The organism is Burkholderia reimsis, assembly GCF_003294055.1.
Lineage (GTDB): Bacteria > Pseudomonadota > Gammaproteobacteria > Burkholderiales > Burkholderiaceae > Burkholderia > Burkholderia cepacia.
On sequence record NZ_QMFZ01000001.1, the window covers coordinates 1 to 115343 of the forward strand.

At 67.4% G+C, this 115343-nt stretch carries 101 protein-coding genes (1 of these 101 running past the window's edge); 69 read left to right on the forward strand and 32 right to left on the reverse strand.

Going from position 1 to position 115343, the window contains the following annotated elements:
• Positions 1–38: 38 nt before the first annotated feature.
• From DPV79_RS00005 to DPV79_RS00035, 7 genes are all read left to right on the forward strand, one after another.
• Positions 39–1022, forward strand: coding sequence for an ABC transporter permease subunit (locus DPV79_RS00005; protein WP_113044424.1), 984 nt, complete (start codon positions 39–41; stop codon positions 1020–1022).
• Positions 1019–1960 (forward strand): ABC transporter permease subunit, encoded by a 942-nt coding sequence (locus tag DPV79_RS00010; RefSeq protein ID WP_059492535.1) that lies wholly within the window; start codon positions 1019–1021, stop codon positions 1958–1960. The genes DPV79_RS00005 and DPV79_RS00010 overlap by 4 nt, the downstream gene beginning before the upstream one ends.
• Before the next feature lie 21 nt (positions 1961–1981).
• The gene (locus DPV79_RS00015; protein WP_113044425.1) at positions 1982–3562 is read left to right on the forward strand and encodes a DUF3138 family protein; all 1581 of its coding nucleotides are present in this window, start codon (positions 1982–1984) and stop codon (positions 3560–3562) included.
• Between the two features lie 26 nt (positions 3563–3588).
• Entirely contained in the window at positions 3589–4881 is a 1293-nt protein-coding gene (locus tag DPV79_RS00020; protein ID WP_113044426.1) for an NAD(P)/FAD-dependent oxidoreductase, read from the forward strand.
• Between the two features lie 67 nt (positions 4882–4948).
• Positions 4949–5329: a cupin domain-containing protein gene (locus DPV79_RS00025; RefSeq protein WP_113044427.1), complete on the forward strand. Its 381-nt coding sequence runs from the start codon at positions 4949–4951 to the stop codon at positions 5327–5329.
• A 47-nt stretch (positions 5330–5376) separates the two neighbouring features.
• Entirely contained in the window at positions 5377–6792 is a 1416-nt protein-coding gene (locus DPV79_RS00030; protein WP_059620356.1) for an amidase family protein, read from the forward strand.
• Positions 6793–6817: 25 nt separating this feature from the next.
• Entirely contained in the window at positions 6818–8308 is a 1491-nt protein-coding gene (locus DPV79_RS00035) for an aldehyde dehydrogenase (RefSeq protein ID WP_113044428.1), read from the forward strand.
• 51 nt (positions 8309–8359) lie between these two features.
• On the opposite strand, the gene DPV79_RS00040 is transcribed toward DPV79_RS00035, so the two are convergent.
• The 3 genes from DPV79_RS00040 to DPV79_RS00050 form a co-directional block, all read right to left on the reverse strand.
• The gene (locus DPV79_RS00040) at positions 8360–8872 is read right to left on the reverse strand and encodes a DUF4262 domain-containing protein (RefSeq protein ID WP_059492531.1); all 513 of its coding nucleotides are present in this window, start codon (positions 8870–8872) and stop codon (positions 8360–8362) included.
• Between the two features lie 124 nt (positions 8873–8996).
• On the reverse strand, positions 8997–10850 hold the full coding sequence (locus DPV79_RS00045) for an ABC transporter ATP-binding protein (protein WP_113044429.1): 1854 nt from the start codon (positions 10848–10850) through the stop codon (positions 8997–8999).
• A 96-nt stretch (positions 10851–10946) separates the two neighbouring features.
• Positions 10947–11966 carry an alpha/beta hydrolase family protein gene (locus DPV79_RS00050; RefSeq protein WP_113044430.1) on the reverse strand — a complete coding sequence of 340 codons (1020 nt, stop codon included), beginning with the start codon at positions 11964–11966 and terminating at the stop codon, positions 10947–10949.
• Between the two features lie 148 nt (positions 11967–12114).
• On the opposite strand from DPV79_RS00050, the gene DPV79_RS00055 reads away from it, so the two are divergent.
• On the forward strand, positions 12115–12711 hold the full coding sequence (locus DPV79_RS00055; RefSeq protein ID WP_042975746.1) for a TetR/AcrR family transcriptional regulator: 597 nt from the start codon (positions 12115–12117) through the stop codon (positions 12709–12711).
• Between the two features lie 21 nt (positions 12712–12732).
• On the opposite strand, the gene DPV79_RS00060 is transcribed toward DPV79_RS00055, so the two are convergent.
• Entirely contained in the window at positions 12733–13545 is an 813-nt protein-coding gene (locus tag DPV79_RS00060; RefSeq protein WP_059552827.1) for a DNA-binding transcriptional regulator, read from the reverse strand.
• 164 nt (positions 13546–13709) lie between these two features.
• Between DPV79_RS00060 and DPV79_RS00065 the strand changes: the two genes are divergently transcribed.
• From DPV79_RS00065 to DPV79_RS00130, 13 genes are all read left to right on the forward strand, one after another.
• On the forward strand, positions 13710–15557 hold the full coding sequence (locus DPV79_RS00065) for a bifunctional 3-(3-hydroxy-phenyl)propionate/3-hydroxycinnamic acid hydroxylase (protein ID WP_113044431.1): 1848 nt from the start codon (positions 13710–13712) through the stop codon (positions 15555–15557).
• A 1-nt stretch (position 15558) separates the two neighbouring features.
• Complete coding sequence (locus DPV79_RS00070; protein ID WP_113044432.1) at positions 15559–16512, forward strand: 3-carboxyethylcatechol 2,3-dioxygenase; 954 nt, start codon at positions 15559–15561, stop codon at positions 16510–16512.
• 4 nt (positions 16513–16516) lie between these two features.
• Entirely contained in the window at positions 16517–17305 is a 789-nt protein-coding gene (gene mhpD, locus DPV79_RS00075) for a 2-keto-4-pentenoate hydratase (protein WP_113044433.1), read from the forward strand.
• 17 nt (positions 17306–17322) lie between these two features.
• Positions 17323–18270 (forward strand): acetaldehyde dehydrogenase (acetylating), encoded by a 948-nt coding sequence (locus DPV79_RS00080; protein ID WP_059492525.1) that lies wholly within the window; start codon positions 17323–17325, stop codon positions 18268–18270.
• A 15-nt stretch (positions 18271–18285) separates the two neighbouring features.
• On the forward strand, positions 18286–19308 hold the full coding sequence (gene dmpG, locus DPV79_RS00085; protein WP_311769280.1) for a 4-hydroxy-2-oxovalerate aldolase: 1023 nt from the start codon (positions 18286–18288) through the stop codon (positions 19306–19308).
• A 58-nt stretch (positions 19309–19366) separates the two neighbouring features.
• Positions 19367–20620, forward strand: a complete 1254-nt coding sequence (gene mhpT, locus DPV79_RS00090) for a 3-(3-hydroxy-phenyl)propionate transporter MhpT (RefSeq protein WP_059651948.1) — start codon at positions 19367–19369, stop codon at positions 20618–20620.
• Between the two features lie 14 nt (positions 20621–20634).
• On the forward strand, positions 20635–21501 hold the full coding sequence (locus tag DPV79_RS00095; RefSeq protein ID WP_059816577.1) for an alpha/beta fold hydrolase: 867 nt from the start codon (positions 20635–20637) through the stop codon (positions 21499–21501).
• A 541-nt stretch (positions 21502–22042) separates the two neighbouring features.
• Positions 22043–22609, forward strand: a complete 567-nt coding sequence (locus tag DPV79_RS00100; protein WP_113044434.1) for a TetR/AcrR family transcriptional regulator — start codon at positions 22043–22045, stop codon at positions 22607–22609.
• Positions 22610–22833: 224 nt separating this feature from the next.
• Positions 22834–23259 carry an organic hydroperoxide resistance protein gene (locus DPV79_RS00105; protein WP_021160683.1) on the forward strand — a complete coding sequence of 142 codons (426 nt, stop codon included), beginning with the start codon at positions 22834–22836 and terminating at the stop codon, positions 23257–23259.
• Between the two features lie 58 nt (positions 23260–23317).
• On the forward strand, positions 23318–24352 hold the full coding sequence (locus DPV79_RS00110) for an alpha/beta hydrolase (protein ID WP_113044435.1): 1035 nt from the start codon (positions 23318–23320) through the stop codon (positions 24350–24352).
• Between the two features lie 389 nt (positions 24353–24741).
• Positions 24742–25113 (forward strand): CidA/LrgA family protein, encoded by a 372-nt coding sequence (locus DPV79_RS00120; RefSeq protein ID WP_027792156.1) that lies wholly within the window; start codon positions 24742–24744, stop codon positions 25111–25113.
• Positions 25110–25844, forward strand: a complete 735-nt coding sequence (locus DPV79_RS00125; RefSeq protein ID WP_113044436.1) for an LrgB family protein — start codon at positions 25110–25112, stop codon at positions 25842–25844. The genes DPV79_RS00120 and DPV79_RS00125 overlap by 4 nt, the downstream gene beginning before the upstream one ends.
• 230 nt (positions 25845–26074) lie before the next feature.
• A complete protein-coding gene (locus DPV79_RS00130; protein ID WP_060130533.1) occupies positions 26075–26380 on the forward strand; it encodes a hypothetical protein in 306 nt (101 codons plus the stop codon).
• Positions 26381–26461: 81 nt separating this feature from the next.
• On the opposite strand, the gene wrbA is transcribed toward DPV79_RS00130, so the two are convergent.
• On the reverse strand, positions 26462–27064 hold the full coding sequence (gene wrbA, locus DPV79_RS00135) for an NAD(P)H:quinone oxidoreductase (RefSeq protein ID WP_021160677.1): 603 nt from the start codon (positions 27062–27064) through the stop codon (positions 26462–26464).
• A gap of 61 nt (positions 27065–27125) precedes the next feature.
• Positions 27126–27851 (reverse strand): pirin family protein, encoded by a 726-nt coding sequence (locus tag DPV79_RS00140; RefSeq protein ID WP_113044437.1) that lies wholly within the window; start codon positions 27849–27851, stop codon positions 27126–27128.
• Between the two features lie 128 nt (positions 27852–27979).
• On the opposite strand from DPV79_RS00140, the gene DPV79_RS00145 reads away from it, so the two are divergent.
• The 3 genes from DPV79_RS00145 to DPV79_RS00160 all read left to right on the forward strand — a co-directional run bounded on the left by DPV79_RS00145 (position 27980) and on the right by DPV79_RS00160 (position 31543).
• Positions 27980–28897, forward strand: a complete 918-nt coding sequence (locus DPV79_RS00145; RefSeq protein ID WP_048028854.1) for a LysR family transcriptional regulator — start codon at positions 27980–27982, stop codon at positions 28895–28897.
• Positions 28898–28991: 94 nt separating this feature from the next.
• On the forward strand, positions 28992–30113 hold the full coding sequence (locus tag DPV79_RS00150) for a Fic family protein (RefSeq protein WP_208866692.1): 1122 nt from the start codon (positions 28992–28994) through the stop codon (positions 30111–30113).
• Positions 30114–30538: 425 nt separating this feature from the next.
• Positions 30539–31543, forward strand: a complete 1005-nt coding sequence (locus tag DPV79_RS00160) for a lysozyme inhibitor LprI family protein (protein WP_244321682.1) — start codon at positions 30539–30541, stop codon at positions 31541–31543.
• Positions 31544–31580: 37 nt separating this feature from the next.
• Here the strand turns inward: DPV79_RS00160 and DPV79_RS00165 are convergent, their stop codons facing one another.
• Positions 31581–32666 carry a LacI family DNA-binding transcriptional regulator gene (locus DPV79_RS00165; protein ID WP_021160671.1) on the reverse strand — a complete coding sequence of 362 codons (1086 nt, stop codon included), beginning with the start codon at positions 32664–32666 and terminating at the stop codon, positions 31581–31583.
• A gap of 241 nt (positions 32667–32907) precedes the next feature.
• On the opposite strand from DPV79_RS00165, the gene rbsK reads away from it, so the two are divergent.
• From rbsK to DPV79_RS00190, 4 genes are all read left to right on the forward strand, one after another.
• Positions 32908–33834, forward strand: a complete 927-nt coding sequence (rbsK, locus tag DPV79_RS00170) for a ribokinase (protein ID WP_113044440.1) — start codon at positions 32908–32910, stop codon at positions 33832–33834.
• A 60-nt stretch (positions 33835–33894) separates the two neighbouring features.
• Entirely contained in the window at positions 33895–35214 is a 1320-nt protein-coding gene (locus tag DPV79_RS00175; RefSeq protein ID WP_113044700.1) for an MFS transporter, read from the forward strand.
• Positions 35215–35252: 38 nt separating this feature from the next.
• Positions 35253–36200: a dihydrodipicolinate synthase family protein gene (locus tag DPV79_RS00180; RefSeq protein WP_059492515.1), complete on the forward strand. Its 948-nt coding sequence runs from the start codon at positions 35253–35255 to the stop codon at positions 36198–36200.
• 784 nt (positions 36201–36984) lie between these two features.
• Entirely contained in the window at positions 36985–37632 is a 648-nt protein-coding gene (locus DPV79_RS00190; RefSeq protein WP_048029150.1) for a hypothetical protein, read from the forward strand.
• A 200-nt stretch (positions 37633–37832) separates the two neighbouring features.
• Here the strand turns inward: DPV79_RS00190 and fliD are convergent, their stop codons facing one another.
• Complete coding sequence (gene fliD / locus DPV79_RS00195; RefSeq protein WP_113044442.1) at positions 37833–39335, reverse strand: flagellar filament capping protein FliD; 1503 nt, start codon at positions 39333–39335, stop codon at positions 37833–37835.
• Positions 39336–40340: 1005 nt separating this feature from the next.
• On the opposite strand from fliD, the gene DPV79_RS00200 reads away from it, so the two are divergent.
• The 5 genes from DPV79_RS00200 to DPV79_RS00220 all read left to right on the forward strand — a co-directional run bounded on the left by DPV79_RS00200 (position 40341) and on the right by DPV79_RS00220 (position 45725).
• Positions 40341–40754 carry a DoxX family protein gene (locus DPV79_RS00200; RefSeq protein WP_021160104.1) on the forward strand — a complete coding sequence of 138 codons (414 nt, stop codon included), beginning with the start codon at positions 40341–40343 and terminating at the stop codon, positions 40752–40754.
• A gap of 400 nt (positions 40755–41154) precedes the next feature.
• The gene (locus DPV79_RS00205; protein ID WP_113044443.1) at positions 41155–42108 is read left to right on the forward strand and encodes a dTDP-4-dehydrorhamnose reductase family protein; all 954 of its coding nucleotides are present in this window, start codon (positions 41155–41157) and stop codon (positions 42106–42108) included.
• A gap of 133 nt (positions 42109–42241) precedes the next feature.
• Entirely contained in the window at positions 42242–43150 is a 909-nt protein-coding gene (locus DPV79_RS00210; protein WP_113044444.1) for a LysR family transcriptional regulator, read from the forward strand.
• A 180-nt stretch (positions 43151–43330) separates the two neighbouring features.
• Entirely contained in the window at positions 43331–44659 is a 1329-nt protein-coding gene (locus tag DPV79_RS00215) for an MFS transporter (RefSeq protein ID WP_113044445.1), read from the forward strand.
• Positions 44660–44741: 82 nt separating this feature from the next.
• Positions 44742–45725: a M14 family metallopeptidase gene (locus DPV79_RS00220; protein ID WP_059489286.1), complete on the forward strand. Its 984-nt coding sequence runs from the start codon at positions 44742–44744 to the stop codon at positions 45723–45725.
• 141 nt (positions 45726–45866) lie between these two features.
• Here the strand turns inward: DPV79_RS00220 and DPV79_RS00225 are convergent, their stop codons facing one another.
• Complete coding sequence (locus tag DPV79_RS00225) at positions 45867–46295, reverse strand: VOC family protein (protein WP_021160115.1); 429 nt, start codon at positions 46293–46295, stop codon at positions 45867–45869.
• A gap of 292 nt (positions 46296–46587) precedes the next feature.
• Here DPV79_RS00225 and DPV79_RS42445 point away from each other — a divergent pair, with 292 nt between their 5' ends.
• Positions 46588–46728, forward strand: a complete 141-nt coding sequence (locus DPV79_RS42445; RefSeq protein ID WP_155644118.1) for a hypothetical protein — start codon at positions 46588–46590, stop codon at positions 46726–46728.
• On the opposite strand, the gene DPV79_RS00230 is transcribed toward DPV79_RS42445, so the two are convergent.
• Positions 46725–46997, reverse strand: a complete 273-nt coding sequence (locus tag DPV79_RS00230) for a type 2 periplasmic-binding domain-containing protein (protein ID WP_021160117.1) — start codon at positions 46995–46997, stop codon at positions 46725–46727. The two genes, DPV79_RS42445 and DPV79_RS00230, sit on opposite strands and share 4 nt — an antisense overlap.
• Before the next feature lie 625 nt (positions 46998–47622).
• Here DPV79_RS00230 and DPV79_RS00235 point away from each other — a divergent pair.
• The 5 genes from DPV79_RS00235 (at position 47623) to DPV79_RS00260 (ending at position 52629) form a co-directional block, all read left to right on the forward strand.
• The gene (locus DPV79_RS00235) at positions 47623–48195 is read left to right on the forward strand and encodes a plasmid fertility inhibition factor family protein (RefSeq protein ID WP_027792134.1); all 573 of its coding nucleotides are present in this window, start codon (positions 47623–47625) and stop codon (positions 48193–48195) included.
• Between the two features lie 253 nt (positions 48196–48448).
• Positions 48449–49798: a reverse transcriptase family protein gene (locus tag DPV79_RS00240; protein WP_113044446.1), complete on the forward strand. Its 1350-nt coding sequence runs from the start codon at positions 48449–48451 to the stop codon at positions 49796–49798.
• Between the two features lie 360 nt (positions 49799–50158).
• Positions 50159–50488 (forward strand): H-NS histone family protein, encoded by a 330-nt coding sequence (locus tag DPV79_RS00250; protein ID WP_048029133.1) that lies wholly within the window; start codon positions 50159–50161, stop codon positions 50486–50488.
• A gap of 297 nt (positions 50489–50785) precedes the next feature.
• Positions 50786–52033, forward strand: a complete 1248-nt coding sequence (locus tag DPV79_RS00255; RefSeq protein WP_113044447.1) for an MFS transporter — start codon at positions 50786–50788, stop codon at positions 52031–52033.
• Positions 52030–52629 (forward strand): SLOG cluster 4 domain-containing protein, encoded by a 600-nt coding sequence (locus DPV79_RS00260; RefSeq protein ID WP_113044448.1) that lies wholly within the window; start codon positions 52030–52032, stop codon positions 52627–52629. The genes DPV79_RS00255 and DPV79_RS00260 overlap by 4 nt, the downstream gene beginning before the upstream one ends.
• 217 nt (positions 52630–52846) lie before the next feature.
• On the opposite strand, the gene DPV79_RS00265 is transcribed toward DPV79_RS00260, so the two are convergent.
• From DPV79_RS00265 to DPV79_RS00275, 3 genes are all read right to left on the reverse strand, one after another.
• Positions 52847–53956, reverse strand: a complete 1110-nt coding sequence (locus DPV79_RS00265) for a polyamine ABC transporter substrate-binding protein (protein WP_113044701.1) — start codon at positions 53954–53956, stop codon at positions 52847–52849.
• Positions 53957–54198: 242 nt separating this feature from the next.
• Positions 54199–54423, reverse strand: a complete 225-nt coding sequence (locus tag DPV79_RS00270) for a hypothetical protein (protein WP_113044449.1) — start codon at positions 54421–54423, stop codon at positions 54199–54201.
• Between the two features lie 423 nt (positions 54424–54846).
• Complete coding sequence (locus DPV79_RS00275; protein ID WP_059620379.1) at positions 54847–55827, reverse strand: bifunctional helix-turn-helix transcriptional regulator/GNAT family N-acetyltransferase; 981 nt, start codon at positions 55825–55827, stop codon at positions 54847–54849.
• Positions 55828–56102: 275 nt separating this feature from the next.
• Between DPV79_RS00275 and DPV79_RS00280 the strand changes: the two genes are divergently transcribed.
• Positions 56103–56477, forward strand: coding sequence for a S26 family signal peptidase (locus DPV79_RS00280; RefSeq protein WP_059555163.1), 375 nt, complete (start codon positions 56103–56105; stop codon positions 56475–56477).
• Between the two features lie 34 nt (positions 56478–56511).
• Here the strand turns inward: DPV79_RS00280 and DPV79_RS00285 are convergent, their stop codons facing one another.
• A complete protein-coding gene (locus DPV79_RS00285) occupies positions 56512–58947 on the reverse strand; it encodes a PEP-utilizing enzyme (protein ID WP_165843466.1) in 2436 nt (811 codons plus the stop codon).
• Positions 58948–59276: 329 nt separating this feature from the next.
• On the reverse strand, positions 59277–60371 hold the full coding sequence (locus tag DPV79_RS00290) for an AraC family transcriptional regulator (RefSeq protein ID WP_113044450.1): 1095 nt from the start codon (positions 60369–60371) through the stop codon (positions 59277–59279).
• A 251-nt stretch (positions 60372–60622) separates the two neighbouring features.
• Here DPV79_RS00290 and DPV79_RS00295 point away from each other — a divergent pair, with 251 nt between their 5' ends.
• The 7 genes from DPV79_RS00295 (at position 60623) to DPV79_RS00325 (ending at position 74032) form a co-directional block, all read left to right on the forward strand.
• On the forward strand, positions 60623–62014 hold the full coding sequence (locus DPV79_RS00295) for an APC family permease (RefSeq protein WP_113044451.1): 1392 nt from the start codon (positions 60623–60625) through the stop codon (positions 62012–62014).
• 50 nt (positions 62015–62064) lie between these two features.
• The gene (locus DPV79_RS00300) at positions 62065–63462 is read left to right on the forward strand and encodes an aspartate aminotransferase family protein (protein WP_021160133.1); all 1398 of its coding nucleotides are present in this window, start codon (positions 62065–62067) and stop codon (positions 63460–63462) included.
• Positions 63463–63498: 36 nt separating this feature from the next.
• Positions 63499–64923, forward strand: a complete 1425-nt coding sequence (locus DPV79_RS00305) for an aldehyde dehydrogenase family protein (protein ID WP_113044452.1) — start codon at positions 63499–63501, stop codon at positions 64921–64923.
• A 205-nt stretch (positions 64924–65128) separates the two neighbouring features.
• On the forward strand, positions 65129–66631 hold the full coding sequence (locus DPV79_RS00310; RefSeq protein ID WP_113044453.1) for a M81 family metallopeptidase: 1503 nt from the start codon (positions 65129–65131) through the stop codon (positions 66629–66631).
• A gap of 127 nt (positions 66632–66758) precedes the next feature.
• Positions 66759–67946, forward strand: coding sequence for a beta-propeller fold lactonase family protein (locus DPV79_RS00315; RefSeq protein ID WP_113044454.1), 1188 nt, complete (start codon positions 66759–66761; stop codon positions 67944–67946).
• 447 nt (positions 67947–68393) lie between these two features.
• Positions 68394–71078: a GH92 family glycosyl hydrolase gene (locus tag DPV79_RS00320; RefSeq protein WP_113044455.1), complete on the forward strand. Its 2685-nt coding sequence runs from the start codon at positions 68394–68396 to the stop codon at positions 71076–71078.
• A 74-nt stretch (positions 71079–71152) separates the two neighbouring features.
• Positions 71153–74032, forward strand: coding sequence for a glycoside hydrolase family 2 protein (locus tag DPV79_RS00325; RefSeq protein ID WP_113044456.1), 2880 nt, complete (start codon positions 71153–71155; stop codon positions 74030–74032).
• Between the two features lie 105 nt (positions 74033–74137).
• Here DPV79_RS00325 and DPV79_RS00330 read toward each other — a convergent pair whose 3' ends face one another.
• Positions 74138–74914, reverse strand: a complete 777-nt coding sequence (locus tag DPV79_RS00330; RefSeq protein WP_244321683.1) for a class I SAM-dependent methyltransferase — start codon at positions 74912–74914, stop codon at positions 74138–74140.
• Between the two features lie 103 nt (positions 74915–75017).
• Positions 75018–75152 carry a hypothetical protein gene (locus tag DPV79_RS43600; RefSeq protein ID WP_006767081.1) on the reverse strand — a complete coding sequence of 45 codons (135 nt, stop codon included), beginning with the start codon at positions 75150–75152 and terminating at the stop codon, positions 75018–75020.
• 403 nt (positions 75153–75555) lie between these two features.
• Between DPV79_RS43600 and DPV79_RS00340 the strand changes: the two genes are divergently transcribed.
• From DPV79_RS00340 to ampC, 3 genes are all read left to right on the forward strand, one after another.
• Positions 75556–76026 (forward strand): hypothetical protein, encoded by a 471-nt coding sequence (locus tag DPV79_RS00340; RefSeq protein WP_113044458.1) that lies wholly within the window; start codon positions 75556–75558, stop codon positions 76024–76026.
• A 70-nt stretch (positions 76027–76096) separates the two neighbouring features.
• Entirely contained in the window at positions 76097–76909 is an 813-nt protein-coding gene (locus tag DPV79_RS00345; RefSeq protein ID WP_113044459.1) for an alpha/beta fold hydrolase, read from the forward strand.
• A gap of 322 nt (positions 76910–77231) precedes the next feature.
• A complete protein-coding gene (ampC, locus tag DPV79_RS00350) occupies positions 77232–78401 on the forward strand; it encodes a class C beta-lactamase (RefSeq protein WP_060221523.1) in 1170 nt (389 codons plus the stop codon).
• A gap of 174 nt (positions 78402–78575) precedes the next feature.
• Here ampC and DPV79_RS00360 read toward each other — a convergent pair whose 3' ends face one another.
• Positions 78576–78947: a cupin domain-containing protein gene (locus DPV79_RS00360; protein WP_021163834.1), complete on the reverse strand. Its 372-nt coding sequence runs from the start codon at positions 78945–78947 to the stop codon at positions 78576–78578.
• Between the two features lie 244 nt (positions 78948–79191).
• Here DPV79_RS00360 and DPV79_RS00365 point away from each other — a divergent pair, with 244 nt between their 5' ends.
• Both DPV79_RS00365 and DPV79_RS00370 read left to right on the forward strand, forming a co-directional pair.
• Positions 79192–79854, forward strand: a complete 663-nt coding sequence (locus DPV79_RS00365; protein WP_113044703.1) for an ankyrin repeat domain-containing protein — start codon at positions 79192–79194, stop codon at positions 79852–79854.
• Positions 79855–79957: 103 nt separating this feature from the next.
• Positions 79958–80686 carry a LysR substrate-binding domain-containing protein gene (locus tag DPV79_RS00370; protein ID WP_420483955.1) on the forward strand — a complete coding sequence of 243 codons (729 nt, stop codon included), beginning with the start codon at positions 79958–79960 and terminating at the stop codon, positions 80684–80686.
• Between the two features lie 122 nt (positions 80687–80808).
• Here DPV79_RS00370 and DPV79_RS00375 read toward each other — a convergent pair whose 3' ends face one another.
• The 4 genes from DPV79_RS00375 to DPV79_RS00390 form a co-directional block, all read right to left on the reverse strand.
• Positions 80809–82203, reverse strand: coding sequence for an efflux transporter outer membrane subunit (locus tag DPV79_RS00375; protein WP_113044460.1), 1395 nt, complete (start codon positions 82201–82203; stop codon positions 80809–80811).
• Entirely contained in the window at positions 82200–85391 is a 3192-nt protein-coding gene (locus tag DPV79_RS00380; protein ID WP_060064273.1) for an efflux RND transporter permease subunit, read from the reverse strand. Before DPV79_RS00380 ends, DPV79_RS00375 begins: the two co-directional genes overlap by 4 nt.
• Complete coding sequence (locus tag DPV79_RS00385; protein ID WP_113044461.1) at positions 85388–86587, reverse strand: efflux RND transporter periplasmic adaptor subunit; 1200 nt, start codon at positions 86585–86587, stop codon at positions 85388–85390. Before DPV79_RS00385 ends, DPV79_RS00380 begins: the two co-directional genes overlap by 4 nt.
• 294 nt (positions 86588–86881) lie before the next feature.
• Positions 86882–87349 (reverse strand): DUF4148 domain-containing protein, encoded by a 468-nt coding sequence (locus DPV79_RS00390; protein ID WP_244321684.1) that lies wholly within the window; start codon positions 87347–87349, stop codon positions 86882–86884.
• 198 nt (positions 87350–87547) lie between these two features.
• Here DPV79_RS00390 and DPV79_RS00395 point away from each other — a divergent pair, with 198 nt between their 5' ends.
• Entirely contained in the window at positions 87548–88567 is a 1020-nt protein-coding gene (locus DPV79_RS00395) for an aldo/keto reductase (protein WP_060085902.1), read from the forward strand.
• 29 nt (positions 88568–88596) lie between these two features.
• Positions 88597–89013 carry an SRPBCC family protein gene (locus DPV79_RS00400; protein ID WP_113044462.1) on the forward strand — a complete coding sequence of 139 codons (417 nt, stop codon included), beginning with the start codon at positions 88597–88599 and terminating at the stop codon, positions 89011–89013.
• Between the two features lie 173 nt (positions 89014–89186).
• Here the strand turns inward: DPV79_RS00400 and DPV79_RS00405 are convergent, their stop codons facing one another.
• Positions 89187–90098 carry a LysR family transcriptional regulator gene (locus tag DPV79_RS00405; RefSeq protein ID WP_113044463.1) on the reverse strand — a complete coding sequence of 304 codons (912 nt, stop codon included), beginning with the start codon at positions 90096–90098 and terminating at the stop codon, positions 89187–89189.
• Positions 90099–90199: 101 nt separating this feature from the next.
• On the opposite strand from DPV79_RS00405, the gene DPV79_RS00410 reads away from it, so the two are divergent.
• Positions 90200–91219: an aldo/keto reductase gene (locus tag DPV79_RS00410; protein WP_113044464.1), complete on the forward strand. Its 1020-nt coding sequence runs from the start codon at positions 90200–90202 to the stop codon at positions 91217–91219.
• A gap of 275 nt (positions 91220–91494) precedes the next feature.
• Here DPV79_RS00410 and shc read toward each other — a convergent pair whose 3' ends face one another.
• Positions 91495–93531 carry a squalene--hopene cyclase gene (gene shc / locus DPV79_RS00420; RefSeq protein WP_113044465.1) on the reverse strand — a complete coding sequence of 679 codons (2037 nt, stop codon included), beginning with the start codon at positions 93529–93531 and terminating at the stop codon, positions 91495–91497.
• A gap of 52 nt (positions 93532–93583) precedes the next feature.
• Here shc and DPV79_RS00425 point away from each other — a divergent pair, with 52 nt between their 5' ends.
• Complete coding sequence (locus tag DPV79_RS00425; RefSeq protein ID WP_113044466.1) at positions 93584–94285, forward strand: TetR/AcrR family transcriptional regulator; 702 nt, start codon at positions 93584–93586, stop codon at positions 94283–94285.
• Between the two features lie 51 nt (positions 94286–94336).
• On the opposite strand, the gene DPV79_RS00430 is transcribed toward DPV79_RS00425, so the two are convergent.
• Positions 94337–95533, reverse strand: coding sequence for a PDZ domain-containing protein (locus DPV79_RS00430; RefSeq protein WP_113044467.1), 1197 nt, complete (start codon positions 95531–95533; stop codon positions 94337–94339).
• 18 nt (positions 95534–95551) lie between these two features.
• Here DPV79_RS00430 and DPV79_RS00435 point away from each other — a divergent pair, with 18 nt between their 5' ends.
• From DPV79_RS00435 to DPV79_RS00450, 4 genes are all read left to right on the forward strand, one after another.
• Entirely contained in the window at positions 95552–96097 is a 546-nt protein-coding gene (locus DPV79_RS00435) for a P-loop nucleotide/nucleoside kinase family protein (RefSeq protein WP_113044468.1), read from the forward strand.
• A gap of 90 nt (positions 96098–96187) precedes the next feature.
• Positions 96188–96658: a VOC family protein gene (locus tag DPV79_RS00440; RefSeq protein WP_244321685.1), complete on the forward strand. Its 471-nt coding sequence runs from the start codon at positions 96188–96190 to the stop codon at positions 96656–96658.
• Between the two features lie 300 nt (positions 96659–96958).
• Positions 96959–98524: a methyl-accepting chemotaxis protein gene (locus DPV79_RS00445; RefSeq protein ID WP_113044469.1), complete on the forward strand. Its 1566-nt coding sequence runs from the start codon at positions 96959–96961 to the stop codon at positions 98522–98524.
• 483 nt (positions 98525–99007) lie between these two features.
• Positions 99008–99538, forward strand: coding sequence for an OsmC family protein (locus DPV79_RS00450; RefSeq protein WP_021160217.1), 531 nt, complete (start codon positions 99008–99010; stop codon positions 99536–99538).
• A gap of 486 nt (positions 99539–100024) precedes the next feature.
• Here the strand turns inward: DPV79_RS00450 and DPV79_RS00455 are convergent, their stop codons facing one another.
• Both DPV79_RS00455 and DPV79_RS00460 read right to left on the reverse strand, forming a co-directional pair.
• A complete protein-coding gene (locus DPV79_RS00455; protein ID WP_021160219.1) occupies positions 100025–101428 on the reverse strand; it encodes an LLM class flavin-dependent oxidoreductase in 1404 nt (467 codons plus the stop codon).
• Positions 101425–102696, reverse strand: coding sequence for an acyl-CoA dehydrogenase family protein (locus tag DPV79_RS00460; RefSeq protein ID WP_113044470.1), 1272 nt, complete (start codon positions 102694–102696; stop codon positions 101425–101427). The genes DPV79_RS00455 and DPV79_RS00460 overlap by 4 nt, the downstream gene beginning before the upstream one ends.
• A gap of 293 nt (positions 102697–102989) precedes the next feature.
• Here DPV79_RS00460 and DPV79_RS00465 point away from each other — a divergent pair, with 293 nt between their 5' ends.
• The 3 genes from DPV79_RS00465 (at position 102990) to DPV79_RS00475 (ending at position 105419) form a co-directional block, all read left to right on the forward strand.
• Complete coding sequence (locus DPV79_RS00465; protein WP_034196241.1) at positions 102990–104228, forward strand: SfnB family sulfur acquisition oxidoreductase; 1239 nt, start codon at positions 102990–102992, stop codon at positions 104226–104228.
• Positions 104229–104428: 200 nt separating this feature from the next.
• A complete protein-coding gene (locus tag DPV79_RS00470) occupies positions 104429–105073 on the forward strand; it encodes an HD domain-containing protein (RefSeq protein ID WP_113044471.1) in 645 nt (214 codons plus the stop codon).
• Positions 105057–105419, forward strand: a complete 363-nt coding sequence (locus DPV79_RS00475; protein WP_425267343.1) for a glutathione S-transferase family protein — start codon at positions 105057–105059, stop codon at positions 105417–105419. Before DPV79_RS00470 ends, DPV79_RS00475 begins: the two co-directional genes overlap by 17 nt.
• A gap of 24 nt (positions 105420–105443) precedes the next feature.
• On the opposite strand, the gene DPV79_RS00480 is transcribed toward DPV79_RS00475, so the two are convergent.
• Positions 105444–106274, reverse strand: coding sequence for an alpha/beta fold hydrolase (locus DPV79_RS00480; RefSeq protein ID WP_113044472.1), 831 nt, complete (start codon positions 106272–106274; stop codon positions 105444–105446).
• A 168-nt stretch (positions 106275–106442) separates the two neighbouring features.
• Between DPV79_RS00480 and DPV79_RS00485 the strand changes: the two genes are divergently transcribed.
• The 4 genes from DPV79_RS00485 (at position 106443) to DPV79_RS00500 (ending at position 109888) form a co-directional block, all read left to right on the forward strand.
• Complete coding sequence (locus DPV79_RS00485; RefSeq protein ID WP_027792078.1) at positions 106443–106892, forward strand: MerR family transcriptional regulator; 450 nt, start codon at positions 106443–106445, stop codon at positions 106890–106892.
• A gap of 172 nt (positions 106893–107064) precedes the next feature.
• Positions 107065–107982, forward strand: coding sequence for an acetoacetate decarboxylase family protein (locus DPV79_RS00490; RefSeq protein ID WP_111939536.1), 918 nt, complete (start codon positions 107065–107067; stop codon positions 107980–107982).
• 57 nt (positions 107983–108039) lie between these two features.
• Complete coding sequence (locus tag DPV79_RS00495) at positions 108040–109284, forward strand: saccharopine dehydrogenase family protein (RefSeq protein WP_113044473.1); 1245 nt, start codon at positions 108040–108042, stop codon at positions 109282–109284.
• 127 nt (positions 109285–109411) lie between these two features.
• Positions 109412–109888 (forward strand): MerR family transcriptional regulator, encoded by a 477-nt coding sequence (locus tag DPV79_RS00500; RefSeq protein WP_113044704.1) that lies wholly within the window; start codon positions 109412–109414, stop codon positions 109886–109888.
• Between the two features lie 20 nt (positions 109889–109908).
• On the opposite strand, the gene DPV79_RS00505 is transcribed toward DPV79_RS00500, so the two are convergent.
• Positions 109909–110592 carry a type 1 glutamine amidotransferase domain-containing protein gene (locus DPV79_RS00505; RefSeq protein WP_027792074.1) on the reverse strand — a complete coding sequence of 228 codons (684 nt, stop codon included), beginning with the start codon at positions 110590–110592 and terminating at the stop codon, positions 109909–109911.
• A gap of 132 nt (positions 110593–110724) precedes the next feature.
• Complete coding sequence (locus tag DPV79_RS00510; RefSeq protein WP_113044474.1) at positions 110725–111396, reverse strand: TetR/AcrR family transcriptional regulator; 672 nt, start codon at positions 111394–111396, stop codon at positions 110725–110727.
• A gap of 99 nt (positions 111397–111495) precedes the next feature.
• Here DPV79_RS00510 and DPV79_RS00515 point away from each other — a divergent pair, with 99 nt between their 5' ends.
• On the forward strand, positions 111496–112971 hold the full coding sequence (locus DPV79_RS00515) for a coniferyl aldehyde dehydrogenase (protein ID WP_113044475.1): 1476 nt from the start codon (positions 111496–111498) through the stop codon (positions 112969–112971).
• A gap of 20 nt (positions 112972–112991) precedes the next feature.
• Here DPV79_RS00515 and DPV79_RS00520 read toward each other — a convergent pair whose 3' ends face one another.
• Complete coding sequence (locus DPV79_RS00520) at positions 112992–113870, reverse strand: LysR substrate-binding domain-containing protein (protein ID WP_113044476.1); 879 nt, start codon at positions 113868–113870, stop codon at positions 112992–112994.
• A 132-nt stretch (positions 113871–114002) separates the two neighbouring features.
• Here DPV79_RS00520 and DPV79_RS00525 point away from each other — a divergent pair, with 132 nt between their 5' ends.
• A complete protein-coding gene (locus tag DPV79_RS00525; protein ID WP_021160234.1) occupies positions 114003–114635 on the forward strand; it encodes an FMN-dependent NADH-azoreductase in 633 nt (210 codons plus the stop codon).
• Between the two features lie 93 nt (positions 114636–114728).
• On the opposite strand, the gene DPV79_RS00530 is transcribed toward DPV79_RS00525, so the two are convergent.
• Positions 114729–115343: the 3' portion of a LysE family translocator gene (locus DPV79_RS00530; protein WP_113044477.1), read on the reverse strand. The gene runs 3 nt beyond the window's last position; the window shows 615 of its 618 coding nt (coding positions 4–618); the start codon falls outside the window, past its right edge; its stop codon occupies positions 114729–114731.

Genomic DNA, 115343 nt, shown 5'->3' on the forward strand with positions numbered 1-115343 from the left:
GGCCAGCGGCGTCGTGCTGACGCAGTGAGGACGCCACGATGAGAACCTCCGCTTCCACTTCGTCCGCGCCGGTGTCTGCCGGCGCCGCGAGCACCGGCGCCGGCCGCGCGCGCCCGGGCCGCTTCTCGATGCTGTCGCGCTTCCTGCCGTCGGGCCGCAGCGTCGCGATCGGCGTGCCGTTCGTGTGGCTCGCGATCTTCTTCGCGCTGCCGTTCGTGCTGGTGCTGAAGATCAGCTTCGCCGACCAGGTGATGGGCATCCCGCCGTACACCGCGCTCGCGCGGCTGGAGGCCGGCACCGTGCACGTCGCGCTGTCGCTGAAGCATTACGCGCTGCTGCTGCAGGACGACCTGTACCTGAACACCTACGTCAGTTCGCTGAAGATGGCGGCCTCGTCGACGCTGATGTGCCTGCTGGCCGGGTATCCGATCGCCTACGTCATCGCGCGCTCGGCGCCGGCTCGCCGCAACCTGCTGATGATGGCCGTGATGCTGCCGTTCTGGACGTCGTTCCTGATCCGCGTCTACGCGTGGGTCGGCATCATGAAGGACGACGGGCTGCTGAACCACGCGCTGGCGGCGCTCGGCGTGATCGCGACACCGCTGCGCCTCTATCACACCGACGCGGGCGTCTACATCGGGATGGTCTATTCGTACCTGCCGTTCATGGTGATGCCGCTGTACGCGCACCTCGTGAAGATGGACCTCACGCTGCTCGAGGCGGCGAACGATCTCGGCGCAACGCCGTGGTCCGCGTTCTGGCGCATCACGCTGCCGTTGTCGCGCAACGGCATCGTCGCGGGCAGCCTGCTGGTGTTCATTCCGGCGGTCGGCGAATACGTGATCCCCGAGTTGCTCGGGGGCGCGAACACGCTGATGCTCGGCCGCGTGATGTGGGACGAGTTCTTCAACAACATGGACTGGCCGATGGCGTCCGCCGTGACGGTGACGATGGTGCTGCTGCTGCTCGTGCCGATGGCGCTGCTCCATTACAGCCAGACCGAAGCGGAGGCAAAACCATGACCCGCGCGAATCGCATCCTGTCCGCGTGCGTGCTGGGCGCGGGCTTCCTGTTTCTGTACGTCCCGATCGTCAGCCTGGTGGCGTACTCGTTCAACGCGTCGAAACTGGTGACGGTGTGGTCGGGTTTCTCGCTGAAATGGTATGGCGCGCTGCTGCACGACGACGAGCTGCTGACGGCCGCGTGGCTGTCGCTGAAGATCGCGCTGCTGACGGCCACCGCGTCGGTCGCGATCGGCACCTGGGCCGGTTTCGTGCTCGCGAGGATGGGGCGCTTTCGCGGCTTCACGCTGTATGCCGCGATGATCAATGCGCCGCTCGTGATTCCGGAAGTGATCCAGGGCATCTCGCTGCTGCTGCTGTTCGTCGCGATGCAGCAGGCGTTCGGCTGGCCGGCCGGGCGCGGCTGGCTGACGATCTGGATCGGCCACGTGATGCTGTGCCTGTCGTTCGTCGCGGTGATCGTGCAGTCGCGCGTGAAGGAGCTCGATCGCTCGATCGAGGAGGCCGCGCTCGATCTCGGCGCGCGGCCGTGGAAGGTGTTCTTCGTGATCACGCTGCCGCTGATCGCGCAGGCGCTGGTGTCCGGCTGGCTGCTGGCGTTCACGGTATCGATCGACGACGTGATCCTGTCGGCGTTCCTGTCCGGCCCCGGGTCGACGACGCTGCCGCTCGTCGTGTTCTCGCGCGTGCGAATGGGGCTCAACCCGGAGATGAATGCGCTCGCCACGGTGTTCATCACGGTCGTGACGATCGGTGTCGTCGTCGTGAACCGCGCGATGCTGGCCCGCGAGCGGCGGCAGGCGCGCGACATGCGTACGTGGCGCGCATCATCCGCGCCCGAGGTGCCCGACACCCCCGCGTCGCCGTCCGCCATGCCGCCCGCGAGCGCGCCGGCCCCACGGCCGCTGCACGACCGCATCCCGCATCCCACGAAGTGACGAACGACCAGGAGACATTCGATGAAAAAGAAGATGCTCTGCGCGCTGATCGCCGGAGCGCTACCGGGGCTGGCCGCGGCGAATTCGAGCGCCGACCAGATCCGCACACTGCAGCAGCAGATCGCCGTGCTGCAACGGCAGATGAGCGCGCTGCAATCGCAGCTCGCCGCGAAGCCATCGGCCACGCCGGCCGCATCGGTCGCGGCGAACGCTGCGAACGCGACGACCGGTGCGGCGGCTGACCCGTCCGCACCCGGCTACGGGCAGGCGCCGGCCGTGCTGACCAACGACGACGTGTCGGAAATCAGGCAGCAGGTCGCCAATCAGCAGCTGAAGGTCGATTCGCTGACCGACGCCGCGCGCACGGGCCCGATCGCGGGGCTGTCGGTGACGGGCTATCTCGACCCGACGTACCTGTACAACCGCGGTGGCGGCACCTCGTCGTTCCAGTTCGCGAACCATGAAAACGCGTACACCTACTACAACAGCACGTTCGGCGACGTATTCCTCGACATCAAGAAGACGTTCGGTGTCGGCCCGAGCGCACCGTCCGCGGAAATCACGCTGATGCCGAACCGCGGCGCGGGCCTGTCGATGATGACGGGCAGCGGCGCGAGCGGGCTCGACATCGTGAACACGGCGGTCGTCACGGTACCGCTGTCGGGCACGACGGCGTTCGTCGGCGGGCTCGTGACGGGGTTCGGCGGCTACGAGTACCAGCAGTCGAGCCAGATGCTCACGCTCACGCACAACCTGCTGTACGACTTCTCCGATCCGGGCTCGTCGATCGGCGCGGGCGTCAACTACCAGAGCGCGGACGGCCACTGGGCGTGGAAGTTCTTCGTCGGCAACGAGCAGTTCCGCAGCGCGGGCGCGGTGACGCAGACCGGCGTCAACGCGTTCGGCGACCCGATCACGACGAGCAACAAGGTGCCGACCTTCACCGCGCGTGTCGATTATCTGCGCGGCAGCGCGCTCGATGTCGGCGGCTCGATCAGCATCGGCCGACAGACGCTGCCGAGCGCGGTCGATCCGGCGACCGGCAACGTGCGCTATGGCGTGGGCGGCAATGCGCCGAGCGCATACGGCGCGTTCTTCTTCGGCGAAGCCGATGCGACCTACACGCTCGCCGACGCGCAGTACAACGCCGAGTTCGACTACGGCCAGCAGCAGCACGGCGCGTTCAACGGCGGGCTCGCGCAGTGGTTCGGGCTGTCGCTGCTCGCGCACCGCAAGTTCAACGCGCCGGTGGTCGGCCGCATGGGCGCGACGCTGCGCTACGACCTGCTCGTGAACCGGAAGAACGGCGGCGGCGGATCCTCGATCGGCCTGAACGGCAACGGGATGGATCCGTACAACGGCTTCGGCATCGATGCGGACTGCCTCGCGCTGTCGAAGGCGAACGGCGGTGTCGGCTTCGAGTGCAAGGGCACGACGCGGCAGGCCGCCGCGTTCGACCTGCTGTTCTACCCGACCCAGCAAGTGACGGTGAAGGTCGAATACCGGCACGACTGGGCGAGCAACAAGGTCTTCCTGCGCCACGACGGGTCGTACGAGAAGTCGAACGACCTGCTCGCCACCCAACTCATCTACGCGTTCTGAAGCGACGCCGTTCGCGAGTCTTGCACATGCTCAAGTTCGAAAACCAGCAACATGTTCAGTCCTACTATTCAGCGACCGCCAACGACCGCGCGCGGCATCCGTCGCTCGACGGGGCCGTGACGGCCGACGTCTGCGTGATCGGCGGCGGGCTCACGGGCCTGTCCGCGGCACTCGAGCTCGCCGAGCGCGGCCATTCGGTCGTGCTCGTCGAGGCGTCGAGGATCGGCTGGGGCGCGAGCGGACGCAACGGCGGCCAGCTGATTGCCGGGTACGCGTGCGACATCGATACGTTCTCGGCCTGCCTGCCGGAAGACGACGTGCGGCGAGTATGGGCGATGGGGCTGGAGTCGGTCGACATCGTCCGCCAGCGGGTCGGGCGCTACGGCATCGATTGCGACCTGACCTTCGGCTACCTGACCGCCGCGAACAAGCCGCGCCATTTCGATGCGCTGCGCGCGTGGCGCGATACCGCGGCGAAACGCTTCGGTTATCGCGGCTACGAAGTCGTCGAGCGCGCCGACATGCATCGCTTCGTCGCATCGGATCGTTACGTCGGCGGCCTGCGCTACGAAGGCAGCGGCCACCTGCATCCGCTGAACTACACGCTCGGCCTCGCGCGGGCGGCGCGCGAGGCAGGCGTGACGATCCACGAGGACACGACCGCGCTCGCGCTCGATCGTGCCGCGCCGCATCACCGCGTCACGTGCGCGCGCGGGCACGTGGATGCCCGTCACGTCGTGCTGGCCTGCAACGCGTACCTGGGGCGGCTGGCACCCGCGCTCGCGCGCAAGATCATTCCGGTCGCGACGTACCTGATCGCGACGGAACCGCTCGGCGACGCGCGCGCGGCCAGGACGATGCCGGCCGATGCGGCGGTCTGCGACACCCGTTCGGCGCTCGACTATTTCCGGCTGACGCGCGACCGCCGGCTCTTGTGGGGCGGCAAGGCCAGCAGCTCGACGAATACGCCGCGCGACCTCGCGGCCGCGATGCGGCGCGACATGCTGAAGACGTTCCCGCAGCTGGCCGATGTGCGGATCGACTATGCATGGGGCGGCCTGATCGACGCGACGATGAATCGCGCGCCGCATTTCGGCAGGCTCGAGCCGACCGTGTATTTCGCGCAGGGATTTTCCGGGCACGGCGTCAACGTGACGGGCCTCGCGGGGCGGCTGATCGCGGAAGCGATCGACGCGCAGGCCGCGCGCTTCGACCTGTTCGGCCAGATTCGCCATCGCGACTTTCCGGGCGGGCGCGCGCTGCGCACGCCGATGCTGGCGCTCGCGATGACCTGGCACCGGATGATGGACCTGCTCTGATGCGCGCGGGGCGGCTCGCCCGCGCGGCACCGAAACGTTTCGATTCACTCATGCCCTGGAGGCACACATGACCAACATCACGACTCTCGTCGACCTGATGCAGGCACCGGCGAAGCTCACGCAGAGCCGCGTGCCGAGCGGGCTGCTGCTCGACGGCAATCCGCTGCAGACGCTGTCGCATCACTACATCAGCCCGTGCGGGCAGTTCAGCTGCGGGATCTGGGAATGCACGCCCGGCCGCTGGACGATCGAGTACGACGAGTCCGAGTATTGCGAGATGCTGAGCGGCGTCGCGATCGTGCGCGACGCGGACGGCCGCGAGCGCATGCTGCGCGCCGGCGACCGGTTCGTGATTCCACCGGGCTTTCGCGGCACGTGGGAAGTCGTCGAAACGTGCCGGAAGATCTACGCGTCGCACGCCCCGCTGGCCGGGCAGCCGTGCGCGTAGCGCACGTCCGGTACAAGACAATCATCGAGATCAACGAGGAGCAACTCATGACCCAGGAATGGTGGCGTCTCAGCGCGGCCGAGATGGCCGAGCGCGTCGCGCGTCGCGACGTGTCGGCAACCGAACTCACGCGCAGCTGCCTGCAGCGGCTCGACGCGGTGAACCCCGTCATCAACGCGATCGTCGACGTGATGGCCGACAGCGCGTTGCAGGCCGCGTCCGATGCCGATGCCGCGATCGCGCGCGGCGCGCCGGTCGGCCCGCTGCACGGCGTGCCGGTGACCGTGAAGATCAACGTCGACACGGCCGGACACGCGACGACCAACGGCGTGCGCGCGTTTTCAGGGCTGGTCGCGCACGAGGACAGCCCGGTGACCGCGAACCTGCGCAAGGCCGGCGCGATCGTGATCGGGCGCAGCAATGCGCCGGCGTTTTCGTACCGCTGGTTCACCGACAACGACCTGCACGGCCGCACGTCCAATCCGTGGGATTCGTCGCTGACGCCGGGCGGTTCCAGCGGCGGTGCCGCCGCGGCCGTGGCCGCCGGCATCGGCGCGATCGCGCACGGCAACGACCTCGGCGGTTCGATCCGCTACCCGGCCTACGCATGCGGTGTCGCGGGGCTGCGACCGAGCACCGGCCGCGTGCCGGCGTACAACCCGACGCAGTCGAAGGACCGCACGCTCGCGGTGCAGCTCGCCTCGGTGCAGGGGCCGCTCGCCCGCACGGTCGGCGATCTGCGGCTCGCGCTCGACGCGATGGCGGCAGGCGACGCGCGCGACGCTTGGTGGATGCCGGTTGCGCCGATGGCGCGCGAAACCGCGTTCCCCGCGCGCGTGGCCGTGTGCGCGGCGCTGCCGGGCGTGCCGTCCGATCCCGTGGTGGTCGATGCGATCCGGCAGGCCGCGCGCTGGCTCGAGGACGCCGGCTGCATCGTCGAGGAAGCGGTGCCGCCGCGGTTCGCCGAAGCGTGCGAGCTGTGGCTGGACCTGGTGACCAACGAAGCGCGCAGCGGCCTCGGCGACGTGATCATGCAGCACGGCGACGCCGCGATCCGTACCGCGTTCGCGAGCCAGCGCCGTCTCGCGAAGCCGCTGGATCTCGAGGGCTACATGAACGGCCTCGCGCGACGCACCGCGTTGCTGCGCGACTGGCAGCAGTTCTTCGTGCGCCATCCGCTGCTGCTGATGCCGGTGTCGTGCGCGCGGCCGTTCGCGATCGACGCCGATCAGCACGGCGACGACGCGATGCGCGCGATCGTCGACCGGCAGGGGCCGTTGCTCGCGACCGCGCTGCTCGGGCTGCCGGGGCTGTCGGTGCCGACCGGCATCCGCGAGGGCGTGCCGACCGGCGTGCAACTCGTCGCCGGACGTTTTCAGGAGGCGCTGTGTCTCGCGGCGGGCGAAGCGATCGAGGCGCGCGCGGGCATCTTGACGCCGATCGATCCGGTTACCGGATCGTGATGCGGGACTTTTCACGAGGATACGCATGAATCAATCGACATTCGAAGACTGGCAGGCCCGCGCGGCCGCGCTGCGGATCGAAGGGCGCGCGTTCGTCGACGGCGCCACCCGCCATGCGCAAACCGGCGCGACCTTCGCCTGCTTGAGCCCGATCGACGGTCGTGTGCTCGCGCACGTGGCCGATTGCGGCGCCGACGACGTCGACCTCGCGGTGGCGGCCGCGCGCCGCGCGTTCGACGCGGGCGTGTGGGCCGGGCTGAACCCGCGCGCGCGCAAGGCGGTGCTGCAGCGCTGGGCCGCGCTGATGCGCGAGCACCTCGACGAGCTCGCGCTGCTCGAGACGCTCGACACCGGCAAGCCGATCGCCGATACCACGGCGATCGACGTGCCGGCCGCCGCGCATTGCGTCGAATGGTATGCGGAAGCGATCGACAAGATCGGCGGTGAAGTGGCGCCGGTGGACCCTCGGCTGGTCGGGCTCGTCACGCGCGAGCCGATCGGCGTCGTCGCGGCCGTCGTGCCGTGGAATTTTCCGCTGCTGATGGCCGCCTGGAAGTTCGCGCCGGCGCTCGCGGCAGGCAACAGCGTGGTGCTCAAGCCGTCCGAGAAATCGCCGCTCACCGCGGTCCGCGTCGCGCAGCTCGCGTGCGACGCCGGCATGCCGGCGGGCGTGTTCAGCGTCGTGCCGGGCGGCGCGGAACCGGGCAGGGCGCTCGCGCTGCATCGCGACGTCGACTGCATCGCGTTCACGGGGTCGACGCGCACGGGGCAGCAGATCATGGCGTGCGCCGCGCAGTCGAACCTGAAGCGCGTCTGGCTCGAGCTCGGCGGCAAGTCGCCGAACATCGTGCTGCCCGATTGCCCCGATCTCGACCGCGCCGCACAGGCGGCCGCCGACGCGATCTTCTTCAACATGGGTGAAGTGTGCACGGCCGGCTCGCGCCTGCTCGTGCATCGCGACATCAAGGATGAATTCGTCGCGAAGCTGGTCGACGCGTCGCGGCGCTTCGTGCCCGGGCATCCGCTCGATCCGTCGGTGACGATGGGGGCGATCGTCGATCGCATGCAGCTCGATCGCGTGATGGGTTACATCGGCGCCGGGCGCGACGAGGGGCGCCTCGTGACGGGCGGTGCGCGCGTGCGCGAGGAGACGGGCGGGTTCTATGTCGAGCCGACGGTGTTCGAGGTGAAACCGGATGCGAAGATCGCGCGCGAGGAGATCTTCGGGCCCGTGCTGTCGGTGATCGTGTTCGACGACGTCGACGAGGCCGTGCGGATCGCCAACGACACGGAGTACGGGCTGGCCGCGGCGGTATGGTCGGCCGATCTGTCGACCGCGCATGCCGTTGCGCGGCGGCTGCGCGCGGGCACCGTGTGGGTCAACTGCTACGGTGACGGCAGCGACGACCTGAATTTTCCGTTCGGCGGCTACAAGCGGTCGGGCAACGGCCGCGACAAGTCGCTGCACGCGCTCGACAAGTACACCGAGCTGAAATCGACGGTCGTGCGGTTGTAGCGTCGGGCCGCGCGGCACGCTTGCACGGTGCCGCGCGATCCTGCGCGCGGGTCAGTGGTGTTGGTTGCCGGCGCCGAACAGGCGCGGCTGCGCGGCGTTCAACGCGTCGTCCGCTTCCGGCTGCCACGGGAAAACCCCGTTGCGGTCGGGCCACAGCAACTGGACGCACGGGAACTCGTCGTTGCCGTAGAACCAGCGGTTCCAGCCGAGATGGGCTTCGTAGTGCGCCTTCTCGACCGGCATCAGCAGCGCGTTCGCGTTGCCGAATACGGCATCCGTGACTTCGCCGACCGGCGGCGGCGTGCCGGCTGCGACCATCCGGTAGACGTCCCACAGCACGTCATGGACGATGCGCGCCGGCATCGAGAACACGATGAGTTCCGGAAAACCGTGGTTGACCCACAGCCCGGTCGTGAAAGAAAACCCGGGTGCGTCCCCTTCCGCGAACACTTCCGTGCGGAACCACCCGTGCTGACGAATCCGCTGCACGAATCGCTGCTCGTCTTCCTCGAGCACCGAATCGGGCGCGTCGAGCGCGGTGGCGATATCCGGTCGCGTGGTCATACGGGGCTCCTTGGATCTGCGTCGGGCGGCGGCAAGCCGGGGGCGGGCCTCCCGCCGGCGGGAATGCGACCGTGGCCGAACCGGCCGGCGATCGCCGTGCGCCATGTTGCCACAGCGGTCCCGCCTACTGCTCCGCCTTCTCCACCTCCGCCGTTTCACCGAGGAACCCGCCGCTCTGGTGCGCCCACAGCGCCGCATAGATGCCGCCGGCCTGCAGCAGTTGCTGGTGCGTGCCTTCCTCGACGATGCGCCCTTCGTCGAGCACGATCAGCCGGTCCATCGCCGCGATGGTCGACAGCCGGTGCGCGATCGCGATCACCGTCTTGCCGCTCATCAGGCCGTCGAGGCTGCGCTGGATCGCGACTTCGACCTCGGAATCGAGCGCGCTGGTCGCTTCGTCGAGCACGAGGATCGGCGCGTCCTTGAGCATCACGCGTGCGATCGCGACGCGCTGCCGCTGGCCGCCCGACAGCTTCACGCCGCGTTCGCCGACTTCGACGTCGTAGCCGCTGCGGCCGTGGCGGTCGCGCAGCCGGTCGATGAACTCGGACGCTTCCGCGCGCTCGGCCGCGTCCTGCATCTCGCGCTCGGTCGCGTCGGGGCGGCCGTACAGCAGGTTCTCGCGCATCGTCCGATGCAGCAGCGACGTATCCTGCGTGACCATCCCGATCGCGGCGCGCAGGCTGTCCTGCGTGACGTGCGCGATGTCCTGCCCGTCGATCCGGATCGCGCCGCCGCCCACGTCGTAGAAGCGCAGCAGCAGGTTCACGAGCGTCGACTTGCCGGCGCCCGAGCGGCCGATCAGGCCGATCCGCTCGCCCGGCCGGATCGTCAGGTTCAGCCCGTCGAATACCGCGCGATCGTTGTCCTCGTGCGCGAACTGCACGTTGTCGAACACGATTTCGCCACGCTGCACCGTAAGCGGCTTCGCATCGGGCGCGTCGACCACGCTGCGCACCTTCGTCAGCGTGTTGATGCCGTCCTGGATCGTGCCGACGTTCTCGAACAGTTCGGTCATCTCCCACATGATCCAGTGCGAATAACTCGACAGGCGCAGCGCCATCGCGATCACAGCCGCGACGACGCCCGCGCTCGCCTCACCGTGCATCCACAGATACAGCGCGAGGCCGGTCGAGCCGACCAGCAGCAGCGTCGACAGCAGGTGATTGACGACCTCGAACGCGCTGACGAGGCGCATCTGCGCGTCGCCGGTCTCCTTGAATGCTTCCATCGCGCGTCGTGCATGGTCGGCTTCCCGCCGCGTATGCGAGAACAGCTTCACGGTCGTGATGTTCGAATACGCGTCGGTGATGCGGCCCGTCATCAGCGCGCGCGCGTCGGCCTGCCGGCTGCCGACCGCACCGAGGCGCGGTACGAAATACGCGCACGCCGCGCCGTAGCCAAGCGCCCACAGCACGAGCGGGATCATCAGCCGCCAGTCGAAGCTGGCGGCGAGCGCGAGGATGCCGATCAGGTACGCGGCGACGCCGATCACGACGTCGACCGACATGAACAGCGCGTCGCGCACCGCGAGCGCGGTTTGCATGATCTTCGTCGTCACGCGGCCCGCGAATTCGTTCGCGTAGAACGACAGGCTCTGGTCGAGCATCAGCCGGTGAAACAGCCAGCGCAGCCGCATCGGGAAGTTGATCGCGAGCACCTGGTGCTTGACCATCGTATGCAGCGCGATCAGCAGGGCACTGCCGGCGAGGATCGCCGCGAAACCGGTGAGCGTGCCGAAGTGCCGGCCGCCGAAATCCGCCGGCGTCGCGGACGCGAGCCAGTCGACCACGCGGCCCATCATCGCGAACAGCGCGGCTTCGTAGGCGGCCAGCGCGGCCGACGTCAACGCGATCAGCAGGATCCAGCTGCGCGCTCCTTTCGTGCACGCCCAGACGAACGAGAAGAATCCCTTCGGCGGCGTGACGGGATCTTCGAGCGGGAAAGTCGGCAGGCGCCGTTCAAACCACGAAAACATTGGAACCTCTCCTTGATGCGGCCACGCCAGCCGGCGCGGCCGTATTGCCTGTTTCAGGTGCGGCGCCTTCGCGGCGCCGCGGTACTGCACACGTGTTCACTGCGACCGGATCCACGCCTCGATCGGGGAGAGCGTGCCGGGCGCATATGCATGGCGCCCGAGCGCCATGTACAACCAAGTCTTCCACGTCGGCCAGTCGGACTCGAGCTGGTAGTCGAACCAGCCGGCGCGCAGCAACCCATGCGTCGCACCGGGCACGACCACCACGCGCCGGTCGGGCCGGTTCGCGAAGGCTTGCGTGTAGGCATGCGCCTCGTCGACCGGATCGACATTGCGGTCCTGCGCGCCCCACACGGCCAGCACGGGCCCCTGCATCGTTGCGAGCGCCTGCGACGAATCCTCCAGGTAGTTGCGTGCGATGAAGCCGAAGCGGCGCGGCTCGATGTCGGGGCGCCGGCGCGGATCGGCCGGTACGTCCGACCGACCGAAGATTTGGTCGTTGTCGCGTCGCTCGGCGGCCAGTGTCGCATCGATTCGATCCGGCTGCAGGCCCGTTGCCTGGAGCTGCTGCCGGCTCAGGTAGGTGCCTTGCCGGCGCCAGCTGACGGCGCCGCCGACGATCACCGAGAACGCGGGCCGCACCGCATTCGCGACGCGCGGCACGACCCAGCCGCCTTGCGAGAAGCCGAGCAGGCCGATCTTGTGCGCGGGGCCGACGACGGCGCGCACGCGCGCCATCGCGGCGATCGTTTCGTTCGCACGATCCTGCATCGATTGCGCGAGCCAGTCGCCGCCGCTGCGGCCGGTGCCCTGCTTGTCCCATGCGAACACGCCGATGCCGGCGTCGAGCAGGCTGTTGACGAGCGGCAGCATCGCGTCGTCGGAGAAGCGGGTGCGCGGCCCGTCACCGTGCACGAGCAGTACGATCGGCGCGCCGGGCGCATGGGCCGGCAGCGCGAGCGTGCCGACGAGGTCGGCGCCGTTGGCGCGGAACGTGAGCGACGACACGTTCGCGCCCTTCAGCTCGAAGTCGGCGAGGCCGCGCAGCACGAGCGCACCGGCCACGACGAGCACGAACAGGACGAGCGCGATGCCGGCGATGACGATTCGTTTCAAGAGGCCCTCGGTGCGGTGGCGTGAGCGGATGCCGCAGGCGGCATGTGCGGGGGCACGCTGCCTTGACGCCTGCCGGACGTCGCCACGATAATAGATCGATTAATCAGTCTAATAAAGATTCGAGTCATCGTCGAGTACGGAGTGCCTGTTGAGAAAGATCGATCCTGAAAGAGTGGAAGCGAAGCGGCGCCAGATCCTGGATGCCGCGATCGACTGTTTTGCGCGCGACGGCTTCCATGCGACGTCCACGGCCGCGATCTGCAAGGCGGCCGGCATGAGTCCCGGCAACCTGTTCCACTACTTCCCGACGAAGGCGTCGATCATCGAGGCAGTCGCGCAGGACGACCAGCGCGAGATGGCCGAACTGTTCGCGCGGCATGCGGACGCCGACGACGCGCTGGCCGCGATCGAGGAGATCGCATTGACGTTGATGGAACTGTCGAGCGATCCCGTCTATGCGCGCATCTGCGTCGAGACCGCGGCGGAGGCGACGCGCAATCCGGACGTCGCCGCGCTGTTCGCGGCGAACGAGGCGCAGGTGAAAGGGCGGATGGTCGCGCTGATCAAGCGCGGTGTGGCGCAAGGGAAGATCGACGCAAGCCTGAAGCCCGATCTTGTCGCGACGTGGCTGCTCGCGCTCGCGGAAGGCGCGGTCGGGCGCGTGGTGTTCGAGCCGGGGTTCAAGCCGCGCGCGCACCGGGCGATGTTGCGGACGATCATTCAGCGGATGTTGAAGCCGCAGTGAGGATCGCTGCCGTGGATTTGCTTACGCCGATGGATGGGGCTGAGTCCCTGGTTCCAGCTTCAACGCTGCGGCAATCTCGGTCGCCGTTTTTTGCAACTCGGGCACATAGCGGCGAGTGGCATCTGCGAGACTGACCGCGCGCGACAGGAAGACGATATTGAGACTCGCGATCACGCGCTCGTCCGCGCTGATCGCGACCGCCACCGCGCCGATCTTCGCCTGTGCGGTCCAGTCCCCGTGATTCGAGCCGAAACCATCCTCTCGCACACGCCGGATCAGCTTGCGCACGAGCGCATCGTTTCTCGCGAACACCTGTTGCTCTTCGCCGCCCGCACCGGAGCGCAGCAGTTCCAGAATGTCCTCACGCTCCTCGTCGGGGCACATTGCGAAGTAGGCGCGGCCCGCAGCCGTCAGCAAGATCGGTAAACGCCGCCCGACCATCGCGCGATGAAACGACAGCCGGCTGAAGCGATGCGTCGTCTCACGGATGATCATCGCGTCGCCATCGGGCGTGGTCAGATCGGATGGCCACGCGACGCGCTGCAGGAGCTGCCCCATGATCGGCGGCGCCACGGTGGCGATGCGCTCGGTATCGGTGAAGCCCTCGCTCAGCGAACGCACGGCGAGCGTCAGGCGGAAGCTGTCGTCCGATGTGCTGCGGCGCACGAATCCTTCCTCCATCAACGTTTCGAGCAGGCGGCGCACCGTAGTGCGATGCAGGCCGGTCAGATCGGCGATCTGCTGACTCGTTGCGCGTCCGTCTTCCATCGCATTCAGAGCCCGCAGTACCTGGAGGCCGCGCGCCAGTCCGCGCACGTTCGTATAGGTTGTCACGGAAAAAATCCCATTGAAATCAATCATGTGCATTCTATGCACATTCCGGAGATTTTGTTGAGGGGGTTATCCGCCATCCATAAACTGCGTTCATAAGCTGAACGATCGAGAGCCAGGCGCTTCGTCGGTTCAGCACATCGGACAAGCCCAGTCAGGAGACAAGCATGCGCCCCGCCTTTGAACCGGCGGCCGGCAACGGCCGCGCTCATCCTCACGAAACGACACACCGTTCGATCGACGCAGATGTCGCCATCATCGGCGCGGGCCCGGTCGGCCTGATGATCGCGAACATTCTCGGCCTGCAGGGCGTGCGCGTCGTCGTGATCGAGAAGCTCGCGCAGATCATCGACTATCCGCGCGCCATCGGCCTCGACGACGAAGCACTGCGCGTATTCCAGTCGGTCGGCCTTGTCGACGCTCTGCTGCCGCACACCACACCGAATCACTGGATGCGCTTCACGCTGAAAGGGAAGTGCTTCGCGTCGATCGAGCCGCGCACCGACGAGTTCGGCTGGCCACGCCGCAATGCATTCATTCAACCGCTCGCCGATCAGATTCTGTACAGGGGGCTCGGGCGTTTCGAGAATGTATCGACGCTGCTTGGCCACAGCGTCGACAGCTTCGCACAGGACGAGAGCGGGGTGACCCTTGACGTGACAGACGCGAACGGTGCGAAGACGACGATTCGTGCCGCGTACATGGTCGGTGCGGACGGCGGCAACAGTTTTGTGCGCCGCGCGCTCGACGTGCCGTTCGAAGGCCGCACGAAGCCGAATCAATGGATCGTGATCGACGTGCGCAACGACCCGATCGGCTCTCCGCATGTCTATCTGCATTGCGACGCGCGGCGTCCCTACGTTTCGGCGGCGCTGCCGCACGGCATCCGGCGCTTCGAATTCATGGTGATGCCGGGCGAGACGGAGGAGGAACTGTCGAAGCCGGAGAACATGGCGGCGTTGGTGCGCGGGGTCGTCGACGATCCTGACAAGGTCGACTACATTCGCCGACGGGTCTATACGCACAACGCGCGGCTCGCGAGCACGTTCCGCGTCAAACGCATCCTGCTCGCGGGGGACGCCGCACACATCATGCCGGTGTGGCAGGGGCAGGGTTACAACAGCGGCATTCGCGACGCGAGCAATCTCGGCTGGAAGCTCGCGATGGTCGTGAAAGGCACGGCGCACGACGCGCTGCTCGATACCTACACGATTGAGCGGCGCGCCCACGCGCGCTCGATGATCCACCTCTCGGAAGTCGCGGGCGATATCTTCGCGCCGACGAGCCTCTTCGGATCGAAAGTGCGCGACGCGTTCGTGCGCTGTTTCGACATGCTGCCTTCCCTGAAGCGTTACTTCGTCGAAATGCGCTTCAAGCCGATGCCGCGCTATGAAGAGGGCGTCGTGCTTCTGGCGCGACGCGCGCGGTCCGAAGGGCTGCTCGCGCGCATGATCGCGAAGCGCGGACACGGCGCGTTCGGCAGGCTGGTCGGTTTGATGAGCGAGAAACGTGAATCGCTGATCGGGCGGATGGTGCACGGCCGCGATGCGCAAGCGGGCACTCCCGTGGGCCGCATGTTCATCCAGCCACGCGTGCGTCTGGTGGATGGCAGCATCGTCCGGCTCGACGATGCGATCGGCAACCGTTTCGCGATCGTGGGGTGGGGCACGGACCCGACTTTCGGCCTGACGCCCGAGGCGCGCCGCATCTGGAACGCGCTTGGGGGGTGCTTCGTGATCGCGAAGCCCGACCCGCAGCTCGCCTTCCAAGACGACGTGCCTGACGACGTGATCGCTGTTGGCGATGTCGACTCGCGCTTGCGCGACTGGTTCGCGCGCGTGCCCGAATCGGTCGTGCTGTTGCGGCCCGACCGCTTCGTGGCCGGCATGTGCTCGCCGCAATGTGTATCGGGCTGCGTGTCGCAGCTTGCGCAACGGCTGTCGCTTGTGATGGCAACGGGCGCGACGGCCAACGGCGCGACGTTCGCGCACGCCGCCGACCTGGTAGGGGCCTGAGATGCCGATTCATCTCGAATGCATGTCGCATACCCCCTTGCACGGGTATTTCGACCCCAGTCCGAAAGTCGTCGCGGAAGTCGAACTGGTGCAGCGCGCGGCGCGCGAGCGGGTCGATGCGTTCGATCCGGAACTGGTGATCGTGTTCGCGCCGGACCACTACAACGGATTTTTCTACGACGTGATGCCGCAGTTCTGCATCGGCGTGAGTGCAACGGCCATCGGCGATTTCGGCAGCGCGGCCGGCCCGTTGCCCGTCGCGCGCGATGCGGCGCTCGCGCTCGCCGATGCCGCGCTCGCGAGCGATATCGACGTCGCCGTTTCGTATCGCATGCAGGTCGATCACGGCTGCGCGCAAGCGCTCGAGGTACTCACCGGTGGCATCGACCGCTATCCAGTGGTGCCCGTGTTCATCAACTCGGTTGCGCCGCCGATGGCGTCGTGCCGCCGCGCGCGGCTGCTCGGCGATGCGATTGGCCGTGCCGTCGCGCGCATGCCGAAGCGCGTGTTGCTGATCGGCTCGGGCGGCATTTCGCATGAGCCACCGGTGCCGGAAATCTCGGGCGCGGACGATGTCGTCGCGGAACGGTTGATCGCGGGACGCAACCCGTCACCGGAGTCGCGCGATGCGCGGCAATCCCGCACCGTCGCGGCGGCCAAGGCGTTCGCTGCGGGTGACAGCCGGCTGCATCCGCTCAATCCAGCATGGGACCGCGCGTTTCTCGAACTGCTCGAACGCGGTGAACTCACCGCCGCCGATGGCTTCACGAACGAAGCAATCACGCTTGAGGCAGGCAAGTCCGCACACGAGATCCGCACGTGGGTTGCGGCATTCGGTGCGCTTGCCGCGAGCGGTCGTTACGCGGCATCGATCGATTACTACCGCGCGATTCCGGAATGGATCGCCGGCTTCGGCGCGATGCACGCGCAAGAACAGGCCCTTTCCAGGAGATAGAACCATGTCGGATGACAACAGCATGCTTTCGATGGCCGCGCGCCTGCGTGAAGCGCAGGCCTCGCGTCGGACGATCGCGCCACTGCGCGAGACGTGTCCCGAAGGCGACGCGACACTCGCTTACGCGATCCAGCAGATCAACAACGACTTGCGCGCAGCGAACGGCGAGCGCGTCGTCGGCAGGAAGATCGGCCTGACTTCGCCCGCGGTGCAGAAGCAACTCGGCGTCGATCAGCCCGACTTCGGCGCGTTGTTCGCGTCGATGGCTTACGGCGACAGCCAGCCGATGCCGCTCGCCTCGTTGATTCAGCCGAAGGTCGAAGCGGAGATCGCACTCGTGCTCGAACGCGACCTGACCGCCGAAAAGCACACCTTCGCGGATCTGATCTCGGCGACCGCTTATGCGGTCGCCGCGGTCGAGGTCGTCGACAGTCGCATCCGCGACTGGGATATCCGGTTTTTCGACACCGTCGCGGACAACGCGTCGAGTGCGCTGTTCGTGCTCGGCAGCCGCCCGGTGCTGCTGCGCGATATCGATCTGACCGCTTGCGCGATGACGCTCACGCAGGACGGCGAAGTGCTTTCACGCGGCAATGGAAGTGCGTGCCTCGGCAATCCACTGAATGCGGCTGCGTGGCTCGCGGACCGGATGGCTCGACTCGGCACGCCGCTGCGCGCGGGCGAGATCGTGCTGACGGGTGCGCTCGGCCCGATGGTCGCGGTGAAGGCGGCCGGCACTTATACGGCGCATATCGAAGGGCTCGGCAGTGTGCGCGCCAGTTTCAGCGAATGACGGACGGAGACATTTCCATGGCAACAGACAACACCAGGTGCAAAGCCGCGATCATCGGATCCGGCAACATCGGCACCGACCTGATGATCAAGATCATGCGTCGCGGCAGGCATCTCGACGTCGCGGCGATGGTCGGCATCGATCCGGCCTCGGACGGCCTCGCGCGCGCCGCGAGGCTCGGCGTGGCGACGACGCATGAAGGCGTGGAAGGGCTGGCGCGCCTGCCCGTATTCGACGAGATCGACTTCGTGTTCGATGCGACGTCCGCCGGCGCGCATGTGAAGAACGACGCGTTCCTGCGCGCGCTCAAGCCCGGCATTCGCGTGATCGACCTGACGCCCGCTGCCATCGGCCCGTATTGTGTGCCGGTGGTGAACCTCGACGCGCATCTCGATGCGCCGAACGTGAACATGGTCACGTGCGGCGGACAGGCGACGATCCCGATGGTCGCGGCCGTGTCGCGGGTCGCAAAGGTGCATTACGCGGAGATCGTCGCATCGATCAGCAGCAAGTCGGCGGGGCCCGGCACGCGCGCCAACATCGACGAATTCACGGAGACGACGTCGAAGGCGATCGAAGCGGTCGGCGGCGCCGGCAAGGGCAAGGCGATCATCGTGCTCAACCCGGCCGAGCCGCCGCTCATGATGCGCGATACGGTCTATGTGCTGTCCGAAGCGGCAGACCGGGCGCAGATCGAAGCGTCGGTCGGCCAGATGGCCGCTGCGGTCCAGGCCTACGTACCCGGCTATCGCCTGAAGCAATCCGTGCAGTTCGACGAGATCCCCGCCGTTGCGCCGTTGCATATCCCCGGACTCGGCCGTTTCAGCGGACTCAAGACCTCGATCTTCATCGAGGTGGAAGGCGCGGCCCATTATCTGCCGGCCTACGCGGGCAATCTCGACATCATGACTTCCGCCGCGCTGGCAACGGCCGAACGCATGGCTGCGTCGCTCGTGAACGCCTGAAGCAAGGAGCACCCGATCATGGACAAGAAACTCTATATCTCCGATGTGACGCTGCGCGACGGCATGCACGCGATCCGTCATCAGTATTCGATTCAGAACGTGCAGGACATCGCCCGCGCGCTGGACGAGGCGAAGGTCGACAGCATCGAGGTCGCGCATGGCGATGGCTTGCAGGGCTCGAGCTTCAACTATGGCTTCGGCGCGCATAGCGATCTGGAATGGATCGAGGCGGTCGCCGATGTGGTGAAGCACGCGCAAATCGCGACGCTGCTGCTGCCCGGCATCGGCACGATTCACGACCTGAAGGCCGCGTACGACGCGGGCGCGCGTGTCGTACGTGTCGCGACCCATTGCACGGAGGCGGACATTTCGAAGCAGCACATCGAATATGCGCGCAGCCTCGGCATGGATACCGTCGGCTTTCTGATGATGAGCCACATGACCACGCCTGACCACCTCGCTATCGAGGCGAAGAAGATGGAAAGCTACGGAGCGACCTGCGTGTACGTGGTCGATTCCGGCGGCGCGATGAACATGAACGACATCCGGGCGCGCTTCAGGGCGCTCAAGGCCGTGCTTCGCCCCGAGACCCACACGGGCATGCATGCCCATCACAACCTGAGCCTCGGCGTGGCCAACTCGATCGTTGCGGTCGAGGAGGGGTGCGACCGCATCGATGCGAGCCTGGCGGGCATGGGGGCGGGAGCGGGCAATGCCCCGCTCGAAGTGTTCATCGCGGCGGCCGAGCGCCTTGGCTGGCATCACGGCACCGATCTTTATCGCCTGCTCGATGCGGCCGACGATATCGTCCGCCCGTTGCAGGACCGACCGGTGCGGGTGGACCGCGAAACGCTCGCGCTCGGTTATGCGGGCGTGTATTCGAGCTTCCTGCGGCACTCTGAAATCGCGGCGAAGAAGTACGGCCTGAAAGCCGTCGACATTCTCGTCGAGCTCGGCAAGCGACGCATGGTGGGCGGCCAGGAAGACATGATCGTCGACGTCGCGCTCGATCTCAAGAAGCGCGAAGCACGCGCCTGAACCATTCGGTATGCCACGCGCCATGAAGAGCGCTGCATCGTTCAACCTGGAGACATCAATGAAAACGTCAACGGCTTCCCCCCCGCGCGCCGGCGGCGCCATCACCATCGGCCTGTGCCTCGCGGTCGCGCTCCTCGAGGGGCTCGACCTGCAATCCACCGGCATCGCCGCGCCGCGCATGGCACGCGAGTTTCATCTCGCGGTCGCGCAGCTCGGCTGGGCATTCGGCATCGGCGCGCTCGGCCTGCTGCCGGGCGCGGCGATTGGCGGCAGGCTCGCGGATCGCATCGGCCGCAAGCGCGTGCTGATGATGTCGGTCGCGCTGTTCGGGATGTTTTCGATTGCAACGACCCAGGTGTGGGATCTGCAGAGCCTGCTCGTCGCGCGCTTTCTCACGGGCCTCGGTCTCGGTGCTGCGATGCCGAACCTGATCGCGCTGTGTGCGGAGGCGGCAGCGCCCGGACAACGCAGCACGGCAGTCGGCGCGATGTACTGCGGCATGCCTTTCGGCGCGGCGCTCGCGGCCGTGATCGGCATCGTCAGCCCGGGCGCTGAGGGCTGGCGGCACATTTTCTATGTCGGCGGGATCGGGCCGCTGTTGACCTTGCCGCTGCTGGCGCTCTTCCTGAAGGAGTCGACGCACTTCGTCGCGGCGAGCCAGTCTGCGACCCGCGAGTCGAAGGACGGCATCGTGCGCGCGCTCTTCAGCGACGGGCGCGCGGTGACGACCATCGCGCTGTGGATCAGCTACCTGGGAACGCTGATCGTGCTGTATTTCCTGATGAACTGGTTGCCGTCGATGGTGCTCTCGCGCGGCCTCACACCGGTACAGGCAAGCATCGTGCAGATGATGTTCAACATCGGCGGCGGCGTCGGTGCGATCGTGATCGCAGGGCTGATGGATCGCATGGGCAAGCGGCCGGTCGTGGTCGGCATGTATGCGGGCATCGCGATTGCGTTGCTGGCGCTCGCCAGCGCGACGGGCAGCGTGTCGATGGCATGGGGCGGCCTGCTGGCGGGGCTGTTTCTCGTTGGCACGCAATCGGTGCTGTATGCGCTTGCCGGTGCAACGTATCCGACGCGGGTGCGCGGCACGGGCGTCGGCGCAGCGGTGGCCGTCGGCCGTGTGGGTTCGATGGTCGGCCCGCTGATCGCCGGGCAACTGCTGGCGTTGGGCCAGAGCGCGTCGATGCTCGTGATCTCGAGCATTCCGCTCATCGTGATCGCGGCGCTCGGTGCGCTCGCCGTGGTCGCGAAATCTCCGCGCGAGTCGGCCAACGGCTCGCACACACTTGGAACCGAATCGATCTGACGAAGGACATCGACATGACTGACACCGTGATTCATACAGAGGCCGCGACCAGCAGGTTCGTGAACGTGATGGAAGGCGGCACGGAACTGCGCGTGCACTACAACGACACCGGCGCGGGCAAGGAAACGCTCGTTCTGCTGCACGGCTCCGGTCCGGGCGCGAGCGGCTGGGCGAACTTCCATCGCAATGTGGACGCGTTCGCGAACGCGGGTTATCGCGTGATCCTCGTCGACTGTCCCGGCTGGGGCAAGAGCGATTCGATCATCTGCACCGGCTCGCGCTCCGACCTCAACGCGCGTGTGCTGAAGGGCGTGCTGGATACGCTCGGCATCGAGCGCGCGCATCTCGTCGGCAACTCGATGGGCGGGCATAGCGCGGTGGCCTTCGCGCTGTCGTATCCGGAGCGCGTCGGCAAGCTGGTGCTGATGGGCGGCGGCACGGGCGGTCCGAGCCAGTTTGTGCCGATGCCTACCGAAGGCATCAAGCTGCTGCAAGGGCTGTATCGCAACCCAACGCTCGAGAACCTGAAGAAGATGCTCGACGTGTTCGTCTACGACGCGAGCACGATGACCGAAGAGCTGACGCAGACGCGGCTCGATAACATGCTGGCGCGGCGCGATCATCTCGAGAACTTCGTGAAAAGCCTGGCTGCCAATCCGAAGCAGTTTCCCGACTATGGTCACCGGTTGAACGAAATCAAGGCGCCCGCGCTCGTGATCTGGGGGCGCGACGATCGTTTCGTGCCGATGGATGTGGGCCTGCGGCTCGTGTGGGGCATGCCGAATGCTCACCTGCATGTATTCGGGCGATGCGGGCACTGGGCGCAGTGGGAGCATGCGGACGCATTCAATCGCATGGTGCTCGACTTTCTGCAAAATTGAGTGGCAGGCACTCGCGGTTGTCGCGGGTGCCGCGCCTCTTTCCTGCAAGCGGGGCAGTGGGCTCGGCACGTTCGGGGAAGCCGGGTTCATCGAGTCGCCCGAGTCGCTGAATGCGTACGTACCGTTCGGTCTCTGAAGGCTTTCACCCAACAGAACCGGTAGGGCACGGATGTCGAGTCCGGTGCGCATGAGCACACGTCGAGTCTTGTTACGGGTGGTTGATCACAGTGTTGCCGCCATCGTTTGCACAATCGAACGCCGCCTGCTTGCCTTCGCATTTGCCTACCGTTTCTGATCGGAAGCGACGCAGGCGCCGGTCATCCGCGCTCTGATCACTTGGGCGCGGATTCAAGTGCGACGTCCGGCCGTGGCCGGTTCGCGGTGCCCGCGGACTCATCAAGCGAAATGCCGGGCGTCGGTTGAATAGCCTCGGCACGGCGTTCCGCGCATCTCGACAGTCGAGCCACGGCTTGCACACCATCTCATCGCGCCCCAAATAAAGTCCTTGACTATCTATCTATGAGTAGATAAAGTTCGATCCATGGAAACGAAACCGACCGTCCGCGAACAGATTCTCGACCACGCGATCACGCTGATGATGCAGCGCGGTTACAACGGCTTCAGCTATCGAGACCTGTCCGACCTGGTGGGCGTGAAGACGTCGAGCATCCACTACTACTTCCCGTCGAAGGACGACCTCGTGCTGGAAGCGGTGGCGGCCTACAGCGACGAAGTCCTCGCGGCCGTGCGGGCGATCGATCCGGCGTTGCCGGCCGACGTGAAGCTGAGCCTGTACACGAAGATGTTCGGCCGCACGCTCGGCGACGGCAACCTGATCTGCCTGTGCGGGATGCTCGCGGCCGACATCGAAACGTTGCCGGAGAATGTGCGGCAGGCGGTGCAGGCGTTCTTCAAGGCCAACGAGAGCTGGCTGGCGGAATTGTTGAAGCAGGGTGCGCAGGAAGGCACGCTGCGGTTCAGCGGCGAGCCCGAGACGGCTGCGCGCACGTTGTACGCGGCGTTCCAGGGCAGTGTGCTGGCCAGCCGGCTGTTTCACACACGGGCGCGCCTCGAAGATGTCGAGGCCGTCTGGAAAAAGCGGTCCTGACGGAGCGCGCATGCAGTGAGGCGGTTCACCGCCTTTTTATTGAGTCTTGCTATCTATCTATAGGTAGATAGAGTTCTGGTGCAGATGGCTCGACCATCTGCAATTTTTGGGGATGTTTATCTATCTACGAGTAGATAAACAAGCGCGATGCGGGCAGCAAGGCTGTCGGCACGCGGTCCCCGGTTCGAAGGCTGTTTCATTCATTTGCTGAAAAGGAGTCTGTCATGTCGATCGAAAAAGTGCTGTACCGCGCCCATGCAAAAGCCACCGGCGGCCGTGACGGCCGTGCCACGGTGCCCGAGAGCAACCTCGACCTGAAACTGACCACGCCGCGCGAGCTCGGCGGCGCGGGCGGCGCAGGCGCGAACCCGGAGCAACTGTTCGCCGCCGGCTACAGCGCGTGCTTCATCGGCGCGATGAAGTTCGTCGCGGCCCGCGACAAGATCGCGATGCCCGCGGACGCTTCAATCGAAGGCAGCGTCGGCATCGGCGCGATCCCGAACGGCTTCGGTATCGAAGTCGAACTGACGATCTCGCTGCCGGGCCTCGATCGCGACATCGCGCAGACGCTGATCGACCGCGCGCACCTCGTGTGCCCGTATTCGAACGCGACGCGCGGCAACATCGACGTCACGCTCACGCTTGCCTGATCGATCGCACTGCGAATCATCCATCGTCATTTACCGGCTAAAGCCAAGGAACACCATCATGAAGATCGTCAAGCCGCTGCTGATCGCTGCCGCCGTCGCCGCTGTACTGTCCGCCTCGACCACCGCATTCGCCGCCGGTGCCGATACCGCCCGCCCCGATACGACGACGAGCGCTTTCCTCGCCGCGCTGAACGGCCAGAAGGGCCCCGGCCTCGAAACGCTGAGCCCCGCGAAGGCGCGACAGGTGCTGGTCGACGCGCAGAACGGCACGAAGGTCGACCTGTCGGGGATCGACGTGTCGAACCGCACGATCGAACAGGACGGCCTGTCCGTGCCGGTCACGATCGTCCGCCCGCAAGGCGCGACGGGCACGCTGCCGGTGTTCGTGTTCATCCATGGCGGCGGCTGGGTGCTCGGCGATTTTCCGACGCATGAACGCCTCGTTCGCGATCTCGTCGTGCAATCGGGGGCCGTCGCGGTGTTCGTGAACTACACGCCGTCGCCGGAAGCGCATTACCCGGTCGCGATCAACCAGGCGTATGCGGCGACGAAGTGGGTGGCCGCGCACGGCGCGGAGATCGGTGTGGACGGCAGCCGCCTCGCGGTGGTCGGCAACAGTGTCGGCGGGAACATGGCGGCCGTGGTGGCGCTGATGGCGAAGGACAAGGGTGGCCCCGCGATCCGCTTCCAGGGGCTGATGTGGCCGGTCACGGACCACAACTTCAACACGGGCTCGTACAACGCGTATCAGCAAGGGCACTTCCTGACGCGGCCGATGATGAAGTGGTTCTGGGATGCCTATACGAAGAATGAAGCGCAACACAACGAAATCTACGCGTCGCCGCTGCGCGCAAGCATCGCGCAGTTGAAGGGCCTGCCGCCCGCGCTGATCCAGGTCGCGCAGTTCGACGTGCTGCGTGACGAGGGCGAAGCATACGGCCGCAAGCTCGACGCGGCCGGCGTCGATGCGACGACCACGCGCTACGACGGCACGATCCATGATTTCGGTTTGCTGAACGCGCTGGCCGGCGACGCGCCGACGAAGGCTGCAACGAAGGCGATGGCGAATGAACTCGCGACGCGACTGAAGTAAGCGACGGGTTCGCACTCGCGCTGCCCGCGAGGCGGGCAGCGTGAGCGCGTATGACGACGAGGCGGGCGCATGCCCGCCTTTGTTGCGTGCGGCGCGTGAACCGGGCGAAGGTGCCGGACTGCAACCCGCACGCCCCGATCGACCGCGATTTTTCGTCCCGGTTCGGCAACACGAGTTCTTTCGCGAACCGCGCCGCATCGTCGTCGGCTTCGCGTGGTGCTTCACGACGCGCCCGTGACCGCCCGCATCGTCGGCCCGGCGCCCGCAAGGCCCTGCGCGGCGGGCATTGTTGGTACGATCGCGCGTATCGTCCACGCCGGCGCCGCAAGCCGCCGGCCATCGGTCGCGCGGCCGTACGACAGCGCGGCCCCGTTCGGGAGAAGCGTTTCATGTTGCAGGCGTTCGCGGTCTTGCTGACCTTCCAGTGTCTCGGGGAAGGCGTGTCCTACCTGTTCGGCCTGCCGGTGCCGGGGCCCGTGATCGGCATGCTGCTGCTGTTCGGCTTCGTGATGCTGCGCCCGCAGGTGGCCGACACGATCGAGCCGACCGCGCTCGAGCTGTTGCGCCACCTGTCGCTGCTGTTCGTGCCGGCCGGCGTCGGCATCATGGTGTCGGCCGACCGCGTGCGCGGCGATGCGCTCGCGGTCGTCGTTGCGCTGGCCGTCAGCACCACGCTCGCGATCGCCGTGACGGCGCTCGTCACACGTGCACTGCTGCGGCGCCAGCGGCGCGCGGGCGATGCGGTGGAGGGCACGCAATGACGGCCTTCCCGAAACTCGGCGCGATCTGGGTCTATCTCGCCGCGAGCCCGCTGCTCGGCCTGACCATCACGCTGATCGCATATCTGTTCGCGCAGGCCGTCTATGCGCGGGCGCGCTTCAACCCGCTCGCGAACCCCGTGCTGATCGCGGTTGCGCTGATCGTCGTGCTGCTGACGATCACGCACACGCCGTACCCGACGTATTTCGAAGGCGCGCAGTTCGTCCACTTCCTGCTCGGCCCCGCGACCGTCGCGCTCGCGCTGCCGCTGTACCGCCAGTGGTCGAAGCTGCGCCGCGCCGCGGTGCCGCTGCTGGTCGGCCTGCTCGCGGGCTCGCTGATCGCGATCGTGTCGGCGGTCGGCATCGCGGCATTGTTCGGGGCGTCGCACCAGACGATCGCGTCGCTCGCGCCGAAATCGGCGACGACGCCGATCGCGATGGCCGTCGCGGCGGAAATCGGCGGGATTCCGTCGCTCACCGCCGTGCTCGTGATCTCGACCGGGATCTTCGGGGCCGTGTGCGCGCGCGGGATCCTGAACGCCCTGCGCGTCGACGAACCGGCCGTGCGCGGGTTCGCGCTCGGCGTCGCGTCGCACGGGATCGGCACGGCGCGCGCGTTCCAGGTCAGCGAGGAGGCCGGCGCGTTCGCCGGGCTCGGGATGGGATTGAACGGCGTGCTCACCGCCTTCGTCGTGCCGGTCCTGCTGCCGGTGCTGTCGCGCTGGATCTGAACGCCGGCCGGCTCAGGCCGGGTTATCGGTTTCCCTGATGGCGCGGGCGACGCGCCGGAACGACGGCATACGCGCTGCCCACGTATCGTTGCCGTTATCGGGAGAATTCAGGAACGCACAGGGACAAGCGGATACTGTTCGGCTAACGTTGCATCGGTGCCGTTGTCGCAAGCGGTCGTGTGCGCGCCGGTGTCCTACCCACAATCAACAATCGACAAGGAGGTCCGGCCATGAAGAAGTCTCGCGTGGTTTCGGTGGCAGTGGCAGTAACGGCGTCGTTCGGTCTGCTGTTGACCGCCGCGCCGGCGGCGTATGCGCAGGATCCGGCGTCCGCGCCGACGCAGAAGCAGATCGACAAGGCGCAGAAGAAGGCGGCCCGCAAGGCCGCCCGGGCGCGTCACGCGTCGGACCTGAAGGCAATCGGCACGGGCAGCGGCTACCGGCTGACCAACGACCAGAGCAACTACCCGCAGAACGCCGCGCAGAAGGCGCCCGCGACGAAGGCGGCGCCGGCCACCCCGGCGTCGGGCCAGTAACGGCCGGGCCTGGGCACAGCGCACACGGCGCCGGGTCGACCGGCGCCGTGTGCGCGTGTGCGGGGCCGCGAAGGCGGCCTGTTACGACGCGAGCTTGCTGGCGAGTTCCGCGACGTGCTTGCCTTGATAACGCGCGATGTCGAGCTCGTTCGCGCTCGGCTGGCGGCTGCCGTCCGCGCCCGCGAGCGTGGTGGCGCCGTACGGCGTGCCGCCGGTGATTTCGTTCATGTTGACGAGGCCGCTGCACGCATACGGCACGCCCACGATCACCATCCCGTGGTGCAGGAGCGTCGTGTGGAACGACGTGATCGTCGTTTCCTGGCCGCCGTGCTGCGTGCCGGTCGACGCGAACACGCTGCCGATCTTGCCGACGAGCGCGCCCTTCATCCACAGGCCGCCGGTCTGGTCGAGGAACGTGCGCATCTGGCCGGCCATGTTGCCGAAACGGGTCGGCGTGCCGAAGATGATCGCATCGTAGCCGGCAAGTTCGTCCACGGTCGCGACCGGTGCAGCCTGGTCGACCTTCACGCCGATCGCCCGGGCCTGGTCGACGGGAATCGTTTCCGGCACGCGCTTGAGCGTGACCTCGACGCCGGGCACCGACTTCGCGCCTTCCGCGACGTGCTGCGCCATCGTTTCGACGTGCCCGTAGGACGAGTAATAAAGAACGAGAACCTTGGCCATGTTGCGAATCTCCGATTAAAAGGGCCCCGCGTTCAGCGGGGCCCGGTTTCCCGAACGGGCTTCATGCCCACTCGGCCGTTACTTCGACCGGACGCAGGTCGAACACCAGCACTTCGGCATCCTTCCCGTCGGCGAACGTCAGCGTCCGTTCGTCGCGGATGCGCACGCCGTCGCCTTCGCCGAGCGTCACGCCGTTGACCGTCACGCTGCCGCGTGCCACGTGCACGTACGCAAAGCGGTCCGGCGCCAGTTCCAGCGTCGCGCGTTCGGCGCCGTCGAACAAGCCCGCATAAATCCGCGTGTCCTGCCGGATCTTCAGTGAACCGGCGTCGCCGTTCGGCGATACGACGAGGGCGAGCTTGCCGCGCTTGTCGTCTGCGGTGACATTCGTCTGCTGATAGCGCGGCTCGGTACCCTTCTCGGCCGGCCCCACCCAGATCTGCAGGAAGTGGACCGGCAGTTCCGGCGAGTGGTTGAACTCGCTGTGGCGCACGCCCGTGCCTGCGCTCATCAGCTGCACGTCGCCCGGCACGATCACCGAGCCGGTGCCCATCGAGTCCTTGTGTTCCAGCGCGCCGTCGAGCACGTACGACAGGATCTCCATGTCGCGGTGCGGGTGCGTGCCGAAGCCGCGGCCCGGCGCGACGCGATCGTCGTTGATCACCAGCAGGTCGGAGAAGCCGACTTGCTTCGGATCGTAGTAATTCGCGAACGAAAACGTATGACGGGAGCTGAGCCAGCCATGCTCCGCACGGCCACGTTGGTTTGCTGCACGGATTTCGATCATGATTTTTGTTCCTCAAGACGCCGGACCTCGGAAGTGGGACCGGCCGTTCGTTGAGATGAATCTTAGGTCAATCGATTTGACAAATAAATGGCTGTAGAGATAATGACTGTCGCTATGGAGTGGACAATATGGAAATCAACGACCTGAGGATCTTCGTCGCGACCGTCGACGCCGGCAGCTTCACGGCGGCGGCCGATCAACTGATGCTGTCCAAGCAGTTCGTCAGCCGGCGCACGATGGCGCTGGAGGCGTCGCTCGGCGTGCGGCTGTTGCACCGGAACACGCGTAACCTCGCGGTGACCGAATCGGGGCAGGAGTTCTATGCGCGCGCGCAGCGGATCCTCGCGGAGATCGCCGACGCCGAGCAGGCGATGTCGGTGCGCAGCACCGAGTTGCACGGGTCGCTGAAGATCAGCGCGCCGCTGTCGTTCGGGATCACGCACGTGTCGCCGCTGATCGCCGAATTCCTGTCCGCGCACCCGGCCGTGCGGCTGAACCTCGACCTGACCGACCGGCGCGTCGACCTGATCGGCGAGGGCTTCGATCTCGTGCTGCGGATCGGCTCGCTCGAGGATTCGACGTTGATCGCCCGCCCGCTCGGCGCGTGGCGGATGGTCGCGTGCGCGAGCCCCGCCTATCTGAAGCGGCAGGGCACGCCGCAGACGCCGGCGGATCTCGCCGGCCACACGTGCCTGCTGTACGGGCGCGAGCGGCGCATCGGCTGGGAATTCCGCGTCGACGGCGCGGCGCGCACGTTCGACGTGCAGGGGCCGCTCGTCGCGAACAACGGCGAAGTGGTGCGCGACGCCGCGATCGCGGGGCTCGGCATCGCGCTGCTGCCGCACTTCATCGTCGGCGCGGCGCTCGACAGCGGCGCGCTCGTGCCGGTGCTCGACGCGTATGCGCCGTCGCCGATCACGCTCAACGCGGTGTTCCCGCAGCATCGGGAAGGATTCGTCACGCTGCGCACGTTCATCGGATTTCTCGCGGAACGGCTCGGGGAGGCCGCGCCCGCGGCGAAGGGCAGCGCGGGCCGGGCGCGGTAGCGGGGCGGGGTTGCGGTGAATGGCGCGTTATTCTCCGCATGATTTGCGGAGAATGTTGAGCCGTGCGGCGAATCGGTGGGATAATCTCCGCATCATGAGCGGAGATTACACCTTCATCTGGGCGGCGGCCGACTGGCCCGCATGGCGCTTCGACCTGCCTGCACTGGCAACGCCACTCGCCGACGTCAGCCGTGCGCAAGGCATGCTGGCCGGGCGGCTGGCGGACGTCGGCCTGGCGCTGCGCGACGAGGCCAGTCTGGCCGCGCTGACGGAGGACGTCGTCAAGACCAGCGCGATCGAGGGCGAAAGCCTGAACGTGGCATCGGTGCGGTCGTCGATCGCGCGTCGGCTCGGCGTCGATATCGGCGCGCTGGCGCCGGTCGACCGCCACGTCGAGGGCGTTGTCGACATGGTGCTGGACGCGACCACCCATGCGGCGGCGCCGGTCACCGAAGCCCGCCTGTTCGGGTGGCATGCGGCGCTGTTCCCGACCGGCTACTCGGGGATGTCGCGGATCACGGTCGGTGGCTGGCGCACGGATGCGACCGGACCGATGCAGGTCGTGTCCGGGCCGATCGGCCGCCAGCGCGTGCATTTCGAGGCGCCGCCCGCCGCGCGCCTCGCCGACGAAACCGGGCGTTTTCTCGCGTGGCTCAATGCTGCGCCGGTCGAGCCCCTGCTGATCCGGGCCGGCCTGGCCCACCTGTGGTTCGTCACGCTCCATCCGTTCGACGACGGCAACGGCCGCATCGCGCGTGCGCTCGGGGATCTGGTCCTGGCGCGTGCCGACCGCAGTCCGCAACGCTTCTATAGCCTGTCGGCGCAAATCCAGCGCGAGCGCGACGCGTATTACGACGTGCTGGAGCGGACGCAGCGCGGTTCGCTCGATGTCACGGAATGGCTCGCGTGGTTCCTGACCGCACTCGGCCGGGCCATCGATCACGCGCATGCGACGCTCGACGCCGTGCTGGTCAAGGCGCGCTTCTGGCAACGATGTGCCGGCGTCGCGATGAACGAACGCCAGGCCAAGGTCATGAATCGCCTGCTCGACGGCTTCGAGGGGAAGTTGACGAGCACCAAGTGGGCGGCGCTCGCGAAGTGCTCGCAGGATACGGCGCTGCGTGACATCACTGAACTCGTCGAGCGCGGCGTGCTGCAACGCTCTTCGTCCGGCGGCCGGAGCACGAGTTACGAGCTGGTGCCGTTCGACGGCTGACCGCCGTGTTGCGTCGGCCCGCAGATCGGGAAGGCCGGCAGGCGTCACAACGCGATCACGCCGTGCGGCCTGTGCAAGGGGCACCATGCGAGCCGCGGGCTCGAACTGATCGTTGCGTGCGCATCGATCCTGTCGGTCGATGCCGCCGCGGAAGCCGCATTGCGCGACGGCATCGTGCAATGCCGCGAGGCCGCCGCGACGGTTGCGCCGACATCGAACGTCGATTGATCGGCGTCGCGCATTCGGGTTAGGCTTCGGCGAGCAACGGCATGCACCCCATGCCGGGCCGGGCGTTTTTACCTCGAATGCCGCGTGCAGGTAGCTTCTACAGGCGCGCGATCCAGCGACGATCCAAGCCGATGACTCTCCAGAATCGATCGAATGCTCGCGGGAAAACCGCGATTTCCGCCGAAGGTGCATTGCACATGCGTGTGCGATCCGTCGCGGCGGCCGCGCTGCTGACGCTGTTGCCGGCCGCCGCGCACGCGGCCGGCTTCGACTGCGCGAAGGCCGCTTCGTCAACCGAGAAGACGATCTGCGCGGATGCCGCGCTGTCGAAGCTCGACGGCGACCTCGCGGCAGCGTGGAAGCAGGCGCTCGCGAAAGGCGGCGATACGGCCGCGCTGAAGGCCGCGCAGGTGAAATGGCTCAAGCAGCGCGACCGGTGCGGTGCCGACGAATCGTGCCTCGGCGACCGCTATCGCGAACGGCTCGCGAGCCTGAACGGCAGGCCGCTGGCCGCCGATCGCTGGCAGCAGACGTGGTACATGAAGAGCGCCAACCCGTCGTTCGGTGGTGTGCTGACGTTCACCGGCACGCCGCCGCGACTGCATTTCGAGCTGGCCGGCAACAATGGCGCGAATACGGGCGGGCTCGACGGCGACATCGTGCTGCACGGCGACGTCGGCACCTACCGCAAGGACAAGTGCCGGCTCGAGTTCGAACGGAAGGGCGGACGCGTCGGCATCACGCAACACGGCGCGGATTCGGACTGCGGGGCCGGCATGGGTGTCTTCTACGGCGGCGAGTACTTGACCGCGTCGCAGTTCCAGGCCGCGCCGGCGGCCGACCTGCTGAGCCTCGAGGTCGTCGGCGACTCGACGCAGAACGCGACCGCGCACAAGCTGCTCGGCGCCGATTACCAGACGCTCGTCGACACCGCCAATTACAGCACCGACGAAAAGGATCTCGACGGGCTGAACGCGCACGTGACGTCGTACTGGGTGCGCGGCATCGCGACGACGAACGCCGCGATCGTGATGCGCCGCGGCAACGACCTGTGGATCGGGCTGCTCGTGTTCGACGCGCAGAGCAACGTCCGGATGCGCTATTACTCGAACGTGCCCGCGTGGAAGAAAACCGTGCCGAAGACGATCCAGGCGTGGCACGACAGGCTCGACAAGACGCTGCCGGTCGACGTGATGCAGTGACGAGCGGGCCGGGCAGCCGAGGCTGCCCGCCACCGCTTCATTTCTTTCCCGCTGCGCGCGCGTGCGCCGGTGGCGCAGCCGATCCCCGCATACGCAATTCGGGCAAGACGGCATGACCGGGCCCCGTCGCGCCGTTCTCGAGCGCGTCGAGCAAGGCCTGGGCGGCCTGGCGCCCGATCGCGTCGGTGTCGACCCACATCGTCGTCAGCGGCGGCTGGATTTCGCGCGCGAGCGCGACGTCGTCGAACCCGGTGATCGACAATTGCGCGGGCACGTCGATGCCGAGCGCCTGCGCCTCGAGCAGCGCGCCCAGCGCGAGCGCATCGTTCCCGCAGATCACGGCTGTCGGCCGCGTCGCCGCGTCGCTGTTCACGATCGCGCGCAGGCTCGCCCGCCCGAAGGCGATCGTGGCCGCGCCCTCGTGCTGATGGACGGGGCGCACCGCGAGCCCGCGCGCGGCGAGCGTGTCGTGAATGCCGCGCAGGCGGGCCTGCACGCGGTCGTTGTCGGCCGACGGCTGCATGATGATCGCAAAATCGCGATGGCCGAGGTCGAGCAGGTGGGTGGTGAGCCGCGCGAATGCCGCGCGGTTGTCGAAACCGATGCAGCAGTGCGGGCTGTCGTCGCGATACGCATACGTGACGACGTACGGCACGCGGTGCATCGCAAGGAGTTCGAACAGTTCCGGCGGATACGCTTCGCCGACCAGCGACACGGCTTCCACGCCGCGCGACAGCATCGCGCGCACCTGGGCCAGCGCCTGCGCGGGATCGTAATTCGAGCAGCCGAGGAACAGCGTGATGCCGTGCTCGGCCATGACCGTCTGCATGCCCGCGACCTGCGACGCGAACACCTGGTCGTCGAGTGTCGGAATGATCGCGCCCGTGATGTGGGTGCGCGTGGACGCGAGCGCACGGCCCGCCGCATTCGGAATCCAGTTCAGCGCGCGCGCCGCGTCGCGCACGCGCTGCTGCACGTCGGCCGACACCTTGCCGGGATCGTTGTACACACGCGAGACGGTCGCGGTCGATACGCCGGCCAGCTTCGCGACATCGCCGAGCACCGAGCGGCCGCTGCCGCGGCGCGCCCGGGGCGCGCCGGCGCGGGACGGAGGCGTGCTCATCGGCCGGCTCCCGGCGGGGCGGCAGTGACGGCGCCGCGCGTTGTCAAATGCGTCATTGTTTACCCTCGATTCGTGGTGGCGCCGCTTGCATTCCCGCTCGACCCTGTGAGAATGTAAGCGCTATCTTGGCGTGCTTCCGCATTATGTCAGACACATATTCTATCCATATTGTGAGATTTTCATCGACGACGGCCGATCCGGCCATTTTGTCCGCCGCAAATGTAAGCGGTTACATTGCAAGATGAGCGACATCCTTTCACCGCGCATCGCCGTCGTCGGCAGCGTGAACATCGACCTCGTGACGCGCGCGCCGCGCCTGCCGGTGCCGGGCGAGACGCTGCTCGGCACGGATTTCCAGACCGTTCATGGCGGCAAGGGGGCGAACCAGGCGGTCGCGGCCGCGCGGCTGGGCGCGTCGGTCGCGATGATCGGCTGCGTCGGCGACGACGCGTTCGGTGCGCGCCTGCACGATGCGCTGGCGGCCGAACGTATCGACGTGACGCACCTGGGCCGGATCGGCGGCACGGCGACCGGGGTGGCCACGATCACGGTCGGCGCGGGCGGCGCGAACAGCATCGTCGTCGTGCCCGGCGCGAATGCGTGCCTCGACGCCGACCGGATCGACGCGGCGCGCGATGCGATCGCCGAGGCCGCGCTGCTCGTGTGCCAGCTCGAAGTGCCGGTTGCCGCCGTCGCGCGCGCCATTGCCTGTGCATCCGCGCGCCACACCCCGGTGCTGCTCAACCCCGCGCCCGCGCAGCCGCTGTTCGACGCGCTGCTGGCACGGGTCGACTATCTCGTCGTCAACGAAACCGAAGCCGAATCGCTGACCGGCATCGCCGTCGGCGACGACGCATCGGCCGTGCGCGCCGCCGATGCGCTGTGCGCGAAGGGCGTCGGCAACGTGCTGGTGACGCTCGGCGCGCGGGGCGTCTGCTGGCGCGGCGGCGCCGGTAACGGCCGCCTGCGGGCAATGACGGTGGCCGCCGTCGATACGACCGCGGCCGGCGACACGTTCGTCGGCGGGTTCGCGGCCGCCCGCGCGGGCGGCGCGTCGATGGACGACGCGATCGGCTTCGGCCAGCGTGCCGCCGCGATCAGCGTGACGCGCCACGGCGCGCAGACCTCGATTCCGACGCGCGAGGAAGTGGCGCGCTTCGAACCCTGAATGCCGCATCAGACGGACAGGCCGGAACCGGCCGATACCAGTGACATGGAGACAACCGCAATGAACGAAACCTCGACCGTTCCACCCGCACCGCCGCGTATCCGGCGCGGGCAACGCATCGCGCTCGCACTGCTGATGGCGAGCGGCATCGTCAACTACCTCGATCGCGGCACGCTGGCCGTCGCGAGCGCGGCGATCCGCGGCGATCTCGGCTTGTCGCTCGCGCAGATGGGGCTGCTGCTGTCGGCCTTCTCGTGGAGCTATGCGCTGTGCCAGTTTCCGGTCGGCGGGCTCGTCGACCGCATCGGGCCGCGCCGGCTGCTCGGCGTCGGGTTGATCGTCTGGTCGTTCGCGCAGGCGGCGGGCGGCATCGTGTCGACTTTCGGCTGGTTCATCGTCGCGCGCATCGTGCTCGGCATCGGCGAGGCGCCGCAATTCCCGTCGGCCGCGCGGGTGGTGAGCAACTGGTTTCCGCTGCGCGCGCGCGGCACGCCGACCGGGATCTTCAACGCCGCGTCGCCGCTCGGCACCGCGCTCGCGCCGTTGCTGCTGTCGATCCTCGTCGCGTCGTTCGACTGGCGCTGGGCGTTCATTGTGACGGGGGCACTCGGTCTCGTCGTCGCCGTCGTCTGGTTCGCGCTGTATCGCGATCCGGTGCGCGCGCAACTGTCCGCCGCCGAGCGCAACTACCTCGATGCCGACGCGCAAAGCGTAACCGCGACACCGAAACTGACGTTCGTCGAATGGCGCAGCCTGTTCTCGCACGGCACGACCTGGGGGATGCTGGTCGGTTACTTCGGCTCCGTGTACCTGAACTGGGTCTACCTGACCTGGCTGCCGGGCTACCTGACGATGGAGCGGCACATGAGCCTGATCCGGACGGGCTTCGCCGCGTCGGTGCCGTTCCTGTGCGGGTTCGTCGGCTCGCTGGTGGCCGGCTGGGTGTCGGACCTGATTACGCGCCGCAGCCGCTCGCCGGTCGTGAGCCGGCGCAACGCGGTGGTGGTCGCGATGCTCGGGATGGTCGTCTTCACGATCCCGGCCGCGCTCGTGCAGAGCAACACGGTGGCGCTCGCCTGCATCTCGGTCGTGATCTTTCTCGCGAACGCGGCGTCGGCCTGCTCGTGGGCGCTCGCGACGGCGGCCGCGCCGCCGAGCCGCGTCGCATCGCTCGGCGCGATCCAGAATTTCGGCGGCTTCGTCGGCGGCGCGCTTGCACCGATCCTGACGGGCATCATTGCGCAGAAATGGTCGTTCGTGCCGGCGCTGCTGACCGCCGCGGCGATCGCGTTCGCGGGTGCGATCGCCTATCTGCTGCTGGTGCGCAAGCCGATTCCCGAGCAGGCCGCGAACGCCGCGCCCGGGCCGTTGCCCGCGTGAGCCTACCCCCCCGCATTCACTGAAGCAAGGAGAAACAGATGCAACACCCGCAGCAAGCGAACGTGACCATCGAAGGGATCGTCCCGGTGATGCTGACGCCGTTCGACGATGCCGGCGCGATCGACTACGCAGGGCTCGAGCGGCTGATCGAGTGGTATCTCGCGCACGGCGCGGATGCGTTGTTCGCGGTCGCGCAATCGAGCGAGATGCAGTTCCTGAGTCTGGCCGAACGCGCGGAGCTCGCGCGCTTCGTGGTCGAGCGGGTGGCCGGGCGCGTGCCCGTCGTCGCGTCAGGGCACATCAGCGACGATCTCGACGCGCAGGCCGCGGAGCTGTGCGCGGCGGCCGAATCGGGCGCGCAGGGCGTCGTGCTCGTGACCAACCGCCTCGATCCGCAGCGCCAGGGCAGTGCCGCGTTGCTCGACCACCTTCACCGGCTGCTTGCGCGATTGCCGTCGGACCTGCCGCTCGGGCTGTACGAATGTCCGGCGCCTTACCGGCGGCTGCTGTCGGATGACGAACTGCGCGCGTGCATCGACACGGGCCGGTTCGTGATGCTCAAGGACGTGAGCTGCGACCTGGAAACGGTGAAGCGGCGGGTCGCGCTCGCCGAGGGCTCGCCGCTGAAGATCCTCAACGCGAATGCCGCGATCGCGCGGGATGCGATGAAGGCGGGTTCCGCCGGCTTCAACGGCGTGTTCACCAACTTTCATCCGGATCTGTACCGGTGGTTGCGCACGCAAGGGGATGCGCATCCCGAACTGGCCGACGAGCTTTCGACGTTCCTGGTCGTCTCGGCGGTGTCGGAGGCGCTCGGGTACCCGGCGCTCGCGAAGCTCTATCACCAGCGGATCGGCACCTTCGCGTCGATCCGCTGCCGTGCGATCGACTACGACGTGCGTGAACGATTCTGGGCACTCGATGCGGTGCTCGACAAGATCGTGGCCGGCACCGAGCATTTCCGTCGTCGGATCGCTGCGCAATAGGGCGCGTGGTGTGCCGTCCGTGTTCTGCGGTGCGCGACGGCATTGCGGGCCGGGCAGGCGGATGCTCGCGTGTGGGGTTCTCGCGAGGCGCAGGGCGGCGCACGGTGGCTGCAAGCACGGTCGGTTTGTCGCGATGCGTTGCATTGCGTACGCGTCGCGACAAGCGGTGTTGGTGGCGTATCCGCGATCGCCGATGATGTGAACCCGGCGCGTGCCCGGCCCCAACGTGTGGCGCGGCGAATCCATCGGGCGTTTCCGTGCTGTCGAGGGCGGCAAGGGTGCCTGTCGCGGCGGGGCCGCTGCATTCGTCGACGGTCAGGGTCGCCCATCGTCATGAATGACGACGGGCTGTCGATACGGCACCGACGCGCGGTCCCACCTTCATTCGTTCCATCGCACCATCCCGCCCGTGAGCCGTGAGCCGTGAGCCGCGAGCCTCAAGCGCTAGTGCCAGTGCCAGTGCCAGTGCCAGTGCCGGGCCGCATCGAGCCGAGCCGAGCCGAGCCGAGCCAAGCCAAGCCAAGCCAAGCCAAGCCAAGCCAAGCCAAGCCAAGCCAAGCCAAGCCAAGCCAAGCCCCAACCGCGGCGGCGCCGCTCGCTCGGCCGTCCGTCCGACGCGTTGCGTCCCGCGATCAACCGCCGCCGGCCGACCGCTGCATGTTCACGCAGGGCGACAAAAGCACACAAATCTGATCAACGCCCCTCATCGTTTCTTGTAACGATTCGTAATATCGCGCCGCCGAGCGCTTTTCCCGACGAACCGTTGAATCCGCATCCGCTTCCCATGCAACACGTGACGACGACAAGCCAGCCGCCGATCCTGGCGGCACCGGTAGATCCCATGCTGCACGCCGTGATCGATGAGGTCGTCCACCGGAGCGTGTCGGAAGCGACGACGCGCAGCGGCTACATGCGATGTGCCGACTACGCGATCGTCGGCGCGCAGGTGCTGACGCTGCTGACCGGCAAGCCGTACCGGCCGTTCGCGGGTGGCGAGGTGCTGGATTTCGGCGGCGGCAACCTGTATGCGCTATGCACGACGCGCGAGCGGCGCCGCACCGCGCGGCATCTGTCGCAGCTCGCGAGGTATCACTGCTGGATCGAGGCGCGTCACGACGATATCGGCGGCCGTGCGCGCAAGGAAATCGTCGATTTCACGCTGCGCCACGACGAGACCGTGGCGAGCCATCTGGGGATGCCGTACGCGCGCGCGTACCAGGCGTATTTCTGGGGCTGGGACGACGAGCACGCGGTACCGGCCGAACTGCACGATCATCCGGTCTTCGCGAAACAGGGCCCCGTGTGGCGCTGGGCGGAGCGTGAATGCACGTCGCTGCTGCGCGCATACGAGCGCGAACGGCCAGGCTATTTCGGGCGTCAGGTGTCGCGTGCGATCGATTTGTTTGCCGATCGCGTCGAAGGTCTCGGCTGACGGCACGGCCCTTCGGGGTGAACTGCGGGCAAGCAGCCCGCCGGGATGGAGCGCGAACCGGCGGAGGGCGCCCGGCGCGCGCTTGCGCACAGCCGGGTATGAACGATGTTTCCGGGCACGACGCCACGCGCGGTGGCGCGAGCAGGTCGATCCACAGACCGGCGGCCGCCGCCGCGATCATCGGGCGGCCCGGGCGCTCGTCACTTGTTCGCCAGCGTGCCGCTGCTGTTGGCGCCGCCGAACAGCCGCGTCAGGTACTGCGTGTTGGAGTTCATCTTGGCCATCAGCGTGTTGAGCGCCGTGAACTGCGCCTGATACTGCTTGGTCAATTGCGAGGCGTAGTCGGCCAGATCGGTCTGCTGCTGCGTGACGCGCTTCAGGTTGGCAGTCAGCGCGTTCGTGCGCACTTCGATCATCCCGCCTTTCTTCGTGAAGGGCGCGATCTGGTCGGTCAGTTGCTTGCCCATCCCGTTCGTCGAGTTGAACAGGCGCGCGACCCCTGACGGGTTGTTGGACAGCGCACTGTCGAGCTTCGCGCTGTCGGCCTTCAGCGTGCCGTCCTTCTCGAGCGAGATGCCGATCGCCATCAGGTTTGTGTGTCCGTTGCCGTTCTCGTTCGCGACACCGCGCGCGACGATCGACGCGAGCGAGTTGCGGATCGTGTTCAGCGTCGAATCGCCGATCAGTGCACCCTGCGAGCTTGCTCCTTCGGTGTAGCTCGACAGCGCGCCCATCGTCTTGACGACGGTGTTGTAGAGGCTCACGAAGTTCGTGATCGTGGCCGCCTGCGACTTCGTATCGGTGCTCACCGTGAGCGTTTGCGTATCGGTCGCGCTGACCGCGGCCGCCGACAGGTTCAGCGTGACGCCGCTCAGTACGCCCGACACCATGTTGCTCGCGCTGGTCGACGCGATGCCGTTGAGCGTGAACTTCGCGTCCTGCGCGACGGCGCTTTGTCGCCACGCGGCCGCGCTGTTCGCCGATTCGATCTTCGACGCGCCGCCCGTCGTGTCGGCCGTCGACGTGACGCCGAGGTTCGACAGCCCGTTGTCGTTGGCCACGTTGCCGACCGCGACGCTGATCGCGTTCGCCGAGCCCGTCTTCGTCGACGCGAGCACGAGGTGCGCGCCGTCGGTGCCGTTGATCACGGTCGCGCTGATCCCCGGGTTGTTCGCCGCGGAGTTGATCGCGGCCGCGATGCCCGACAGCGTGTTGTTCGTGCCGGTGACGTCGACCTTGAACGACTGGCTGCCGAGCGACAGCGTCAGCGTGCCGGTGCCGAGCGCCTTGCTCCCGTCGAAGCCCGCCGAAGCCAGTGCCTGCGCGGTCGCGGTCTGCGTGACGCCGATCGTATAGGTGCCGGCCACCGCGCCCGCGCCCGCCGTCGCGGTCAGGCCCTTGCCGCTCGCGACCGCGGTGAACGTCGACTGCAGCCCGCCATTCGTCAGTGAGGCGAGGCCCGCCTCGAGCGCACCCAGCGCCGACGACAGCGCGCCGAATGCGGAAATCTGCGTGGTGCCGGTGGTCTGCGACGCGGCGAGCGCCGCGGCCCGGCCGGCGGTTTTCGCGTTCACCAGCGTCTTGACGAGCGTGCCGACGTCCATCGACGGATTCCCGGTCGAGCCGTTGATGATCGATTGCGCCGCCTGTTGCAAGAGGCTGTTCGTGTTCGCGCCGCTGGTCACGGGCGTGTTCGTTGCCATGGGTGGTCTCCGGTTGAATAACGATCCCGTGACGAGCGGCTGCCGGGTCGGCCTGCGGTGCTTCGAAGGCAGGGCGCGTCCGGCGCGACGCGTTCCCGGGGTTCACGGGAGTGTCGGGAAAACGTAAGGACGTGCGCTATCGTATATTTAAATCGGTATTGCTTGGTAATTTTTTGTAATGCATGTCGAGAAAAATGCAGATTGTAACGGGGTGTTTGAGTGAGGGCTAAAGGTTTGCGATCTTTTGCCGTAAACACACCGTCTCGGTTGTATTTATTCAAGCATTTTTCACGGTTTTGAGAGCCGGAAAAGGGCGAGAAGGATTGGTCAATGTTTTGAGCTGGTTCTGCTAAACATCGGATCGATCGACGGTGTGTGTAAGAGGTGTTTCCCGGTCGATTCCGGGCCGAAATCCTTGTCTGACGGACGATACGCGTCACCGGTGATTCCAGCCCGCCTGCCCGTGAAACGTTTTCGCATTGCCGATGTTCGTTTCCGGGCCATGAGCTTTTTTATGCAACGGAATGCCAGGTCGATTGCAATGCCGGGCGAGTTGCGTGAATCAAGTCAGCCTTTGTGAATCGCATATCGAACCCGTCGTTTAATGACAGTCGTGATACGCGGTTGTGACCGATTTACGTCAATTGAGGCCGAAAATATCGATTGAATCAGGTGGCCTGAAATAAGCAGGGTGTTTCCGTGTTCCGGAAACATTGAGCGGGTTGATTTGCGCTGCCTGCCGACCTTTGCCTGTCGGCGTGATTGTCTTCGATTGTCCACTTGAACGAGACAGCGAATCCTTCTTTGACGGATTGATGATTCGTGGCGAGACAGTAGACTGCATCCGTGCTTCGCCAGAACCGATCGGAAGCGCGCCGGGAACGGCGCAACCCGACGGATTCTTCGGCGGCGGGCCTTCCGGCCTGCTGTCCGATCGTGCGAGGAGTGATTCGGCGCCTCCCGGCACCGGATGCATCAAACCGTCAATTCAAGGGTGATATTGCTATGCGTTACGTTTCGCTGGAGTCGAAGAAGGACGAGCTGCTGCTGGCGGCTCGCGTGCTGTTGATGATCCTGTTCGTGCTGTTCGGCTGGCAGAAGCTGAGCGGCTTCTCGGGCACCGTCGCGTACATGGCGTCGACGGGGAACCCGGCGCCCGAACTGGCCGCGGTGATCGCGGTGGCGGTCGAGCTGGTCGGCGGCCTGCTGATCGCGGCCGGCTTCTATACGCGTCCGCTCGCACTGGTGTTCGCCGCCTATACGCTCGCGACCGCGCTGATCGGCCATCGCTACTGGGCGCTGCAGGGGATGGAGCAATACATGGCGATGATCAACTTCTACAAGAACGTGAGCATTATCGGCGGGCTGCTGTTGCTCGCACTGACCGGGCCGGGGCGGTATTCGCTCGACCGGAAGTAACGCGGGGCGGCGTTTCCGTTCGGCTCGGAGCCCGGTGCACGAAAGTGCGCCGGGTTTTGTTTTTGTGGGTGGGGCGTGACGTGTGGCGCGTGCGCGGTGCCGCAGAGCAGTCGGAGTCCATGTGCCGCCGCTCACCGATCGGCACGCAGCGGATATGTTCGAATTCCTGATTGATTCGGGCGGTGTCGATGCTGCCACGATCGCGACGGATTGCTTGTCATTCGTCGCACGATCGCGTGTCCCGGGCATCCGTTGCCGGATCGCCTCCGGGTCAAGGCCCCCGCGATCGAAATGACTGCCTTGCGTTTGCGCGGCATGAGGCGGCGCGCTGGTCATCGGTTTATGCCCGGCATGCAAAAGTTGGGATAGGCTCTCGGAAATCCCCGTTCCCCTTTCACAGATGGCTACCGTGCCGCAATCGACCGTCCTTCTCATCGGCGCCGCCGGCCTCCTCGGCCGCGCGGTTGCCGCGTCCCTGTCCCGCGAGTCTTCGTTAAACCTCGTCGCGACGATCCGCAACCCGCACGGCGCAGGCGCAAAACGCCTTGCGTTGCCGGCGGAAAACCTCGCCGAACTCGACGTCCTCGACCAGCCGGCCCTCGAACACCTCTTCGCCACCCACCAGCCGGCCGCGGTGATCATCTGCGCGGCCGAACGCCGCCCGGACGTCTGCGAACGCGATCCTGACGGCGCACGCGCGATCAACGTCACCGCCCCGGCGCGCATCGGCGCGCTCGCCGCGCGCTACGGCGCATGGACGCTCGGCATCTCCACCGACTACGTCTTCGACGGCAAGGCCGCTCCGTACCGCGAGGACGCCACCCCGAATCCGCTGAACATCTACGGCCGCACGAAGCTGGAAGGCGAGGCGGCGCTCCTCGCCGCGTCGCCGCTGTCGTGCGTGCTGCGCCTGCCGCTGCTGTACGGCCCGATCGTCGACTGGAGCGAATCGGCCGTCACGAGTCTCGTGCCGGCGATCGCCGCGTCCGCTCGGCCGGGCGCCGACGCGGTCGGCATGGACGCCTGGGCGATCCGTTACCCGACGTATACGCCCGACGTCGCGGACGTCATCCGCGACCTGACATTGCGCCATCTCGCGGGTGCGTCGATCACGGGCATCCGTCACTGGTCGGGCGAGGAGCCGATGACGAAGTACGACATTGCGCAGCGGATCGCGGCCGCGCTCGGCATCGAAGCATCGCTCACGCGGATCGACCAGCCGACCGACGCGACGCCGCGTCCGTACGATTGCCATCTGGACGCATCGCGCGTGCGCGCAGCCGGGATCGATCACGCGACGCCTTTCGATATCGCGCTGCGCGCCGTGCTGCGCGATGCGCCGCAGACGCTGTAGGAGCGGGCGCCACGCGCGGCCCCGCGCCGCGTGATCCGCAGCCGTCCACGTCCGTAGCCGTAGCCGCAGCCGCGCGACGGAGGCGGCCCGCGCGCACCGGCCGGCCCATCATCGCCCACCCAGGAGCCCAGCCATGCAACTGAAATGGCTCGAAGACTTCGTCGAACTCGCCCGCACGCGCAGCTTCACCCGCGCGGCAGAGAACCGGTTCGTCACGCATCCGGCGTTCGGCCGCCGCATCCGGTCGCTCGAGGAGTGGGTCGGCACGCGCCTGATCGCGCGCACGAAGCCGCTCGAACTGACGGCGGCGGGCACGGTCTTTCTCGATGCGGCATCGAACGCGCTCGACATCCTGCACGGCGCCCGCACGCAACTCCAGGAAGCGTCGCCGGTGCTGGAGAACAACCTGCGAATCGCGACCGGCCGCACGCTGTCGGCCACCTTCTTCCCCGACTGGTACGACGAGACCGTTGCGCGCGCCGGCTTCTTTACGGCGACCGTGTCGACCGGCAGCGCGGAGGAAGCGATCCTGCAGCTCACGGCCGGCGACGCCGACATGCTGATCGTCTATTCGAGCCCGCATACGCGGCTGCTGATCGATCGCGACCGCTTCGACTGGCTGTCCGTCGCGCGCGAGGTGCTGGTGCCGGTCAGCGCGTTCGATGCGCGCGGCAGCGTGCGCTACCGGCTGCCGGCCGGCCAGGCGCCGGTGCCGTGGCTCGCGTTCGCGCGCACGCTGACCCTGCGCGCGGTGCTGGCGCGTCATCTCGCCGAAATGCCCGGCCGCCCGACGCTGCGGCCCGTGTACCAGGCCGACTCGTATGAAGCGATCCTCGCGATGGCGCGCCGCGGGCTCGGCCTTGCGTGGCTGCCGCAGCGGCTCGTCGCCGACGACGTGCGGCGCGGCGAGCTCGCGATCGTCGGGGGCGCCGACTGGCAGATCGGCTTCGACATTGCGCTGTACCGCCGACGGAACGACCCGCACCCGGTACTGGACGCGATCTGGCGCACCGCGCCGGCCCGCGAAGACGGCGCCGCATAGCTTCCGCGGGCAGCGTCCGCGCGGCTTGCGCGCCGATCGGCACGATTGCGTGCCGAAACGGCACGAACGCCCGCCCCGCGTTGCCTACACTCCGCGCTTGACTGGCCCGAACGGCCGCCGGCAAAGCCGCGCGCCGTCTTTCAAAATCCTGACGGCCAGCATTACCGGAGGAGCAAAGGGATGACCCGCAATACACACGGCGCGACGCCGGTCCCGCACAACCCGTGGCGCGAGATCTGCGCCGCGAGCATCGGCAACGCGCTGGAGTTCTACGATCTGCTGATCTACGGTTACTTCGCGATCGTCATCGGCCAGCTGTTTTTCCCCACGCACGACGCGGCGACTTCGCTGCTGCTGTCGGTCGGCACGTTCGGCATTTCGTTCGTCACGCGTCCGCTCGGTTCGATCGTGCTCGGCAGCTATGCCGACCGCGCGGGCCGCAAGGCATCGCTGACGATGTCGATCGGGCTGATGATGCTCGGCACCGCGATGATCGCGTTCGCGCCGACGTATGCGCAGATCGGCATCGCGTCGCCGTTGCTGATCATCGTCGCGCGGATGCTGCAGGGTTTCTCGACGGGCGGCGAATTCGGCGCGGCGACCGCGTTCATGGTCGAGCAGGCCGACGCGAAGCGCCGCGGTTTCTTCGCGAGCTGGCAGATGTCGACGCAGGGGCTCGCGACGGTGCTCGCGGCCGGCGTATCGGCGCTGCTGAGCCTGCTGCTGACGACCGACCAACTGCACACGTGGGGCTGGCGCGTCGCGTTTTCGGTCGGGCTGCTGATCGGCCCGGTCGGGCTCTACATTCGCCGCAACATCGACGAACCGGCCGATTTCCGCCGGCTGGGCGAGCAAGGGCGCGCGAAGTCGCCGCTGCGCGACGTGTTCGTGCGCGATCGCGCGAACATGCTGCTCGGCGCGGGTGTGGTCGCGACGGCCACGGCCTTCAACTACGTGCACAAGCTGTACATGCCGACGTACGCGGTCAAGCAGCTGCATATCCCGGCCACGTCGTCGTATCTCGGCGCGGTCGTCACGGGCGCGATGCTGATGGTCGCCGCGCCGGTCGTGGGGCATCTGTCGGACCGTTTCGGTCGCATCCGCGTGATGCTGATCGCGCTGATCCTGGTCGGCGTGACGACGTGGCCGCTGTTCGTCATGCTGAACCGCTATCCGACGGTCGAGACGCTGCTCGCGGTCCAGGCGCTGGTCGGCCTGTTGATCGCGGTGAGCCTCGCGCCGCTGCCGGCGTTGCTCGCCGACATCTTCCCGACGAGCACGCGCGGCACGGGCCTCGCGCTGTCGTACAACTTCTCGGTGACGCTGTTCGGCGGCTTCGCGCCGCTGATCGTGACCTGGCTGATCGACGCGACGCACAACAAGCTGGCGCCGAGTTTCTACGTGATGGCGACGGCCGTGCTCGGGATCACGTCGGTGATTTCGCTCGGCCGCCGGATGCGCGGCGCGGCGGCCGCCGCCGCGCCATCGACACGCGCGACCGGGGCGTGATGCGCCGGCCGCCAACCCGATTCCGGCGCAGCCGGCACATTGCCGGTCGTGCCTTTCCCGAACCCTGTTGAGCCTTTCCGACATGACCACGCTTGAAGCCATCCGCGCCGCCTTGCCGGCCTATCCGATCGAAGTGGCCTTCCCCGACATCTCGCGCTGGCGCGCGGGCAATACGGGCATCGACTATCTGCATACGTTCGACAGCGGCCGGCCCGGCAAGCACGTGATGATCCTCGCGCTGACGCACGGCAACGAAGTCAGCGGCGCGATCGCGGTGGACACGTTGCTGGCCGCGGGCCTGCAGCCGGTTGCGGGCCGGCTGTCGCTCGGCTTCGGCAACGTGGGCGCATACGAGCACTTCAGTGCGGAGAACGCCGATGCGACGCGCTACCTCGACGAGGACATGAATCGCGTGTGGACGCCGGCCGCGCTCGACGGCACGCGCGACAGCCGCGAGCTCGCGCGTGCGCGCGCGATGCGTCCGCTGCTCGATACGGTCGACCTGTTGCTCGACATTCATTCGATGCACGAGGCGTCCGCGCCGCTGATGATGACCGGGCCGCTCGAGAAGGCGATCGCGCTGGCGGCCGCAATCGGCACGCCGGAGCACGTGATCATCGACCGCGGCCATGCGAACGGCACGCGGCTGCGCGACTACGGCGGCTTCGGCGACGCGGCGAGCGCGAAGAATGCGCTGCTGATCGAGACGGGCCAGCACTTCGCCGCGAGCGCGCGTGACGTCGCGCTCGACAGCGCGGCGCGCTTCCTGCTGCATGCGGGCGTGGTTGCGCGCGACGACGTCGCGGCCTTCCTCACGCAGGCCGTGCCGGTGCGGCAGAAGTTCGTCGAGATCACGGAGCCGGTCGTCGCGCGTTCGATGGATTTCCGGTTCTCGCAACCGTTCACGGGGCTCGAGGTGATCGGGAAGGCCGGCACCGAAATTGCCCGCGACGGCGACCATGTGATCGTCACGCCGTACGACAACTGCGTGATCGTGCAACCGTCGATGCGGCATCTCGGCGTGAACGTCACGATGATGCGGCTGGGGCGCTTGCTGGATCGGTGACGTCGCCTGTGGCGGACAGCCGGGAGACGGCCCGCCCGGTCGCGCTTCTCAGCCGATGCGTGGTGGGCCATGCCGCATGCGATTCACGCATCGGCGAGGGCGGCGCAGACCGAACAGCCAGGGCGCCCGTGCATCAATGTTCTACGCGTGTCGCTTCGGGTTCCACGCCTTGTGTACGAATTCGAGACGGTTGCCGTCGAAGTCGGCTACGTTGGCGGCGTAGTAGCCGGGGGCGAAGTAGGTACGATCCGCCGGTTTCCCTTCGTCAATGCCGCCGGCCTTGATCGCGGCGGCGTAGGCGGCGTCGACGAGTTCATTGGTATCGCAGACGATCCCGACGTAAAGCCCGGTCTCGCCGGGATGACGTTTGCGCAGCCAGATGCTCGATCCGACTCCCGCTCCCTTGCCGTACACATCGTCGCCGATGCCGTAAAGATCGGGGACGCCTTCCGGGCCCGAAGCGGAGTCGTAGTTGCCGAAAATTCTCCAGCCGAGCGGCTTCAAGGCTTCAGCGTAGAAGGCCAGTGATTTTTCGATGTCGGTGACTGAGATGTAAACGTGGTCGATCATTGGGCGCCTTCAGCGTGGATGGGTACGGTCTGCGCATGGCGATATCCGACAGCCGGGCGTCTGCTCATGGCCGGGCCCCGACGGTCGCCGACGCAGGGATGCCTGATGCTACGGACGTGCAGGCACTTTCACAAGCCGCACATGGAATCACGCGCGAGCCTCGCGCAACGAACCGGGCATCCGGCTCGGCGTGAACGTCGCGATGATGCGATGGAGGTGACAAACGCCGGCCGGCGGCTGATTCCTGACGGCAAGCCGGCCGGCTTCATCGGTACCCGGACGGGAATGGCAGATGGATGAACAGGTCGCGGGCATGCAGGTGCCGTGTCACGCAGTATCGGCACCCCAGCCCGCGGTGGTGCTGGATTCAGACCGTCAATCCAGCACCGGGCTTCACGTATCGATATTCGTCGAGCGCTTCAAGGTCGATTAACGAATCGCAAAGCGGGTCGCCGGCGAACCATTCGCGCAATTATTTCCATAGATAAACAGATTTCTGTTTTCTGAATATGCCTGGTAAATAATCGAATAAACTTCCTTGGCACTGAACGAGTAGACACCGTCGTTGATCGTCACCAGCAGGTTGCCGGTGGTGTCGGTTTCGATCTTGTCGATCTTGCCGGCTTTGCAAAGCGCCTGTGCGGACGCGCACGTGGAGGCGAGCATCAGTGCTGAAAACAGCACGGTTGCAATCTTCTTCATGACTTTCCTTTGGAATTGAATGAAATGATGCGATCTGACGACGTCGGCCACGTCCGGAAAGACATGTCTGTCCTTCCGGATTGCTGATTCGCAAGCGTCTGGAAATCAACGGGGGCCTGGCAAGCTGGAACTTTGCGACAAAGCACGAATGAAAGGATTCGTGCTGCGCCTCCGTTACCTCTTTGATTTTTGAATCGCGGTGTTGCGGCGCACAACACAGACTATTTATTTGGGTTTGAAGGCGCCAATCGAATTAATTTATCGTTAATGGAATTCGATAATTTTTTGTTTGAATTTGATTTAATTGAATTCTGGATGGTGTTGTTTTTGTTTTTTGATTGTTTCGATATTCAAATAATCGGCGACGAATATTGAGGCGATGATCGATGGTGGTGCCGGCGCGGCAGGCGAAGCGCATGGGCGTTCATGGGGGGCGATCGTTCGAGCGCGGGAGGAATCCCTGGCACGAAGCGACTCGTGCCCGAACGGAAAGGCGCTACACTGCGCGGGTTCCCGGGCACACCGGGAGCGCCGGGGCGCCGGACACACGGTTCGCCGACACGCGACGATGGTTTCGCCCGCCCCCCGGCTCATTCGAACAAATCACGAGAGCAAGAGAGGGCCCATGCTGACACGTCTTCGTATCGGACTCGATCGCGCGCGCGACCTGCGCGAAGCGGGACGACCGTCTCCCGTCCACCCGCGGCCGCAGGCGAGCGAACTGGTCGACCTCAGCGCGCAGCGCGCGATGTGGCGCGTCGCCGTTCCGGGCCAGGCCGACTGCTACATGGCGGCGACGCCCGCCGAAACGGAGCGCTACGTCGTGCATCTCGACGCGCAGACGTTCTACGGCCTGTGGCTCGGCACGAGCCCGAGATTCCCGCAGCCGAACTCGCAGGACTGCGTGCCGCGGCGCGTCATGCCGCTCGACAGCAAGTACGCGTCGGCCGCCGCCGCGTTCCGGGCCGGCCGCCTCGAACCGGTGGCACTGCCGCCGGTCGGCTACTGGATCGAGGGAGGCGGGTACGAAGTCGCGATGAGCAACGGCATGACGCGTACCTTCTGGCTGCTCGCCAACCGCGTGCGGTCGTTTCCGGTCAGCGTCGACAACGCGACCTGGGCCACGATGCTGAACAACATGGCCGGCGTCGGCGTCGCGCCGATCGCGTACCGCGAACTGTTTTCCCGGCGCGCGTAGGTCGGTCGTCGCGATCCGGCGGCGCCGGATCGCCCCGGTTTGACACGCCGCGTTCGCGGCCTTTAAAGTCGCATCGCGGGCCGGTGGGTCAAGCTCACGCCCGGAACAGGCAGCCGATGTTCCAGGACTACGGGGCTACCCCGTGGATCAGATCGACATCCCGATGCGTCGCAAGGAGCGCCGTTGCGCGTTGCGCAACGCGACTCCTCGCAGTACCCGTCACGTTGGCTCATCGTCCCGCCCATCCTTTTCCATGTCTTCATCCCTGCGCGATACCACCCGCACGATTGCCGAGGCGATGCTGGCCGGTGCGCCCGAACAGGCCGGCGTCCTGTCCCGGATGGCGGCGGTGCTCGGCGGCGCGCCGCCGTGGACGCACGAAGTCGCGGATGCCGCGCTCGTGCGCTTCGGCGCGCGCTGGGCCGATGTCGACATCGATGCGCTTGCGGCGCACCTCGCCGATGCGCCGCCGTTCGTGCTCGCGTGGTACGGCAGCGACCGGCCCGCCGCGATCCGCGTCGTGAGGCGGCCGCTCGTCCAGCAGCCGTTGCCGGTGCCGCTGGCCGGCTGCGACGTGCCGCAATGGGCGACGCCCGGGGATCTCGCCGACTGGCTCGGCGTGCGCGTGCCGGAACTCGACTGGCTGTCCGACCATTGGCGCGTCGACGCGCGCAGCGGCGCCACGCCGTTGCATCACTACACGTACGTGGCGCACGACAAGCGCAGCGGCGGATGCCGCCTGGTCGAGATCCCGAAGGGCCGGCTGCGCGAAGCGCAGCGCCGCATCCTGCACGGGCTGCTCGACCGCATTGCGCCACACGATGCGGTACATGGTTTTCGCAAGGGGCACGGGATCGTGTCGTTCGCGGCGCCGCATGCCGATCGCGATGTCGTCGTCCGTTTCGACCTCGCGGATTTCTTCGTATCGATACGCGCCGCGCGCATTCACGCGCTGTTCGTCACGCTCGGGTATCCGGCCGAAGTCGCGCGCACGCTCACCGGGCTGTGCACCAACCGCGTACCGTCCGCGCGGCTGCTCGCGCCGGACCTGCGTGACCGGTTCGACTGGATCGGCCGCCAGCGCTATCGCGAACGGCATCTGCCGCAGGGGGCGCCGACGTCGCCGGCGCTGGCGAACCTGAGCGCCTTCCGCTTCGACATGCGGCTCGCCGCGCTCGCGCGTTCGCTCGATGCAACCTACACGCGTTATGCCGACGATCTCGCATTTTCCGGCGGCGGCGCGCTGGCGCGCGACGTCGAGCGGCTGCAGGTGCGCGTTGCCGCGATCGCGCTCGAGGAGGGCTTTGCGCTGCACCTGCGCAAGACGCGCGTGATGCGGCGCGGCATGCGCCAGCAACTCGCCGGCGTGGTCGTCAATCGTCATCCGAACCTGGCGCGCGATGAGTTCGATCTCCTGAAGGCCATCCTGACCAACTGCATCCGGAGCGGGCCGGCGTCGCAGAATCGCGATGCGTGTCCGGACTTCCGCGCGCATCTCGCCGGGCGCGTCGCGCATGCGGCCGCGCTGAACGCGGCGCGCGGCGCGAAGCTGCGCGCGCTGTTCGACAGGATCGCGTGGGACGCCCGCGAAGTCGGTCTGTAAGCGGCCGAAAAGCGACCGACGAGCGACCGAAAAGCGGCCGGGTTCGGATCGACGCCGGCCGACGACTTATGCATCGCGATGCCGTGCACTGCTATCATTCGCGCCATGCCGCGCCAGTGCCTGGTGCGGCGCTTACTTGCCGCAGTCGTTCGCCCGTGCCTTCGTATGCGGCGGGCTGCGCGTTGCCGGGCCGGTTCAGTCTGTCATCGATTGACGCGCGACGTCGTTTAGTGCGTATCGCGCAAGCCACGCCGGCTCAGGCAAACGATACATCTATTTGACAGCACCCATCGGCGGAACTTCGTGGTAGGTTCCGCCATCGGAGCTTTTTGCGAAAACATGCCCACAGAGGATGAATACATGACCCAGGCCCTGCAGGAACTCGAAGCACAACTTCGGGACCTGAATATCAAGCTGTCGGATGCGAAGCAGAAGGAGAAGCAGGCCGCGCTCGCGGCATTCAAGGAACAGGTCGAGCTTTTGGGAATTTCGCAGCAGGAAGTGCTGAGCGCGCTCGGTTATATCGTCCAGCGAAAACGCAAGGCACCTGCCAAGTACTACGATCCGACGACCGGCCGCTCATGGTCGGGCCGCGGCCCGCGGCCGAAATGGCTCGAAGGCAAGGATCTCGAGGCGCTCGCCGTCGACCGCGAGGCCAAGACCTGGTGGCCCGGAGACGACCAGGGCTGAAGCCGGCCAGGCCGCCGGACCATCCGGCGCCCTCCGGCTCGCGCAAGCGGGCCGGCCGGCAACCCGCTCTCCCCACGTAGTCGTTTATCCGGTGTCCGGCCTGGCCGCGACGTCGCCGGCTTCATCGCCGACACCGGCCCGCCGTTTTTCTCTCCCGTTCATGACCCGCAGGTTGCCGCCATGCCGTCCCGCAGGCGGGTGCCGGCGCGTGCGGACCCTCGCCACGGGCCGACCTGCCGGCCCTTCGTTCGCGGGCACAGGCCTTAGAATGTCGCCGGACAATCGTGGCAGGACATCATGGCAGCAAACATGAAATCTCCGACGCTCGGCGGCCCGTCGGCCCCGCGCGTCGAGCAGGCCGGCGCGTACGCGTGGAAAGCGCTGGCCGGATCGGCGATCGGCTATGCGATGGACGGCTTCGACCTGCTGATCCTCGGCTTCATGCTGCCGGCGATCACGGCGGCGCTGCACCTGACACCCGGGCAGGGCGGCGCGCTCGTCACCTGGACGCTGATCGGCGCCGTCGCGGGCGGCATCCTGTTCGGTGCGCTGAGCGACCGCTACGGGCGCGTGCGTGTGCTGACCTGGACGATCCTGCTGTTCGCGGTCTTCACCGGGCTGTGTGCGTTCGCACAGGGCTTCCGGGATCTGCTCGTCTACCGCACCATCGCGGGCATCGGGCTGGGCGGCGAGTTCGGGATCGGCATGGCGCTCGCGGCGGAAGCGTGGCCGGCCAGCAAACGCGCGCGCGTGTCGTGCTACGTCGCGCTCGGCTGGCAGGCCGGCGTGCTGCTGGCCGCCCTGCTGACGCCGTTCCTGCTGCAGCACATCGGCTGGCGCGGGATGTTCCTGGTCGGCGTGCTGCCCGCGCTGCTCGCATGGGCGATGCGCAACAAGCTGCACGAGCCGGAAGCGTTCGTGCAGCGCGCGGCGCAGCCGAAGGCCAACGCGTTCCGCCTGCTCGTCGCGGACGGCCGCACCGCGCGCACGAGCCTCGGCATCGTGATCCTGTGTTCGGTCCAGAATTTCGGCTACTACGGGATCATGATCTGGCTGCCGACCTTCCTGTCGAAACAGATGGGTTTCTCGCTGACGAAGTCGGGGGTGTGGACGGCGGTGACGGTCGTCGGGATGATGATCGGCGTCTGGGTGTTCGGGCAGCTGGCCGACCGCATCGGGCGCAAGCCGACGTTCCTGCTGTACCAGCTCGGCGCGGTGGCGACGGTCATCGCGTATGCGCAGCTGTCGGACCCCACGGCGATGCTGTGGGCCGGCGCGCTGATGGGCATGTTCGTCAACGGGATGGTCGGTGGCTACGGGACGCTGATGTCGGAGGGTTATCCGACGGCCGCACGCGCAACCGCGCAGAACGTGCTGTGGAACATCGGCCGCGCGGTGGGCGGCTTCGGCCCGGTCGCGGTCGGCGCGCTTGCCGCGCACTATTCGTTCCAGACGGCCATCGCGATGCTTGCCGGCCTCTACGTGCTCGACATGGTCGCGACGCTGTTCCTGATTCCCGAGCTCAAGGGCGTCGAGCTCGAATGAGCGCGGCGAGCGCGCGCAATCCAACCACTTCTCCGGAAACCACGATGCAGCAGAAGAACAGGACGATCGGCGTGATGGGCTCGGGCAAGGAGCCGTGGCTCGCGTTTTCGGAGCCGCTCGGCGCATGGCTCGCGCAGGCCGGTTTCAACCTGCTGACGGGCGGCGGGCAGGGCGTGATGCTGGCGGTCGCGCGGGCGTTCGCCGGCGTGCCCGGGCGGGCCGGGCGATCGATCGGCATCCTGCCGACGCAGGCCGATCCGCTCGCGGGCTTCGTGCCGCTCGACGGCTATCCGCATCCGTTCGTCGACATCCCGATCCTCACGCCGCTGCCGCGCCGCGAGCCGGATGCCGAGCCGCACACGATCAACCGCAACTACGTGAACGTGCTGAGCAGCGACCTGATCGTCGCGCTGCCGGGCGGGCACGGCACGGCCGAGGAGATTGCGCTCGCGCGGCGCTGGCGCAAACCGCTCGTCTGCTTCGGGCCGGAGGGTGCGTTTCGCGTGCTCGCGGCGGGCGCCACGTGCACGTCGTCGCTCGACGACGTGATCCGGTTCGTGGAAGACGCGTTTTCGGCGGAGCAGGTGTCGCGATAGCGCATCGAACGGCGTCGAGCGCATTCGTCTCGACGTCCGCGCGACGCGGCCGGTTCCTGCTGTCGCCGGCCCGTCCGGCAGGTCGGGCGACGTCGCGTATGGGTCGAACGTCTGCCGCAATGACGCGAGCACGTGCGCGTCGGCGCCGTATGCAATTCCGTCCGGACGGCCGGAAGCGCGGCACCGGATCGGGTCGCGTCACGTCACGCGGCCATGCTCAGCGCCCCGTCTTCAACTGCGCCCACAGCCGGTTCTGCAGCCGGCGAATCTCGGGCGGCATCGGCTTGAGCAGCGTCATCCTGCTCAGTACCTCGTCGGCCGGATACACCGACGGGTCGCGCGCGATCGCGGGCTTCACGTACTGGCGCGCGGCCTTGTTCGCGGTCGGATAGAACACCGCGTTGGTGATGCCGGCGTTGACCTTCGGATCCTGCAGGTAGTTGATCCACTTCAGCGCGGCGTCGCGGTTCGGCGCATCCTTCGGGATCACCATCATGTCGAACCACAGCAGCCCGCCTTCCTTCGGGTTCGCGAAGCGGATCTCATACGGGCGCTTCGCTTCGGCGGCGCGGCGGTGCGCAATGCCGACGTCGCCCGAATAGCCGAACGACACGCACAGGTCGTTGTTCGCGAGATCGTTGATATAGCCCGACGAGTTGAACTGCGTGATGTACGGGCGCACCTTCTTCAGCACCTCGTACGCCGCGCGGTAGTCGGCCGGGTTCGTGCTGTTCGGGTCCTTGCCCATGTACTGCAGCGTGGCCGCGAACACGTCGACGGCCTGGTCGAGGAACGACACGCCGCAGCTCTTGAGCTTCGCCATGTTGGCCGGATCGAACACCAGCGCCCAGCTGTCGACCGGCGCCTTGTCGCCGAGCGCTTTCTTCACGGCCTGCACGTTGTAGCCGATGCCGTCGGTGCCGTAGGCCCATGGCACGCCGTACTGGTTGCCCGGATCGGCGTCGGCGACCATCTTCATCAGCAGCGGATCGAGGTTCGACAGGTTCGGCAGCTTCGACTTGTCGAGCGGCTGGTAGACGCTCGCCTGAATCTGCTTGGCCATGTAGTTCGACGTCGGCACGACGATGTCGTAGCCGGAATTCCCCGACATCAGTTTCGCCTGCAGCGTGTCGTCGCTGTCGTAGTTGTCGTAGCGGACGTGGAGGCCCGTCTGCTTCTGGAAGTTCGGGACCGTGTCCGGTGCGATGTAGTCGGACCAGTTGTAGATGTTCAGTTCACCGGCCGCGTGGGCGGTCGTGCCGGCGGACACGGCGGCCGACAGGGTGGCGGCGGTTGCAATGCTGCGGGCAAGCGTGCGGATTCGCATGACGAAGTCTTCCATTTTCAGCGCGCGTGTCGATCCGCGATGCGCGGGCCGGTACGCGACGGTTCATCGGATGAAGCGGGCGTGCGCGAGCACCGCTCGCGGTGAGCGAGCGTGGTGCACGACGATCAGGAGTCCGTTCGATTGCGGGCCGGCTCGCACGGAAACGAAGCGCGAGCGGATTCCGTCACCGGTCGGGCGACACGGCGGGCAGGTCGAACGGATGCAGGGAAAGGGGTGAAGCGCTAAGGCAGCAGCGAGGCCACGTCGTCGGTATGGATCGCGACGTACGCACGTGCGGCGACGGCGTTGTGGCGGCGAACGGAGCGGCAGGACAGGATGGTGTAGATCGACAGATGCAGGCGAGGACTTTGCCAGCCGTCACCACGGTTGTCGGTGGACGCGATCGCGGCGCGCAGGTTTCGCGCATCGCCTCGTCTCCACCGCACCAGCGGGCCACGGAATCTCACGTTTACTCTCGACCGGGTTGTTGAAAGTATTGAACACCTGACGATTCGCCAGCGACTGCCGTTTCAGGCCGCGGTCATCGAATTTGCCGCGATGCGTCATCGGTTTCGAGACGCGAACTGAAAGCTTGGCGGACCGCTGGATCGCCGAAACATGACGCTTCCGTGAATCATCAGGGAAATCGCTGTAAGGATGTCTCAGGATTTTCCCTAGTGATTCGCAGGCCGATGCAGGCGTTCGGCGTGATCGCGATAACGGATGAACCGCGCACGCGACGCGGCTCGAGCGGCCATGACGGGCGTCAAGTGATGAGAATATTCGACGGCCTGCAGCGCGAATCGCGCCGGAACGGTCGTCGCAAAGGCAGTCGTAAAGGCAGTCGAGAAACCATGAAGGGCGTCGCAGCGCAGGCGGCCCGTCGATCCTCAGCCGCCGGACGGCCCCGGCCGGCTGAAGCGTTGCTCGACCACCTCGGTGCCCCAATGCGTGCCCGCGGATTCGCTCGTCAGCGTGAAGCCGAACGACTCGTACAGGTGGCGTGCCGAATCGAGGCCCTTGAACGTCCACAGATAGGTTTCGCGAAACCGCTGCGCGTCGACGAAGCGCATGGCTTCCGTCATGAGCCGGCGCCCGATGCCCGAGCCGCGCAACGCATCGTTCACGATGAACCATCGCAGGTGCGCGACGCCCGTTGCCGGGTCGCCGTCGATCGCGAGCGACGCGAGCGTGCGTCCGTCTTCCTGGCACAGCCAGAGCGCCTTGCCGTCGGCCGGCAGCGCACCGGCGAACTCGGCCAGCTCGGTCGCCACCCGCTTTTCGAAAAAGGCGCCGAATCCCCAGTGTTCCGAGTAGAAGCGCGCGTGAAGGCCCGCGATATCGCCGATGCAGCCCGGCTGGTAGCCTTCGCGGATCGATGGCGCATCGGGTGTCGCGGCGCTTGCCCTGGCGGCGTTGTCCTGCGCGAGCGCATCGGCATACAGCGCGAGCGAGCGCAGCAGCGCCTGCTGATCCGCCGGCACCATGCGGCGCAACGCATTCGACACCTGATCCGTCGCGAACGCGTCGATTCTTTTCTGGAGCTTCTTGCCGTCGGCGGTCAGGTACAGCTCGGTCGCGCGCGCATCGTCGCTCGACACGCGCCGTTCGACGATGCCGGCCGCCTCGAGCCGCGCGAGTTGCCGGCTCGTGTTCGATTTGTCCAGCCGCAGGATGTTGCCCAGATCGCGGGCGTTGATGCCGGGCGCCATCCCGATCTCGAGGATCGCGTGAACCGCCGAAGGCGCCCAGTCGCTGTCGGCCAGCGTCGCGCGCATGAAGCCGAGCTCGCGAACCAGTTTGCGGGAGAAGTCGCGAAGCTCGAGGATGGTTGCTTCGCGAGGCTTGGCGGGAGCGTCGATGAGGTCCATGGTCAGCCCGGAAAGGTTGCGGATCGCAATCAATAATAGTTGCGGGTCGCAACTTGATCAAGGCGGATCTTCATCAGGACGCGTCGTGCCGAGCGGTGATTGCGGGGCCCGCGTCGGCGCGGATCAGGGGACGGATGGGCGGGCGGTGAGTGGTATTGGCGCGGATGGCGGAGTGCCGCGAACCGGACGCATACTCGATGCATCCGGACGCCCCTTCATGCGAGCACGGGTGTCGGCCGGTCATCGATCCGCGGCGGCGGACAACGGAGCCCACCATGAACAATCTGAAGCCGATGACGATTGCGTTGCTTGCCGGATGCGGGATCGGTGCCGGTACCGTTCACGCGGCCGGCAGCATGGATGCGCCGCCCTGCAGCGCGGCGCATGCGGCGGATCAGGGCGGGATCGCCGCGATGCCGGGCACGTCGGTGCGCAGCTTTTCGACCGCCGGTTGCTCGGGCGCGGTGCTGCAGGGCGAACGGGCCACCGCGACGGTCAACGGCGACCGGATCGAGCTGCGGGACGGCATCGTCTACGTGAACGGCCGTTCCTACGGCGCCGTCACACCGGCGCAGACGGTCGAATACGAAGCCGCGCACGACCGGCGTACGTTGAAGGTCGACGGGAAACTCCGCACGCCGGTGCGCTGAGTACGCGCCCGGGCCCGCGGCAACCGCGTCGCGCCTAGTCGACCAGCGTCAGCCGGCCGTCGCTGAGCCGCACCTCGCGCCCGATCCACGCCGCGTCGACGCGCGGCAGCACGGCCGACGGCTTGCGCAGTTCGCGCAGCAGCGTCGCGCCGTGCGACAGCCGGCCGCCCATGCGCGCGATCACCGCACGCGCGGCCTGGTACTGCGCGTGCTGGCCCGGGTCGAGCGTGTCTTCCAGCAGGATGTCGCGGCCGAGCACGCCTTGCGTGTGGCCCGGATAGATCATGAAGCCGGCCGCCTCGTCGGTGCCTTCGCTGCCGTCCTGCCAGAAGCTGCCGTTGCGTTCGCGGCGATCGGGATGGGGCGCGAACCATGCGTCGCGGTCGGCGGCCGGCATCGCGTGATGCAGGCGGAAGAACACGCGCATCAGGTTGTCGCGATACCACTCGCGCACCTGCAGATACCAGCCGCGCATGCCGGGCGCGCCGAGCGCGTGGAGCACGCGGACGGGCAGCGGCCAGTCGGGAAACGCCTGCAACGGCAGATCGGCGGGCTCGGGCCGTGCGGTGCCCGGATCGGTTTCCCACGGCAGGCGATGCGGGCTGTTCTCGAGCTGGCCATACGCGGTCGGCGGACGGCCCCAGAGCGCGCCGCCGCTGCTGGCCAGCGATGACGCGATGCACAGGTTGCCCTGCACGACGAACACGTAGAAGCGCGTGAACCAGTCGGCCAGCTGCCGGCCGTCGGCGCGCTGCTCGACGAGCGTCGCGAGTTCCCGGTCGAAGCGCTGCAGGCCGCGTTCGAGCGTCGGCAGATGCCCGCGTGCGGCGCGCAGCATGCGCCAGAACACCGGCAGCGAACGCAGCAGCCGCAGCGGGCGCCAGCGCAGCGGCGGGGTCGCGCCGCCGATCTCGCCGCTGTAGTTGCCGGCCGATACGCCCCAGTCGGCGAGACGGGCGAGGAACAGGTCGTTGTTGATGTACGACGCGCCGCCGTAGAGCGCGGTGAATGGTTCGTTGTCCTGCAATACGCGTGCATCCCAGCGCGCCATGATGGCCGGGATGCTGCCGGCCGCACGCCGTTGTGCGTACTCGACCAGCCGGCTGGGCTGCGGCGGCAGGATCTCGGCGATGTTCGCGGCGGTCAGGTGCCGGTGCCATCCGTAGCTGCTGATCGGGCGATATTGCAGCAGCCACAGCTGCGTGCCGTCCCACGCCCATTCGACATCGCCCGGCACGTAGTGGAACGCGCGCAGCACGCGTTGAAGGAAGGTCCACAGTTGCGTCGCGCCCAGGCCGTGCGCGCCCGGGAACGTGCCGCGCTGCCAGGGCTCGCCGAGCCGCGACAGGATCGCGCGTTGCGGGCTGGCCTGGCCGTCGGCGAGCGATTCGAGGTGGCCTTCCACCCATTCGACTTCGACCGCGAGATGCCGCACGAACGCGATGCCCGACAGCACGGGCGTGATGAAGCGCTGCACGACCGTTTCCTCGAGGCCGCCGTCGAGCAGCTCGGCCACGCGCGCGGCGGCCTGCGAGGCCGGTACGCGCAGGAACGTGGTGTGCAGGCCCGCGTTGGCCGCATCGGCCTGGTCTTCGCCATGGCTCGACGAGCGGATCGCCCACTCGGCGTCGGGCTGGCTCGCGAGAAAGCCGGGCAGGCGCGGATCGTCGGCGCGGGTCAGCGACAGCGCGGGCGGCACGGGCAGGCCGGCCATCGTCGCCAGCGCCAGGCGCCCGCCCTTGGTGTGCGCGACGAAGCCGGCGTCGCCCGCTTCGAGCCACTGCGCGAATGCCGCCGGCGCGTCGATCCACGGATAGTGTCCCCAGCCGGCCTGCAGCGTGACGGTGAGGTCGGCGCGCGCGAGGATGGCCGACCATGCGGCGGCCTGGCGCACGCCGAGCACGGCGTCCTGGTCGCCCCACACGAGTTCGATGCGATCGGTGACCCACTCGAGCAGCGGCAGCGCGGTATCGGCGCGCACGAGATCCCAGTGCGGCAGGAACGCGCGGCAGCGCGCGTAGCCGGCGCCCATGCGGCGGTACTGCGCGCGTGTCCAGGTCAGGTTCGAGAACTTGCGGGCGAACAGCGCCGGGTAGTGCGCGAGCAGCCAGTGAACGGTCTTGCGCAGCGGCTTCGGCGCCATCAGTTTCGGCAGGCGCCGTTCCCACAGAAATGCACCGACGGGCGCGAGCAGCACGCTGCGGCCGAAGTGGCCGGGGCGCCGTTGCAATGCGTGCAGCACCAGCAGCGCATTCACGCCGACCGCCATGATCGCGTGGCCCGGTTCGGTCGCGTCCAGCAGCGCTTGCGCATACGCGGCGAGATCTTCGCAGGGCGGCGCGGGGTTGTCGCCGAAGCCCGGCAGTTCCAGCGGCACGGGCCGGTAATGGCGGAAGTGGGGCAGCGTGTCGTCCCACCAGTCGGCCGCGCTGCCGTTGCCGGCGAGGAGGTACAGGATCGGTTTGCTCATGGAGGCTTCGTCGGCGGGCGATCGTCGCGGTGGCGCGCGCCCGGATGGGGCGGCGCGGCCCGCGGATGCCGCTGCGCAGTTTCGTGTCGTCTTGTTCGCGTTGCGCCGGTGCGAGTGGAATGGAAGCGTGGCCCCGCTCGGCTTGATGGTTGCGCGCATTCTACTTGAGTCGGCCCGGACGATAACCGCCATCTCGAACGCGACGCCATGCAGACGCAGGTCATGCATGACGTGTGCGGGAATGACCGATGTCGTCGATGAATCCCGCTCGTGGCCGGTCGGCGCGAAGGCTTGTACGCCGGGCCTTTCGACCGGGCGCCCATGGCGCGTTACGTGTCCGACTCGGCGCCGGCGCGCGGCGGGTGTCCGGTCCAGCGTCGATACGCATGGCGGAAGCTGCGCGGCTCGCTGTAGCCGAGACGTTCCGCAATGGCCGCGACCGTCAGCTCCGGATCGTCGAGCATCCGCACCGCCTCGTCGCGGCGCACGTCGTCGAGCAGCGACTGGAACGTGAGGCCGTCCTTGTCGAGCCGACGGCGCAGCGTGCGCTCCGTCAGGTGCAGCGCGTTCGCGAGCGACGTCATCGACTTGAAACGCGCGAGGTCGCGCGCCATCAGCTCCTTCGCGCGATCGGCGAAACGCGTGCCGACCGACGCGGCCCACTGCCGTTCGAGCGCCTCGCACTGGCCGTGCAGCGCATTGAAGCTGACTTCGTTCGCGAGCAGCGGCATCTCGGTGCCGTTCACGGACGTGAACACGAGCCGGTTGTCACCGGCATTGAACGCGACCTTGCAGCCGAAGTGGCGCGTGTAGTCGGCCGCGTTGCGCGGCGTGCGGCGCGCGAGCTGCACCTGCGCGGGCCAGACCGGCTTGCCGACGAGGTCGGACACGATCAGGCGCAGGCTCGACAGGCACATGTCGACCTGGAACACCTCGAGATCGGGCTCACCGTTGTAGCGGCTGATGGTCACGCTCATGCCGTCCGCATGCGCATCGATACGCACGTCGAAATACAGGCCCATGAACAGCGGAAACTGGCTCATGCACCGGAATGCCTGCATGACGGAGCCGCTGATCAGCATCGCGTAGCCGGCGAGGCCGAGTGTCGATACGTGCAGCCGCGCGCCGATCGACAGCCCGATCGACGGCACGCCGCTGCGCTGCAGCAGGTTGTGGAAGCAGCGCTGCTCCTGGCCGCGATTCACGTGCAGGTTCGGCGACGCGACTTCGTCCGCGCCGAGCCCCGTGCCTTCGAGCAGCGCGGCACCGTCGATATGCCGCACGCGGCACTCGTCCAGCGCGACCGCGATCGCGTGGACGGTGGCGGGAATGTCCTCCTGGCGTCCGGCCGGGCGCGCGAGGCCGAGCGACGAACGCAGCCTGCGCTCGGCCCGGCTCTGGTTTCGATGAGATCGAGTGTCCATGGTGCTGACGGGGCGACTGGGTTGCGTAGAACATAGCCGGAATGTCCGCAAAACGCCAGTGCGGCACAGCACCATGCATGACGCGCCGGCGCGATACGCGGCGGGGTGTCCGGAAATATCCCCTGATTACGTCCGCATTTCTCATTCGTGGCGGAATTTTTGGCGCACCACACTTTCTTCCAGTCGTGCGCCGCCGGCCGTGCCGGGCGCACGAGTGTTGAAGCCGTGAACGCCACCTACGTGAGGACAGCATGGACAACGACAGCCCCGGTCGATACGCATCGACCGCCGCGACGCAGGACTTCGCCGCACATGCGTTTCGCGGCGACGCGGACGAACGCCGCAAGCCGCACCTGCTCGGTCTCGCGACGCTGGTGATCTTCGGCCTCGCGTACATGCTGCCGATGACGGTGTTCACGACCTACGGGCTTGTCACGAGCGAGACGAACGGGCACCTGACGGCCGCGTATGCGGTCACGCTGGTCGCGATGCTGTTCACCGCGCGCAGCTATGGCCACATGGCGCGGCTGATGCCGAGCGCCGGGTCCGCCTATACGTTCGCGAGCCGCAATTTCGGCACGTCGGCCGGCTTCATGGTCGGCTGGGCGCTGCTGATGGACTACCTGTTCATCCCGATGATCAGCTACCTCGCGATCGGCATCTACATGAAGCAGATTTTTCCGATGGTGCCGGCCAGCGTGTGGATCGTCGGGAGCATCGCGCTGATCACCGGGCTGAACATCGTCGGCATCCGGCTCGTCAATCGCGTGAACCTGATCCTCATCGCGAGCCAGCTCGTGTTCATCGCGATCTTCGTCATCGCATCGGCGCGGGTCGCGGCAGGCGAGGGGCTGTCGATGGCCGTCGCGTTGCCGTCGTCGGGCGATGCGCGCGCGATCTTCGCCGGATCCGCGATCCTGTGCCTGTCGTTCCTCGGCTTCGACGCGGTCACCACCCTGTCGGAGGAAACGCGCGAGCCGAAGCGCACGGTGCCGCGCGCGATCCTGCTCTGCACGCTGGCGAGCGGCGTGCTGTTCATGCTGATCGCGTATGTCGGGCAGGTGGTGTTTCCCGACTGGCACGCATTCAAGGATCTCGATTCGGCCAGCCTCGAGCTGATGCGGCGCATCGGCGGTGGCACGCTGTCGGCGTTCTTCGTCGCCGTGTACGTGGCCGGCTGTTTCGCGAGCGCGATGGCCGGGCAGGCGAGCGTGACGCGCGTGCTGTTCGCGATGGGCCGCGACCGCGTGCTGCCCGAACGCGTGTTCGGCCACCTGCATGCGCGGCTGCGCACGCCGGTGCGCGCGACGCTCGCGGTCGGCGTCGTGTCGCTGTCCGCGCTGTTCGTCACGCTCGATCTCGCGTCGACGATGATCAGCTTCGGCGCGCTCGTCGCGTTCGCGGTCGTGAACCTGTGCGTGATGCGCAGTTATCTGTGCCGCGCCGAGCATCGCCGCTTCGCGGGCTGGATCACGTTCGGCGTGATGCCGGCGCTCGGCTTCGCGATGAACGTGTGGCTCTGGTCGGGGCTGTCGCGCCAGACGTTCTACGTCGGCATCGGCTGGCTCGTGCTCGGGCTCTGCCAGCTCGCATGGCTGACGCGCGGCTTCACGCGCCCGGCGCCGACACTGTCGATGAACTGAATGACCGGGCGCGCCGCGCCGGACCTGAAACCCTGAAGGAGGAGTGAACCATGAACGCTGTTGACGTCAATCTCGATGCGGACCTGCAGGCGCTCGGCAAGCGCCACCTGCTGATGCATTTCACGCACGCCGATGCGTATCGCGACCACGCGCTGACCGTGTTCGACCGCGGCGAAGGCTGCTGGCTCGTCGACCGCCACGGCAAGCGCTACTTCGATGCGCTGGCCGGGCTGTACTGCGTGCAGGTCGGCTACAGCCACGGCGCGGAAATCGGCGACGCGATCCGCGAGCAGATGGTGCGGCTGCCGTTCGCCACCAACTGGGGTGTCGGCCACGAGCCGGCGATCACGCTCGCGCACAAGCTCGCGACGCTCGCGCCGGACGGGCTGAACCGCGTGTTCTTCACGTCGAGCGGCTCGGAGTCGAACGAAGCGGCGATCAAGCTGGTGCGCCAGTATCACCAGTCGCGCGGCGAGCCGCAGCGGCGCAAGTTCATCGCGCGGCGCGTCGCGTATCACGGCACGTCGTTCGGCGCGCTCGCGCTGAACGGGATGACGAACTTCCGCAAGCATTTCGAGCCGCTGATGTCGGGCGTGCGGCATGTCGGCAACACGAAGCGCTACGGCCGCCCGGCGGGCGAGACGGAAGCGGAGTTCACGCGCCATCTGCTCGACGAGATCGAGTCGCTGATCGTGCAGGAAGGCCCGGATACCGTCGCCGCGATCGTCGTCGAGCCGCTGCAGAACGCGGGCGGCAGCCTGACGCCGCCGGCCGGCTACACGGCCGGGCTGCGCGACATCTGCGACCGGCACGGCGTGCTGCTCGTCGCCGACGAAGTGATCTGCGGGTTCGGCCGGCTCGGCGAATATTTCGGCTCCGCGCGCTACGGGCTGAAGCCGGACGTCATCACGTTCGCGAAAGGCATCGCGTCGGGCTACGTGCCGCTCGGCGGCGTGATCGCGAGCGACGCGGTCGTGGAAACGATCCTCGACGGCCCGCAGCAGATGTTCCTGCACGGCGCGACATACGGCGGCCATCCGGTCGCGTGCACGGCCGCGCTCGCGAACCTCGCGATCATGGAGCGCGAGGGCGTGCTCGAGAACGTCCGACGCAACGAAGCGGTGTTCCGCCAGACCCTCGACGGCCTGCTCGAACTGCCGTGCGTCGGCGACGTGCGCGGCGACGGTTACCACTATTCGCTCGAACTCGTGACCGACAAGGCCGCGCGCCGCTGGGCGGCCGGCATCAGCGCGCAGGCGTTCGTGTCGACGCTGCTCGCGCCCGCGATCTTCGACGCGGGGCTGCTGTGCCGCGCGGGCGTCGATCACGAAGGCACGCCGATCGTGCAGTTCTCGCCGCCGCTCGTGATGTCGCGCGACGAAATCGTGTGGTTCGTCGCGCAGATCCGCGACATCCTCGTCGACACCTTCGCGCGCGCGACGCGCTGAGCGCGACACCGGCATCCGTCACCACAGGAGCATTCGATGCGAACCTCACAACAGTCCTATATCGACGGCCAGTGGCTCGACCCGGCCGATGCGAAGGCGATCGACGTGATCGACCCGAGCACGGCGCGGCCGTATGCGCAGCTCAGGATCGGCGGCGCGGCCGACGTCGACCGCGCGGTGGGCGCGGCCCGGCAGGCCTTCGACACGTATTCGCGCTGGCCGGTGGGCGAGCGCGTCGCGCTGCTGCGGCGCGTGCTCGAGATCTACCAGCGCCGCTACGAGGAGGTCGCGCGGACGATCAACCAGGAGATGGGCGCACCGATCGCATTCGCGCGTGCGATGCAGGCGGCGGTCGGCACCGCGCACCTCGAGCAGACGATTCGCGCGCTGCAGTCGTTCCGCTTCAGCACGCAGACCGATTCGTTGCTGGTATCGCACGAGCCGATCGGCGTGTGCGCGCTGATCACACCATGGAACTGGCCGATCAACCAGATCGTGTGCAAGGTCGCGCCGGCGCTCGCGGCCGGCTGCACGATGGTGCTCAAGCCGAGCGAGATCGCGCCGTTCAGCGCGATCCTGTTCGCGGAGATCCTGCACGAAGCCGGCGTGCCGCCGGGCGTGTTCAACCTCGTGCACGGCTACGGGCACGAAGTGGGCGACGCGCTGTCGCGGCATCCGGACGTCGACATGGTGTCGTTCACCGGTTCGACGCGCGCGGGTGTCGAGGTCGCGAAGGCGGCCGCCGATACCGTGAAGCGCGTGCACCAGGAACTCGGCAGCAAGAGCCCGAACCTGATCCTGCCCGATGCCGACATCGAGGATGCGGTCACGCGCGGTGCGCGCAGTTGCTTCAGCAACAGCGGGCAGTCGTGCAACGCGCCGACGCGGATGTTCGTGCATGTCGACCACCTTGCCGCAGCCGAGGCCGCGGCGCGCAACGAGGCGGCGCGCACCGTCGTCGGCGATCCGCGTTCGACGGAAACGGGCATCGGGCCGGTCGTCAGCCGCACGCAGTTCGACCGCATCCAGCAGCTGATCCAGTGCGGGATCGACGAAGGCGCGACGCTCGTCGCCGGTGGCCCCGGTCGGCCCGACGGGCTCGGCGACGGTTTCTACGTGAAGCCGACGGTGTTCTCCAACGTCACGCCCGGCATGACGATCGCGCGCGAGGAGATCTTCGGGCCGGTGCTGTCGATCCTGACCTACCGCACCGAGGACGAGGCGATCGCGCTCGCGAACGATTCGGTCTACGGGCTTGCGGCATACGTGCAGACGAAGGACCTCGAGCGCGCGCGCCGGGTCGCGGCACGGTTGCGGGTCGGCAACGTGCACATCAACTATCCGGCGTGGAACCCGGCCGCGCCGTTCGGCGGCTACAAGCGCTCGGGCAACGGCCGCGAGTATGCGGAGTTTGGCCTCGTCGAATATCTGGAGACGAAGGGCACGACGGGGTACGCTTGAGCGACGCGCGCCCCTGCCCCGATTCGCGACGACAAGCGACAAGCGACGAGCGAGCCGGCGGGCGGCGCTGCGATTCCGGCGACGGCACGCTGCGCGTGCCGCGTCGTTTCATCGTTTCATCGATTGAGGGGAGTTCGACGATGCGGGTGAAGGAGACGGCAGCGGGCCGACGCGATACGGCCGCGAACGTGGAGGGCAGTACACGATGAAGATCCTGATCGCCCGGATGAACCACGAGACGAACACGTTCTCGCCGGTGCCGACGCCGCTCACCGCGTTCGGCCGCAACGGCCCCGACTGGGGCGACGATGCGTATCGCGCGAATCGCGGGATGCGCACCGCGATGTCTGCGTTCCTCGACGCGGCCGAGCGTGAAGGCGCCGGGATCGTCACGCCCGTATCGGCGGCCGCGAACCCGAGCGGGCCGGTCGCGGCCGACGCGTATGCGGCGATCTGCGATGCGATCGTCGCGGCCGCGCCGGGTTGCGATGCCGTGATGCTCGACCTGCACGGCGCGATGGTCGCCGAGCAGAGCGCGGACGGCGAGGGCGACCTGCTCGAACGCGTGCGCGCGGCGCTGCCCGATGCGCCGATCGCGGTCGCGCTCGACCTGCACGCGAACGTCACGCAGAAGATGATCGATCACGCGGACGTGATCGTCAGTTTCAAGACCTATCCGCACGTCGACATGTACGAGACGGGCGAGCATGCGGCACGGTTGCTATTCGACCGGCTTCACGGTCGCGCGCGGCCCGTGCTCGCATGGCGGCAGCCGCCGCTGATGACGTCGACGTTGCGCAGCGCGAGCGCCGAAGGCGCGATGAAGCGCGCGGTGGAGGCCGCGCGCGCGGCCGAGGCCGACGGGATGCTGGCGGTATCCGTGCTGCCCGGCTTCTCGCTTGCGGACATTCCGGCACCGTGCATCAGCGTCGTGGTGGTGGCCGACGGCGACCGCGCCGCGGCCGACGCGGCGGCCGAGCGCATCGCGCGGCAGATCTGGGACGCGCGCGACGAATTCGTCTATCGCAGCGCGCCGCTCGCCGAATCGGTCGCGCAGGCGGCGGCGTTCGCGCGCGACGCGGATCGCCCCGTGCTGATGCTCGATCACGGCGACAACTGCATGTCGGGCGGCCCGTGCGACACGATGGACCTGCTCGAGGCCGCGCTCGCGCACGGGCTCGACGGCATCGTCAGCGGACCGCTGTGCGACCCGCAGGCCGTCGCGGCGCTGATCGACGCGGGAGTCGGCGCGACCGTGACGGTGTCGGTCGGCAACCGCCTGCCGTCGCACGGCGGCGTGCGGCGCGAGCCGTTTCGCGCGACCGGCATCGTGCGTGCGCTCACCGACGGCGAATACGTGATCACGGGGCCGACTTACACGGGCCAGCGCGCGTACATGGGCCGCACGGCCGTGCTCGATATCGGCGCGGCCACGCTCGTCATCACCGAGCGTACGCAGGAACCGTGGGACCTCGGCGTGTTCGAGAGCGTCGGCGTCGATCCGCGCCGCGCACGCTTCCTGCTGCTGAAATCGCGGATGTATTGCCGGCCGGTGTTCGTGCCGATCGCGGCCGCGCTGGTCGAGTGCGACAGCCGCGGCGTGACGAGCTCGGACTACGGGCTGTTTCACTACGAGCGGCTGGCGCGGCCGGTGTATCCGCTCGATGACGCCGGCGAGTGGCCGTCCGGCGCGCGACGGACGGGTTGACCGAAACGAACCGGGTGCGGGACGCCGGATTCGGCGGCTTTCGGGCATCATGCGGTGGTTTCGACCCGTCGAGCAGCAGGGTCGAGCCAACCATTGCATCCGCAACCGATCCGGAGAACCGACCGCCATGCATTCGAATCCTTTCCGCCCGCGCAGCGCGCGCCTGCTCGCCGCGCTGACACTCGCCACGACGGCCATTGCCGCGCACGCCGCCGACTGGATCGTGTCCGGCAACGACGGCAAGTACCAGCGCGTCGAGGGCCGCGACACCTATCTCGCGTCGCCGCCCGCCGACACGCTGACGCTGCTCGACGCCAGCACGTTCCCGCCGAAGGTCGCGCGGCAGGTCGACGTCGAGAACGGCATCCAGGGGCCGCCGCAGGCCGTCGCGATCACGCCCGACGCGAAGCTCGCGCTTGTCGGTGCGCCGACGCGCTACGACACGGCCGCGAAGCAGCTCGTGTTCGACACGTTCCTGCAGGTCGTGAATCTCGACGCCGCGCCGCCGTCGGTCACGCGCATCGCGCTCGGCACGCATCCGCAAGGGATCGCGATCGACCGCTCGGGCAAGCTCGCGCTCGTCGCGAACGTCGACGGCAGCGTGTCGATCCTTCGCATCGACGGCATGCAGGTGACGCTCGACGGCAGCCTGAAGATCGGCAAGAAGCGGCTGGCCGGGATCAGCTTCACGCACGACGGCAAGCATGCGCTCGTGTCGCTGCGCGACGAGCAGGGCATCGCGGTGCTGAACGTCGACGACGGCAAGGTGACCGACAGCGGGTCGCGCCTGAGCACGGGCGTCGCGCCTTACACGATCGACGTGTCGAGCGACAACCGCTGGGCCGTCGTCAGCAACGTGGGGCTGGCCGGGCTGCCGGGTTATACGGGCACGCTCGCGGGCGATGCCGATTCGGTCGCGCTGATCGACGTGTCGCGCGTGCCGTTCCGCACGGTCCAGTACCTGACGGTGCCGTCGCTGCCGGAAGGCGTCGCGATTTCGCCGGACGGGAAGTGGATCGCCGTGCAGGCGATGGACGGTTCGAACCTGACGGCCGACAATCCGGGACGCCACAAGATCGGCAAGGTGCTGCTGTTCGAAATCCGTAACGGGCAGGCCGTGAAGGTGAGCGAGGTGCCCGGCGGCGAAGCCGCGCAAGGCATCGTGTTCACGGCGGACAGCCGGCACGTGATCGTGCAGTTCAACGTCGAGCGGCAACTGGCGTTCTATGCGGTGGAAGGCGGCAAGCTGCGCGATACGGGCAAGCGGATCGCGCTGACGGGCGGGCCGTCGTCGCTGCGGACGTTGCCGCGCTGACGCGCACGGCTTCCGTTCGTCCAGTTCTTCACGTTCATGCGGCGCCCGGGTTCGCCGGGCGCCTGTCAATGCACCTCCCGGTGCGCCGCCGTTGCAACGCAACAAATGGCGGGGATGCGTATCCAAATCTGATTAACGCCCGATTGTTTAGTTAAACAAACTGAAAATTCGGGAAACTTCTCGTGGTGAATAAACAGTCGTTACGGCACTGTAAGCCCCTGGGAAGGATGTGACGTTCCCGGAGACAGGGCGGTGAGGCGACGGTTGCGTCAGCAACGATCGTCGCGGGGTATTCGCATGTAACGAGTCAGCGTGACGTCGCCTGGAGGGCCAGGCTGCGTCACGCCGCGCGGCATCGATATGCCGCGCAGGGCCGCAAGCCGCGTGGCGTGCCGGATGATCGCGGCGCCGGAACAATCGTTTTGATTAACGGTACTAAACGAAAAAATGAGACATCCACGACTCTTGCTCGTCGCCGCGCTGACTTGCGCGGCGCTTGCCGCGTGCGGCGGCGACGACGTGAACAGCGTTCAGACGGCCGGCAACGGCGCGGGAGACACGCCGTCGGCCGTGCCGCCGTCCTCGGACCCCTCCGGGCCGTCGCAGCCCGATCAACCGGCGCCGCCCAGGCGCACCAACATGCAGCTGACCCGGTTCGTCAACCCGCTCATTGGCACGCAGGTCAACTCGGACTCGGGTTACGCGGGCAACGTGAGCCCGGGCGCGATGGTGCCGTTCGGGATGGTGAATTTCGGGCCCAACACGCCGCGCTACGACTTCAACGGCTCGGGCGGCTACCTGTCGACGGGCGGGGCGGGCGGCACGATCGACTTCTTCAGCGTGACCCACCTGAGCGGTGTCGGGTGCCCGGGGCAGGGCGCGGTCGCGATGCTGCCGTCCGATGCGGCGAAGGCGATCGCGTCGGGCGGCCGGCCGACCGGAATCGGGTACAGCTATGCGGATGAAACGGCCGAACCCGGGTACTACAAGGTCCGCCTCGCGAACGGCATCGTCACGGAGCTGAGCGCGACGGCGCGTTCCGGCATCGCGCGTTTCACGTACACGGACAAGGACAAGGGTTTCTTCTCGATCGACGCGAAGCTGAACGGCAACAGCGATTCGGGCAGCACGAAGGTCACCGCCAGCAACGTCGCGCTGGCGCTCGCGAGCGACGGCAGGTCGATGAGCGGGCAGGCCGTCGCGCCGGCGTTCTGCACGCCGTACGGCACGGTGTGGAACGCGCCCGTGTATTTCTACGCGACCTTCGACAAGCCGCTGCGCAAGCAGGCGGGCACGTCGGCGGTGAATACCGTCAGCAACGGCGCGGCGACGTTGCAATTCGACCTGACCGACACCGACCGCACCGTCACCGTGAAGGTCGGGGTCTCGTCCGTCAGCATCCAGAATGCGCAGGCCAACCTGAAAGCCGAAGGCGAAAAGCTCGCGTTCGACGACGCGCGCAACAACGCGTCCGGCTTGTGGAACGACCGGCTCAACACGATCCAGATCGACCAGGCCGCCGCGCCCGCATCGCTGAACGAGACGCAGAAGGCGAACCTGACGAAGTTCTACACCGCGCTCTATCGCGTGTTCGGCACGCCGACGCTCTACAGCGACACGAACGGCGAATTCCGCAGCATGCGCCAGCCGAAGAACGCGAGCGGCGGCTATCCGGCGTCGGTCGACCAGACCGGCACCGTTCCGCAGCGCGCGACGGCAAAGGTCGGCGACTACGCATTCCGGCGCACGGACGGATCGCAGGGCGGCGCGGGCAACCACTACACGGGCTTCTCGCTGTGGGATACGTACCGGTCGCAGACGCAGTTGCTGGCGCTGCTCGCGCCAAAGGAAACGAGCGACATGATGCAGTCGCTCGTGGTCGACGGGCTTCAGTGCGGCGCGTTCCCGCACTGGGTCGACGGCAGCGACGATTCGACGCCGATGGCCGGCGACAACGCGCTGAACGTGATCGCCGGCGCGTACAAGTTCGGCGCGACCGATTTCGATCTTGTGTCGGCCGCGCGGCTGACGAAGCAGTCGGTGTTCGATCCGTCGAGCGCATGCAACGACCGCACGAGCGCCGCGGGGCTCGCCAACTTCCTGGCGGCCCACTACCTGTCGCAGGGCGACGACGGTCACTCGTCTTCGGCCACCATCGAGCGCGTGCTGAGCGATCGTTCCGCGGCCGCGTTTTTGCAGGCATTGCCCGCCAGCGTGCTGAACGCGCCGTCGGTCGGCGTGACGCCCGACAACATCGGCACGCTGTACACGCGGGCCGGGTGGTGGCGCAACATCTTCGACTACACGAACAAGGTGATCGCCGCGCGCAATGCGCCGCCGGCCGGCTCGGCGCCGGGCACGCTGGGGACGCTCGTGCAGGGTTCGTTCCATGAATCGACCGAGCCGAACTACTTCTGGACCTTCGCGCAGGACTGGAGCGCGCTGATCGATGCGATCGGCGGCAAGCAGGCGGCCGTCGCGCGGCTGAACACGCTGTTTGCGGTCACGACGCCGTTCTCGACCGTGCCGGCCTCCGGCGACCTGAACGGCGGCGAATCGTCCACCGGCCTGTACATCGGCAACGAACCGTCGTTCCAGTCGCCGTGGGGCTACAACTGGGCCGGGCAGCCGAGCGGTGCGCAGTACATCCTGCCGATCATCATGTCGAAGGCGTTCACGACCGCGCGCGACGGGTTGCCGGGCAACGACGACATGGGGGCGACGTCGAGCTGGTACGTGTGGGCGGCACTCGGCATGTTCCCGGTGATTCCGTCGGAAGCGGGGCTCGCGCTGTCCACGCCGCAGTTCAGCGGGATCACCGTCTGGTTCGGCAACGGCAAGACGCTGCGGCTCGAAAGCGACAAGCAGGTGACGATGGACGGTGCGGGGCACCCGTCGTTTGCGTATATCCAGTCGCTGAAGGTGAACGGCGCGGACTACGCGGGCTCATGGCTGCCGCTGGGCAAGATCGCCAATGGCGGCACGATGAGCTACACGCTGTCGGCGGCGCCGACGCAATGGGCGGCCGCCGACAACCTGACGCCGCCGTCCGGGCCGAACGCGGACTATACGCAGATGACGGCCGGCAGTCCGTCGACGGTGATGCGCATGCACCGGGCCGGCCCGCAGTGAACGTGACCGGCGCGCGCACGGTTTCGCACCGCGCGTGCCCGCGACGATGGCGGCATCATCCGGGAGACAACCACATGACGTCGAAAGAACGCCGGAAATTCCTGTCGTATGGCGCCGCACTGGTCGGCACGGGCTGGCTCGCCGGCTGCGGTGGCGACATGGATGCGCCCGCCGGTGCGTCCGGCACGCCCGGCACCGACGGCCCCGCGACGGTCACGCCCGTCGCGCCGGGCGACCCCGAACACAGCCTGCTGGCCGCGCAGGATCTCACGAAGAACTGGACGTTCGCCCCGGCGAGCAGCCTGCCGGGCGCCGGCGGCGCGCAACTGTCGGGCGCGGCCGGCGTCACGGGGATGGCGCCGGCAACGGTGCCCGGCACCGTGCTGAACAGCATGATCGTCAACGGCAAGTATCCCGACCCGTTCTACGGCCGCATCGTCACGGACACCATTCCCGACACGCTGAAGGACACCGACTACTGGTACCGGACGACCTTCACGGCGCCCGCACGGCAACCGGGGCAGCGGCTGTGGCTGCGCTTCGGCGGCGTCAACTACTGCGCCGAGGTCTGGTTGAACGGCGCGCCCGTCGGCCGGCTCGAAGGTGCGTTCAAGCAGGGGGCGTTCGACATCTCGAGGCTGGTGCCGCAAGCGGGCGGCGCGGCCGGTCTCGCGGTGCGCGTCGTCAAGCCGGATTTCTCGGAAGGGCCGCTGCTGCCGAGCTACGCGAGCGGCGTCACGCGCGGCGGGCGCAACGGCGGCCCGACCGGCGTCACGTTGAAGAACGGGCCGACCTTCTTCTGCTCGGCGGGCTGGGACTGGCTGCCGACGATCCCCGATCGCGAACTCGGCATCTGGCAGCCAGTGGCATGGTTCACGACCGGCGCGGTGCGGATCGCGGCGCTCAACGTCGCGCACACGCTGTCCACCGACCTGTCGCGCGCCGAGTTGCGGCTCGATCTCGAACTGGACAACGGCTCCGGCGCGGATCTCGTCGCGACCGTCGTCGGCACCGTCGGCAACGGCGCGCCGTTTCGCCACGACATCGCGATTCCCGCATCGGGTACGACGACGAAGGTGTCGCTCACGTCGTCGGATATCGCGGCGCTGTCGATCAGGCAGCCGAGCCTGTGGTGGCCGAACGGGTACGGCGAACCGAACCTCTACGCGGTGACGGTCGGCATCGAGGTGGCGCGCAGGCGCTCGGACGAGCGCACGCTGAAGGTCGGCCTGCGCCGCATCGAATACGTGCGCGACATCGGCATGGGGCCGCAGTTGAGCATTACGGTCAACGGCCTGCCGATCCTCGTGATGGGCGGCAACTGGGGGCTCGACGAAGCGCTGAAGCGCATTCCGCGCGAACGGTTGTTCAACCAGGTGCGGCTCCATCGCGACGCGAACCTCAACCTGATCCGCAACTGGAACGGGCAGAGCACGAGCGACGATTTCTTCGATGCATGCGACCGCTACGGGATCCTCGTCTGGCAGGACTTCTTCTTCTCGACCGAAGGCGACGGGTCGGGGCCGGCCAACGTGCCGCGCGATCTCGACAACATCCGCGACGTGATCGCGCGCAACCGTCATCGCCCGTCGATCCTGCTCTGGTGCGGCGGCAACGAAGGTGCGCCGCCGCCGGCACTCGTCAAGGGGCTCGACGCACTCGTCGCCGAACTCGACCCGCAACGCCTGTGCCTCACGAGTTCGGCCGGCGATACGGGCGCCGGCGCGGTGAACGGCTATTCGTCCGGCGGCCCGTACAACTGGGCCTCGCCGCAGGCGGCATTCAGCCGCGGCTACGGCACGACGTCGATCGCGTTTCACAACGAGGTCGGCTCGCATTCGATCCCGACGCTCGAATGCGTCGAATCGATGCTGCCGCCCGGCTCGTACGAATGCCCGGACGACTTCTGGGCCGACCGCGACATGAACGGCAACGGCGCGTATTACCCGTCGGTCGGCAAGCAGGGCGGCGCCGGCTACATCGCGATGACGGCGCAGCGCTACGGCGCGATCCGCAATCTCGCGGACTTCGTGCGCAAGGCGCAGATGATGAACTACGAATGCATCCGCTCGATCTACGAGGCGAACGCGGCCGTGATGATCGGCCCGGTGGCCGGGAAGATCACGTCGCCGGCCACCGGCGTGATCATGTGGATGACGAACCCCGCGCAACCGAGCTTCGTGTGGCAGATGTACAGCCACGACCTCGACGCGCATGCGTCGTTCTTCGCGGTGCGGCATGGGTGCCGTCGCGTCAATGCGATCCTCGATGCGAATACCGCCGACGTGACGATCGCGAATCACACGGCGACTGCCGTCACCGGCCGCGTCGAGATGCGCGTGTACAACCTCGACGGCACGTCGAGCAGCCGGACTGTCGCGGACGTCGGCGGCGTCACGAAGGCGTCGTATCGCGTGGTGGCGAACCTGAAGGCGGCGATGGCCGCGGCGAAGTCGGACGTGTGCATCGTGTCGCTCGTGCTGACCGATGCGGGCGGCAATACGCTCGCGGAGAACGTGTACTGGCGACAGCGCGACGGAGGCGACACCGCGTACACGTCGCTCGATACGATGCCGGGCGCGGCGGTTGCCATCGGCGCGGCATCGGCCGAGACCGACGACACGACGACGCGCATCACGGTCGACGTCGCGAACATCGGCACGACGTTCGCGTTGATGACGCACTTGCAGGTATTCGATCCGTCGACCGGTGCCCGCGTGCTGCCCGCGTTCTACAGCGACAACTACCTGAACCTGATGCCGGGCGCGAAGCGGCGGATCACGATCGATTTGCCGCATGCGAGCGGTGCGCCGGTGTCGCGCGCCGCGCTGCGCGTCGACGGGTGGCGGCTCGACCGCCCGAACTGCAGGCTCGGGCTCGGCGGCGTGCCGGTCGTGTTCAACGAGCGCGCGCTGGCAGTCGATCCGGCGGTGCCGACGTTCGGGGCATGCTGAGGGCGGCGTGGGCGTGGGCGCGATGCCGTGCAAGCGGCGGCGAGCCGTTCAAGCGCCGCGTGAAGGCACGCGGCGTTCGTCGCATGCCCGATCGCCGGCGAGCCGTTACGGCTTGAGAAACCTGTCGAGCCAGCGCGGTGTCGCCGCGCGATCGAAGACGACGTGCAACTCGGGGCTGAACGCGCCGTATTCGAGCCCGTGGCGTTGGGCAAGCAGCGTCAGGGACTGCGGCGTGTGAAACGAGATGTGCCCGTTGCGCGGCACGCAGTACCACCACTGCTCGATGCCGCGCTCGATGATCTCCCGGCTGATCAGCGACGTCTGGAACAGCAGCGCGCCGTCGCGTTTCCGGTAACGCATGATCTGGTCGAAGAGGTCGAACGGCGCCGGATGATGCTCGAACACCTCGAACGACAGGATCGTGTCGAACGTGCCTTCGGGCGGAACCGGGTGCGAGAACGGATCGTACGACGTCACGTCCGTGAAGCCGCGCGAAGCCAGTTTCCGTTCCAGCAAGCCCAGCCCCGAGCCGAAATCGAGAATCCGGCCTTCCCGCATTTCCGCAAAACTGGTGCAGATCAGGTCGGCATGCTGCTGCGGACGGATCTCGAGATACTCGGGATCGTGGCGCGCATAGTCGGCGTTATAGACATGCTGCGCGAAATCGTCGTGGGTCCAGCTGTCGAACATGGGCGCCCACGTGAAGCCGCATTGCTCGCAAGCATGGTAGTAGACCGGCACGCCCACATACGGGTCGACTTTCTTCCCGGCAATGAAGTCGGCGCCGCAGCGCGAGAAATCGACCAGCCCGCAGATGGGGGCGCGGGCCGAGCACACCTTGCAGGCGAGGGCGGCCGGGTGGCGGTTCGAACCATGATTCAAATTCCGTTCTCCTGGTTGCCGGCGCGGCGTGCGCGTGACAGACGGTGCGGGAGAGGCTATCACAGTCGCGCCGGCCATCCCGACCGGGCGCGGCCCTGCGCGCTTACGGACGCAGCAGGTCGAATCCGCCGAACACGACGACACCGCTCAACACGATCATCGCGACGGAGTGCTGGCCGAAGTAGAGAATCGCGGCGGCAAGCCACGTCGTGATGCAGAAGGCGCCGATGCGGGCCATCGTGTGTTCCTCGAATGCGTGATGAAGTGAGCGTGCGCCGGACGGCGTTCGCCGCTTGAAGCGGCGAGCGGGGCACGCAGGCGAACGGAAAAAGCGACCCGCGCAGCCGCGACCGCGGCGTCGGCACGTGTCGCGTGCCGCGCCCGGACGGGCGGGAGTCGATAACCGGCGGCGTTGCGCGCTCGCGCCCCGGGGCGCGAGCGCGCGACTTTCGCCGGCGAAGCCGCGATTTTATCAGCGCTGCGGCGCCGCGAATCTGGCCCTTTCGCGACTAAAACCGGCGATCTTCAGCCAAATCTGTCGGGCCCCGCTACTCAAGTTTCGTGTGACGAATGCCGTAAACGAGTTGGAAGGTAATTTCTCCCCCAGCCACGATTCGCTTACCGATACAGGGACCGACACGATGCAGATCGATTTCTCCACGACCACGCGCACCTCGCTGGCGGACGCCAGCCAGGGCGCGAACGCTTCGTCGGCCGCGCCCGCCGCGACGTCATCCACCGATGGCGCGACGAATGCCGCGGGCGCGACGGGTACGACGGGTACGGCAGGCACTTCCGGCGCGCAGGGTTCGACCGGTGCCACCGGCGAAACGCTCGGTGCATCGGGCGCGTCGTCCGACGACCCGGCGGTCGCGCAGCTGAAAGCGTTGATCGACCGGTTGCAGAAGCAGCTGGCCACGATCGAGCGCCAGATGGCGAGCGCGGCGCAGCGCGCGAAGGACGACCCGGCCGCGGCGGTCGAACAGCAGTCGCTGAGCGCGGAAGCCGGCGCGATCGCGGGGGCGCTGGCGACCGCGATCTCGCAACTCGCGGCGGCCGTCGAGAAGACGGGCGGCTCGTCGGCGGGCGGGCTGGTGTCGACGCAGGCCTGAGCGGATGCGGCTGCGTCGGCCGCACGCATTACAATCGCAAGCGCGTTTCCCTCGACAGGACGGCAGAACGATGCATGCGGAACTCGACGACGACGACCTCGTCCGCTTCGACACGCAAGGCGGCACGCCGCTGCCGGCGGCCGACGCGCAAGGATGGCTCGAACACGACGGCGCGCGCATCTGGCACGCGTCGTTCGGCCACGGGCCGCCGGTCGTGCTGCTGCACGGCGGCCTCGGCCACGGCGGCAACTGGGGCAACCAGGTGCCGGCGCTGCTCGCGGCCGGCTACCGCGCGATCGTGATCGACAGCCGCGGCCACGGCCGCAGCACGCGCGACGCGCAACCCTATTCCTACGAACGCATGGCGTCGGACGTGCTCGCGGTGCTCGATGCGCTGCACGTCGACCGTGCGCGTTTCGTCGGCTGGAGCGACGGCGCGTGCATCGCGCTCGTGCTGGCCGATCGCGCGCCGGCACGCGCGGCCGGCGTGTTCTTCTTCGCATGCAACATGGACCCGGGCGGCACGAAGGAGATCGTGCCGGGCCCGCTGCTCGATCGCTGCTTCGCGCGGCATCGCAAGGACTATGCGGCGCTTTCCGCGACACCGGGCGAGTTCGACGCATTCGTCGCGGCCGTCAGCGAAATGATGCGCACGCAACCGGATTACAGCGCGGAGGATCTCGCGGCGATCGCCGTGCCGGTCACGATCGTGCTGGGCGAGCACGACGAATTCATCCGGCCCGAGCATGCGGCGTACCTGGCGCGCACGATCCCGGGCGCGACGCTGACGATCCTGCCCGGCGTGAGCCATTTCGCACCGCTGCAGCGGCCCGCGCGGTTCAACGCGGCGATGCTGGCGTTTCTGGACCGGTTGCCGGGGTGACGCGCTGGAGCCGTCGTGTTGTCGGCACCGTGACTCGCTGGTACGGCAACGTCACCGACGTGTCGCGTTCGCGGCAGTGCACGCGACGGTGCTGCCCGACGTTCCCCGCAAACCATCGAGCCCGCCGCGCCGGCGGCAGCGGTCATCCACCCCTTCGCCAAGCCCATAAGTTTTTCTTTAGGCTCGATCAACATAACGTCGATTGTTGACGGACGGCTTACAGCGGATAGTCCTGCTTCGGCAGGCCGGCCGCTGCGATTTCCGCATGGCGCGACCGGATCTGTTGTCCACGCAACCATCAGAAATCGAAGGAACCGCAACCATGCGATTCAACGCGACACGCTTCGCCGCGACCCTGCTCGTCGCCGCGTGCGTCACCGCCACGGCCGGCCGCGCGGCCGCCGTCACTCCGGACGAGCTCCACGACACCGTGACCCGTCACATCGCGCCGCTGATGAAGCAGTACGCGATTCCCGGCATGGCGGTCGGCATCGTCGCCGACGGCAAGCCCTACGTGTTCGACTACGGCGTGATGTCGACGCAAACCGGCAAGCCCGTCACCGGCGACACGCTGTTCGAAATCGGCTCGGTCAGCAAGACGCTGACCGCGACGCTCGCGGCCGACGCGCAGGAGGGCGGCGAACTGTCGCTGGCCGACCCGGTCGGCAAGTACCTGCCCGCCCTGCAGGGCAAGCCGTTCGGTGTCGTGACGCTGCTCGATCTCGGTACGCACACGTCCGGCGGCATGCCGGTGCAGGTGCCGGACAGCATCCGCGACGACGCGGGGCTGATCCGCTATCTCGACGCGTGGCGGCCCGCGCATGCGCCGGGTACGTACCGGACGTATTCGAACGTGTCGGTCGGCATGCTCGGGTGGCTCACCGCGAAGGCGATGCACAAGGATTTCGCGGTGCTGATGGAGCAGCGGCTCTTTCCCGCGCTCGGCATGACGCACACGTACATCAACGTGCCGGAAGCACGTCAGGCCGACTACGCACAGGGTTATACGCAGGACGGCAAGCCGATCCGGATGACGGGCGGCATGCTGTGGCAGCCGGCCTACGGCGTGCGGACCACGGCGGCCGACCTGCTGCGCTTCGTGCAGGCGAACATGGGGCTGATCGAAACCGCGCCGCGCCTGCAGCGCGCGCTCGAACGCACCCACACCGGCTATTTCCGCGCGGGGCCGCTGACGCAGGACCTGATCTGGGAACAGTATCCGTATCCGGTCGCGCTGCCGACGCTGCTCGAAGGCAACTCGATGAAGATGCTGCGCGACGGGTTGCCGGCCTCCGCGATCAAGCCGCCGCTCGCGCCGAGTGCGAATACGTGGATCAACAAGACGGGCTCGACCAACGGCTTCAGCACCTATGTCGCGTTCGTCCCGTCGAAGCGGATCGCGATCGTGATGCTCGCGAACCGCAGCTTTCCGAACGAAGACCGCGTGAAGGCCGCGTACGGGATTCTCGGGGCGCTCGACGGTCGGCGGTAACGTATTCGCCGGCACGCCGGTCGTGCCGCACGGCCGGCGTGCCGAGCTGTCGGGAAGGCGACCGATGCGGTCGCGACGAATCCGGACGAACGATTGCGCACGGCGGCGATGCAGCGCGGCTGGCGGATCGTCGACCTGTCGTGCAATGCTGCATCGATCGCGCCCGCTCGCCACTCATTCGGGCGGCTGCTCGTCGTACGCGACGAAGATCTTCCGCGTGCGTTCGACGACTTCCCACGTGCCGCGGAAACCCGGCGGAATCACGAAACGATGGCCGGCACGCAGGGTCTTCCGGTTGCCTTCGAGGTCGGTGATCACCGACGTGCCTTCGAGGATCTCGCAGTATTCCGCTTCGGTGTATGCGACGTGCCAGCAGCCGGGCGTGCTTTCCCAGATGCCGGTCGAGAAACGGCCGCACGGACTCGCGAAGCCGGGTGTGAGCGTGTGCAGCGGATCGCCGGAAATCAGTTTCTCGGGCGATACGCGGTACTGCGTCGGCTCGCCGCCCGGGGCGAACGCGTCGGTGATGGAGGAAACGTCGATCATGATGGGCATGCTTCGTCGGGGTGGATGGATCGGGTGCGCGTGCGGCGCGCCCGTGCGAGGCGAGCGCGATGCGTGGCCTCGCGTCCGACATCATCGCAGATCGACGGGCCGGTGCGGGCAGTGGCCTGATCGGGCGCCGGGAAATCGTGACCCGAAGCAGCGCCGCGCGATCGCGTAGCCGCGACGAACGCTTATGATGGGCGATCGACGCGATCACGCGAACGCGACACACGAGGAGATCCGGTTGAGCATCACATGGGACGGCATCACGGGCGCCGACGTGCTCGGCGACGCGCAGGTCGCGACCCGGCACGCGCTGGCCGACGCGGCCAGGAACGGCGACTGGGCGACGATGCTCGCGCTCGTCGCGAAGGAGCGTGCGCTCGTCAACGCGACCCGGCTCGGCGGCACGTCGCTTCGTGCGCCGCTGCATCAGGCCGCCTGCGGCGGCGCACCGAAGGCGGTCGTCGCCGAACTGTTGCGGCTCGGTGCGTGGCGCATGCTGCGCGATGCCCACGGCGAGCGCCCGGTCGACATCGCCGGGCGGCGCGGGCATCGGCATCTGGTCGACCTGCTGGCGCCGCAGCCGCGACGCTTCGTGCCCGGCGCCACGCTGTTCGCCATCCAGCGCCATTTCCACGCGATGATGCTCGGCCGCATCGCACATTTGCGCGTCGACGCGCTGCGCCTGCCCGAACTCGAGCCGCTACTCGAACTCGACGCACAGGCCGAACTCATGTGGTTCGCGGTGCCGGGCATGTATGGCGGATTCGGCTATGCGCTGCATACGGACGGCGATGCGGCGATGCTCGTGTCCGAGAGCTGGAGCCGTGTGGCCGGCGGCTCGGGCCAGCGGCACGAAATCACCGCGGACGGCTGCACGCTGGTCGACGAGGGGTTCGTCTGACGCGGCCGATCATCCCGTTGCGCTCAAAACTGTTTTCGCGACGCCGCCCTTCCTCGCGCAACGCCGGCCGCCGATACTGCGACGCACGACGCGCCGCCTCGAATTGACCGACGAGGGCAAGCTTTTTCTCGACTACGCGCGCGACATCATCGCGTCGGTCGAGTTTGCCGAGGAACAGATCGTCAGCCAGCGCGAGACGCCGTCCGGGCGCTTGCGGATCAACGCGGCGATGCCGTTCATGCAGCACGTGATCGCGCCGATGATGCCCGGCTTCCGCGAAGCCTATCCGGCGATCACGGCCGAACTCCATACGAGCGACGAGATCATCGACCTGCTCGAACAGCGCACCGACGTGGCGATCCGGATCGGCGAGCTGCGCGATTCGACGCTGCACGCGCGCCGGCTCGGCAGCAGCCGGCTGCGCATCCTGGCGAGCCCGGCCTATCTGGAGAAAGCCGGCGTGCCGACGAGCGTCGCCGATCTCGCGAACCATGCGCTGCTCGGCTTCGTGCAGCCGGAAACGCTGAACCACTGGCCGTTGCATACCGCCGACGGCGGCGTGTACCGGATTCATCCGGCGCTGCAGGCGTCGAGCGGCGAGACGCTGCTGACGCTCGCGCTCAGTGGCGCCGGCATCGTGTGCCTGGCCGACTACATGACGGGCACGCATCGTCGCGACGGCAGCCTCGTCGAGCTGCTCGTCGACGATACCGTCGAATTCCGCCAGCCGATTCACGCGGTGTTCTATCGCAATGCGACGTTGTCGTCGCGCATCGTCAGTTTTCTCGACTACTTGAGCGCGCAGTTGAAGGAAGGCGGCGACATCGACTGAGCCGGTGCCGCACGCAGCTGGCCAAGCAACATGCAAAAGGGCGGCGGGTTCGATGTGACTCGACCCCGCCGCCCTTTGCGTATCGACCGATGCGCGGCAGCGGTCGCACCTGAACCGCGCGCCTACTGCCCCAGCGCAGTCATCAGCCTGACCCGGCCGAGCATTTCCTCGGTGCGCGCCTGCGCGAGCGAATCCTCGGCCGCGAGCAGCGAACGCTGCACCTCCAGCGTATCGATGAACGCCGATTCGCCGCTGCGCCACGACCGGTTGATCTGCGTATAGGCGCCGCGTGCGTTCGACACCGCGCGTTCGAGGCGCTCGGTCCGGCTGTGATCGCGGGCGGTGGCGGCAATCGACGTCTCGACGTCGCCGACGGCCGTCAGCACCGTCGAGCGATACGCGGCGACCGCCTGTGCGGCCTGCGCGCGGCGCAACGCGACGACGCTGCGCCGGCGCCCGCCGTCGAACAGCGGCGCGCTCGCGCCGGCGCCGGCCATCCATGCGAGCGAACGCGCGAGCGTCGCGCCCGAGAAGCCGTCGATCGCCGCACCGATCACGCCGATCAGTTGCAGGTGCGGCTTCAGGTCGGCCTCCGCCACGCCGATCCGCGCATAGGCGGCGACGACGCGCGCCTCGGCCGCGCGCACGTCGGGCCGGCGGCGCAGCAAGTCGGCCGGCGTGCCGACGCCCGGCGCGGCGGCTGTCCACACCGGTTCCGGCGCGGGCGGATCGACGCGCGCGTAGATGGCCTGCGGCGTGGATGCGGTGATGATCGACAGCCGGTGGATCGCGGCCTGCCGCTGAAGTTGCAGCGCGGGCAGCTCGGCCAGCGTCGTTTCCGTCTGCGCGGCGGCGCGGTCCACGTCGGCCACCGGCACGACGCCCGCGTCGAACAGGCGCCGCGTCGATTCCTCGGTGCTGCGCTGGCTCGACGCGTTGGCCTCGACCAGCGCGAGCCGCTGCTCGAGCCCGCGCACCGTCACGTAGGTGCGCACGGTTTCGTCGATCGTCGCGATCCGCACGGCCGCCGCATCGTTCTGCGCGGACGCGATATCCGCGTCGGCGGCCGACACGCCCTGGCGGATGCGCCCGAAGATGTCGATTTCCCACGCGAGGCTCGCATTCAGGTCGAACGCGTTGCCGGTCGTCGGCGTATCGGTCGGGAATGCCTGCGAGGCGGAGAGCCGCTGGCGGCCGGCGCCCGCGTTCAGGTCGACCGAAGGGAACCACTGCGACGCCGCGCCGATCCGCACCGCGCGCGCCGCGTCGATGCGTGCGACGGCAGCCTGCAGGTCGAGGTTGTTCGCGAGCGCCGTGTCGACCAGCCAGTCGAGGATCGGGTCGTGGAAAGCGTGCCACCACGCGCCGGTATCGGCGGCCGGGCCGCCGGCCGCGAGATCCGCGTTCGCATAGGTCGCGGCCAGCGGCGGCGGCGTGACGGTGGCGACCGGCGCGCTCGTGCACGCGGTCAGGACGGCCGCCGCGGACAGCGCGGCCACGAGTCGAACGAACTTCATTGCACCACCTCCGTCGCGACGGTCGCGACAGCGGCCTTGCGCAACGCGAGCCGGCGAACCATCACATAGAACACGGGCGTAAACAGCAGCCCGAAGAACGTCACGCCGATCATCCCGAAGAACACGGCCGCGCCGACCGCCTGACGCATTTCCGCGCCGGCGCCTTCGGAGATCACGAGCGGCAGCACGCCGAGGATGAACGCGAGCGACGTCATCACGATCGGGCGCAGCCGCTGCACGCAGGCTTCGACGACGGCCTCGACGAGTTCGGTGCCGTCGGCCTCCAGCTGCCGCGCGACCTCGACGATCAGGATCGCGTTCTTCGCGGCCAGCCCGACCAGCACGATGAAGCCGATCTGCGTGAGGATGTTCACGTCCTGGCCGAGCGCGCGCACGCCGAGCGATGCGGCGAGCAGGCACATCGGCACGATCAGCAGGATCGACACGGGCAGGCTCCAGCTGCCGTACTGCGCGGCGAGTACCAGGTAGACGAGCAGCACGCACAGCGGGAACACGAGCAGCCCCGTGTTGCCGGCCGTGGTCTGCTGATACGACAGATCGGTCCATTCGAACGAAATGCCGGGCGGCAGCACCTGTTTCGCGAGCGATTCCATCGTCTTGATCGCGAAGCCGGAACCGAGGCCCGGTGCCGTATCGCCGTTGATCTCGGTGGCCGGATACAGGTTGTAGCGCGGCGCGCGATCGACGCCGAGCGTGTCGTCGATGCGTGTGACGCTGCCGATCGGCACCATCTCGCCGTCGCGGTTGCGCACCTTCAGCCGCGCGAGATCGGAAGCGCCGACGCGGAACGGCAGGTCGGCCTGCGCGGTCACGCGATAGGTGCGCCCGACGATGTTGAAGTCGTTGATGTAGGTCGAGCCGAAATACGTCTCGACCGCGTCGTTGATGGCCTGGCTCGGCACGCCGAGCATCTCGGCCTTCTCGCGGTCGAGCTCGACATGCACCTGCGGGCTCGTCGCGGAGTAGGGCGTATAGACGCCGACCATGCCGGGCGTGCGGTTCGCGGCCGCCACCAGATCCTGCGTCGCCTTCGCGAGCGCGGCGGTGCCGAGGCCGTTGCGGTCTTCGAGCCGCATCGCGAAACCGCCCGTGCTGCCGAGGCCCTGCACCGGCGGCGGCATCGCGACGACGATCGACGCCTCGGTGACGGCTGCGAGCCGCTTGCGCATCTCGGCGGCAATCGTGTCGATCGTCAGGCCGCGCGCCTTGCGTTCGGGCCAGGGCTCGAACACCGGGAACAGGCCGGCGCTGTTCGCCGAGTTCGTGCCGGTCGCCGCGTTCACGCCGGAGAACACCGGCACGCGTGCGACACCGGGCACCGACAGCGCGATGTCCTCGATCTTGCGCGCGACCGCGCTCGTGCGTTCGAGCGTCGCGCCGTCGGGCATCCGCACGAGCACGACGAGGTAGCCGCGGTCCTGCGCGGGAATGAAGCCCTTCGGGCTCGACACGAGCAGGTAGCCGGTCGCGGCGATCAGTACCACGTACAGCACGCCCATCGCCGGGATGATCCGCACGACCTTCCTGACGAGCCGGCCATACGCATCGGACAGGCGCTGGAACACGCGGTTGAACGCGTTCGAGAAGCGCCGCGCGACGCGCATCGCCGGCGCGAACGGCGCGGCCATGCGCGACGCCGGTGCGGGTACATCATGATCGCCGGTGTGCGCTTTCAGCATCATCGCGGAGAGTGCGGGCGCGAGCGTCACCGACGTGAAGAACGAGATCGCGGTCGACACGGCGATCGTCACGCCGAACTGGCGGAAGAACTGGCCCGAGATGCCCGGAATGAACGAGGTCGGCACGAACACCGCGCACAGCACGAGCGTGATCGCGAACAGCGCGCCGCCCACCTCCTTCATCGTCAGCAGCGTCGCGTCGCGCGGCCCGGCACCGGCCGACAGGTGCCGCTCGACGTTCTCGACCACGACGATCGCGTTGTCGACGACGATCCCCACCGCGAGCACGAGGCCGAACAGCGTCAGGTTGTTGATCGAGTAGCCGAGCGCGGCCATCGCCGCGAACGTGCCGACGAGCGACACCGGAATCGACAGGATCGGGATGATCGACGGCCGCCAGCCCTGCAGGAACAGCAGCACGACGAACACGACGAGCACGACGGCTTCGTAGATGGTCTTGACGAGTTCGTGGATGCTGTCGCCGATGAAGGCGGTCGGGTTGTAGCCGATGTTGTAGACGATGCCCTTCGGGAAGTCCCTGGCCAGTTCGGCCATCTTCTTCTCGACCGCATCCATCGTCGCGACCGCGTTCGCGCCGGGCTGCTGCAGCACCTGCAACGCGATCGTCGGGTGGCGCAGCATGTAGCTGTCGGTCGCATACGCGAGTGCGCCGACCTCGACGCGCGCGACATCCTTCAGCCGCACGAGCCGCCCGTCCTTGCCCTGCTTGACGACGATGTCGCTGAAATCCTCGGGGCGCTTGAGCCGCCCTTCGAAGATCAGGTTCGGCTGGAACGCCTGGTTCGTGATCGGCGCCTGCGCGACCACGCCGCCCGCGAGCTGCGTGTTCTGCGCCCGCACCGCGGCGATCAGGTCGCCGGGGCTCAGGCCGAACGACGCCACGCGCTCGGGATCGAGCCAGATGCGCATCGAGTATTCGCGTGCGCCGAGCGGGTTGATGTCGCCGACGCCCTCGATTCGCTTCAGCACGTCCGCGACGTTGCGGATCGCGTAGTTCGACACGTACAGCGGATCGTAGCGCTGGTCCGGCGAGTACAGGAAGATCGTGCCGAGCTGCGTCGGCGAAGACTTGCGCACCGACACGCCGCTGCGCTGCACGGGCTCCGGCAGGCGCGGCGTCGCGAGCGCGACGCGGTTCTGCACGAGCACCTGCGCCTTGTCGACGTCGGTGCCGGGCTTGAACGTCACGGTGATGTTCAGGCTGCCGTCGGACGTCGCCTGGCTGTACATGTACAGCATGTCTTCCACGCCGTTCACTTCGAGTTCGATCGGCGTCGACACCGTTTGCGACACCGTTTCCGCGGACGCGCCCGGATAGGTCGCCTGGATCACGACGGTCGGCGGCGCGATGTCCGGATACTCGGACACCGCGAGCGAGAAATAGGCCAGCGCACCGGCGATGGTCAGCACGATGGACAGGACGATCGCGAGCACCGGTTGCTGGACGGACAGACGGCCGAGGTTCATTGCGCGCTCCCGGTCGTGCCGCTCGCCGCGCGGGCCAACGTGGCGGCTTCGATCGCGCGCGGCACGGCCTTGACCTTGTCGCCGGCCTGCACGCGCTGGAAGCCGTCGACGATCACGCGGTCGCCCGCGTTCAGCCCCGCATCGATTTCGCGCAGGTTGCCGTACAGGCGGCCGGGCGTCACCGGGCGGATCGCGACGGTGCCGTTCGCGTCGACGAAATACAGCACGCGGCGCGTCGCATCGGTCGCGACGGCCGCATCCGGCACGAGCAGCGCGTGATGCGCGACGCGGCTCGACAGATAAACGCGGCCGAACTGGCCGGGGCTCAGGCGCCGGTCCGGATTCGCGACGCGCGCGCGTTGCCGCAGCGTGCCGGTCGAATCGTCGAGGCGGTTGTCGACGAAATCCATCGTGCCCGTCAGCGACGGCTGCGCATCGCCCGGCAGCGCGATCGCGACCTGCCGCGACGACGCGCTGCCGCCGCTTTTTTGCGCCTCGCGCGTATAGCGCAGGTAGCTTGCCTCGTCGACATCGAAGTAGATGTCGATCGGGTCCTGCGACACGATCGTCGTCAGCACCGTCGCGTCGCTGTCGCCGCCTTTCACGAGGTTGCCCTCGCTGACGCGCTTGCGGCTGATACGGCCGGACATCGGCGCGACGATGCGCGTGAACGACAGGTCGAGCCGCGCGCGTTCGAGCGCACCTTGCGCGCTCGTCACCTCGGCCTGCGCACTTTGCACGGCCTGCCTGCGCTGGTCGTAGAGGCTCTGCGCGATCGTGTCGGTCCTGATCAGGATGCTGGCGCGTTCGAAATCCTGCCGGCTCAGCTTCAGTTGCGACTGCGCGCGTTCGAGCGTGCCTTGCGCGGCCCTGACGGCCGCTTGATACGGGCGCGGGTCGATGACGAACAGCAGGTCGCCCTTGCGGACGGTCGCGCCGTCCTGGAACGCGACCTTGTCGAGATAACCGCTCACGCGCGGGCGCACGTCGACGGTGTCGACCGCTTCGAAGCGGCCCGTATAGACGTCGACGTCGTTGACGTCGCGCGCGACGGGCGCGCTGACGATCACGTTCGGCGTCGCGGCCGGCGCCTTGTCGTCCGACCGGCAGCCGGACAACGCGACGAGCGCGGCCAGTGGAATGGCGGCCAGCACGGCCGGTCGCGCGATGCGCTGCAATCCTGGATATCGATTCATACGTGTGTGCGAAATATCGAGTGGGGCGCCTGGCGCCGGATGGTGCGCAGTATCCGGCGCGGCGCGCGGCGGATAAACGGATGAAGCGGCATAAGAACTTGTACTGCGCAGTCACGAATCGCTGCGTGCGGTGACGACGTGCGAGCCGGTTCGGCGGGGCAGCGCGAGGGCGAGGAGTGAAGCGACGACGCGCGGCCCGAATGCCTGTTCAGGCGATTCGGGCCGGCCATGCGGAAGGGCGGGACGAGCGGTGGCGCGTATCGGGAGGCGGGCGCTCTTGCGCGTCGGCGCGGCTCAATGACCGCGATAGATCGAGTCGCGGCCGTTGATCGTCGTCACGCGGCCGGATTCGCCGGCGGTGCGCGCTTCGCTGCCGTAACCGGACGTCGCGGCGGCCGGTGCGGTGCCCGGCGCATTGTGTGCGACGGTGTTTTCACGCACGCGCTTTTCGGCGGCGAGGATCGCGACCGGATACTGGTTGTGGTCCAGCGCCGGGGTGTAGCCGACCGCCGCGAGGCGGGCCATTTCGGCCTTCACTTCGGCGCGGGTCAGTTGATGGTCGGCCTGCTGCGCGAACGACAGCGCCGGTGCGGAAAGGATCAGTGCGGCAAGCGTGGAAGAAATCAGCGTTTTCATCATGGGTACCTGTCGGGTTGAGTGAACCGCAACCACGTCGATGTCGTTGCGAGTGCAGCCAATATAGGTATCGCGGCGCCCGGGAAAAACGGCTGCCGGCCCAAATGATTTTTGATCTGGAATCACGAATCGAGTGTTAATTCGGTCGAAAGCCTTGCCGGTCGGGCGTCCTGCCGGAACGGGGTGTCGGGGCGGGTCATCGAGGCAGGCCTTGAAACGGCCATTCAGACCTCCGGGGACTCAAGTGTGTCGAATTCCGTCTTGGACAGACTTAACCGACGTACCTAGACTGAACCCGCTTTCCCTCATTCCCTGGAGAAAATCATGAGTCTCAAAGACAAGCTGCCCGGTAACAAGATCCTTGGTTTCGGTACGGCCCCGCTCGGCAACATGTTCCGCAACATCCCCGATGCGGAAGCCGCGGCCACCGTCGAAGCGGCATGGCAACACGGCATCCGTTATTTCGATTCGGCTCCGTTCTATGGCGCGGGCCTGGCGGAAATCCGCCTCGGCGATGCGCTGGCGAACCACCCGCGAGACGAATATGTCCTGAGCACCAAGGTCGGCCGCGTGATCCTCGACGAAATCGAAGACGTGTCGGCGCGCGATCTCGGCGAAAAGGGCGGCCTGTTCGAACACGGCCGGCCGAACCGCATCGTCAACGACTATACGGCAGACGCGACGCTGCGTTCGATCGAGGACAGCCTGAAGCGCCTGCGCACCGACCGCCTCGACATCGTCTGGGTGCACGACATCGCGCAGGACTTCTACGGCGACGAATGGCTCGCGCAGTTCGAAGTGGCGCGCAAGGGCGCGTTCCGCGTGCTGGGCAAGCTGCGCGAAGAAGGCGTGATCAAGGCATGGGGTCTCGGCGTGAACCGCGTCGAGCCGATCGAACTGGTGCTGGATCTGGCCGAACCGCAACCGGACGGCATGCTGCTGGCCGGCCGCTACACGCTGCTCGACCACGAGCGCGCGCTGCAGCGCGTGATGCCGGCGGCTGCCGCGCAGAACGTCGGGATCGTCGTCGGCGGCCCGTACAGCTCGGGCGTGCTCGCGGGCGGCACGCACTTCGAATACCAGAAGGCTTCGCCGGACATCCTCGCGAAGGTCGAGCGGATCAAGGCGATCGCCACGCGCTACGACGTGCCGATCAAGGCCGCCGCGCTGCAGTTCTCGATGTCGCATCCGGCCACCGTCGCGGTGATTCCGGGCGCGAGCCGCCCGGAGCGGATCGCGGAAGACCAGGCAGCGCTGAACGTGGTGATCCCGGCCGACTTCTGGCGCGAAATGCGTGAGCAAGGTCTGATCGCGGCCAACGCGCCGCTGCCGGCCGGTCGTTGATCCTGACGTCAATCCTGAAAGGTGATGACATGGCACAGGCCAATGCAAGCATCGAACTCCCGGCTGCGGCCGGGACGGTCTGGCAACTGATCGGCGGCTTCGGGTCGCTGCCCGACTGGCTGTCGTACATTCCGGCTAGCGAACTGAGCGAAGGCGGACGCGTGCGGCGTCTCGCGAACCCGGCCGGCGAGGCGATCGTCGAGCGGCTGGTCGCGTTCGACGAAGCGCAACGCAGCTACACGTACGCGATCCTCGAGGCGCCGTTCCCGGTCGTGAACTATCGCTCCACGCTGCGCGTGCGCGAAAACGGCCCGAACGCGTCGACCGTCGAGTGGTCGGGCACGTTCACGCCGCACGGCGCGACCGACGACGACACCGTCAAGCTGTTCCGCGGGATCTACGAAGACGGCCTCGCGGAACTGGCGAAGCGGTTCGCGGCGGCCTGACGGCAGCGCAACTCGGCGCATCGCGTCGCATCGCATCGCGTGAGCAGGCGCCCGGCGATATCGGGCTCTGTCAGCGCCCTCGTCGCGGGTTCAGGCTCGCAGCGAAGGCGTTGGCATGTTTGCTTCGCATGCGCGAGCGCACCGATGTGCAGGCCCCCCGGCCATCCGCAGCGTTACTTTCGGGCCACCGCGACGACTTCTTCACCGGTCAGGATCTCGCGGAAGATGCCGACCAGCGGCCGCAGGTTGACCTTGTGCCACGCGGCCCACAGCGGCGTGCGGTAACTGAACCACGGCAGCTCGCGCAGCACGACGCCTTCCGGCACCTGGTGACGCAGGCTCTGCTGGATCATCGTCACGCCGAGCCCGGCGGCGACGAGGCCGAGCGCCGCGAGCGGCTCGGTCGCTTCCACCGAAATGTCCGGCGAAAAGCCGGCTTTCGCGCACGCCGCGACGAACGCGCCGTGACGCGGCGCGCTTTCGTGCTGCGTCACGCCGATCCACGCCTGCGCGGCGAGATCGTCGGCGACGAGCGTCTTCTTCTTCGCGAGCGGGTGCCCGTCGGGCATCGCGAGCAGCATCGGATCGTTCAGCACCCTCATCGAATCGAGTTCGGGGTCGTCCGGCGCGGGCGGCTCGGTGACGAGCGCGATGTCGAGGCTGCGTTCGCGCAAGCCTTCGAGCTGCGCGGCGGATTGATAGCTGTACAGAGCGATGTGAACGGACGGGCGATCGGCACGCAGCGTCTTCAGCGCGCGCGGCAGCACGCCCGAGTGCGTGGCCGTTTCGAGGTAGCCGATGCACAGGCCGCCTTCGTCGCCGCGGCCGAGCCGGCGCGCGAGCGATTCGAGGCGGTTCGCGTGACGCAGGAACGCGTGCGTTTCGCTGAGGAAGGTGCGGCCGTCACGCGTCAGACGAATGCGCTGCTGGCTGCGTTCGAACAGCGTCAGCCCGAGCTTTTCCTCGAGCTGCGCGATCTGGCGGCTGAGCGGCGATTGCGAAATGTGCAGGCGTTCGGCCGCGCGGCCGACGTGTTCCTCTTCCGCGACCGCGATGAAATACTGAAGCTGGCGGATGTCGAGCATATAAGACCTATTGGGACTCAAGTTTGACGAATTATGTCTTGGACAGACTTATGTGTGCAACCTAGACTGGGTTCACTTTCCTGTCAGACCCGGAGCAACTGATGAGTCTCAAAGACACGCTGCCGGCCGACAACCGGCTCGGTTTCGGCGCGGCGCCGCTCGGCAACATGTTCCGCGACATTCCCGACGCTGAAGCGATCGCCACCGTCGAAGCCGCGTGGGCGCGCGGTATCCGCTACTTCGATACCGCGCCGTCTTACGGCGCCGGCCTGGCCGAATCGCGCCTCGGCGATGCGCTCGCCGCCCATCGCCGTGACGACTACGTCATCAGCACGAAGGTTGGCCGCCTCGTGCTCGACGAAATGGAAGACGCGAAGACGCGCGACTACGGCGAAAAGAGCGGGATCTTCGCGCATGGCCGCGCGAACCGGCTGGTGAGCGACTACTCGGCCGACGCGACGCTGCGCTCGATCGAGGACAGCCTGAAGCGCCTGCGCACCGACCGCCTCGACATCGTCTGGGTGCACGACATCGCGCAGGACATCCATGGCGACGAATGGCTCGCGCAGTTCGAGGCCGCGCGCAAGGGCGCGTTCCGCGTGCTGGGCAAGCTTCGCGAAGAATGCGTGATCGGTGCGTGGGGCCTCGGCGTGAACCGCGTCGAGCCGATCGAACGGGTGCTGGATCTCGCCGAACCGCAACCGGACGGCATGCCGCTGGCCGGCCGCTACACGCTGCTCGATCACGAACGCGCGCTGCAGCGCGTGATGCCGGCGGCGGCGGCCCGCAACGTCGGGATCGTCGTCGGCGGCCCGTATAGCTCGGGGGTGCTCGTCGGCGGCACGCACTTCGAATACCGGAAGGCGCCGCCCGACATCGTCGCGAAAGTCGAGCGCATCCGCGCGATCGCGGCGCGCTACGACGTGCCGGTCAAGGCGGCCGCGCTGCAGTTCGTGCTCGCGCATCCGGCGACGGCCTCGGTGATTCCGGGCGCGAGCCGGCCCGAGCGGATCGCGGAAGATTCAGCGGCACCGACGTTCGATATCTCCGCCGATTTCCGGCGCGAGATGCGCGGGCAGCAGTTCGTCGCGGCCGATGCGCCGTTGCCGATCGATCGTTGAGCGCCGGGCGGCGCGTTGATCGGTCGGGTAATGGCCGCGTATGCGGGCAAGTGCGTGGCAGCCAAGGCGTTCGAGCAGGCCGTGCCCGATGGTGACGTCCGCGTCGCCGCCGCTGTCGATGACGGGCGATGCGTTCTGCGCGGATTTGCGCGATGCGTTTGCGAGGATGCGGGAGAAGGGCGCCGCATGATTCGGCGGGAAGGGGAATGCAACAGCGGCAGCGACAGCGACAGCGCGCGCGCCGGGTGCCGTCCGGCACCGCGGCGCGCGATCGTTCAGACGACGGCCGTGTCGGCCGCATCGACTGCCGCGGGCGCTGCCGCCGCCGCGCCCGCCAGCCGCCGATAACGCGCAAGCGCCCACAGCGGGAAGTACGCGGTATAGCCGTGATACTTCAGGTAGAAGATGCGCGGGAAGCCGGGTGCGTTGTGCGAACGATGCCACCAGAAACCGTCTTCCTGCTGCACCGACTGCAGATACGCGATGCCGCGCTTTACCGAATCGGATTCGCAGTCGCCGAACGCCATCTGCGCGAGCAGCGCCCATGCGGTGAAGTTCGACGTGCTCTCGCCGCCATTGGTGCCGCCCAGCTTCGGGTCGATATAGCTGTCGTTCGTCTCGCCCCAGCCGCCATCCGCATGCTGCCTTGAACGCAGCCATTCGATCGCGCGTGCGATATACGGCTGCGACTTGTCCTCGCCGGCGAGCGCGAGGCCGGCCAGCACGCTCCACGTACCGTAGATGTAGTTCGTGCCCCAGCGGCCCCACCAGCTGCCGTCGGGCTGCTGCGTGCGCTTCACGTATTCGATGCAGCGCGCGAGCGACGCGCGTTCGTCCGCGCGTTTCGTCACGCCGAAGCACAGCAGCACGCGGCCCGACACGTCCTCGGTCGGCGGATCGAGCAGGGCGCCGTGATCGGCGAACGGGATCGCGTTCAGGTACATGCGGTCGCAGTCGGCGTCGAACGCCGCGAAACCGCCGTTGCGCGATTGCAGCCCGCGCATCCAGTCGAGCGCGCGCGCGACGCGCGTTGCATACGGATTCGTGCCGTCCGCGTTGCGATGCGTGCGGCCGCGGCGATCGAGCATCGCGGTGACGACCGCGGTGTCGTCGATGTCGGGGTAGTACGGGTTCGCGTACTGGAACGCCCATCCGCCCGGCTGGACGTCGGCCGGCGCGTTCTCGATCCAGTCGCCGCGCAGGTCGTTCACCTGGCGTTCGGCCAGCCAGTCGTACGCGCGCGCGATGCGTGCGTCGAGTGCGCGCCGCGCGTCGTCCGGCTCGCCGTCTTCCGGCACCGCCACGCTGCGCGCCTGCTCGAGCGCCATCGTGCTCCACGCGGTATCCCACACCGGCGACAGGCACGGCTGGCAATACATGCTGCCGTCCGGCCGCGTGACCAGCAGCTTTTCCAGCGCGTTCTCGCAATCGCGCCGCAGCGGATGATCGTCCGGGTAGCCGAGCACCTGCATCATCTGGTAGCTGTACACGATCGGCGGGAAGATCCCGCCGAGCCCGTCCTCGCCGTTCATGCGCTCCGCGCACCACGCTTCGGCGTGGCGGATCGCGCGCTGCCGCAGGCCCTTCGGCATCAGCGGCTCGACATGACGCACCGTGCGGTCGAGCGCGAGGAACAGCTTGCGCATGCCGCGCGCGGGCGGGAAGTACCGGCGTTCTTCATCCGGCGGCGTGACGAACAGCTCGCGGATCGAGACGTTGCGCGGATTGCGGGCGCGCGCCTTCAGCGAGCACAGCACGAGCAGCGGCACCATCGTCGTGCGCGCCCAGTACGCGACCTTGTACATCGAGATCGGCACCCACTTCGGGAACAGCACGAATTCGATCGGCATGAACGGCGCCGCGCGCCACGGCACCTGGCCGAACGTCGCGAGCAGGATGCGCGTAAACACGTTCGAGCGTGCCGCGCCGCCGAGCTTCAGGATCGCGTCGCGCGCGCGGACCATGTGCGGCGCGTGCTCGCTGTCGCCGGCCGCCTTCAGCGCGAAGTACGCCTTCACGCTGCACGACACGTCCGGATCGCCGTCGACGTACAGTGCCCAGCCGCCATGCGTGTCGAGCCGCTGGTTCGCGCGCAGGTAGCGCGCCATCCGCTCCTGGCGGAGGTCGTCGATCTTGTCCATGAAATGCATCATCAGGATGTATTCCGCGGTGATCGTCGCGTCGGATTCGAGTTCGAAACACCAGCTGCCGTCGGGCTGCTGGAGACGCACGAGGGCGTCGCGTCCACGGGCGATGGCGGTGTCGAGCGCGGACCAGGGGGAGAGGGGGGATTGAGTCATGCGGCGGATCATACCATCCAGCCGGAATGTTTATATCGAGACGCCCGGTGCTAACATCCGCACCATGAAAAAGCACCTCGAACCCGCGCCGCACGATGTGGCCGAGCCTGTCGAACCGGCTGCCGTGGCCGGTGCGCGAGCGCCTGAAGTGTCGTCGGCGCCGGCCGTCGCCACCGCCGGCGTGCGTCGGAAAAAAGCACCGGACCAGGTGCGCGCGCAGCTGCTGGCGGCCGCATCGGAAATCGCGACACATCACGGCGTGGCCGCATTGACGCTCGATGCGGTGGCCGAGCGCGCCGGCGTGACGAAGGGCGCGTTGCAGTATCACTTCGCGAACAAGCAGGGTCTGCTGGATGCGCTGTTCGGTCAGGCGACCGGGCGGTTCGCCGCGCAGATGGCCGAGCGGGTGGCGGCGGATGCCGGCGGCGCCGGTGCGGCGGCGCGGGCCTACATGCACGCGGTGCTCGACGAGTCGCAGCCGGTCGCGAGTACCGATGTGCTGCGCGTGCTCGTCGCGTCGATGATTACCGACCAGGACACGCGCGAACGATGGTCGGTGCCGATGCGGGAATGGACGCGCCCCGACCCGGTGCCGCTCGAGCAGGCCGCGACGCTGATGATCTGCCGGCTCGCCGCCGACGGGCTATGGATCTCGCAGTTGCTCGACAGCGTCGAGATCTCCGCCGAATTGCGCGCGGAGATCGAGCGGCAACTCGACGCGATGAGCCATGGCGCGTTGCCGAAGGGGCGCGACGGGGCCGCGTGACGCGTGCGCCGCGGCGTCAGGCCGCGTTCGCGCGCCGGCCCGGCGGCGCGCTCAGAATTGCGCCTGCAGCGTGACCGCCCTGGCATCGCGCCAGACGGTCAGCGGCACCACGGTGCCCTTGGCGGTCGCATGCACGGCGTCGGCCAGATCGGCCATCGTCTTGAGCGGGCGATCGCCGAACCGGATCAGCACATCGTAGTTCTTCAGGCCGGCGCGATCGGCGACGGTGCCGGGCAACACACCGAGGATCTGCATCGCGCTGCTGGGGACCTTCATCCCCTCCTGTATCCCTTCGTCCAGCTCGACAAAATGCACGCCGAAGCCCATCGGACGGTCCTTCAGTTCCTCCGGCACCAGCCGGCGGTCGTTCGGAATGCTGGTGAGAAAGCGCGACAGGTACGCGGACGGAATCCGGATCCTGAAGACCTTGCCGACCGGGTCGTAGTCCGAGAGGCTGAGCACGAGGTCGGTCCCGCTGATCTCGTAGGTCTTCAGGTAGAGGCGGTCCAGCATGACGAAGACGCCGCCGTTGACGGGCCAGGCCTTGGCGCCATCGGCTGACGTGTTCCAGTATGGGGTGTCGGCGTAGCCGCCGCCGTTCAGCGTCGGAATCACGACCGGGATCTTCGGCTGCCGGTAGTGGGTGCCGTATGTCCCGTAATCGCGCACGGTATTGAAATTCCATTTCTGCGTCGTATGGAACGCGACGGCCAGCCCCAGTACCGAATCGACGCCTTGCGGAGACTGGACGAGCGTCAATTGCGCGTCGACGATGCCTTGGTCCGCCGACAAGCCCGAATCGCTGATGGTCAATACGGGGGAATCGTAGCGGGTGTAATCGGGGAAACGCTCGGACAGCCACGTATAGACGGGCGGCGCGGCCTTTTCCTGCGCCAGTGCCGCTTGCGCGGCCAATAACGACGTCGCCAGCACGGCGGCAAATACAAAACCACGTTTCATCTCGGAATGCCCTCTTGTCTGTTCTGTTATTTGAATGGAGGTGGCGCGGAGTCGCCACGGAATTCCCCGTTCATTTTCCGGCAAGCGTATCAGTTTTAAGCCCGCCGGTTGAAGTATGCCGCTTCGAATCCGCTTGCTCGCGATCGGGCAGTTGGTTATTCTGATGCGCATGACCCATTCGCAAACCCGTTCGATTATTCGCGCCGCAATGTTGACGGCGGGATAACGATCGACTGAATGGATATCGTCACAACCCGCCCGGAAGGCGGGTTTTTGCTTTCTGGGCATGCGACGGAGAGCCTGGAAATGCAGACAGCGAAGTCACTACACGCAACCGCATCGAACGATGCCGTGTTGCTCCACATGGTATGCGGCAAGATCGCTTCCGGAAAATCGACGCTCGTCGCGCGGCTTGCCAGCGCCGGGCCGGTCGTTTCGATCAGCGAAGACGCGTGGCTCGCGCATCTTTATCCGGGCGAGATCCTGTCGATCGACGACTACGTCCGGTGTGTGAGGCGCGTCGGCAACGTGATCGCGGATCAGGCCCGCGCAGTGCTGCAGGCCGGCGTGTCGGTGGTGCTGGATGTTCCGTTCAACACCGTCGCCGCGCGCGCATGGGGGCTCGCCGTTGCGCAGGCCGCCGGCTGCGGCCATCGGCTGCATTACCTCGACGTTACCGATGCGGTCTGCAAGTTGCGGCTGCGCGCGCGCAACGCGCGGGGCGATCATCCGTTCCAGGCGTCGGACGCTGAGTTCGACAGGATGACGCAGTACTTCGTCGCGCCGACGGCGACGGAAGGGTTGGACATCGTCGCTTATGACGAAGCCGGCGTCGTCAGGCCGGGTTCGTAAGGGAGGCCCGTCGATCGTCCACAGAGACGGGCGCGAAACCGCTCATCGTCGATTGAACCCAGGGCATTCCGGCCGGCCGCGGCGTGCCCTTTGCAGCGCGCCGGAGCCGGAGGAGAATACCGGCGGAAATCTCTTCGGAGGCTGCCCGACATGGCCCGATTCCAGCCCGACGGATGGCATACCGTCACGCCCCGCATCGTGGTGCCGGATCCGGAACACCTGATCGAATTCATGCGATCGGTGTTTCACGCGCAGGGCGCGTTCCGACCCGGGTTGCCCGCGGAAATCCGGATCGGCGATTCCGTCGTGATGATCAGCGGCGAAGACGGCTTGCGCGATCCGATGCCCGCGTTTCTGTATGTCTATGTCGAGGATACCGACCTGACCTATCGGCGGGCGCTCGCGGCACACGCGATTCCGCTCGAAGCGCCGGCCGACATGCCGTATGGCGACAGGCGGGCTATGGTGAAAGACCGCTGGGGAAATACATGGCAGATCGCCACGCATCAGCGCGATCTCCCGGTTGACGAGATCCGGTCACGGCTGGCCGGCGGCGGTTAGATACCTGTCGGGCGCGTCGAGCGATTCGCGTGCCTCGTGTTTCTCGTGTTCCGCCCGACGCTCGCGGAAAGTGACCCACGCAATCGTTGGTACTGCTTGGCGCGCGAGTCGAGCGCATCTTTCCGCTTCCTTTGTCGCAATCGTCAAGATTCGCGTCGCGTGCGGATAAAACCTCCCCGTTCCACCCGCCGTTAACCCGTTCGCAGCCCATGCGTCGCGTGTTGCGACACGGCGCGCGTCTTTCGTGATCCGGAATCCACATCCGCCGCTGGCCGTGCCCGGCCGGCGCAAGGGAACGTCATGCGAAAACAACTCACTATCCGTGGTGGTCTCGTCGCGACCATCGCGGGTTATACCGTGCTGCTCGTGCTGGTGGTCGGCGCATGCATCGCGGCCCTCTATATGGGCAACGGTTCGCTCGAGGCGATGTACCGCGACGACACCGCGTCGCTGCTGCACCTGAAGACCAGCTCCGAGCGCATGCTCGTGCTGCGCGAACGGATGAGCGACGTCGCGCAGGTCATCAGCGCCGGCCGGTCGGCGAAGGAGGAGGTCGCGAAAGTCCACGCGCTCCTCAAGCAGAGCAACGACGAACTGGAGGCCTACGCGCGCCTGCACGCGCGCAACGCCGACGAACAGGCGCTGTTCGACACGTTGCAGACTCGCCGTCGGGCCCTGCTCGACGGCGTGTTCCTGAAGGCGCTCGCGCAACTCGACGGCGACGATGCGTTCGGCTTCCTCGACACGCAACGCACCGCGCCGCCGGCCCTGTTCACCGCGTACCAGGAGGCGATCGACGCGCTCGAATCGTTCCAGGTTGCGCGTGAAAAGGCGCGCTACGAGGCGGCCGGTGTCCTGTTCCACCGGATCGTGTGGGGGATGGTCGCGGTCGCGGTGCTCGCGCTCGTCGTCGGCTTCGTGGCGCAGCGCGTGCTCGCGAAGGCGATCATCGAGCCGATCAGGCTCGCGGTCGGCCAGTTCGAAAAGATCTCGAAGGGCGACCTGACCGGCACGGTCATCGTGCCCGGCGAGAACGAGATGGCGTATCTGCTGCATGCGCTGAAGCGGATGCAGGACGGCCTCGTCGACACCGTGAACCAGGTGCGCACGAGTACGGAGACGATCGTCGGCGACGTCCGCACGATCGCGAGCGGCAACGTCGACTTGTCGGCGCGTACCGAGCAGCAGGCCGTGTCGCTGCAGCAGGCGGCGGCGAGCGTCGAGCAGCTGACGGCGGCCGTGCGCCAGAACGCGGACAACGCGCGCGATGCCCGCACCTATGTCGAGGGCGCGGCGGGCATCGCGTCGCGCGGCGGTGACGCGATGCGGCGCGTCGTCGAGACGATGTCGGCGATTTCGCACAGTTCCGCGAAGATCTCCGGGATCGTCGGCGTGATCGAGAGCATCGCGTTCCAGACCAACATCCTCGCATTGAACGCTGCCGTCGAAGCCGCGCGCGCAGGCGAGCAAGGGCGCGGCTTCGCGGTCGTCGCGACCGAGGTGCGCGGGCTCGCGCAGCGCTGCGCGTCGGCGGCGAAGGAAATCCGCGAGCTGATCGGCCATTCCGCGCAGCGCGTCGAGGACGGCAGCGGTCTCGTCGCACTGGCCGGCTCGGCGATGGCCGAGCTCGTCGCCGCGGTCGAGCGCGTCAATACGATCATGAGCGACACCAGCCACGCGTTCGAAGAGCAATCGTCGGGCATCGAGCAGGTGAACGCCGCGGTCATCCAGATGGAGCAGGCGATGCAGCGCAATGCCGCGCTGGTCGAGGAGGCCGCGGCCGCGGCGCTGTCGCTCGACGAACAAGGCGCGCGGCTGAGCGCGGCGGTCGCGCAGTTCCGTCTGCGTGACGACGCGCTCGCGTGATGCCTCGAGGCGGGCGGCGGGTACCGGATCGTCGGGCCGCGCTCGCGGCACGACACGGTGCGGACGTCGTCGAAGCAGCACACTTCTGGTGCGGACATCCTGCCTGCCGATATTGACGCAACCGATGCGCCGGCACAATGAGGAACCGGATCCAGGCGAGCGTCGAACCCGATGCGACGTTGTTCTCGTTCAGTGCCCGCGATGCGGCGACGGCGGCGCGGCGACGCCTGTCGGCAAGGGCGGCAGCGCGATTGCCGCCAGGTTCTCCACAGGGTTATGCACGGAAATTGTGGATAAGTCGGTGGCCGGTGCATAACTGCCGACGCGTTCCTGAACGCGGAGGTTGCAATGTGACATCGCGCGGCGCGAATTGCTTTGCTGGAAAGATCGTTTAGTGGTCGAAGCGGATCGGAATAGCATGACGACTCCCCTCAACCGGCCGTCGCATGCGAGGCCGATGATTGCGACCGTACCGGCCCGACCATGACGACACTGAACGACTATCTCGAACAGAAGCGCGACGCCTGGCTCGCGAAAAAGGATGCCGCGCGCAACGATCCGGAATTCAAGGCGACGCCGCTGAAAGCGACCGTGCGTGCACTGGGCCGCAGCGGCGTGCGCGAGATCCGCATTCGCGATTTCCAGGTGATCAGCGACAGTCCGCCCGATTTTGCGGGCTACAACCTCGGGCCGGCGTCGCCGGAGCTGCAGCTCGGCGTGCTCGGCAGTTGCCTGACGCACATCACGCTGATCCAGGCCGCGGAGCGCGGCCTGAAGATCGACTCGATCGAAGTCGAGGTGACCGGCGACCAGCATCCGCTCGCGCAGCAGCCGGGCTTCGAACATGTGCCGGTGTTTCCGCACAACCTCCGCTACACGCTCGATATCGTGTCGCCCGAACCGCCGGAGACGATTCGTGCACTGCATCAGGCGGTCGAGGCCGTGTGCCCGATCTTCAACCTGTTGACGCTGCCGCAGACGATCGACGGCGAATTGCGGCATACGCACGGTTGAGCACGATTGATGTGCGTCGGTGCACCGGCGCGTCGCGGCATTGCATGGGGCCGCGACGTGAGCAGGCACGCTCGATCTCCCGCGCACCCTGTTGGGGCGCCGATACGACGGTGATGCTCGCCGCACGCGCGTGACACTCCGGATGCATCGCCCTGGTGTTGCACGTGTGCCGGATCGGGGTCGAGAGATGCCGGCGACGAATCGGCGATGAATCAGCCCGGAATCAGATCGCGCGAATGCTCGTCCGCTAGAATACGCGCGCTTTTATCAGTGCGCGCGTCATCGTTACCGCGATATCTGCATTGCTGTCGATGCGCGAGTGCGCAGGCGGAACGCGCGGCGGGGCTGCACCGGGCTTCTTCGAGTGAGGAGGGAGAGCAGCGATCGGGCGAGGTGTCGGGCGAGCGGCCCGACGCACCGGTTGCTGCCTGTCGTGAAGCCGGCCGGCCCATACACGGGCCGGCCAGCCGCCGCAATGCCGTCCGCTCAGGCCGCTACCCGCTCGGCATCGCGCTTGACCTGCTCGATGTCGCGGAACTGCGCGGCCGGATGTTCGTCCGGCAGCCGCGCCGACCCGCCGAACAGTTTCTCGCGCAGCGTGCCCGGCGCATAGCCGGTCGGATACACGCCGCGCCGCTGCAGTTCAGGTACGAGATGACGCACGACGTCCTCGAAGGTTTCGTGCGCGACCGCATACGCGAGGTTGAAGCCGTCCACGTCTGTCGCGGCGACCCATTCCTGCAGGATGTCCGCGACCGTCGCCGCCGAGCCGACGAACACCGGGCCCAGGCCGCCAATGCCGCCCCAGGCCGCCAGTTCCTCGATCGTCCAGGCGGTGTCGCCGCCCGACAGGTGCTCGACCGCCGACACGATCGCATTCGTCTCGACGCGCCGGACGGGATCGTTCGGCGCGTACTGGCCGAAGTCGATGCCGGTCCAGCCCGACATGAATACCAGCGAGCCGTCATACGACACGTACTTGCGATATTCGTCGAACTTGGCCTGCGCCTTCTCGTCGGTTTCGTCGACGATCACGGTGACGAGGTTGTAGATCAATACCTTGCTCGCATCGCGCCCCGCGGCGGTGGCCTGCGCGCGCACGTCGGCCACGTAGCGCGCGAGCTGCGCGCGGGTCGGCGCGGCGACGAACACGCATTCGGCATGCTGCGCGGCGAACGCCTTGCCGGGGCCGGACGCGCCGGCCTGGAACAGCACCGGCGTGCGTTGCGGCGACGGTTCGCACAGGTGGTAGCCGGGCACGTCGAAGAAGCGGCCCTTGTGGCCGATCTCGTGCACCTTTTCCGGATGCGTGAACACGCGGCCGTCGCGGTCGCGCACTACCGCGCCGTCTTCCCAGCTCCCTTCGAACAGCTTGTACAGCACCTCGACGTATTCGGCCGCGACCGCATAACGATCGTCGTGCGTGCGCAGGCCGTGATCGCCGACGTTCTTCGCGCCGCTTTCGAGGTAGGACGTGACGATGTTCCACGCGAGCCGGCCCTTCGTGTGATGATCGGCGGTCGACAGCCGGCGCGCGAACGTGTACGGGTGTTCGAACGTCGTCGACGCGGTGATGCCGATGCCGAGATGCTCGGTCGCCATCGCGATCGGCGCGGCGAGCTGCAGCGGATCGTTGACCGGGATCTGCGCGGCCTGGTGCAGCGCGTGATAGTTGCTGCCCTTGTAGACGTCGTAGTAGCCGATCACGTCCGCGATGAAGATCGCGTCGAAGATCCCGCGCTCGAGCACGCGGGCGAGGTCGGTCCAGTAGTCGAGATCCTTGTACTGCCACGACCGGTCGCGCGGATGGGCCCACAGCCCGGGCGACTGGTGGCCGACGCAGTTCATCTCGAACGCGTTGAAGCGGATGGTCTTGCCGGTCTTGCTCATTGCGCGGCTCCGGTTTCTGCTTGCGTGCCCGTGCCCGTGCCCGCGCCGTTGCCGACCTGCCAGACGAACGGCGGTGTGCGCCCGTTGATGACCCAGTCGCCGACGATCCGCGCCTTGTAGACGAGCGGATTGTGCGACGACACGGTGCGCGCGTTGCGCCAGTGGCGGTCGAGCGCCGTCGTGCTGCGGGTGGCGGACGCCCCGAGCGCGTCGAACAGGTGCGTCGCCGCACGCAGCACGAGTTCCGACACGACGAGCTGGCTCTGCGCGGATTCGATCTCGGCCGCGACGTTCGCGTCGTGCTCGGCCGTCGCGTCGCCGCCGAAGTGCGCTTCGTAGGCTCGTTGCAGCGGCTGCGCGGCGCGCTGCGCGAGCGCGTCGGCCGCGTAGGCCCACGACGCGATCTCGCCGACCACCTGCTGCAGCTGCGCGTCGTCGCCGGCACGCGGTGCGTTGCCGTGGCTGTACACGCGGGTGCGGTGGCGCACCAGCTCGCCGGCGTCACGCACGATCGCGTGGCCGATGCCGGCCAGCGTCGCGATGTGGAAGAGTTGGTAGAACGCGGTCTGGTACTTGAAGCGTCGCGCGAAGTCGATCACGTCCCGCGCGTCGACCGTCGCGTCCTCGAAGCGCGTGGTGCCGCTGCCGGTCGTCGTCTGGCCGAAGCCGTCCCAGTCGTCTTCGCGGATCACGCCGGGTTGCGCGGTCGCGACGGCGACGATCACGTCGCTGCCGTCGCTCGCGCGTTGCGCGAACACGTCGATCCAGTCGGCAAACAGGCTGCCGGTGCTGTAGAACTTCCGGCCGTTCAGCACGAGCCGGCCGTTCTTTTCCGACACCTTCGTGATGGTCTGGCCGAGCGACACGTCGCCGGTCTCGGTCCACGCATTGCCGACGAGCTGGCCGCTCGCGAAGCGGTCGAACCACGTCTGTCGATCGGCACCGGGCGGCGCGTTCAGCCAGTCCTCGACGAACGCGAAGTGCCCGCGCAAGGCCTGCGGCAGATTGGAATCGGCGGCGGCGAGCTCGGTCAGCAACTGGAACAGCTGCGGCAGCGATGCGCCGGCGCCGCCGTCGCGCACCGGCAGCCGGACGGCGCCGAAGCCGGCGGCCTTCAGCCAGCCGATCGCCTCGTGCGGCAGTTCGCGGCGGCGTTCGCGTTCCGCGGTGCCGGCCGCGATGCGTTCGAAGATCGGCCTGAAGCGGCTGGCAAGCGCGTCATAGTCGGTGCCGGTGGAAAGTTCGGTTGCGGCGGGAGATGAAGTCATGCGGTGGTCCTTGAAAGGCGGGGGCCGTCGATGCCGGCAGGCCAGTATAGGAAGCACGATGCGGACGATCCAATAACGGATTCGTACATCGTTATCGCTGCCGGGCATTACGCGGGCGACGCACCGTGGCATCGATGCCGGGGCGTCGATGTCGCTGCTGACGCGCGGTTTTTTGCCCGCGGCGTGCCGCATCGTTTGCCGTTCGAAGGAATATCGTTGTGCGAATCGCTCGGTTTGCCGGCGCTCGGGGCGCTGCTAGATTGAACGTTTCCGTCAACCAGCAGGAGAGCCCGATGTCAGAGACGAGCGCCACGATCCAGGAACGACCGGCCGATACGCAACCGCAGGCGGCCAGCGTGATCGCCGACGACGCACAGGCCATCGCGGCCGCGCATGCGCTTGCGCAACGGCTCGCGCAAGGCGCGGCCGAGCGCGACCGGGAGCGCCGGTTACCGCGCGACGAGATCGAATGGTTCTCGCAGTCGGGGCTGTGGGCCATCACGGTGCCGAAGGCTTACGGCGGTGCGGGCGTCTCGCATGTGACGCTGACGGAGGTGGTGAAGATCGTCGCCGCGGCCGATCCGTCGCTCGGGCAGTTGCCGCAGAATCATTTCGGGCTGGTCGACGTGATCGCGCTGACCGGCACCGACGCGCAGAAGCGCCTTTTCTTCTCGGAAGTGCTGAGCGGCAAGCGGTTCGGCAACGGCTTTTCGGAGAAGGGCACGAAACACGTGCTCGACCTGAAGACGCGCGTGCGCCGGGACGGCGACGATTACGTCGTCGACGGCACCAAGTTCTATTCGACCGGAGCGCTGTTCGCGCATTACGTGCCGGTGCTCGGTCTCGACGACGAGCGCCGTGCGTGGCTCGCATACATCCGCCAGCCGGCGCCGGGGCTGACCGTGATCGACGACTGGTCGGGATTCGGGCAGCGGACCACCGCGAGCGGCACGGTCGTGCTCGACAACGTGCGCGTGCCTGCGTCGCACGTGCTGCCGGCGCAACGCGTGTCGGACCTGCCGACGCTGAACGGCCCGCTGTCGCAGATCATCCAGGCCGCGATCGACGCGGGCATCGCCCGGGCCGCGCTCGACGATACGCTGGCGTTCGTGCGCACGCGCACGCGGCCGTGGGTCGACAGCGGCGTCGAGCGCGCGGCGGACGATCCGTTGACGATTCGCGAGATCGGCCATCTGCACATTCAGCTGCATGCGGCGGAGGCGTTGCTCGAGCGCGCGGCGCGCACGCTCGACGAGATCGCGGCGCGCGGCGACGTGACCGAGGACGACGTTGCGCGCGCGTCGGTAGCGGTGGGCGAGGCGAAGGTGCTGACGACGGAGATCGCGCTGCTCGCGGGCGAGAAGCTGTTCGAGCTGGCCGGCACGCAGGCGACGCTTTCCGAGCACAACCTCGACCGGCACTGGCGCAATGCACGCACGCATACGCTGCACGATCCGGTGCGCTGGAAATATCACCTCGTCGGCAACTACTATCTGAACGGCGTGCGCCCGGCACGCCATGCGTGGAATTGAATCCGTTGCGATCGTGGCTTTTTCGCCCGGCGATGACCGAGTGAGCCGCCGCGGTCTGATGCATCCACACGATCGTGTGGCGAACCCGGCACTGCGTTCGACGCGCAGGCGCCGGGATCAACGGCGGATCGGTCTGTCGACCGTGTGCCGTGCGGCACTTGCGGCGATAATCGGCATCCCGACCTCGACCGCCGCCCCTCATGACCCTCCCTGCGTTCGCACCCTTTCAGGATCTGGCCAAGGCCCTGCTGGCTCACTGGAGCGGCGCCGACGGCGACGGTTCCCACGACACTTCGCATCTGCAACGCGTGTGGAAGAACGCGGCCGCGATCCACGCGAAGGAGGGCGGCGACGCCGAGGTGCTGTTCGCCGCGACAGTGCTGCACGACTGCGTGGCGGTGGAGAAGGATTCCCCGCTTCGCGCGCAGGCATCGCGGCTGTCGGCGCAAAAGGCCCGGCAGGTGCTGAAGTCGCTGGATTGGCCTGACGCGAAGATCGACGCCGTTGCTCACGCGGTCGAGGCGCACAGTTTCTCGGCCGGTGTCGCGCCGATGACGCGCGAAGCAAAGGTGTTGCAGGACGCCGACCGGCTCGATGCGATCGGGATGGTAGGCGTCGCGCGGTGCTTTTATGTCGCGGGCCGGATGGGCAGCGCGCTGTACGACCCGGCCGATCCGCACGCATCGGAACGGGAACTCGACGACACGCGTTTCGCGATCGATCACTTCCGCACGAAACTGCTGAGGCTTTCAACCGGTTTCCAGACCGCCACCGGTACCCGGATGGCGATCGTTCGTCGCGACCGGTTGCAGCGCTTTCTCGACGAATTTGCAGACGAGATCTGATCCGGCCGCACGTGACGAAGCGGCCCGGTACTATCGGCGCATGGAGCGCGTGCTGGCGGATCGCGAGTTTCTGGCCGGCGCGTATTCGTACGCCGATATCGCGTTCTACATGGCGCAGTTGTTCGGTGCGCGCAAGGGCGCACCGATGACGGATGAAACGCCGCGCCTGCTCGCGTGGCGCGAGCGGATAACCGCACGTCCCGCCGTGCGCAAGGTCGCCGGCGCGATGGCCGGGTATCTCGCCTCGATCGGAGAAGCGGTTCCCGATTTTCTTCACGAGGTCGACTCGCTGCCGTCGGGAGCGGACGGACGCAGGAAGACGGCCTTCGGCGACGATTGCCGCTGAAGGCCGCGTCGGCGCTTGCCGTGTTCAGCCGCGGATGAACGCGAGCAGGTCGGCGTTGATCGTGTCGGCGTTGGACGTGGGCATGCCGTGCGGGAAGCCCTTGTACGTCTTCAGCGTGCTGTTCCTCGCCAGCTTCGCCGACAGGAGACCGGAATCGGCATACGGGACGATCTGGTCGTCGTCGCCATGCATCACGAGAACGGGAATCGTGGTGCTTTTCAGGTCTTCGGTGAAGTCGGTCTGCGAGAACGCGACGATGCCGTCGTAGTGTGCCTTCGCGCTGCCCATCATGCCCTGCCGCCACCAGTTCCAGATGACGCCTTGCGACGGTTTGGCGCCGTCGCGGTTGTAGCCGTAGAACGGGCCGGCCGGGACGTCGTAGTAGAACTGCGCGCGGTTCGCCGCGAGCTGCGCCTGGAGGTCGTCGAACACGGCTTTCGGCAGGCCGCCCGGATTGCTGTCCGTCTTGACCATCAGCGGCGGAACCGCGCTGATCAGCACGGCCTTGGCGACGCGGTCTTCGCCGTGACGGGCGATGTAGTGGATGACTTCGCCGCCGCCGGTCGAATGGCCGACATGAACGGCGCCTTGCACGCCGAGGTGGTTCACGACCGCGGCGACGTCGTCCGCGTAGTGATCCATGTCATGGCCGTCCCAGACCTGGCTGGAGCGCCCGTGGCCGCGACGGTCGTGCGCGATCACGCGATAACCCTGGGCCAGGAAGAAGAGCATCTGCGCATCCCAGTCGTCGGCGCTGAGCGGCCAGCCATGATGAAAAAAGATCACCTGGGCGTCGCGCGGCCCCCAGTCCTTGTAGAAGATGTCGACGCCATCCTTCGTTGTGACGTATCCCATGTCTGCTCCTGTTCGGTAGGCGATATCGATGCGTGACGGTCTTGCCGTTCGCGATGATCGCCAGGCCGGCGCTGTGTCCGACGCGGCTTCGGCCGTCCGGCCGGCCTGGCGATGCGCTCACTGTAGGTTTAAAGTTAGGTTTAATGTCAACACGGTTGCGAGGCAGGTATGAGAATTGGAGAGCTCGCGAAGCTCAGTGGTCTGACGGCATCGCGGATCCGTTTCTACGAGGCTGAAGGGCTGCTCACCGCGGTCGAGCGCGGCACGAACGGTTATCGCGACTACGGCGAAGACGCGGTGTGGATGCTCGAGATCATCGCCGGCGCGCAGCGCGCCGGGTTCTCGCTGGAGCAGATCCGCCATCTGCTGCCGGTGAAAGCCGGCAACTGGCAGCATGACGGGCTGGTGGCGGCGCTCGAACGGAAAGTCGTCGAGATCGAGGCGATGCAGAAGCGTCTCAAGGAGAACAAGGCGCAACTGCTCGTCGCGATCGACAGCATCCGGAACCGGCCGACCGAACTGAACTGCTCGGAGCGTACGCGGTGGGTGATGGACCGGTTGCGCAAACCGGCAGTGGTGCCGATACGCGGCAAGGGCCGGCGCACGGCCGCCAAATGATTCGGCGTTCCCGCCGGGCGCGCCGGCCGTCCCGACGCGATCCGACGTGCCCCTCTATTTCGGTCCTTGACCTTAAAGTCGACTTCAATCCTAGAGTGCTTGCTGACGGCGGTGAGTCAGCAGGCTTCGGGTGTTGCCTGCCACGGTCGATCATCGACGAGAGGCGACGAACATGGACAGGCGGTTTACACAGGTCGAATTCGGGCCGCACACGGTCGACGTGCCCGAAGGCGGGTACTACGACCGGTTCCGGATGAATCCCGACCTCGATGAGGTGGCGCGCGATCCCGCCGCGGGGAACATCGATTTTTTCCGTCGGATTCCGAAGCGTCAGGTCGCTTCGCGGGTCGGCCCGACCTGGGCGCCGAATTTCTACTACCGTTCCAGCAGCATCCAGCTGCTGTTCCTTGCGCCGCTCGAACGCCTGCGGACCACGCTGCCGGTGCCGCTCGAACCGCTGCGTGCGTTGCCCGGGTACGGGCTGGTCGCGCTGACCTTCTTCTCGTATTCGGTGTGCGACAACGATCCGTACGACGAAGTGTCCGTCGCGGTGGTCATCCGCCGGCCCGGCGCGACAGGGTCGCACGCGCGCGAGCTGATCGATTCGATGCGGCGCCGGAGCTTCTTCGCGCACGTGCTGGCGCTGCCGGTCACCACGGAAATCGCGCGAGTGCGCGGCGTGCACGGTTATCAGTTGCCCAAGTGGCTCGCCGACATCGACGTGGACCTCGGTGCCACCGCCCGCGCCCGCATCGCCGGCCCGGGCGGCCGGCCGGACCTGAGCCTGAGCGTGCCGCTGCCGGCACTGACCCACGTCGCATCGCAGTCGCACATGGGCTCGACGACGATGATCAATCGCATCGACGGCGAATGGCACCAGACATCGGTGCAGACGAATGCGCTATCGTTCGCCCAGCGCCTGTTGCCGCGCAACGTCGAGCTCGTCCGGCACGGCGGTCCGTTGAGCCAGCTGCTCGACGGGCTGGGCGCCTCCACCATCCTGCGTCTCGACGTGGTGAAGGACGCGCAACTGGTCCTGAACCTGCCGACCCCGATGAAGGCCTTCGATGAACCCGGAAAGCAACGCTGACGCCACGTCCGTTCGCGGCACCCCCGCGCAGAAGGAATCCCTCATGAGGAACCGCCCATGACCCAGCCGACCCACGATCTCGTCGTATTCGGCGCCACCAGTTTCGTCGGGCAGATCCTGGCCCGCTACCTGTCCGAGTACCTGTCGGGCTCCGGCGAGACGCTGCGCTGGGCCATCGCCGGCCGCTCCGAAGCGAAACTCAGGCAGGTCAGGGATACGCTGGGTGCGGCGGGGCAGTCGGTGCCGATCATCGTTGCCGATGCGGCCGACGAAGCGCAGCTTCGAGCGCTCTGCGCGCAGACGCGCGTGGTCGCGTCCACCGTCGGCCCCTATGCGCTTTACGGGGAGCCGCTGGTCAGGGTCTGCGCGGAAACCGGCACCGACTACTGCGACCTCACCGGCGAAACGCAGTGGATCAAACGGATGATCGACAAGTACGAACCGGCGGCGCGGCAATCCGGCGCGCGCATCGTCCATTGCTGCGGCTTCGATTCGGTGCCGTCGGACATGGGCGTGTTCTTCCTGCAGCAGCAGGCGCGGCAGCGGTGGGGCGTGCCGGCCGCGCAGGTGAAGATGCGCGTCAGGACACTGAAGGGCGGCGCGTCGGGCGGCACGGTGGCGAGCGTGATCAACGTCGTCCGCGAAGCGGCCGCCGATCCCGCGTTGCGCAGGGAGCTGCTCGATCCTTATTCGCTGTGCCCGAAGGGGCACGGCTTCACGGTACGCCAGCATGCGGTGCGGTCCGCGGCGTTCGATCGCGACTTCGACGCATGGATCGCGCCATTCGTGATGGCGGCGATCAACGAGCGTGTCGTGCACCGCTCCAATGCGCTGGCCGGCAACGCGTACGGCAGCCGCTTCACGTATGACGAAGCGGTGATGACGGGCACCGGCCTCAAGGGCCGCCTGACGGCACTGACGATGGTGGCCGGCCTCGGCGCGTTCATGGTCGGTGTCCTCATCAAGCCGGTGCGCGGCCTGATGGAGCGTTTCCTGCTGCCGAAGCCCGGCGAGGGGCCGAGTGCGGCCGCCCAGCTGGCCGGCCGCTACGATTTGCGTTTCTTCGGTCGCGCCGACGACGGGCGGACCTTGCGCGTGAAAGTCACCGGCGACCGCGATCCGGGTTATGGCTCTACCGGCAAGATGCTCGGCCAGGCCGCGATCGGTCTCGCACTGGATTACAGCGGAGAAGGCGTCAAGACCGGCCGCGGCGGCGGCTTCTGGACGCCCGCGACGATGTTCGACGAGCGCTACATCGAGCGCCTGGTTCGCCACGCGGGGCTGCGTTTCGACGTGATTTGAGGGTGCGTGTCGTCCGCCCTGTGACAGGAAGCCGATAAAGATCGGATAACGAATCAATTTCAGGAGGCAACCTGCAGTCGCGACGGGACGGATGGCCGGATGCGATCCGGCGAAGGAGTATCGGAACATGAAGATCGGGGAACTGGCGGAACGCACCGGCCTTACTCCTTCGCGCATCCGCTTCTACGAGCGCATCGGTCTGTTGACGCTCGTCGCGCGCGAAGCGAACGGCTATCGCTCCTATCCGCAGGAAGCGGTGACGGTGCTCGATCTGATCACGGCCGCGCAGAAGGCGGATTTCAGCCTCGACGAGATTCGCACGCTGATTCCGGCCGGCCTCGCGCAGTGGCCGTGCGATTCGTTGCTGGAGGCGCTGCACCGCAAGGTGCGGGACATCGAGGCACTGGAGGCGCGGCTGGCGCGCAGCAAGGGGCAGGTCTTGTCGCTGATCGCCGAAATCGCGGCGAAGCCGGCGTCGGTCGATTGTGCGACCCATGCGAAACGATTGCTGTCGCGGGTCCCGTCGGGGAATGCGGCGGATGGCGGCGAGGCCGCCGCGGCCGATCGCGACGAACCGGTGTTGCGCCGGCCGACCCGCGCGTAGCGGGGCGCTGGCGCATCACCTCACAGCAGCGCGACGACCTGCTCGGCGGTCGCCTTCGCCGATTGCGGATTCTGGCCGGTCACCAGACGGCCGTCGACGACGACGTTCGACGTGAACGGCAGCAGCGCCTTCTCGTAGCGCGCGCCACGCTGCTGCATCTGCTCCTCGACGTTGTACGGCACCTTCTTCGCGACGCCGGCGAGGATTTCCTCCACCCACGAGTAGCCGGTGATCCGGCGTCCGGCAACCAGCAGCGAGCCGTCCGACAGCGTCGTGTTCAGCAGCCCGCAGTAGCCGTGACAGACCGACGACACGACGCCGCCGCGCTCGTAGATCTCGCGCGTGAGCCGCTGCAGCCCCGCGTCGTCCGGGTAGTCCCACATCACGGCATGGCCGCCGGTGAAGTAGATCGCGTCGAAATCGGCCGGATCGATCTCGTCGGGGCGCGCGGTATTGGCAAGCAGGGCCGCGTTGGCCTTGTCGGCGCGCCACGCTTTCGAGGCGGCGTCGGCGTGCGGCCATTTGAGCGAGCGCGGCTCCAGCGGCGACACGCCGCCCTTGGGGCTCACGAGCCTCTGCTCATAGCCTTTCGCCGCGAAGATGTGATGGGCATGGGTCAGTTCGGACAGCCACAGGCCGGTCGGTTGCGACGGGTCGGCGTAGTGCGCGACGTTGCTGACGACGTGAAGGATGCGCTTGCTCATGATGCGGATTCCTTTTCATCGGCCACGGGCGGACGTCTTCGACACGCCGCCGGATTGTCGGATGGCAGTACACATACCCATGGCCTCGATACGCTGCCGAGGCGAACCATAACCTTTAAGCAAAGTTGAAGGTCAAGACCCTTTCGTTTTCGTTCTCGTTTTCGTCTTCGCTTCCCGCGCAGGGCTGGCGGGCAGTATGAGTCCGTCCAGCAAGGTTGTCAGCGCATCTTCGATCGCGTGATCGCCGACCTTCTCGCGCACCAGCCGCCTGTCGATCGCCAGCATCGTCAGGCCGTGCAGATGCGCCCAGCAGGCGGTTGCCTGGCCGAGCGCCGGGCGCGGGCGGATCGTGCCGGCGCGCTGGCCGTGTTCCAGGATGTCGACGACCAGCAGGAACGGCGCCTGCACGCGCGGATCGAGATGGATGTCCGAGGGCTCTCCGGCATCCGCGGCAAACATCAGTCGATAGAGATCCGGGTTGCGCTGCCCGAATGCGAGATGGGCATACGCGAGCGCCAGCAGCACGTCCGGTGCGCTCGCCGCGGGATCGATGGACGCGGCGAGCTCGTCGCGCAGGCGATCGAAGCCGATCAGTGCGAGCTCGTGCAGCAACGCGGCCTTGTCCGGGAAATGCCGGTACGGCGCCGAGTGGCTGACGTTCGCGCGCCGCGCGATTTCGCGCAGCGTGAACTGCCAGCCCTGCTGCTCCTGCAGCGTGTCGAGCGCCGTTTCGATGATCGCGCGACGCAGATCCCCGTGGTGATAAGCCTTTTGCCCGGCGTCCGCATCCTCATCCGACGACATCGTGTTGCTCCTATGTTGACAGGGGACACATTGTGGTCCTATGATCCGCCGCATGCAAGTTGACAGTGTCTACATCGACGCAACCTCGTGAGGTGCACCATGGCCGTTTCCGCAGAATCCATCTCGAGCTTCGACCCGGCGGTGCTGCTGGCCCGCCAGCGCAACGCGTTCGTCAGCGAGGGGCCGCCGACCTTGCAGCAGCGCAAGGCCAGACTTGCGCGGCTGCGCGCCGTGGTGCTCGCGTATCGCCGCGAAGTGGAGGAGGCGATCAACGCCGATTTCGGGAATCGCTCGCGGCACGAGACCGCGATCATGGAACTGGTCGGCGTGATCCAGGCGATCGACTACCTGACGCGCAACCTGCGCCGCTTCACGAAGCCGCAGCGCCGGCACGTCGGGATTTTCTATCGGGCCGGGCAGGCTCACGTGGAGTACCAGCCGCTCGGCGTGATCGGCGTGATGGCGCCGTGGAATTACCCGTTCTCGCTCACCTTTATTCCGCTGGCGACCGCGCTGGCCGCGGGCAATCGCGCGATGCTCAAGCCGTCGGAACTGACGCCGCGCACCAGCGAGGTGATGCGCCGGATGCTCGCGGAGACCTTCCCGAGCGAAGAAGTCGCGGTCGTGCTCGGCGGCCCGGAAGTCGGTGCGGCCTTCAGCGGCCTGCCGTTCGACCATCTGCTGTTTACCGGCAGCACGCAGGTGGGCCGCAAGGTCATGAAGGCGGCCAGCGAGAACCTGGTGCCGGTGACGCTCGAACTCGGCGGCAAGAGCCCGGCGATCGTCGCGCGGGGGCATGTCGATGGCCGGACGATGTCGAGCATCGTGTTCGGCAAGCTGTCGAACGGCGGACAGACCTGCGTGGCGCCCGACTATGCGCTGGTGCATGAAGACGACCTGGACGCGTTCGTCACGCAATACGATGAAGCCGTCGCGCGCTTCTATCCGGACGGGCCGACGAGCCCGGATTACACGTCGATCGTCAGCGACCGGCAATACGACCGCCTGAAGGGGCTCGTCGACGAAGCACGCAGCAAGGGCGCGCGCGTGATCGAGGTGGGCGTGAGCCCGCAGCAGGCGGCGACCCGCAAGCGGACGCTCGCGCCCACGCTGATCGTCGGCGCCGGCGACGACACGGCCGTCATGCAGGAAGAAATCTTCGGGCCGATCCTGGCGGTGCGCACGTATCGCACGATCGACGAAGTCGTCGACTACGTGAATGCGCGTCCGCGTCCGCTCGTGCTGTATTACTTCGGTGCGCAGGACGGCGACTGCGAGTCGCTGCTCAAGCGCACCACGTCGGGCAATGTCGGCATCAACAACACGCTCCTGCATGTCGCGCAGGAAGACCTGCCGTTCGGCGGCGTCGGTCCGAGCGGGATGGGCGCGTATCACGGCATCGAGGGATTCCGCGCGATGAGCCACGCGAAGGGCGTGTTCGCGCAGGGGCGCTGGAACCTGCCGAGCCTGCTGCGCGCGCCGTTCGGCAAGCTCGCGGATCTCTCGCTGGCGGCGTTACTTGGGCGGAGCCGGGAACCGGCGGGCGTGCGCGCGGGATTGAGCGCCAAGCGCTGAACGGCGCCGCACGATGCCTGCTAGGGTGTAGTGCGCTTGCCTGCTCCCGTGCGAACGGCGGCTTCGTCGAAGATCGTCGCCGCGAATTCGACCGCGGCCGGCATCCGCGCGTCATGCATCAGCACGAATTCGACTTCCGGCAGTTCCGGCAAGCCGTCGGCCACGCCGAGCTCCCGGAGCGTGCCGTCGATCGCGCTGCGCGGCACCGGTGCGATGGCGATGCCGGCGCGCACGCATGTCCGGATGCCGGTGACGCTCGGGCTTTCGCACGCGATCCGGTAGCGCAGGTCGGCCAGCGCGAGCGCCTTGAGGGCGGCGCCCCGGTACGGGCAAGGATCGGGGAAGCACGCGAGCGGCACCTCGCCTTCCGGCAACCGCTCGTGACGCGCAAATGCCCAGACGAGCGGCTCTTGCCACAACGTCGCGCCCTGATCCGTGTGCGCGCACCGGCTGCCGATCACGAGATCGAATTCGCCGCTGGCATGCCGCCGAAACAGGCTGTCGCCGATGTCGACCGTCAGATCCAGCCGCAAGCCGCGCCGCGTGGCCGAGTGGCGACGCATCACGTCCGGCAGCCAGCCTTCCGCGAAATCCTCCGATGCGCCGATGCGCAGCCGGGTATCGGCTGCGTCGCCGGCTCCCAGCCGCGCCCTTGCTTCCCCGCTCAGATTGAGCATCGCGCGCGCGTAACCGAGCAGCGTCTGGCCATGCGCGGTGAGCGTGACGCTGCGCGTATTACGCACGAGCAGCGCCTGGCCGACCTGTTCTTCGAGACGAACGATCTGGGCGCTGACCGCGGACTGGCTGAGATTCAGCCTGCGACCGGCGCCGGTGAAACTCCGCACGTCGGCGACGGCGACGAACGTCTGAAGCAGCGCCGTGTCGAGAGGATTCTCCATTGATCACAAATCCGGGTTAATTCAATCAATTAATATCGTTTCCAAATTATAAGCGGGCTCGATACGCTGCGAACCGTAGTGGGCGACCGCGCATCCGGCGCGTCGCCGTCACTCCTGGCAAGGACCGGCTCCATGACGTGCGTGCTCTATATCGAAGGTTCACCCAACAAGGCATATTCCGCATCCATCGACGTGTGCAATGCGTTTCTCGACGCGTACCGGCACGCGCACCCCGATCATGAAATACGGAAGCTCGACGTGTGGGATCTGGCGATGCCCGAATTCGACGAAGACGCGCTGGCCGCGAAATATGCGGGGCTGAGCGGCACCGCGTTGACACCGTCGCAGGCGGCGGCATGGCAGCGGATCGAGCAGCTCGCAGCGCCGTTCCACGCAGCGGACAAGTTCCTGTTCGGCGTGCCGCTGTGGAACTTCAGCATTCCGTACAAGCTCAAGCACCTGATCGATGCGATCTCGCAGAAGGACGTGCTGTTCACGTTCGACGACGCGGGCTTTACCGGCAAGCTGGCCGGAAAAAAGGCGGCCGTGGTCTACGCGCGCGGGCTCGGTTATCAGTCGCCGGGTTCGTTTACGCCGGCCGCCGAGTTCGATCTTCAGCGCCCGTACATGGAAACCTGGCTCAGGTTCGTGGGCGTGACGGACGTCACGGGCATCGTCGTCGAGCGTACGTTGTTCGGTGCCGACGGAAAGGTCGATCGCAGCCGCGCAATCGACGAAGCCCGATCGATTGCGCGCGGGTTCTGACGCTGCCGCGCAGCGTATCCGGTGCGCCGGCGCGTCGGTGCGTGGGCGGTGTGCACCCGGCGCTTGTGTCGGTGTGCGGCGTGGACGCCCGGATCAGCGCCCGCCGCGCGCGATGGCGAGCGCGACGCCGAAGCCGACGAGCAGGCATCCGAAGGTGCGGTCGATCCAGTGCCGCAGCGACAGCAGGCGATCGCGGACGGCAGTCGCGGAGAAGCACACGGCCACCAGACTGAACCAGCCGGCGTGCGCCAGTGCGATGAATGCACCGTAGCCGATCTGCACGATCAGCGGTGTGTCGGGCCGCACGGCCTGCATGAACAGGCTGACGATGAACACCGTGGTCTTGGGGTTCAGCGCATTGGTCAGGAAGCCGGTGCGCAGCGCGGCCTGGTCCGACAGCGGTGCGGCCGACGCGTCGGCCTGCCCGTTGCCGGCCTTCGTCATGAGCATCTTCACGCCGAGGTAGACCAGGTAGATCGCGCCGATCAGCTTGACGGCATTGAAGAGCCACAGCGATTGCCGGATCAGCAGGCCGACGCCCAGCAGCGTGTAGCTCACGTGAACCGTCACGCCCAGCCCGATACCCAGCGCGGTGAGCACGCCCGAGCGGCGCGACAGCATCAGGCTGTTGCGCGTGACCATCGCGAAGTCCGGGCCCGGGCTGATCACGGCCAGCAGCGTGATGGTGACTACAACTATCAGTTCGGT

Coding starts and splice junctions, on each gene's coding strand:
- DPV79_RS00450 (WP_021160217.1), top strand. CDS start 99,008: ATGACGACACTGAACGACTATCTCGAACAGAAGCGCGACGCCTGGCTC.
- DPV79_RS00320 (WP_113044455.1), top strand. CDS start 68,394: ATGAGACATCCACGACTCTTGCTCGTCGCCGCGCTGACTTGCGCGGCG.
- DPV79_RS00285 (WP_165843466.1), bottom strand. CDS start 58,947: ATGAGCAAACCGATCCTGTACCTCCTCGCCGGCAACGGCAGCGCGGCC.
- DPV79_RS00165 (WP_021160671.1), bottom strand. CDS start 32,666: ATGAGCACGCCTCCGTCCCGCGCCGGCGCGCCCCGGGCGCGCCGCGGC.
- DPV79_RS00315 (WP_113044454.1), top strand. CDS start 66,759: ATGCATTCGAATCCTTTCCGCCCGCGCAGCGCGCGCCTGCTCGCCGCG.
- DPV79_RS00490 (WP_111939536.1), top strand. CDS start 107,065: ATGGACAGGCGGTTTACACAGGTCGAATTCGGGCCGCACACGGTCGAC.
- DPV79_RS00020 (WP_113044426.1), top strand. CDS start 3,589: ATGCTCAAGTTCGAAAACCAGCAACATGTTCAGTCCTACTATTCAGCG.
- DPV79_RS00430 (WP_113044467.1), bottom strand. CDS start 95,533: ATGCCCAGAAAGCAAAAACCCGCCTTCCGGGCGGGTTGTGACGATATC.
- DPV79_RS00500 (WP_113044704.1), top strand. CDS start 109,412: ATGAAGATCGGGGAACTGGCGGAACGCACCGGCCTTACTCCTTCGCGC.
- DPV79_RS00515 (WP_113044475.1), top strand. CDS start 111,496: ATGGCCGTTTCCGCAGAATCCATCTCGAGCTTCGACCCGGCGGTGCTG.
- DPV79_RS00110 (WP_113044435.1), top strand. CDS start 23,318: ATGAAGATCGTCAAGCCGCTGCTGATCGCTGCCGCCGTCGCCGCTGTA.
- DPV79_RS00325 (WP_113044456.1), top strand. CDS start 71,153: ATGACGTCGAAAGAACGCCGGAAATTCCTGTCGTATGGCGCCGCACTG.
- DPV79_RS00160 (WP_244321682.1), top strand. CDS start 30,539: ATGCGTGTGCGATCCGTCGCGGCGGCCGCGCTGCTGACGCTGTTGCCG.
- DPV79_RS00480 (WP_113044472.1), bottom strand. CDS start 106,274: ATGGGATACGTCACAACGAAGGATGGCGTCGACATCTTCTACAAGGAC.
- DPV79_RS00190 (WP_048029150.1), top strand. CDS start 36,985: ATGCAACACGTGACGACGACAAGCCAGCCGCCGATCCTGGCGGCACCG.
- DPV79_RS00290 (WP_113044450.1), bottom strand. CDS start 60,371: ATGGACACTCGATCTCATCGAAACCAGAGCCGGGCCGAGCGCAGGCTG.
- DPV79_RS00125 (WP_113044436.1), top strand. CDS start 25,110: ATGACGGCCTTCCCGAAACTCGGCGCGATCTGGGTCTATCTCGCCGCG.
- mhpD (WP_113044433.1), top strand. CDS start 16,517: ATGTCGGATGACAACAGCATGCTTTCGATGGCCGCGCGCCTGCGTGAA.
- wrbA (WP_021160677.1), bottom strand. CDS start 27,064: ATGGCCAAGGTTCTCGTTCTTTATTACTCGTCCTACGGGCACGTCGAA.
- DPV79_RS00455 (WP_021160219.1), bottom strand. CDS start 101,428: ATGAGCAAGACCGGCAAGACCATCCGCTTCAACGCGTTCGAGATGAAC.
- DPV79_RS00215 (WP_113044445.1), top strand. CDS start 43,331: ATGACCCGCAATACACACGGCGCGACGCCGGTCCCGCACAACCCGTGG.
- DPV79_RS00395 (WP_060085902.1), top strand. CDS start 87,548: ATGAGTCTCAAAGACAAGCTGCCCGGTAACAAGATCCTTGGTTTCGGT.
- DPV79_RS00265 (WP_113044701.1), bottom strand. CDS start 53,956: ATGCGAATCCGCACGCTTGCCCGCAGCATTGCAACCGCCGCCACCCTG.
- DPV79_RS00065 (WP_113044431.1), top strand. CDS start 13,710: ATGCGCCCCGCCTTTGAACCGGCGGCCGGCAACGGCCGCGCTCATCCT.
- DPV79_RS00295 (WP_113044451.1), top strand. CDS start 60,623: ATGGACAACGACAGCCCCGGTCGATACGCATCGACCGCCGCGACGCAG.
- DPV79_RS00345 (WP_113044459.1), top strand. CDS start 76,097: ATGCATGCGGAACTCGACGACGACGACCTCGTCCGCTTCGACACGCAA.
- DPV79_RS00180 (WP_059492515.1), top strand. CDS start 35,253: ATGCAACACCCGCAGCAAGCGAACGTGACCATCGAAGGGATCGTCCCG.
- DPV79_RS00010 (WP_059492535.1), top strand. CDS start 1,019: ATGACCCGCGCGAATCGCATCCTGTCCGCGTGCGTGCTGGGCGCGGGC.
- DPV79_RS00220 (WP_059489286.1), top strand. CDS start 44,742: ATGACCACGCTTGAAGCCATCCGCGCCGCCTTGCCGGCCTATCCGATC.
- DPV79_RS00040 (WP_059492531.1), bottom strand. CDS start 8,872: ATGACCACGCGACCGGATATCGCCACCGCGCTCGACGCGCCCGATTCG.
- DPV79_RS00140 (WP_113044437.1), bottom strand. CDS start 27,851: ATGATCGAAATCCGTGCAGCAAACCAACGTGGCCGTGCGGAGCATGGC.
- DPV79_RS00240 (WP_113044446.1), top strand. CDS start 48,449: ATGTCTTCATCCCTGCGCGATACCACCCGCACGATTGCCGAGGCGATG.
- DPV79_RS00520 (WP_113044476.1), bottom strand. CDS start 113,870: ATGGAGAATCCTCTCGACACGGCGCTGCTTCAGACGTTCGTCGCCGTC.
- DPV79_RS00485 (WP_027792078.1), top strand. CDS start 106,443: ATGAGAATTGGAGAGCTCGCGAAGCTCAGTGGTCTGACGGCATCGCGG.
- shc (WP_113044465.1), bottom strand. CDS start 93,531: ATGATCCGCCGCATGACTCAATCCCCCCTCTCCCCCTGGTCCGCGCTC.
- DPV79_RS00425 (WP_113044466.1), top strand. CDS start 93,584: ATGAAAAAGCACCTCGAACCCGCGCCGCACGATGTGGCCGAGCCTGTC.
- fliD (WP_113044442.1), bottom strand. CDS start 39,335: ATGGCAACGAACACGCCCGTGACCAGCGGCGCGAACACGAACAGCCTC.
- DPV79_RS00025 (WP_113044427.1), top strand. CDS start 4,949: ATGACCAACATCACGACTCTCGTCGACCTGATGCAGGCACCGGCGAAG.
- DPV79_RS00260 (WP_113044448.1), top strand. CDS start 52,030: ATGAGCGCGGCGAGCGCGCGCAATCCAACCACTTCTCCGGAAACCACG.
- DPV79_RS00340 (WP_113044458.1), top strand. CDS start 75,556: ATGCAGATCGATTTCTCCACGACCACGCGCACCTCGCTGGCGGACGCC.
- DPV79_RS00405 (WP_113044463.1), bottom strand. CDS start 90,098: ATGCTCGACATCCGCCAGCTTCAGTATTTCATCGCGGTCGCGGAAGAG.
- DPV79_RS00105 (WP_021160683.1), top strand. CDS start 22,834: ATGTCGATCGAAAAAGTGCTGTACCGCGCCCATGCAAAAGCCACCGGC.
- DPV79_RS00385 (WP_113044461.1), bottom strand. CDS start 86,587: ATGAATCGATATCCAGGATTGCAGCGCATCGCGCGACCGGCCGTGCTG.
- DPV79_RS00310 (WP_113044453.1), top strand. CDS start 65,129: ATGAAGATCCTGATCGCCCGGATGAACCACGAGACGAACACGTTCTCG.
- DPV79_RS00150 (WP_208866692.1), top strand. CDS start 28,992: ATGAGCGGAGATTACACCTTCATCTGGGCGGCGGCCGACTGGCCCGCA.
- mhpT (WP_059651948.1), top strand. CDS start 19,367: ATGAAAACGTCAACGGCTTCCCCCCCGCGCGCCGGCGGCGCCATCACC.
- DPV79_RS00280 (WP_059555163.1), top strand. CDS start 56,103: ATGAACAATCTGAAGCCGATGACGATTGCGTTGCTTGCCGGATGCGGG.
- DPV79_RS00015 (WP_113044425.1), top strand. CDS start 1,982: ATGAAAAAGAAGATGCTCTGCGCGCTGATCGCCGGAGCGCTACCGGGG.
- DPV79_RS00525 (WP_021160234.1), top strand. CDS start 114,003: ATGACGTGCGTGCTCTATATCGAAGGTTCACCCAACAAGGCATATTCC.
- DPV79_RS00460 (WP_113044470.1), bottom strand. CDS start 102,696: ATGACTTCATCTCCCGCCGCAACCGAACTTTCCACCGGCACCGACTAT.
- DPV79_RS00305 (WP_113044452.1), top strand. CDS start 63,499: ATGCGAACCTCACAACAGTCCTATATCGACGGCCAGTGGCTCGACCCG.
- ampC (WP_060221523.1), top strand. CDS start 77,232: ATGCGATTCAACGCGACACGCTTCGCCGCGACCCTGCTCGTCGCCGCG.
- DPV79_RS43600 (WP_006767081.1), bottom strand. CDS start 75,152: ATGGCCCGCATCGGCGCCTTCTGCATCACGACGTGGCTTGCCGCCGCG.
- DPV79_RS00470 (WP_113044471.1), top strand. CDS start 104,429: ATGACCCTCCCTGCGTTCGCACCCTTTCAGGATCTGGCCAAGGCCCTG.
- DPV79_RS00300 (WP_021160133.1), top strand. CDS start 62,065: ATGAACGCTGTTGACGTCAATCTCGATGCGGACCTGCAGGCGCTCGGC.
- DPV79_RS00250 (WP_048029133.1), top strand. CDS start 50,159: ATGACCCAGGCCCTGCAGGAACTCGAAGCACAACTTCGGGACCTGAAT.
- DPV79_RS00465 (WP_034196241.1), top strand. CDS start 102,990: ATGTCAGAGACGAGCGCCACGATCCAGGAACGACCGGCCGATACGCAA.
- DPV79_RS00445 (WP_113044469.1), top strand. CDS start 96,959: ATGCGAAAACAACTCACTATCCGTGGTGGTCTCGTCGCGACCATCGCG.
- DPV79_RS00100 (WP_113044434.1), top strand. CDS start 22,043: ATGGAAACGAAACCGACCGTCCGCGAACAGATTCTCGACCACGCGATC.
- DPV79_RS00030 (WP_059620356.1), top strand. CDS start 5,377: ATGACCCAGGAATGGTGGCGTCTCAGCGCGGCCGAGATGGCCGAGCGC.
- DPV79_RS00130 (WP_060130533.1), top strand. CDS start 26,075: ATGAAGAAGTCTCGCGTGGTTTCGGTGGCAGTGGCAGTAACGGCGTCG.
- DPV79_RS00120 (WP_027792156.1), top strand. CDS start 24,742: ATGTTGCAGGCGTTCGCGGTCTTGCTGACCTTCCAGTGTCTCGGGGAA.
- DPV79_RS00205 (WP_113044443.1), top strand. CDS start 41,155: ATGGCTACCGTGCCGCAATCGACCGTCCTTCTCATCGGCGCCGCCGGC.
- DPV79_RS00435 (WP_113044468.1), top strand. CDS start 95,552: ATGCAGACAGCGAAGTCACTACACGCAACCGCATCGAACGATGCCGTG.
- DPV79_RS00070 (WP_113044432.1), top strand. CDS start 15,559: ATGCCGATTCATCTCGAATGCATGTCGCATACCCCCTTGCACGGGTAT.
- DPV79_RS00380 (WP_060064273.1), bottom strand. CDS start 85,391: ATGAACCTCGGCCGTCTGTCCGTCCAGCAACCGGTGCTCGCGATCGTC.
- DPV79_RS00210 (WP_113044444.1), top strand. CDS start 42,242: ATGCAACTGAAATGGCTCGAAGACTTCGTCGAACTCGCCCGCACGCGC.
- DPV79_RS00400 (WP_113044462.1), top strand. CDS start 88,597: ATGGCACAGGCCAATGCAAGCATCGAACTCCCGGCTGCGGCCGGGACG.
- DPV79_RS00035 (WP_113044428.1), top strand. CDS start 6,818: ATGAATCAATCGACATTCGAAGACTGGCAGGCCCGCGCGGCCGCGCTG.
- DPV79_RS00510 (WP_113044474.1), bottom strand. CDS start 111,396: ATGTCGTCGGATGAGGATGCGGACGCCGGGCAAAAGGCTTATCACCAC.
- DPV79_RS00200 (WP_021160104.1), top strand. CDS start 40,341: ATGCGTTACGTTTCGCTGGAGTCGAAGAAGGACGAGCTGCTGCTGGCG.
- DPV79_RS00275 (WP_059620379.1), bottom strand. CDS start 55,827: ATGGACCTCATCGACGCTCCCGCCAAGCCTCGCGAAGCAACCATCCTC.
- DPV79_RS00225 (WP_021160115.1), bottom strand. CDS start 46,295: ATGATCGACCACGTTTACATCTCAGTCACCGACATCGAAAAATCACTG.
- DPV79_RS00005 (WP_113044424.1), top strand. CDS start 39: ATGAGAACCTCCGCTTCCACTTCGTCCGCGCCGGTGTCTGCCGGCGCC.
- DPV79_RS00145 (WP_048028854.1), top strand. CDS start 27,980: ATGGAAATCAACGACCTGAGGATCTTCGTCGCGACCGTCGACGCCGGC.
- DPV79_RS00375 (WP_113044460.1), bottom strand. CDS start 82,203: ATGAAGTTCGTTCGACTCGTGGCCGCGCTGTCCGCGGCGGCCGTCCTG.
- DPV79_RS00255 (WP_113044447.1), top strand. CDS start 50,786: ATGGCAGCAAACATGAAATCTCCGACGCTCGGCGGCCCGTCGGCCCCG.
- DPV79_RS00495 (WP_113044473.1), top strand. CDS start 108,040: ATGACCCAGCCGACCCACGATCTCGTCGTATTCGGCGCCACCAGTTTC.
- DPV79_RS00175 (WP_113044700.1), top strand. CDS start 33,895: ATGAACGAAACCTCGACCGTTCCACCCGCACCGCCGCGTATCCGGCGC.
- DPV79_RS00235 (WP_027792134.1), top strand. CDS start 47,623: ATGCTGACACGTCTTCGTATCGGACTCGATCGCGCGCGCGACCTGCGC.
- rbsK (WP_113044440.1), top strand. CDS start 32,908: ATGAGCGACATCCTTTCACCGCGCATCGCCGTCGTCGGCAGCGTGAAC.
- DPV79_RS00505 (WP_027792074.1), bottom strand. CDS start 110,592: ATGAGCAAGCGCATCCTTCACGTCGTCAGCAACGTCGCGCACTACGCC.
- DPV79_RS00095 (WP_059816577.1), top strand. CDS start 20,635: ATGACTGACACCGTGATTCATACAGAGGCCGCGACCAGCAGGTTCGTG.
- DPV79_RS00360 (WP_021163834.1), bottom strand. CDS start 78,947: ATGATCGACGTTTCCTCCATCACCGACGCGTTCGCCCCGGGCGGCGAG.
- DPV79_RS00410 (WP_113044464.1), top strand. CDS start 90,200: ATGAGTCTCAAAGACACGCTGCCGGCCGACAACCGGCTCGGTTTCGGC.
- DPV79_RS00230 (WP_021160117.1), bottom strand. CDS start 46,997: ATGAAGAAGATTGCAACCGTGCTGTTTTCAGCACTGATGCTCGCCTCC.
- DPV79_RS42445 (WP_155644118.1), top strand. CDS start 46,588: ATGGATGAACAGGTCGCGGGCATGCAGGTGCCGTGTCACGCAGTATCG.
- DPV79_RS00080 (WP_059492525.1), top strand. CDS start 17,323: ATGGCAACAGACAACACCAGGTGCAAAGCCGCGATCATCGGATCCGGC.
- DPV79_RS00045 (WP_113044429.1), bottom strand. CDS start 10,850: ATGTTTTCGTGGTTTGAACGGCGCCTGCCGACTTTCCCGCTCGAAGAT.